The organism is Paracoccus sediminilitoris, assembly GCF_003259195.1.
Classification (GTDB): Bacteria; Pseudomonadota; Alphaproteobacteria; order Rhodobacterales; family Rhodobacteraceae; genus Paracoccus; species Paracoccus sediminilitoris.
This window is the reverse complement of sequence record NZ_QJPK01000010.1, coordinates 1-113,548: the sequence shown is the minus strand read 5'-3', so window position 1 is coordinate 113,548 and position 113,548 is coordinate 1. Positions and strand designations below refer to the sequence as shown.

The window sequence follows — 113,548 nt, the reverse complement described above, 5'->3', positions numbered from 1 at the left end:
ACCGCGATAGGGGCCAAGACCGACGTGATGGACGCGGCCCATCACGACCTGGTGCTGGCCGTGACCAGCCATGCCCCGCACCTGATCGCCTATACGATGGTGGGCGTCGCCGATCACCTGCGCCGCGTTTCCGGCGAGGAGGTCATCCAGTATTCCGCCGCCGGTTTCCGCGACTTCACCCGCATCGCCGCCAGCGACCCGACCATGTGGCGCGATGTCTTTCTGCACAACAAGGATGCCACGCTGGACATCCTGGGCCGCTTCACCGAGGAGCTGTTCGTCCTGCAGCGCGCCATCCGCATGGGCGACGGCCAGCAGTTGCACGATTACTTCACCCGCACGCGGGCGATCCGTCGCAGCATCATCGACGCGGGCCAAGACACGGGTGCGCCCGATTTCGGACGCACGCCGGGGGCCAAACCCTCGCAGTAAGGGTCAGATCGCGCCGAAGGGCGGGGCGGCGCCGATGGGAATGCCGCCCAACAGGATCTGGCCGCCGCTCAGCTGCACGGGCAGGCGGACCTGGCCTTGGGCGGGTTCGGGAAAATCGGGACCGGGCAGGTCGGCGTCGATCGCGGTCCTGGCCAACTGCTCCAACCCTGCGCTCAGCAGCATGCGGGCCGGGCCGGGGATCAGCCCCATCTGCGATGCCTGGTCGATCATCTGCCGGGCGTCGGCGGTATAGAGGGCGACCTGCCCCTCGGTCAGACCGTTCGGATCGCGCACGATCCGCCCCACCACGCGCAGCGACAGCGGACCTGCGCCGATGGTCAGCCCTTCGGTCTGCCAGCCGACCACCGAAGGCGTCGCCTGCCCCCGGACCGATGGCGTCCCGTCCAGCCACAGCAGCAGGTCGCCGCCAAGACTGACCGGGTCGGGAATGCCGTTCAGATCAATCCCCATCTGCGACAGCAGCCGCGTCTGGACCGCCCCCAGTCCCAGGCGTGCCTGATAGGCCGCGCGCGCCGCCAAGGGCGCGTCCGGCCCAAGGCGCGTCATCTGCATGTCCAGGTCCAGGCCTTCGATCACCGGCGCGCCATCCAGCGACACTTGTTCGGCCGTCACCGCGATGTGGTCGGGCGCCAAGCGCTTCAAAGGGGCCAGCCGGATGGTCGCATGCGGGTCGTCCAGCCCAAGCGCATAGGTTTGCCCGGCGATGGTCACCTGCCCTTCCCGGGGCAGGATCAACCGCGCGGTGGTCGGCGATTGCGGCGATATCTGCACCTCGGCCCATGGCAGGGTGATCCCGCCCGCCGGATCGGCGAAGGCCGGCTGTTCGATCCGCATGCCGAATTGCGGCGGCTGGCGCAGGGGCCGGACCGTGGTCGCCTGCAACGCCGGATCGCCCGCGATCAGTTCGGCCACGCGCCGGCTTGCCAGGGTCTCGCCCCCCGCCCACAGGCCGACCACCGCCGCGGCGACAAGCCCTATGCCGATGAAAGCCCTGAACATGCGACCCGCCTCTTTTTTCTGCCCGTCTGGTGGCTTACCTTTGCCGACAATGGAAAAAACGACAACGCATAAGATCGAATGGGTCTTCGGTTATGGTTCGCTGATCTGGAACCCCGGCTTTACCCCCCTCGAAATCGCCCCTGCGCGACTGGCAGGCTTTGCGCGCAGCTTCTGCCTGCGCTCGATCGAGCATCGCGGCACGCGTGAATTGCCTGGGCTGGTGCTGGGCCTTGACGAGGACCCGCAGGCCGCCTGCCGCGGCGTGGCCTTGCGCATCGCACCCCAGGACCATGACAGCGTCCTGGCCTATCTGCGCGCCCGTGAACTGGTGACCGAAGCCTATCGCGAGGAAATCCTGCCATTGCAGCTGGAGGACGGGCGCCACGTCCATGCGCTGGCCTATGTGATGCGGCGCGATCATTGGCAATATGCGGGCGGGCTGCCGCATGACGAACAGGCGCGCATTATCGCCGCCGCCCATGGCGGGCGTGGTCCAAACGCCGATTACCTGCACAACACCGCATCCCATCTGGCCGATATCGGCATGGCCGATGACGAACTGGACCGCCTGTCCCAGGCGGTGCGTGCCCTTCAGGCGTCCATGCCCCGGCCCTGAGCGCCCAGCCCTTCGGAATGCTTGGCAAGTGACGGGGGCTTCCCTACACTTGGCCGAAAAGCATCGAAGGGACGGGTATTTACGTGAGTGATCCGACATCTGGCGACCCCCGCGCCCCCGGGCGGCTGACCCTTGGCGAACGCCGCATCACCGCGACGCGCGACCAGGCCCTGATGGGCGCCGGTGCGCCGCGCTTTTCGCAGCCGGTGCGCCAGATCCTGCTGATGCTCAGCGTGCTGGCGCTGGTGATGATCGGGGGTTGGCTGACCTATGGGCGCATCCTGCCGATCTTCATGGCGAACACTTGGCTGAACGGGCTGATCCTGGCGGTCTTCGGGGTGGGCGTGCTGGCCTGTTTCTGGCAGCTGGCGCAGCTGGTCCGATCGGTCAGCTGGATCGAAGGCTTTGCCGCGCGCCGCCGTGGCGCGGAAACCGCCGCGCCCGATGCCCAGGCACCACGTCTGCTGGCACCGCTGGCCGCGCTGCTGGGTGCGCGGGGTCCCGCGGGCGGTGTGATCTCGACGGGATCGGCGCGATCGATCTTGGATTCGGTGGCGACGCGCATCGACGAATTGCGCGACATTACACGATACCTGGCCAACCTGCTGATCTTTCTTGGCCTGCTGGGCACGTTCTATGGTCTGGCGACCACAGTGCCCGCCGTCGTGGAAACGATCCGGGCGCTGGCGCCGCAGGATGGCGAAACCGGGCTTGATGTCTTTGACAAGCTGATGACCGGCCTCGAGGCGCAGCTGGGGGGCATGGCGACGGCGTTCTCGTCATCCTTGCTGGGTCTGGCGGGGTCGCTGGTTGTGGGGCTGCTGGAGCTGTTCGTGACCCATGGCCAGAACCGTTTCTATCGCGAGCTGGAGGAGTGGATGTCGGGCTTTACCCGCATCAGCTTGGCTGGCAGCGAAGGCGACGGCGTCGATCAGGCCGCCCTGGCGGGTTTCCTGGAACAGATGGCCGGGCAGATGGACCGCCTGCAAAACTATCACGCCGACCGCGACACCATGCGCGAGGAAGCCGCCCTGATGGCCGACGAACGCGTCGTCGTCATGGCGCAGGCGATCGAGGCGCTGGTCCAGCGCCCCGATGACGGCAACGCCACGCTGATCGACAGCCTGAACCGGCTGGCCGACGGGCAGGACAGGCTGCTGACGGCCCTGGCCGACCGCCCCCAGACCGCCCCCGACCTGTCGCGGCTGGAGGATGCGCTGGCCAGCATGACGGCCCAGCTGAACGAAGGCCGCGACGAAATGGTGGCCGAACTGCGTTCCGACATTCTGGTCCTGACACGCGCCGTGCGGGCCGCGCGCTTCGGCGACCCCTTCCGGGACGACCGGCTGCCGGACGATCCGCTGATCCCGCATCGGGGGGCATAGGCGATGCGTCTGGCCCGGGGTTCTTCGGCACAGCGTTTCTCGGCCACGATCTGGCCGGGTTTCGTGGATGCGATGACGGCGCTGTTGATGGTTCTGATGTTCGTGCTGACCATCTTCATGGTGGTGCAATCGGTGCTGCGCGAACAGATCACCACCCAGGACGGCACGATCAGCGACCAGGGGCGGGTCATCTCGGAACAGCAGCAGCAACTGGAGGGGCTGGGCCAGCAGGTGGCATCGCTGAACCGCGCGCTTGGTGCCGCCAATGACGAACGCGACACGCTGGCCAGCGATCTGCAGGCCCAGACCGAACGTGCCGCCGATGCCGAAGCCGCCGCCCGCGAACGCGCCGCCCGCATCACGCGCCTGCGCAGCCAGCTGGACCAAGGCCGACAGGAACTGGAAACCGCGCAATCACGGCTGACCGATTTCGAGGCCGAGGTCGCCACCCTGCTGGCCGCCCGTGCGTCCGATGCGGCGCGTGTCGAGCAGCTGCAATCGGAGGTGAGCGCGGCTGAAGAACGCGCCTCGGCGGCGGAGATGGCCGTGGCAGCCGCGCGTCAGGAAACCGATGAGGCGGCGGAAACCGCCCGACTGGCCGCAGCCCGGCGTGATGCGCTGCAGGCGCTGGTCGCCGAACTGCGGGCCCGCAATGCCGAGACCGATCAGACACTGGCCAGCGTGCAGGGGAACCTGAGCCAGGCCGAGCAGGCCCGCCTGGCCGAGGCCGAGGCCGCGCGTCTGCTGCGGGACCGGCTGGAAAGCGCCGACAGCGAGTTGACCGCGATGACCCTGGCCTTGGAGGAGCAGCGCCGGCAGGCCGAAGACACGCTGACCCTGCTGGCCGCCGCAAATGCTGCCAAGGACGAGGCCGACCTTGAGGCCGCGCGCCGAATGGACGAGGCCGAACGCCAGGCCGCATTGCTGGCCACCGCGCGCCAGGAACTGGCCCAGCAGGATGACCTGACCGAGGACAGCCAGCGCCGCGTTGCCCTGCTGAACGAACAGGTCGCCCAGTTGACGGCCCAAATGGGATCGCTGCAAGCCCTGCTGCAGACCGCCGGAGAGGAACAGGACCAGGCCGAGTTGCAGGTGGCCGAACTGGGCCAGCAGCTGAATGCCGCCCTGCTGCGGGCCGCCGACGAATCGCGCAGGCGGCTGGCGCTGGAGGAGGAGGCCCGCCAGGCCGCCGAGGCGGAGGCGCAGGACCTTTCCCGTTATCGGTCGGAATTCTTTGGCCGGCTGTCGCAGATCCTGTCGGGGCGCGACGGCGTCAAGGTCGTGGGCGATCGCTTCGTTTTTCAGTCGGAAGTGCTGTTCGATCCGGGTGAGGCGACACTCTCGCCCGCAGGTCGCGACCAGATTGCAAGCTTGGCCGTCCTGCTGACCGAGATCTCGGATGAGATCCCCCCCGAGATCGACTGGATCATTCGCGTCGACGGCCATACCGACAATCTGCCCCTGTCGGGCACCGGGCGGTATCGTGACAACTGGGAACTGAGCCAAGGTCGCGCCTTGGCTGTGGTGCGCTATCTGACGGACGAACTGGGCTTTCCCGCGAACCGTCTGGCCCCCACGGGATTTGCCGACACGCGCCCCATAGCGCCGCAGGACACCCCCGAGGACCGCGCCCTGAACCGCCGGATCGAATTGAAGCTGACCGAACGTTAATGCCCGACGGTGTTGGAAAAGACGTTGATCACCACTACCCCGGCCACGATCAGCGTCAGCCCCAGCACGGCGGGCATATCCAGCCTTTGGCCGAAGACGACAAGACCGATGACGGCCACCAAGGCGACTCCGCAAGCGCTCCAGATGGCATAGGCGACGCCCAAGGGCAGAACCTTCAGACTGACCGACAGCAGATAGAAGCTGGCCAGATAGCAAAGAGCCATCGCCAATGTCGGCCACAGCCGGGTGAACTGTGCCGATCGTTGCAGCATCGAGGTACCCAGCACCTCGAGCACGATGGCGGTGATCAGCGGGATATAGGGTGAAGCCATCAAGATGCGTTCTGACCAGATGGTGCCAAGGGTTTCAGACCGGCCATCTTGCGCAGATGGCGATCCAGCTCGGAATTGATCTCGGCGCCGACCAGCACGATGGTTGCGTTCAGCCACAGCCATGTCATCAGCGCGACGACCGCCCCCAAGGAACCGTAGGTTTCGTTGTAATCGGCAAAATTGGCCGCATACCATGAAAACAGCATCGAGGTCGCCACCAGCACCACCGCCGCGAACACTGCGCCCGGCGAAATCCAGCGCCAGCGCGCATCGGGCATGGCGGGCCCCCAACGATAGACTGCCGCCAAGGCCAGAACCAGCACGCTGAACATGATGGGCCAGCGGATCATAGCGACGAAGGTTTCGCTGCCCAGACCAAGGGGCAGATACCCAAGGATGATGGGAACCACCGCGATCACGACCAGCATCATGGCAATCAGCAACAGTCCCCCGATGGTAAAGGCCATCGCGACGATGTTCAGGCGCAGGAAGCTGCGCGTTTCACGCTGAAAGAAGGCGACGTTCAGCGCCGACAGCAGCGCCTTCATGCCGCCATTGGCTGACCAGAAGGCCACCAGCAGTGCGGCGATCCCCGCCAGTGACAAGGCACCCGAAGATGCAGAAGTGATTGACGAGACCTGTTCGCGGATGATGTCAAGCGAACTGGAGGGCAGAAAGCTCTGCAGCATTTCCAAATGCGATTGGATGGTCGAGGGGTCCGCCAGAAGCCCATAGAGCGACACGAAAGCGGTGATGGCGGGGAACAGCGACAACAAACCGAAAAAGGTCACGCCTCCAGCAACCGACGTGACGCGATCCTCTCCGATCTGGGTGAAGATGGATTTGCACAAGGCTACGATGTCGCGAAACCCAAGGTCCCGCAGGCGCGGCATGCGGCCCTTGGGCAGGGAATCGGGCTGCAAGGCGGGTTTTTCCGCCTTGCTCTCGGCCAGGCCGAACCGGCTGCGGGTCTGATCGTCCAAGGGGTCGAAGATCGCGCTGAGTACGCCCGGCCTGTCCTGCATCATCTGTTCCTTCATGCTTTGCGCCAGCCTTACAACCGGTTGATGCGGTGTTCATCCACAGACTGCGCACGATCCGAAGGTGCCTGCGGGGCGGCGGCCTCGCGTTCTGCGGGCGCGCTGCGCGGAGCAGGTGCCGGGCCCGGTGCGCCATTCACCATGGATTTCAGCTGATCGGCGGCAGCCACGAAATCGGCCACGATCGTGGTGGCCTGACGGGACACGCCGCGGAAGCTGTCAAAGGCCGTGACCAGCGATTGGGCGACGCCATTCAGGCCATCGGTCAGTTCGGTCGCGGTGCGCGTCAGGTCCTTGGCGAAATTGCCCCGGTCGCGGCCCTGCCCTGCCTTGGACCGCAGACGCGCCTTGTGGGCTGCATCGTCGCGGGCCTGGGCACGGACGCGACGGCGCATGGCCTCGCGGTCGTCTTCCTCCAGCTGGGCAAAGCGGGGGGCGACGGGGGCGGAACCTGTCAGACGCGGCGGTTCGGGGCGTTCGCTGGCGACCAGCTTACGCGCCGCGATCGAGGTTGCTGCCGTGATCCCGGCCACACCTAAGGCCATGCCGCCCCAGACGATGATCTTGGCGGTCAGCGAGGGTTCGGGCCACGCCTGGCGCCCGTCGGGCGACACACGTCCCGAAGGCGGCACCTTGGTGGACCGCATCGGGCGGTGGGGATAGGGGCTGCCCGTCTTGTGGCCTTCGGGAACGGGGCGGGGGCCAAAGCGTGTCTGGCTGGTTTGATCGGCTTCGGTCAACTCGGGATGGGGGTCGTGGGGGCGGCGCATGGCGTACCTCGTCTTGAATGTCGGTTCTTGTGGACCGAACCCGCCATCGGGGCGGAATGTTCCGCGCGAATGCACGCGGGCGTGATGAAAACTTGCCCCTGCGGCACGTCGGGGCTATGCCCACGACAACCGAAAGGAGCCCCCATGATCCCCCGTTATTCCCGCCCCGAAATGGTCGCCATCTGGTCCCCCGAAACCAAGTTCCGCATCTGGTACGAGATCGAAGCCCATGCCTGCGATGCTCAGGCCGATCTGGGCGTGATCCCGCGCGAAAACGCGGATGCGGTCTGGAAGGCCAAGGATGTCGAATTCGACGTCGCTCGCATCGATGAGATTGAAGCCGTCACCAAGCATGACGTCATTGCCTTCCTGACCCATCTGGCCGAACATGTGGGCAGCGATCAGGCGCGTTTCGTGCACCAGGGCATGACCAGCAGCGACGTGCTGGACACGACGCTGAACGTCCAGCTGGTGCGCGCCGCCGATATCCTGCTGGCCGACATGGACAAGCTGCTGGAGGCGCTGAAGCGCCGCGCCTATGAACATAAGGACACGGTCCGCATCGGCCGCAGCCATGGCATCCACGCCGAACCGACCACGATGGGCCTGACCTTCGCGCGGTTCTATGCCGAAATGGCCCGCGGTCGCGCCCGCCTGCTGGCCGCGCGCGACGAAATCGCCACCGGCGCGATCAGCGGCGCCGTCGGCACCTTCGCCAATATCGACCCCGCGGTCGAGGAGCATGTCTGCGCGAAACTGGGCCTGCGCCCCGAACCCATCAGCACCCAGGTCATTCCGCGCGACCGCCACGCGATGTTCTTTGCCGTGCTGGGCGTCATCGCCAGCAGCATCGAGAACGTCGCCATCGAGATCCGCCACATGCAGCGGACCGAGGTTCTGGAAGCCGAGGAGTTCTTCAGCGCCGGCCAGAAGGGATCGTCCGCGATGCCCCACAAGCGCAACCCGGTCCTGACGGAAAACCTGACCGGTCTGGCGCGCCTGGTCCGCATGGCCGTCATCCCTGCGATGGAGAACGTGGCGCTATGGCATGAACGCGACATTAGCCATTCCTCGGTCGAGCGCGGCATCGCCCCCGATGCGACCATCACGCTGGATTTCGCGCTGAACCGCCTGGCGGGCGTCGTCGACAAGCTGGTCATCTATCCCGAAAACATGCTGCGCAACATGAACCAGTTCAAGGGGCTGGTCATGTCGCAGCGGGTGCTGCTGGCCCTGACGCAGGCCGGTGTCAGCCGCGAGGACAGCTATCGCCTGGTTCAGCGCAACGCCATGAAAGTCTGGGAAAAAGGCGCCGACTTCAAGACCGAGCTGCTGGGTGATGCCGACGTTACCGCCGCCCTGTCGCCCGCCCAGATCGAGGAGAAGTTCGACCTTGGCTATCACACCAAGCATGTCGACACGATCTTCAAGCGGGTTTTCGAACAGGCGCCCCTGTAAAAGCGCCCGCCTGATAACCTTGCGTTAGGGTTGTTCTGCCAATGTGGCGGTCAGGATGATGACCACCGTGGGGGCAGTGATGACAACGCAGATCGGGCTTAGCCAAAGGCAGAAGGCGGCGGTCATCGTGCGCCTTCTGCTGGACGACGATCAGGTCGCGGGACTGGACCGGCTGAACAGCGACGCGCAGACGCTTCTGGCGCAGGAAATGGCCGGGATGCAGCTGATCGACCGGCAGACGCGCGATGCCGTGATCACCGAATTCTGCGACCGGCTTGAATCGGTGGGCGTCACCTTTCCGGGCGACATGGACGGCACGCTGGCGATGCTGGGGGCGCGCATTTCGGATGCCAGCAGCGACCGGGTGCGGCAGGCGGATGCCATTTCGGGGCGGGGTGACCCGTGGGGGCGCATCTGCGCGCTGCCCAATGACGTGCTGATCAAGCTGGCCCAGGCGGAATCGGTCGAACTGGTTGCCCTGATGATGTCCAAGCTGCCGGTCGAGGCGGCCTCGGCCACCTTTCTGGCACTGTCGCGGGACCGGGCGCGGTCGGTGGCCCAAGCGATGTCGATGACGGCCGCGGTCACGCCTGATGCGTTGAAACGCGTGGGGCTAGTGCTGCTGCAAGCCGCCGATGCCCTGCCCAAACCCGCCATTGCCACGCCTGCCGCCGACCGCATGGGCGCCATCCTGAACTTTGCCACCGCCGATCTGCGCGATGACGTGCTGCAGGTGCTGGAGGAACGCGACACGGGCTTTGCCGAAGGGGTGCGCAAGGCGATCTTCATCTTTGGCCATATCCCCACCCGCGTCGAGCCGCGCGAGGTGCCGCGCATCGTGCGCGATGTCGATCAGGCGGCCCTGATCCGGGCACTGGCGGCGACCGAGCCCGCCGATCAGGCGGCGGCGGAATTCATCCTGTCTAACCTGTCGCAACGCATGGCCGACGGCCTGCGCGAGGAACGCGAGGCGCTTGGCAGGCCCCGTGCCAAGGATGTCGAAGACGCCAAGACCGAGGTCGTCGCCACGATCCGCCGCCTGCAGGAGGAGGGCCAGATCACGCTGCGCATGCCGCAGGACGATGAATAGGACCGCGTGAAAGCGTCTTGCCCCCGAAGGCGCGCCGCGTGATAAACCACCGATCGGAGGCGCAGATGACCAACCAAATCGCAATCGCCCTGCTGCTGCTGATCGCCGCCGCCTTTCTTGTCGATCAAGTCTGGCTGGGGGGGGATCTGCCGCTGTTCGTCGGCAAGACGATGGATCGGTTCATCGAATATTGCGCCTTCTGGCGCTAGGTCGTCATCTGCGCCATTGTCGCGTTTGCATCAGGGTTGCCGTCACGTTAGAGGATGTGCAACCGTCACCTGCTCAAGAGGGGTACCCATGGCAGTCAAGGTCGCCATCAATGGCTTCGGCCGTATCGGTCGCAACGTCCTGCGCGCAATCATCGAATCGGGACGCACCGATATCGAGGTTGTCGCCATCAACGATCTGGGCCCGGTCGAAACGAACGCCCACCTGCTGCGCTATGACAGCGTGCATGGCCGCTTTCCGGCAACGGTCACCGTGGATGGTTCCTCGATCGACGTGGGCCGCGGCCCGATCAAGGTGACCGCCATCCGCAACCCAGCCGAACTGCCTTGGGGCGATGTCGATGTCATCATGGAATGCACCGGCATCTTCACCTCGAAGGAAAAGGTTCAGCCGCACTTGCAGACCGGTGCCAAGCGCGTCCTGATCTCGGCACCCGGCGAAAATGCCGACAAGACCATCGTATTCGGCGTCAACGACGACACGCTGACCGCCGACGACATCGTCGTCTCGAACGCCAGCTGCACCACCAACTGCCTGTCCCCGGTGGTCAAGGTCCTGAACGACACGATCGGCATCGATCGCGGTTTCATGACCACCATCCACAGCTATACCGGCGACCAGCCGACGCTGGACACGATGCACAAGGACCTGTACCGCGCCCGCGCCGCGGCGCTGTCGATGATCCCCACCTCGACCGGTGCGGCCAAGGCCGTGGGCCTGGTGCTGCCGGAACTGAAGGGCAAGCTGGACGGCGTCGCCATCCGCGTGCCGACGCCGAACGTTTCCGTCGTCGACCTGACCTTCGAAGCCAGCCGCGACACCACGGTCGAAGAAATCAACGCCGCCATCAAGGCCGCGGCCGACGGTCCGCTGAAGGGCGTTCTGGGCTATACCGAAGAGCCGCTGGTGTCCTCCGACTTCAACCATGACCCCCATTCGTCGATCTTCCACATGGATCAGACCAAGGTCATGGAAGGCCGGATGGTCCGCATCCTGACCTGGTACGACAATGAATGGGGCTTCTCGAACCGCATGTCCGACACCGCGGTCGCGATGGGCAAGCTGATCTGAACGATCTCAATCTGACGGCGAAAGGGCGGCGGGTTCATCCCGCCGCCCTTTTCATTCGGCATAGATCATCTTGACGCTCATGCCGCCATCGACCACGAAATCCTGCCCCGTGATGAAGCCCGCTTCGTCCGAGGCAAGCCAGGCAACCAACGCCGCCACGTCCGCAGGTCTGCCCACCCGCCCTGCAGGATGCTGCGCCATGTCGGCATGTGAATGTTCGGGGCATTTGCGGTTCGCGCGCTTTTGCCAAGGCGCAGTTTCAATCCAGCCGGGCAAGATGCAATTGGCGCGAATATCGGGACCCAGGCTGACCGACAGCGCCCGGGTAAAGGCCGTCAGCGCCCCCTTGGCGGCGGAATAGGCCTCGGTCTGCGGTTCGGATTGCTGGGCGCGGGTCGATGACATCATCACGATGCTGCCGCCCGCCTTGCGCAGCATCGGAACGGCGGCGCGCGTGCACAGGAATGCCCCCGTTACATGGCTGTCCTGCCAACGCCGCCAGTCACTCAGCGAAAGATCCTCGATCGGTCCGCAAACAGGGTCGGCGATGCCGGCGTTGCAGACCAGCAGGTCCAGACCCTGCCCGTCCAGCCATTCCTGCATCTGATCAAACGCCGACGCGACCTGAGCCTCGTCGCCGACATCGGCTGTCAGAGTCAGGATGTGGCTGTCTTCCTCGGCCAGCTCGGACAGAGCCTCTTCGTCCAGATCCATCGCCGCGACGCGCCAGCCGTCCTGTCGCAGCCTTGCGACGATGCCCTTGCCGATTCCCTGCGCGCCGCCCGTGATCAATGCCGTCTTCATCCCGCCCCCTTTGCTTCGTTGTCATCGAGACAACCATGCGGGGCGAAGACCGTTCCCCTTCAGCCCTTCTTGGCGGTCAGGCGGCGGCTGTTGGCGCGGGTGCGCTTGCCATAGGGGCGAAGCGCAGCCGACATCATGCGTTCGGGGCTGGCGCCGATCATGCCCGCCTTGGCGACGGCGAACATCGCCTCGGACGCGGCGGCCTGCTTTTCGGCGATCATGCGGAAATTCTCGCCCGGAGCTTGGGGCATCAGGCCCATCATGCCGGCCATCCGCATGCCGATGATCAGCTGCGATTCGATCGCCATGCGGGAAAACTGGGTGACAAGGCGCATTTGCGCGGCTGGCAGCACCATGGGCATCATCATGTTCATATACGGATCTTTCCGTGTTGCGACGGCACCGGCGGGATCGGATGATCCAGGGTGCCTGCTCAGATCGTCAGGGGCAACCGCGACCAAGGGCGGAAGGTTCCAAGAAACATGCAGCTGACGCTTGGCAAGACGCCATGACAATGTAAAAGGCACATCCATGACACAGACGCTGACGCTTCGCCGCCCCGACGACTGGCACTTGCATCTGCGCGATGGCGCGATGCTGAAGGCCGTGGCCCCCCATTCCGCAGGCTTTGGCCGCGCGATCATCATGCCGAACCTGGTGCCCCCGGTGGTGACGGGCGCACAGGCATCGGCCTATCGCGACCGGATCATGGCGGCCCTGCCCGCAGGCGCGGCGCTGCAGCCGCAGATGACGCTGTATCTGACCGACGCGACCGATCCTGCCGATGTGGTCGCGGCCTTCAAGGCCGGCATCATCCGCGCGGTCAAACTTTATCCGGCCGGTGCCACGACAAATTCCGACAGCGGCGTGACCGACATGGACCGCGTCCGCCCGGTGCTGGAGGCGATGGCGGAAGCCGGCATCACCCTCTGCGTCCACGGAGAGGTCACCGACCCCGCCATCGACATATTCGACCGCGAGGCGGTGTTCATCGACCGCGTGCTGGACCCGATCCGCCGCAAGGTGCCGGGGCTGCGGGTGGTGATGGAACATATTACCACCTCGGACGGGGTGGATTACGCGCGTTCGGGCGGGAATAATCTGGCCGCGACGATCACGACGCACCATCTGGTCATCAACCGCAACGCCATTCTGGCAGGCGGCATCCGGCCGCATTACTATTGCCTGCCAGTTGCCAAGCGCGAAAGCCACCGTCTGGCGCTGCGCCAGGCCGCCACCAGCGGCGAGGGTCGTTTTTTCCTGGGCACCGACAGCGCGCCGCATCCCGACAGCGCCAAGCTGCAACCCTGCGGATGCGCGGGTTGCTTTACCGCACCGAACACCATGTCGATCCTGGCGCAGGTCTTTCAGGACGACGGCGCGCTGGACCGGCTGGAGGCCTTCACCAGCTTGAACGGGGCGGCCTTCTATCGCATGGCACCGTCTGATGATCGCATCACGCTGGTCCGCCGCGACACCCCCGCCCCCTATCCCGCCACCATTTCCGCCGGAGACGAAGAGGTCACCGTCTTCGACCCCGGCTTCCCCCTCTACTGGCACCCGGAGACCGCATGAGCCTGACCTTCCCCACCCGCGAAGAAATCGCCCGCCTGACCGCCCGGATGCTGTTGGAAATCAAGGCCGTCGATTTCAACGCCGAAACGCCCTTCACCTATGCGTCCGGCCTGAAGGGGCCGACCTATGTCGATTGCCGCCGCATCATCAGCTTTCCGCGCGTCCGCGCCACGCTGATGGATTTCATGGCCGCGACCGTCATGCGCGACGCGGGCTTCGAGGCCTTCGACAATGTCGCAGGCGGTGAGACCGCGGGCATTCCCTTCGGCGCGATGGTGGCCGAACGCCTGTCCCTGCCCATGACCTATGTGCGCAAGAAGCCCAAGGGCTATGGCCGCAACGCCCGCATCGAAGGCGTGATGACCGAAGGCCAGCGCGTGCTGCTGGTCGAGGATCTGACCACCGACGGCGGCTCGAAGCTGTCCTTCGTGGATGCGATCCGCGAAACCGGCGCGACTTGCGCGCATACGGCGGTGATCTTCTACTACGGCATCTTCCCGGAAACCACACAGCGGCTGGCCGATCACGGGGTGCAGCTGCATCACCTGTGCACCTGGTGGGACGTGCTGGCCGAAGCCCGCGAACAGCAGTCCTTCGACGAGGCCACCCTGACCGAGGTCCAAACCTTCCTGACCAATCCCCGTCAATGGCAGGAAGCCAACGCCTGAGGACCCGTTTGTCCACAGGCTATCCACAGAACCATCAACCGAAATCTTGGCGGGGGTCGTGTCATCGGCCCCCGTCTTGCGTTAGACTCGCAGCTTCGAACATCAGGAAGGCGGCATGGACATGACCGGACTACGCGTCATCACCCCGGGTCAGGACAGCGACGAGGGCGAAAAGACATCGATCCCCTATTCGCTCGAGGCGGAACAGCAGCTGCTGGGCGCACTGCTGACCAATAACGACGTGTTCGACCGGGTCAGCCAGATCATCAAGGGCGACCATTTCTATCACCCCGTCCATGCCCGCATCTTCGACATCTGCGGCGAACGCATCCGCAAGAACGCGTTGGCCAGCCCCGTCACCATCAAGGCCTTTCTGGAAAACGACGAGGGCCTGAAGGAGCTGGGCGGCCCCGCCTATCTGGCGCGCATGGCCAGCGCCGCGATCAGCGCCTATGCCGCGCGCGATTACGCCCAGATGATCCGCGAATTCGCCCTGCGGCGCGAACTAATGCAGCTGGGCCAGGACATCACCGCCCGCGCCTCCATGGTCGAGGTCGGTGACGAGGCCGAGGAACAGATCAAGGCCGCCGAACAGACGCTCTACAAGCTGGGCGAACAGGGCGTCGCGGAACGCGGCTTCCAAAGCTTCCTCAAGGCCGTCACCGGGGCCGTTCAGGTCGCAAACGCCGCCTATCAGCGCGACGGGAAACTGTCGGGGATCTCGACCGGGCTGGTCGATCTGGACGGCAAGATGGGCGGGCTGAACAATTCGGACCTGATCATCCTGGCCGGTCGCCCGTCGATGGGGAAGACCTCGCTGGCCACCAACATCGCCTTCAACATCGCCAAGGCCCACAAGATGGGCGAAAAGCCCGATGGCACCCATGGCACGGTCGAAGGCGGGGTCGTGGGCTTTTTCAGCTTGGAGATGTCGGCCGAACAGCTGGCCGCCCGCATCCTGTCCGAGGCCGCCGAGGTGCCCTCGGAACGCATCCGTTCAGGCAACATGGACGAGGCCGAGTTCCGCCGCTTCGTCGAGGCCGCCCATGCGTTGCAGAACTGCCCGCTGTTCATCGACGACACGCCCGCCCTGCCCATCAACCAGCTGGCTGCCCGCGCACGCAAGCTGAAGCGGACGCATGGTCTGGACGTGCTGATGGTCGATTATCTTCAGCTGCTGAAGGCCGCATCCGCCAAGGACAGCCGCGTGAACGAGGTGTCGGAGATCACGCAGGGGCTGAAAGCCGTCGCCAAGGAATTGAACATCCCCGTCATCGCCCTGTCGCAGCTGTCGCGTCAGGTCGAGAACCGCGAGGACAAACGCCCGCAACTGTCCGATCTGCGCGAATCTGGTTCGATCGAACAGGACGCCGACATCGTGATGTTCGTTTTCCGCGAGGAATATTACAAGGAACGCGAAAAGCCCTCGGATGCCGATCTGGACGCCATGGCCAAGTGGCAGCAGATCATGGAAAACGTCCATGGCAAGGCCGAGGTCATTCTGGGCAAGCAGCGCCACGGTCCCATCGGCACGGTCGAACTGTCCTTCGAAGGCCAGTTCACCCGCTTTGGCAACCTGGCCCGCGACCGTCAGACGCAGTGGGACTGACCGCCATCACGCGCGCTTGACTTGATCGGTTAGCCCCCTACCCGCACGATGGCGGGAACCACAGGAGGTCCCATGACCCATTCCTTTCGCCTTGCGCTGGCGGCGTCGGCAGCCCTTGGTTTCGCCGCCGGCCCCGCGCTCAGCCAGGCGCAGGACACCGCCATCGTGGCGGGGGGCTGCTTCTGGTGCGTCGAGGCCGATTTCGAAAAGATGGCCGGCGTCGCCGAGGTCTATTCCGGCTTTACCGGCGGCACCGTGGCCAATCCCAGCTATGAACAGGTGACCGACGGCGGCACCGGCCATTACGAAGCCGCCCGCATTATCTATGACCCCGCCAAGGTCAGCTATGACCAGCTGATGTATGCGTTCTTCCGATCGGTGAACCCCACCGATCCCGGCGGACAGTTCTGCGACCGGGGCGACAGCTATCGCACCGCCATCTTCGTGCGCAATGCCGCCGAACGCCGTTCGGCCGAACGCGCCAAGGCGCAGGCGGCCGCCGATCTGGGCCAGAAGATCGTGACCCCAATCCTGGACGCCGGGCCCTTTTATGACGCCGATGCCTATCACCAGGATTACTACAAGCAGGGCGACCTGATCCTGACGCGTTTCGGCCCCCGGTCCAAGGCCTCGGCCTACAAGCTCTATCGTGATTCCTGCGGGCGCGATCAGCGGGTCAGGGACCTGTGGGGGAATGCCGCACCTTTCGTCAATCACTAGTCTTGCACGATCTGCATAATCGGTGGAAGCTGTCGCGCCCGCACCGGAGCGACCAGGAAAGCCGATGTCACGAACGCGAACCGCCCCCCACCTGCTGACCCTTGTCGTCCTGTCGGGCGTCTCGGCATTGTCGATGAATGTCTTCCTGCCGTCCCTGCCCGGGATGGCACGGGATTTCGACGTGGATTACGGGGTCATGCAGCTGTCGGTGTCGGCCTATATCGGGGCCAGCGCGGTGCTGCAGCTGCTGGGCGGGCCGATCAGCGACCGCTTCGGGCGCAGGCCGGTGGTGCTGTGGTCGCTGGTGCTGTTCCTGCTGGCCACGATCGGTACCATGCTGGCGGGCGACATCACCACCTTCCTGATCTTCCGCCTGCTGCAATCGGTCATCACCGTCTGCATGCTGGTGCCCCGCGCGGTGGTGCGCGATCTCTATGACGGGGATCGGGCGGCCTCGATGCTGGGCTATGTCACCATGGGCATGGCGGTCGTGCCGATGATGGCCCCGGTCTTCGGTGGCGTCCTGGACGAACTGTTCGGCTGGCAGGCCAATTTCGCCGTCATGGGGCTGTTGGCGCTGATCGTCCTGGCCATCGCCTGGCGCGACATGGGCGAAACGGTCCGCGACGGCGGCATGTCGCTGCGCCGACAGATGGCGAATTATCCGATCCTGTTCCGATCGCACCGGTTCTGGGGATACTGCCTTGCGGCGACGCTGTCTTCGGGGGCATTCTTCGCCTATCTGGGCGGGGCGCCATTCGTGGGCGACCAGGTCTTCGGGCTGACGCCGGCACAGGTGGGATATTGGTTCGCCGCGCCCAGCATCGGCTATATCACCGGCAACTTCATCTCGGCCCGCAATTCGCCTCGGCTGGGGCTGAACCGGATGATCCTGATCGGGGCGATCACCTGCCTTGTGGCGCTGACCGTGGGCCTGCTGGCCGATCTGGCGGGCCATGTGCGTCCGCTGATCTTCTTTGGCGCCATCGCCACGATGGGCCTTGGCAACGGCATGGTCCTGCCCAATGCCAATGCCGGGATGATGAGCATCCGCCCCGAATTGGCCGGAACCGCGTCGGGTCTGGGCGGCGCTCTGGCCGTGGCGGGGGGCGCGGCGCTCTCGGCGCTGGCCGGGGCGCTGCTGCAACCGGGCAGCGGAGCGACGCCCTTGCTGACGATCATGTGCTGTTCGGCCTTCGGATCGCTTATGGCCATTGCCTGGGTCTTTCACCGCGAACGCCGCATCATGCAGCCCGCCTGACCCCCGCCACGGAGGACTTGCCGCGCCGCCTTTGCAAAGGCTAACACTGGCTTTGCAACGGTGGGGACAGCATGGCCACGCAAAAGATCTATGCCGGCAGTGCGCTGCGCGAAACGCGCGCCCGTGCCGGCCTGACCCAGAAGCGCTTTGCAGAGACGCTTGGCGTGTCCCTGCCCTATCTGTCCCAGATGGAGAACAATCACAGGCCCATCTCGGCCGGTGCGCTGCTGCGGCTGGCGCAGGAATTCGGCGTTGATCTGACCACGCTGGCGGCGGGCGACGCCGAACGCATGGTCATCGACATGCAGGAGGCGCTGGCCGACCCCCTGTTCGACGCCACGCCCCCCCTAGCCGATCTGCGGCTGGCGGCGACGAATGCGCCGGTGCTTGCGCGGGCCTTTCTGGACCTTTATCGCGCGCATCGGCAGGGACAGGAACGGCTGGCGGCGATGGATCAGGCGATCGGGGCCGACGGACGCAACAGCCTGTCCACGCCGTGGGAGGAGGTCCGCGACTTCTTCCATTACTGCGACAACTATATCGATGCCGTGGACCGCGCCGCCGAACATTTCGCCTGTCCCGATGGCGTGCGACAGGACCCGTGGCAGCTGGCGGTCACAGCCTTGGCCAAGCGTAACATCCGCGTCCAACTGGCCGAAATGCCTGCCAATTCCGTCTTTCGCAGGCAGGGCGACCAGATCCTGGTGAATGCCGCATCCGAACCTGCCACGCGCTTGTTCCAGCTGCTGCACCTGGTGGCCTTGGAACGCCAGAACGACCTTCTGGAGGCGACGCTGGACCTGGCCCGTTTCCGCAGCGATACGGCGCGCGAAATCGCGCGGGTCGGCATGGCGAATTATTTCGCCGGGGCCGCGCTGATGCCCTATCGCGCCTTCATGGCCGCCGCCAAGGCCGAGCGTCACGACCTGGAACGCCTGTCCCACCTGTTCGGCGCGTCGCTGGAGCAGGTGGCGCATCGGCTGTCAACGCTGCAGCGTCCCGGCGCCAAGGGGGTGCCCTTCTTCTTTGTCCGCGTCGATCAGGCAGGCACCATCACCAAGCGCCATTCGGCGACCCGGCTGCAATTTGCCCGTTTCGGCGGGGCCTGCCCCTTGTGGAACGTGCATCAGGCATTCGAACAGCCGGGCCGCTTTCTGCGGCAACTGGCCGAGACGCCGGACGGGGTCCGCTATCTGCTGTTGTCACGCGACGTGTCGAAACATGCCGGCGCCTTCAACGCGCCGGTGCGCCGTTTTGCTATCGGTCTGGGATGCGAGGTCACCCAGGCCGAGGGGATGGTCTATGCCGACGGGCTGGACCTGACCAAGCCGCGGGTTTTCGATCCGATCGGCATTTCGTGCCGCATCTGTCCCCGCCGCGATTGTCATCAGCGTTCGGTGCCACCGATGGACCGCGCCCTGCGAATCCCGGCCGATCGGGACGGACCGCTGCCGTATGAAATAGCCTGAGGAATCAACGGTCTCCGCAACCATTAGGCGAGTTCCTGCCGACGGCAGCAGAGATCCGCCAATTTTGGGAACCCATTGGCGGGACCCTGTTGCCAAGAAGGCACAGGTGCTATTTACCCGACGCTGAACGGAACCGACGCGTCAGATGCTTCATCAAAGGCGCGCATTCGAGGGACAGTGTCAGAATGGCAGTTATGGATCGACTGAACGCGTCGCTGGAAAAATGGCTGCCCGAGCAGCGTCTGTTCCTGCGGTCAGATGACACCACGCGTTTCGTCCGCCTGCGCCCCGTGACCCAGCTTGTCGGCATCAGCGGCATCACCGTGGTCTTCGGCTGGACGTTGGTCGCCAGTTCCTTCCTGGTGATCGATGCGGTCAGTTCGGGGAATTCGCGCGACCAGATGCTGCGCGCGCAATCGGCCTTCGAGGAACGTCTGGACCAGCTGTCCGCCGAACGCGACGCCCGCGCCGCCGAGGCGCTGGCCGCGCAGAACCGTTTCACGGTCGCACTGGACCAAGTCTCGAAGATGCAGAGCCAACTGCTGACATCCGAACAGCAGCGCCGCGAGGTCGAAACCGGGCTTGATGCCGTCCAGACCACGCTGCGCGACGCGATCAGCGAACGCGACGAGGCCAAGGCCATCGTCACCGCCGAAGCGAACGATCAGGCCGCACCCGATCGCAGCGGCGAATTCTCGGTAGCGTTGGACATCCTGTCGAACGAATTGCGCAGCGCCGCCGACCAGCGCGCCTCGGCCGAACTGGAAGCCGCCGAAGCCCAGCTGACCGCGCAGGAACTGGCCGTCGAGCGCGACCAGATCCTGGCCCGCAACGACGAGATCCTGACCCAGCTGGAGGACGCCGTTTCCGTGTCGGTCAAGCCGCTGGACGATGTCTTCCGGTCGGTGGGCATGAACCCCGACGACGTTCTGAGCACAATTCGCCGCGGTTATTCCGGTCAGGGCGGCCCGCTGACGCCGATGTCCTATTCGACCCGCGGCAACGCGGCGCTGAGCCAAGGGGAAACCAAGGCCCGGCAGATCATCGTCACGCTGGACCAGATGAACACCTATCGCATCGCGATTGAAAAGCTGCCCTTGGCCATGCCCGTGCGCGACAGTTTCCGCTATACTTCGGGCTTCGGGCGCCGGTGGGGCCGGATGCATGAAGGCATCGACATGGCGGGCCCCGTGGGCACCCCCATCTATGCCACCGGCGACGGCGTCGTGATCCAGGCCGGTCGTGCCAGCGGTTACGGCAACCTGATCAAGATCCAGCACGAGTTGGGCACCGAGACCCGCTATGGCCACCTGAGCCGTATCCGCGTCAAGGTGGGTGATAAGGTGTCGCAAGGCGACCTCATCGGTGATATGGGAAACACTGGACGTTCGACCGGCCCGCATCTTCATTACGAAGTGCGCATGAAAGGTCGTGCCGTGGACCCGATGAGCTTCATCAAGGCAGCAGACAATGTTTTCTAAGACCCGCGTAACCGAAAATACCCGCCCCCAGCAGTCCTCGGGCCCGCAGCCTGCCCCCGAGGCAGCCGCCCCCGCCACGCCCGAGCGCACCCCCGAGGCCACTGCCGCCCCGGCAAGCGCACCGCGCGCCCGCACGACGCCTTCAGTCCTGTCCTCGGACCTGACGGTGGTCGGCAACATCAAGACCCAGGGCGATATCCAGATCGAGGGCACGGTCGAAGGTGACATTCGCGCCCATCAGCTGACGGTCGGTGAATCGGCCACCATCAAGGGCGAGATTGTGGGCGACGACGTCATCGTGCATGGCCGCGTCATCGGGCGCGTCCGCGGCCTGAAGGTACGTCTGACCGCCTCGGCCCGCGTTGAGGGCGACATCATCCACAAGACCATCGCCATCGAATCGGGCGCCCATTTCGAAGGGTCGGTCCAGCGCCAGGAAGACCCGCTGGCCAATGGCGGCACAAAGAAGCTGGCCCCGCCGGCAGAGTGATTGCCCCGACATGACCATCAAGGCCCGCTTCGGCGGGTCTTTTTCATGGGCTATTCCACATTGCGCCCCGGGGTGCCACAGTCCCGTCACAAGCTGACCAATGGGGGGACGATCACATGAAGCTGCTGCGTTATGGGCCAAGCGGGGCCGAAAAGCCGGGAATGCTGGATGATGCGGGAAGGGTCCGCGACCTGTCGGGCCATGTCGACGACATTTCGGGGTCCGTCCTGACGGCGGCATCGCTGCAGCATCTGCGCGATCTGGACCCGGCCAGCCTGCCGCTGGTCGATGGGCAGGACCTGCGTTTGGGCGCCTGTGTGGCGGGTGTGGGCAAGTTCATCGCCATCGGGCTGAACTATGCCGATCACGCGGCCGAATCCGGGATGGACGTGCCCTCGGAGCCCATCGTCTTCACCAAGTGGAACAGCTGCATCGCCGGCCCCGATGACGACCTGCATCTGCCCAAAGGATCGCAGCACACCGATTGGGAGGTCGAGCTGGGCGTCGTCATCGGCGATGCGGGCCGCGACATCCGACCCGAAGACGCGCTGGACCATGTCGCGGGCTATTGCGTGGTCAACGACATCAGCGAGCGCGATTGGCAGATCAATCACGGCCCGACCTGGGACAAGGGCAAGGGCTATGACGGCTTTGGCCCCATCGGCCCCTGGATGGTCACCCGCGACGAGATTTCCGACCCGCAGGCCCTGCGCCTGTGGCTGGAGATCGACGGCGTCATGCAGCAGGACGGCAATACCCGCACCATGGTTTTCGGCGTGGCCGAACTGGTTGCCTATTGCTCGCGTCTGGCGACGCTGCATCCGGGCGACATCATCACGACGGGCACGCCGCCGGGCGTCGGCATGGGGCAAAAGCCGCCCGTCTATCTGCGCGACGGGCAGGTCATGCGTCTGGGGATCGACGGTCTGGGTGAACAGCGCCAGCGGGTTCGCGGCTAGCGCTGGTCAAAGCGCGCCATCAGCGCCTGACAGACCGGCGGCGTGACGAATTTCGACACGTCGCCGCCAAGCCGGGCGATCTCCTTGACCAGCTTCGAGGCGATCGCTTGGCGGCGCGCGTCGGCCATCAGGAAGACGGTCTCGATTTCGTGGTCCAAGGCGCGGTTCATGCCGACCATCTGGAATTCGTATTCGAAATCGGCCACCGCGCGCAGGCCGCGCACGATCATGGTCGCGCCGACATCGCGGGCGCAATCGATCAGCAGGTTCTCGAACGGATGCACGATGATTTCGCCACCCGTCTTGGCGGCGATGGCATCGCATTCCGCCTGCACCATCGCGACCCGTTCTTCCAGGTTGAACAGCGGTCCCTTGTCACGGTTGATGGCGACGCCGATCACAAGCCGGTCGACCATCACCATGGCACGTTGCATGATGTCGATGTGACCCAGTGTGATCGGATCGAAAGTGCCGGGGTAGAGGCCGATGCGCATGAGGCTGACGTCCTGTTTCAAGGTATCGGCCTTCAGGCAAACCGCATTTGCCCCCGGATTGCAAGTTCGTGATGCCGGGGGCGTTGCGTCAGCTGCCCATGATCATCCCAGTCAGCGCGTCCTTTTCGGCCGCCAGTTCCTTCAGGCGGCCGCTGACGGCATCCCCGATGGACACCACGCCCAGCATGTCGCCGTTGGGATCGACGACGGGCATGTGACGGAAGCGGCCCTCGCTCATCCTTTGCAGGACGGCCATGCCCTCGTCGCCCGGCTTGCAGGTCTGGACGGCCTTGGTCATCACGCCGCTGATGGGGGTGGACAGCACCGACGGGCCATGCTTGCCCAGTTGCCGCACGATGTCGCGTTCCGACAAGATGCCTTCGGGCGTGCGCCCGTTCGATGACACGACCACTGCCCCGATCCGCTGTTCGGCCAGCAGGGTGGCAGCCTCGGCCAGGGTGGCATCTGGCTTGATCGTCACGATCAATCCGGCTTCGATCCACGGCTTGTCCGTATCCGATTTCATCGACAGCAGTTGCTTGACCAGCATCAGACGCCCCCTTTTCGGCTTGGTTATCCTTATCAAAATCGCACAATCGCCCCGCGTCAAGTGGGACCATCGCCGCCGGCGGTCAACTGCCCTTCCAGCCGCGCGACCTCGGCGCGGATGCCTGCGGCCAACGCCTCGGCCAGAAGGGTCAGGCGACGCGACGCGCGGTCATCGGCATGCCGGATCAGCCAGAAGCTGCGGCGCAGGCTGATGTCTTCCGTCAGCACGCGCGTAACGCCCGGCGCGAAGGGGATGGCGAAATCATGCACGATCCCCAGCCCCGCCCCCGCCCGGACCGCCTGCATCTGCACCGCGACCGAGTTCGAGCTGATCTGCGCCGTTTCCAGCCCCGTCGCGGACAGGTAGTCCAGTTCGCGATCAAAGATCATGTCGGGGATATAGCTGATGATCCGATGCCCGCGCAGATCCTGCAGCGTTTGGACCGGCGGGTGGTAGTCCAGATAATCGCGATGCGCCGCCAGATGCAGATGATAGTCGGTCAGCCGCTGCACGACCAGGCGGCCGGTATCGGGGGGCGAAACGGCAATGGCCATGTCGGCCTCTCGCTTGGTCAGGTTCACCACGCGCGGCAGCGCGACGATCTGGATCTCCAGCCCCGGATGGGCGTCGCACAGATCGCGCGCCACCTGCGGCAGCAGGTAATTGGCGCAACCGTCGGGCGCCCCGATGCGCAGTTGTCCCGTCAGACCCGCGTCGCGGCGCACGCCCTCGACCGCGGCGGCGGCGGCCTGTTCGGCGGCCTCGGCGGGGGCGATCAGGCGCGCGCCTTCGGCGGTCAGGGCGTAACCCTGCGGCGTTTTCACGAACAGCGCCGCGCCCACCGCCGCCTCCAGCCGCGCGATGCGGCGCCCGACGGTCGATGCATCCATGGCCAGCCGCCGCCCTGCCGAGGACAGGCTTTCCGTCCGCGCCACGGCCAGAAATATCCGCAGGTCGTCCCAGTCCATGCCGATACCTTTGCAAAAACGCAAAACCCTTTTGCCACCATTCCCCTTTATCCGGCATTTCCGCAAGGCTATCGTCCCCGCAACATCAGACAGGAGGACAGCATGAAAGAGATTCATCACTGGATCGACGGCAAGGAAACCAAGGGCGGCTCGGGTCGCTTTTCCGACGTCTTCAACCCCGCCACCGGCGAGGTTCAGGCCCGCCTGTCGCTGGCCACCAAGGCCGAGCTGGACGACGCCGTCGCAAGCGCCGCCAAGGCGCAGGTCGCATGGGGTGCCACCAACCCGCAGCGCCGCGCCCGCGTGATGATGAAATTCGTAGACCTGATCAACCGCGACATGGACAAGCTGGCCGAGGCCCTGTCGGCCGAACACGGCAAGACCTTCCCCGACGCCAAGGGCGACGTCCAGCGCGGTCTGGAAGTCATCGAATTCTGCATTGGCGCGCCGCATTTGCTGAAGGGTGAATTTACCGACAGCGCCGGCCCCGGCATCGACATGTATTCCATGCGCCAGCCGCTTGGCGTCGTGGCGGGTATTACCCCCTTCAACTTCCCCGCCATGATCCCGCTGTGGAAGATGGGCCCGGCGCTGGTCTGCGGCAACGCGATGATCCTGAAGCCGTCCGAACGCGACCCGTCGGTGCCGCTGATGCTGGCCAAGCTGCTGCAGGAGGCGGGCCTGCCCGACGGCGTCCTGCAGGTCGTCAACGGCGACAAGGAAACCGTCGACGCGATTTTGGACAACGAGACCATCCAGGCCGTGGGCTTTGTCGGCTCGACCCCGATCGCGCAGTATATCTATGAACGCGCCTCGGCCAACGGCAAGCGCGCGCAGTGCTTTGGCGGTGCCAAGAACCACATGATCATCATGCCCGACGCCGATCTGGATCAGGCCGCCGACGCGCTGATCGGGGCCGGTTACGGCGCGGCCGGCGAACGCTGCATGGCGATCTCGGTTGCGGTGCCGGTGGGCGAGAAGACCGCCGATGCGCTGATCGAAAAGCTGGTCCCGCGGATCGAGAAGCTGAAGGTCGGTCCCTGGACCGCGGGCGATGATGTCGATTACGGCCCCGTCGTCACCAAGGCCGCCAAGGAAAACATCCTGCGGCTGGTCCAGTCCGGTGTCGACCAGGGTGCCGAACTGGTCGTCGATGGCCGCGACTTCAACCTGCAGGGATACGAGGACGGCTTCTTCGTCGGCCCGCACCTGTTCGACCGCGTCACCCCCGACATGGACATCTACACCCAGGAAATCTTCGGCCCCGTGCTGTCGACCGTCCGCGCTGGCAGCTATGAAGAGGCGATCAAGCTGGCCATGGACCATGAATACGGCAACGGCACGGCCATCTATACCCGCGACGGCGACACGGCACGCGATTTCGCCAGCCGCATCAACATCGGCATGGTCGGCATCAACGTCCCGATCCCGGTTCCGCTGGCCTATCACACCTTCGGCGGCTGGAAGAAATCGGGCTTTGGCGACCTGAACCAGCACGGCCCGGACGCGTTCCGCTTTTACACGCGCACCAAGACCGTGACCGCACGCTGGCCCTCGGGCATCAAGGAAGGCGGAGAGTTCAACTTCAAGGCCATGGACTAGTCCGCGGCCATGACCTGAACGATCCGGACGGACCGGGGGCGCCTGCCTCCGGTTCGTTGCGAACACGGGCTTTCCACGAATGGAACCGTCCATGACCACCCAACCCGACTTTACCCTGGGCATCGAGGAAGAATATCTTCTGGTCGATGCCGATACCGGCGACCTGGCCCCTGCCCCGCAGGCCCTGATGGATGCCTGTACCGCCGATCTGGGCGATCAGGTCAGCCCCGAATTCCTGCGCTGCCAGATCGAGATTGGGACCCCCGTCAGCGCCAACGTGACCGAGGCCCGCGACCACCTGCGCCGCCTTCGCGCCTGCGTGGCGCGCCATGCCGCCGATCACGGGCTGGCGCCGATTTCCGCATCCTGCCATCCGCTTGCCGATTGGCGCGATCAGGACCACACCGACAAGGACCGCTATAACCAGCTGTCGCGCAATCTGGGCAGCGTGGCGCAGCGCATGGTCATCTGCGGGATGCATGTCCATGTCGGCATTCCCGACAAGGCGCAGCGCATCGACCTGATGAACCAGCTGTCCTATTTCCTGCCGCATCTGCTGGCGCTGTCGGCCTCCAGCCCGTTCTGGCAGGGGCAGGATACGGGGCTGGCATCCTATCGCACGACGGTTTTCGGGGGGATGCCACGCACAGGCCTGCCGCCGCTGATGCGCAGCTGGGACGAATACGAACGGTCCATCAAGGCTCTGACCGATCTGGAGGTGATCGAGGACAGCAGCAAGATCTGGTGGGACCTGCGCCCCAGCAACAAGTTCCAGACGCTGGAAACCCGCATCTGCGACGCCTGCCCCCGGATCGAGGATGCCGTGACGCTGGCGGCCCTGATCCAGGCGACGCTGCGGATGCTGTGGCGGCTGTCGCGCAGCAACATCCGCTGGCGGGAATACGACAATTTCCTGCTTGGCGAAAACCGCTGGCGGGCCATGCGCTATGGCACGTCCGAAGGGCTGATCGATTTCGGCGCCCGTCAGATCGTCCCCTTCGACCAGATCGCCGAGGATTGGCTGGCCCTGATCGCGCAGGATGCCGATGCGCTGGACAGCCAGCCACAGGTCGCCCGCCTGCGTGACATGGTGGCACGGGGCACGGCCGCGCAGGCACAGCGCAACGTCGCCGCCCGCGCCCGCAACGCCGGCGCAACCCCGCCCGAGGTGATGCGCGCCATCACGAAACACCTGATGGATCAGTTCACATGCGACCTGTGACCGCCGGGCCTTGCAATATTCTGGCAACATCTGGCAATTAAACACCTGTTCAATTCAGCACATCTGGGGAGGGATGCCGCATGAATTTCGCTTTGACCGAGGAACAGCAGGCCATCTTCGACATGGCACGGGATTTCGGCCAATCCCGCATCGCCCCCTTTGCCCGCGAATGGGAGGCCCAGGGGACCATTCCCCGCGACCTGTGGGCCGATGTCGCCGAATTGGGCCTGGGGGGGCTCTATGTGTCGGACGATCATGGCGGGACGGGCCTGTCGCGCTTGGACGGGACGTTGGTCTTCGAGGCGCTGTCGATGGCCTGCCCTTCGGTCGCGTCCTTCCTGTCCATCCACAACATGTGCGGCGGCATGATCGACAAGTTCGGCAGCGATGAGGCCAAGAGCCGCTGGCTGCCCGACCTCTGTGCGATGAAGCGGATCTTCAGCTATTGCCTGACCGAACCGGGTAGCGGCTCGGATGCGGCGGCCCTGCGCACCACGGCCAAGACAACCGATGAAGGCTGGGTGCTGAACGGCACCAAGGCCTTCATTTCCGGCGGTGGCTATTCCGATGTCTACATCGCCATGGTCCGCACCGGCGATGACGGTCCCAAGGGTATCAGCACGGTCCTGGTCGAAGACGGCACCCCCGGCCTGTCCTTCGGCGCGCCCGAGGACAAGATGGGCTGGCGGTCCCAACCCACCGCGCAGGTCCAGTTCGACGATTGCGCTATCCCGGCCGACAACCTGCTGGGTCAGGAAGGGCGCGGCTTCAGCTATGCCATGGCGGGTCTGGACGGGGGGCGCCTGAACATCGCGGCGGCGGCCTTGGGCGGTGCGCAATCGGCGCTGAACGCGACGCTGGCTTATATGGGCGAGCGCCACGCCTTTGGAAAATCGCTGGACCAGTTCCAAGCCCTGCAGTTCCGTTTGGCGGACATGGAGACTGCCCTGCAATCCAGTCGTATATTCCTGCGCCAAGCCGCATGGAAGCTGGATCACGGCACACCGGACGCCAGCAAGTTCTGCGCCATGGCCAAGCTGCACGTGACCGACCGCGCATTCGAGGTGGCCAACCAATGCCTGCAACTGCATGGTGGCTATGGTTATCTGGCCGATTACGGGATCGAGAAGATCGTCCGCGACCTGCGCGTGCATCAGATCCTGGAGGGCACGAATGAGATCATGCGTCTGATCATCTCTCGGGCGCTGCTGGCCGAACGGGGGTAAGGCTTTGGAAGACCTGAACATTCGCATCGAAGGCCGCGCGGGGCGCATCACCCTGACGCGGGAAAAGGCGCTGAACGCGCTGAACCACGACATGGCGCTGGCGGTGCTTGCCGCGCTGAGCAACTGGTGCGACGATCCGTCGGTCGATCTGGTCATCATGGACGCTGCCGGAGACCGGGCCTTTTGCGCGGGGGGCGATATCGCCGCAGTCTATCACGCAGGGCGGGCGGGCGATCATCAGGTCGGGCGCGATTTCTTTCGCGACGAATACCGGATGAATGTCGCAATCGCGGATTTCCCCAAGCCGGTGGTGGCCTTCATGCAAGGCTTCGTCATGGGCGGCGGGGTGGGACTGGGCGGACATGCCAGCCACCGCATCGTCGGGGACACGACCCGCATCGCCATGCCCGAAAGCGGCATCGGACTGATCCCGGATGTCGGCGGCACCTGGCTCTTGGGTCGCGCGCCGGGGCGGATCGGCGAATATCTGGCACTGACGGGCGCGCGGATGGGTCCGGGCGATGCCATCCACGCGGGCTTTGCCGACACCTATCTGCCCGAAGCCGAATGGCCCGCCCTGATCGCAGCGCTGGAGGACACCGGCGACATCCATCGGATCAAGGGCGCGAAACCGCCCGCTGCGCCGCTGGCCGATCGCGATCTGTCCGCCTTTGGCGGGCGCCACGTCACCGCTATCTTGGATGCCGTCACGGCCGCGGGCGACGATGACAGCATGACGGCAATGCGGCGCAACTCGCCCCTGTCGATGGCAGCGGGGCTTGCCATGGTGCGGGCGGCGCGGGGCGATCGGCGCATCCAGGAATCGCTTGGCCGGGAATACCGCTTCACTGCCCGCGCGACCGAAAGCACCGATTTTCTGGAGGGTGTACGCGCCCAGATCATCGACAAGGACCGCAGCCCGAAATGGGCCGCAGACGCATCGCCAGTGGCCGTTCAGGCCCTGCTTGCCCCCTTGGGCAGCAACGACATGACATGGGAGACTGCTGAATGAAGATCGGTTTCATCGGATTGGGCAACATGGGCGCGCCCATGGCCGCAAACCTGGCCAAGGCCGGCCATCAGGTGACGGGCTTTGACACCGCAGCCCCCATGCCGTCAGGCGTTACGGCCGCAGACAGCGCCCAAGCCGCAGCCCAAGGCGCCGAAGTCGTCATCACCATGCTGCCCAACGGACAGATCCTGCGGACCGTGGCCGACAGCGTCATCCCCGTCATGCAGGCTGGCGCGGTGCTCTGCGATTGTTCGACCGTTGACGTGGACAGCGCCAGGGCGGTGGCCGGACAGGCGCGCGCAGCCGGTCTGGCCGCCTTGGATGCGCCGGTCTCGGGCGGCATCGGTGGCGCGCAGAATGGCACGCTGACCTTCATGGTGGGCGGTGAACAGACCGCCTTCGACACAGTCGAACCGCTGCTGGCGATCATGGGCCAGAAAACCGTCCATTGCGGCGACAGCGGCGCGGGGCAATCGGCCAAGATCTGCAACAACATGATTCTGGGCGTCACCATGATCGCCACCTGCGAGGCCTTTGCCCTTGCCGACAAGCTGGGCCTTGATCGCGGCAAGATGTTCGACGTCGTCTCGACCAGTTCGGGCAGCAGCTGGTCGATGAACAGCTATTGCCCCGCGCCGGGGATCGGGCCGAATTCGCCCGCCGACAATGATTACAAGCCCGGCTTTGCCGCCGAACTGATGCTGAAGGATCTGAACCTGTCCCAGCAGGCTGCCACATCCGCCGATGCGGACACGCCCATGGGCCAACTGGCCCAGCAGCTCTATCAGCGCTTTGTCGAGGATGAGGACGGCCGTGGCCGTGACTTTTCTGCCATGTTGCCAAGATTCACGTCCCGAGGGCGCTGAATCCGGCCTTTGCACGATGGACAGGGCGGAACTCTGCGTCAAAAGGCTGGTTGGGATATCAGACTTGGACGCAGGAACCGCAATCGATGAACGCGCAGACGATCATAGTGGCAACTTTGATGACGGGGCTTGGCCTCGGCTCTCTGACGCCTTATGCGCCCGATCCCCTGCGCGTCGCCAGTGTCGCCGCGAAAGAAGCCGCCGAACGCCCGATTATGGGAACTGTTCCCAGCAAGGGGCAGGTTCAGCGCATCAGGAACCCCGGCAATTACGGCTTGGGCAACGATATCGCCGGCAGTATTTATGCCATTGTTTCGGGACATCTGGTCCGGCTGGATGCGAAGACGGGGCGCATCATCTCGATCCTGCGCCCCGTTCCCAAATCGCGCAACTAGCCCGCCAGCAGCGCCTTGGCGGCATCGGTCGCCGCATCGGTAATCCGGTCCCCCGACAGCATGCGCGCGATTTCCGCAGTGCGTTCCTGTTGATCCAGGGCCACCACGTTCGATGTCGTCATTCCATCCGTCACCGATTTGGCCACCCGGAAATGCACCGCGCCCAAAGCCGCGACCTGCGGCGAATGCGTGATCACCAAAACTTGCGACCCCTGCGCCAGCGCCTGCAGCCTGCGGCCAACCGCATCGGCGGTCGCCCCGCCGACACCCCGGTCAATCTCGTCGAAGATCATCACCAGGGCGTCATTGCCCCGCGCCAGACAGACCTTCAGCGCCAGCAGGAACCGTGACAATTCCCCGCCCGACGCGATCTTGTCCAGCGGCCCCGAGGGCGCGCCGGGGTTGGTGGCCACCGTGAAGGCTACGATGTCGCGCCCTTCGGGTCCCGGTTCACCTTCGCTGATGCGCGTTTCGAAGACGGCACGATCCATCTTCAGAGGGACCAGTTCGGCAGTGACGGCGCGGTCCAGCTGCTGGGCATGGCGCGTGCGTTCGGCTGTCAAAGTCGCGGCGGCATTGTCATAGGCTTGCTGGGCAGCCACAGCTTCGGCGCGCAATGTGCCGATCTGTGCCTCTCCGGCGTCGATACGACCCAGCCTTTCACGCAATTCATGACCCAAAGCCGCCAGGTCATCGGCCATCACGCCATGCTTGCGCGCCAAGGCGCGCAGCGCGAACAGCCTTTCTTCCGTCGACTCAAGCGCATAGGGGTCAAAATCAAGAGCACTCAGCGTGTCCTCGACACCGCGGGTCGCTTCGCCCAATTCGATCAAGGCGCGCGACAAGGCAGCCAGGGGCGGATCAAGCCGACCTTCGGCCTGATCCGAAACGCCTTCAAGCCAGCGCCCGGCATCGACCATTGCCTTTTCCGCCCCGTCGCCCCCCAACAGCTGCAAAGCTCGGGCGACGTCGTCGCGGATGCGTTCAGCCCCCTGCATCTGCCGCCGGGCAATGTCCAGGCTCTGCTCCTCGCCGGGTTCGGGGGCCAGCTTGTCGATCTCATCGACGGCATGGCGCAGGAATTCTTCTTCCTGGCGGGCGGCTTCCAGCGCGGCTTCGGCCTGCGCCAGCAATTGCGCAGCCTCGCGGCGGGCATTCCAGGCGGTCCGGACGGTCCTGGTGTCGATGACGCCGAAAGCATCCAGCAAGGCGCGGTGACCGCGCGGGTTCAGCAGCCCCCGGTCATCATGCTGACCATGCAGTTCGACCAAGGTTTCCGACAGCTTGCGCAACACTTCGCCCGAAACGCGGCGGTCGTTGACCCAGCCCGTCTTGCGGCCATCAAGGCCGTTGACCCGGCGCAGGATCAGCTCGTCTTCCTCGACGCTGATGCCCGCGTCGGACAGGACCGCGCGGGCGGGGTGGTCGGGGGGAAGATCGAAGACGGCCTGGACCTCGCCCTGTTGCGCCCCCTGACGGACCAGGTCGGCACGGCTGCGCCAGCCCAGCACAAAGCCCAGACAATCCAACAGGATCGACTTGCCCGCGCCGGTTTCACCCGTCAGGACGTTCAATCCGGGACCGAACCCCAGATCCAGCCGCTCGATCAGCAGCATGTCGCGGATATCAAGCGATCGGAGCATGCGATGTCGGACCGAGACCTTGGCCTGTGGGGCGGAAGGCTACAGCCATCTTCCTTCAATGGTTTGGCGATAAACGTTGGTCAGCCAGCTGTCCCCCTTCGCCTCGGCCGACAGGCCGCGACCGCGCAGCTGGCGGAAGGCGTCTTCGTAGAAGGGCGAGGACTGGAAGTTGTGGCCCAGGATGGCGCCGGCGGTCTGCGCCTCGTCCAGCAGGCCAAGGGCGATATAGGCCTCGACCAGGCGCAGCAGCGCTTCGGGGGTCTGGGTCGTCGTCTGGAATTCCTCGACCACGACGCGGAAGCGGTTGACCGCAGCCGCGTAATGCCCGCGCTTCAGATAATAGCGCCCGATCTCCATTTCCTTGGCGGCAAGGTGATCGAAAGCCAGATCAAATTTCAGGATGGCGCTGCGGGCATATTCGCTGTCGGGATATTGCTCGATCACGGTACGCAGCCCCTGCAGCGCCTGGAAGGTCAGGCCTTGATCGCGGCCCACATCGTCGATCTGATCGTAATAGGACAGTGCCAGCAAATACTGTGCATAGGCTGCATCCTCATCACCCGGATAGGTGTCCAGGAAACGCTGTGCCGCGCCGCGCGCCTCTTCGTAATTCTTGGCCTTGTGGTTGCCATAGGCCTGCATGATCAGGGCGCGCTTGGCCCATTCGGAATAGGGGTAAAGACGTTCGATCTCGCTGAAATAGAAGACGGCCTCTTCGGGTTCGCCGCTATTCTCCAACTCGAACTCACCGCGCTTATAGATTTCTTCCGCGGTGAATCGGTCAAGATTTTCCTTGCGCGCCGTGTCGCGACTGTCGGCGCAACCCGCAAGAACCAAGCCCGACAGCAATACAGCCATCACCGAAGCCGAAATTTTCGAGCCCGCCATCTTCACCCTGCCCTACGATTCTGCCGTGCGGCCGCCCCTGAAAGGCTGCGCTGCCGGCACCTCCTAGCACAGAACATCAGGGGGCGCAAAATGGCAATCCGTTGAATTCCGCGTGGCTTTCGCGCGGCGTCGATGGCGACAGCCCCGGCACCCGCCACGGGGGCGCTTTCATTCAGCCGCAAAAGAAAAGGCGGCCATGTCTGCCTGAACTGCGGCATGTTCCGTGATCCGGGCACCCGGAAGACGGTCTTCCAGATCGGCCGAACAGGTTTCCCAGGTCCAGGCCGTCGGATCGGCGAACAGCGCGCGCAGCAGGTGGTTCGTCATCGCATGACCGGCACGATGACCGGTATAGCGGGCCAGCAACGGCGCACCGGCCAGTGCCAGATCGCCGGTCGCATCCAGCATCTTGTGGCGCACGGCCTCGTCCTGATGACGCAGACCGCCGGGCGACAGAACCTGCGCGCCATCGACGACGACGGCGTTCAGATAGGTGCCGCCAAGGGCCAAACCGTTTTGACGCATCGTCTCGACATCAGAGGCGCGGCAAAAGGTCCGGCTGTCGGCTAATTCACGCAGGAAGGCCCCATTGGCCATGTCCAACCGCTTTTCCTGATGCCCGATGGCGGCATCATCGAAATCGATCTGAAAATCGATCTCAAGGTGATCGGCCGGGCTCAGACGGGCAAAGGCGTCGCCGCGACGAACCTCGACGGTGCGCAGAACGCGGATCGCCCGCAAGGGGGCGTTCTGGCGTTCGATGCCGGTTTCCAGAATCGCATCGACGAACACGGCGGAGGATCCATCCAGAATCGGAACTTCGGGTCCGTCCACGGTGACCAAGGCATTGTGAATGCCGGTCCCGGAAAGGGCGGCCATCACGTGTTCGACGGTCGACAGGGTGACGCCCGCGCCATTATCCATCAGCGTGCACAACGGAGACGGGGTCACCTGGCTCCAGATGGCGGGAATATCCACGGCAGGCGTCAGGTCGATCCGGCGAAAGACAATGCCATGACCGACGGGTGCAGGATGGATCACCAGCTGCGCCGAGGCGCCCGAGTGAAGCCCGACGCCCGAAAATGCCACCTTGTCTTTCAATGTCGCCTGCATGACATGCCTGCCTTCGTTCTTTTGGTCACGGCCATCGCGGCCTGTGTCAGTTCAGCTAGGATCAGACGTCAAAGCATTCAATTAACGAATTGTAACGGAGTGAAACACTTGCGCCCCGCCCTGCGGCGACAGGGCGGGCTATCTTGTCAAATGCATGGATATGCAATGGAAAAGGGCCGCCAAAGGCAGCCCCGTCCATTCAACATATGTCAGTTTCGTGATCGGGCTCAGTTGGCCTGACGACGCAGGAAAGCCGGGATCTCGACATTGTCCTGACTGCTGTCGGGGCTGGCCAGATCGTCGAAATCGGTATCCTGCTGACGGGCACGGGTCGCCACGCGTTCATTCACACGCTCTGCGATGGACGACGAGGACGGCTTTTGCGCGGTCGACTGATCGCCATGACCAGCCATCCGCTCCAGCATCCGACCAAGACCGCTCATCCGGCTTTGGGCGGCGGTACCCTGTGCGGGCTGCTGCTTGGGGGCGCCGGAGGCACTGCCCGTCTGGTTGTGGTTGTCCACGGCGCGACGCAGGCGATCCATCACCTCGGGGGCGGGTTGACCGGCCCGCGCGGGCTGGGGCGCACGGGGTGCCACAAAGGCCGAGGCATCGTCGTCGATGCGGGCGGCCGGGGCCTGACGCGCATTGTCCTTAGGCTGATAGGCCGGCTGCGGCATATCTTCCTCGGTTCGGGCAGCAGGGGCCTGCGGGGCCGCCTGTTCGGGCTGCTGAGCGACAGAGGACGTCACGCGGCGCTGCGGCATCTGGGTTTCGGCTTCCGCCTGCGAACCAACCACGGGGTTCTGGGTCAGCGGAGCGGCCATGCTGCGACGAGGCGAAGGAACTTCGGCCACGGCAACGGCGGCATCGATACCGGTCGCTACGACCGACACGCGGATGTTGCCGTCCATGTCGGGGTCCAGGGTCGAACCGACGATGATGTTGGCATCGCTGTCGACCTTGTCGCGAATGACATTAGCGGCCTCGTCCAGCTCGAACAGAGTCATGTCATAGCCGCCGGTGATGTTGATCAGCACGCCGCGGGCGCCGTTCAGGCTGATCTCGTCCAGCAGCGGGTTGGCGATGGCGCGTTCGGCGGCTTCCTGCGCACGGTTTTCGCCCGTCGCTTCGCCGGTGCCCATCATGGCCTTGCCCATTTCGTCCATCACGGCGCGAACGTCGGCAAAGTCCAGGTTGATCAGACCGGGACGGACCATCAGGTCGGTCACACCCTTGACGCCCTGGTACAGCACGTCGTCGGCCATCGCGAAGGCCTCGGTAAAGGTGGTCTTTTCGTTGGCCAGGCGGAACAGGTTCTGGTTCGGAATAATGATCAGCGTGTCCACGACCTTCTGCAGGGCCTCAACGCCTTCCTCGGCCTGGCGCATCCGCTTCGTGCCTTCGAACTGGAAGGGCTTGGTCACAACGCCGACGGTCAGAATGCCCATCTCGCGCGCGGCTTGGGCGATGATCGGCGCCGCACCGGTGCCGGTGCCGCCGCCCATTCCGGCGGTGATGAAGCACATATGCGCGCCCATCAGATGATCGACGATATCCTCGATCGTCTCTTCGGCGGCTTTTGCGCCAATGGTGGGCTTGGCACCAGCACCCAGACCTTCGGTCACTTTCGGACCCATCTGCACGCGGCTGGTGGCCAGAGATTGCTGCAGCGCCTGCGCATCGGTATTCGCGACCACGAACTCGACACCATCAAGCTGCTTCTGGATCATGTTGTTGACCGCGTTGCCGCCTGCCCCGCCCACACCGAACACGGTGATGCGTGGCTTCAGCTCTTCTTCGTCATTCATCATCAGATTGAGGTTCATGCTGTCCGCCTGTAATCGCTGCTTCGTTATCGGGCGCGGGCTGCCCGCTCGAATCCCCGTATTTACTGACTATCGTAAACATTCCCTCGCCAAGCGTCACCCAAAAAACACAGTCGCCATTCAAAATATGGCCATGTTCAGGGATGGTTTCGGCGGTATCTTGCCACAATGCCCGAATATGGTGGCCACATCATGCGACCTCCATATTTTCTGTGTCTTGCAGGCCCTTACCAGTTGTTCTTGAACCACCGATAGGCGCGCCGGAAACTGCGTCCGGGGTAATTGTCGGCGGGCATTTCAAAGTCCCACCATTCATCCTGCGGATGGGCCGCGAAAAGCGCCAGACCGACCGCACTGGAAAAGCTGGGATCGGTCAGTTCATGCGCCAATCCGTCGATCCGCAGCGGCCTGCCGCAACGGACGTTCGGCCCCAGGATGCGTGTCGCCAGCCCGTCCAGACCAGGGATCTGGCTGCCGCCACCCGTCAGGACGATCTGCTGGCTGGGCATATAGTCGAAGCCCGCCGCATCCAGAACGCCGCGCACGTTTTCCAGAATTTCCTCGACACGCGGGCGCATGACGCCGATCACGTCGGCCCGGCTGACGGTGCGCCGGTCGGTTTCCCAATCCCCGGTATTGCCGCCGACATCGATCATTTCGCGATCATCCTGACCGGTCGCCTCGACCCCGCCGTCCAGGGTCTTCAGACGTTCGGCCACGGGCAGCGGCACGCGCAGGCCCTGCGCGATGTCCTGGGTGATCAGGTTGCCCCCGATCGGCACGTGATCGGAAAAAATCATGTGCTTCTTGATGAAGATCGAAACGCCCGTTCCGCCGCCCCCGAAATCGATGCAGGCGGCGCCTAGTTCCTGCTCATCCTCGACCAGGCTGGCCCGGGCCGAGGCATAGGGCGCCGATGCGATGCCCGCCAGTTCCAGGTCGCAGCGGCGAATACACTGCACCAGGTTGCCCATCACATCGCCGTCCAGTGTCAGCACATGCATGTCGCAGAACAGCTTGTTGCCGACATGATCGCGCGGATCGGCCAGGCTGGAGCGGTTGTCGACGGCGAAATTCACCGGTTGGGCGTGCAGAACCTCGCGGCCCCGACCGAAATCGGGCACCTCGCAGGCAGCCATGACCGAGGCGACGTCATGTTCGGCAACCTTGCCCGCCGCCAAGGTGATCTCTCCCGCCAATCCGTATGAAGCAGGCGAGCCGCCCGACAGGCAGGCGATCACATGGTCGATCCGCACGCCGGCCAGTTTCTGCGCGGCGGCGACGACAGTGCGGATGGCGCGCTCGGTTTCGGCCATGGTCTCGATCTGGCCGCGACGCATGCCGCGCGACCGGGTCGAAGCCGCACCGATGACGCGGAAATTCACCTGCCCCGCCATCGGCCCGACGCCGTCGGTTTCGCGAAAGGTGCCGGTGCCGTCGAAACGCAGCACCAGGCAGGCGATCTTCGATGTGCCGATATCCAGGATGCCGATCACGCCCCTTTGAAGGGCTGCCCGGCGCATGTTCCGCATCGCGCGCTGTGTCTGGTACAATTCCGCCATTCGCTTCGTCCCCCCTTCGTGCTGATTTTCAGCTTTTCTTTTCGTCTTCTTGCAGCGGCGCCCCGTCCGGCCCCAGCAGGGTCAGGCCGCGCGCGCCGCGGATCGTGTTGCGGGCATCAAGGCCAAGACGCAGGACCGGACGCTGCGGGTCGCGCAGATCCACGATCATGACATCGCGCGCCAGCAGATCCTCGGCCCGGTCAAGGGCGATGGCGGCCTCCAGCGCGACGACCGCGCCATGCGCGGGCAGCATGATCCGCTGACCGTGATCCAGCACCAGGTCCCACCGCCGTTCGCCCCGGCGCACCAATCCGCGCACCCGCGGCAGGATCGGACCGGCCGCGTCGAACAGGTTCAGCGCCTCGGCGGTCATCACATCCGCCCCCTCGCCCGAGATCAGCGGCAGCTCGGGGCGCACCTCGCGCGAGGTGACGCTGGCAACGCGGTGGCCGCCACGATCCAGAATCTCGATCCCGCGGGCACGACGCCAGAGGATGGCGGGTTCGCGTTCCTTGACCACCGCCGACAGGATGCCGCCCGGCTTGACGCGCAGGTCGATGCTTTCGACCGCGTCCAGCTGCATCACCTGGATGCGCAGCGCCGGCAGGTCGATATCGAAGCTCGAGGCCGGCAGGTCAACCGGCAGCATCGCCCGCAAGGCGCGTTCGACGACCGGGGACGCCCCCTCGATCGTCATGGTGCGGACCTGGAATTCCTCTCGGCTCTGGATCGTGTCGACGACCGAGGCGATGCCCCCTTTCAGCAGCGCGCGCCGATCCTCGTCGGCCAGCCACAGCCCCGCGATCATGGCGATCAGGAAGGCGGGTACGCCCACCCGGACCATGCGACGGTAAAGCGGCGTCAGCCACATCCGTTCGAGGCGATATTTCAGCCGCGATGGTGCGGGATCGCGCCGCTGGCGCGGAGGTTCGGGGGTGACCTGCTTTCCGGGGCGATGATCGATCACGAGCGGCACATCGCATCCTCCACCATCCACCGCATCAGGGCGGGAAAATCCATGCCGACATGGGCTGCCTGTTCCGGCGCCAGCGAGGTCGGCGTCATGCCGGGCTGGGTGTTGACTTCCAGGATGATCAGACCGTCGGCGCCGCGCGTGTCGTCCCACCGGAAATCGGTCCGCGTCAGGCCGGTGCAACCAAGGGCGTCATGGGCCCGGCGCGCCAGCGACAGGCAGGCATCGCGGATGTCGTCGGGGATCTGGGCGGGAATCACGTGGCGTGATCCGCCGACCGTGTATTTCGCGGCATAGTCGTACCAGCCGTCGGTGATGATCTCGGTCACCTCCAGCGCGCGATCGCCCATCACTGTGGTCGTCAGCTCGCGACCGGGCGCATAGGTTTCCACCATCACCCGCGCGGGCATGTCCTTTGACAGCTGCGGTGGCTGGTTGGCGCCGTCATGGACGATATAGACCCCCACCGAGGAGCCTTCGTCATTGGGCTTGACCACATAGGGGGCGGGAATGACATGGCGGCGCCGGACCTCATCGGCGTCGGCGATCACGCTTTCGACGATGGGCAGGTTCGCCGCACGAAAGGCGTCCTTGGCGCGCGTCTTATCCATCGCCAACGCCGAGGCCAACACGCCCGAATGGGTATAGGGCAGCCCCAGCCATTCCAGCAGGCCTTGCACGCAGCCATCTTCGCCCCATTTGCCGTGCAGGGCGTTGAAGACGACGTCGGGCCGGCATTCGGTCAGCGCCCGGACGACCTGGTCGCCCAAGGCATCGTCCAGCACGATTTCGGTTACCTGATATCCCGCCACCCGCAGCGCAGCCGCGCATTCGCGACCCGATGACAGCGACACCTCTCGCTCGGCCGAGGGGCCACCCATCAGGATCGCGACCGAGTGGGCTGTCCTGCTCGACCTGCCCGTCACGTTATCGCCTTTCGCGCCCGGTTGATCCGGGCTTAAGATTCATCACTTCGCACCCGTTCCGGGTGTCGCGTGCCCCCCAAGGTTACATGCAAAGCGGGTATCGCAAAAGACTGAATTTTCCGTTAACGCGCCTTTGGCGACGCTGCGCGCCTATTCGCCTTCGGGCAGCGGGTCGCCGATGCGGATGACCTCCCATTGCAGGTCATGTCCGCTGTCTTCCATGACGCGGCGACGCACCAGCTCACCCAAGGCTTCCAGCTCGGCCGCGGTGGCTGCACCGGTATTCAGCAGAAAATTGGGATGTTTTTCCGACATCTGCGCTCCACCCCAGCTGTGACCGCGCAAGCCCGCGCGATCGATAAGCGACCACGCCTTAAGGTCATGGGTGTCATCCGCTTGGCCCGTCGAACTGAACCCCGCCGGGTTGCGGAAGGTCGATCCGGCGCTGCGTTCGCCTGTTGGCTGGCTTTCGTCGCGACGGGCCAGCTGGTCGGCCATCTTGACATGCAGCGCGTCGGGATCGCCCGGCGTCGCCGCAAAGACCGCCTGCGTGATGATCCAGTCGGCGGGAATGTCGGAATGGCGGTAACCAAAACCCAGTTCGGCAGCAGGCATGGTGATCTGTTCACCCTGCCGCGTCACGACCTGGATTTCGACCAGGTGATCGGAAACATAGCTGCCGTAGCAGCCGGCGTTCATCCGCACAGCACCGCCGATGCTGCCGGGAATGGTGCGCAGGAAGGTCAGGTCCAGCCCCGCTTCTGCGGCGCGACGCGCGACCTGCGCATCCAGCGACGCGGCTCCTGCGGTGATCACGCCATCCTCGACCGAGACCGCGTTGAAGGCGCGGCCAAGACGCACGACCACACCACGGATGCCACCGTCGCGCACGATCAGGTTGCTGCCCACGCCCATCGGAAAGACCGGGATCGCGGGGTCCAGCGCCGCCAGGAATTCGGCCAGATCATCGGCGTCGGCGGGCTGGAACAGCCAATCGGCCGGTCCTCCGACGCGAAGCCATGTCAGGCTGTTCAGGGGACGGTCGGGGATCAGGGTGCCGCGCGGCGTGGGAAGGTCAAAGCTCATGCGTCAGGTGGTAGCCAGCGGCGCGCGGCGCGTCAACAGCGCCCGAAGGTCAGATCAGGAAAGTCGCCACCGCTGCACCAAGCGCCGTCAGGGATGCCCCCGCCGTGACCAGACCCGCCCAACGGCGCCATCTGACCTTGTGGTGCCGGACATGGGCGATGGCCAGACCCACCGCCATCCCCAGCAGGGCGGGCAGAACGGTAAAGGCCTGGGCCACGATGGCCGCCAGATCGCGGAACCCGTCGCGCCCCCGCGCAGCATGAAGCAGCTGAAAGGCGATGGCCATCAGCAGCAGGGCCAGCACCACCAGTGGCCAGCGCAGCTTCAGCCTTGCACTGCCCCAGGCGATGAAGCCGGATCCGGCCAGGCAAAGCGCGGCAATGATCCAGGGGTTCACGGATGCTGCCCGCCATCGATCGCGGGCGGTATCGCGGCGCGGCGGCGCCCCAGGGGCCGCACGATCAGCGCCAGCAGCCCAAGCGCCAGGCTGGCCACGCCGATCCCCGGCCCCCAAAGCAGCGTCAGCCAACCCAGGCTCGGAACGCCCAGCACGATCAGGATCACGATCGCAGCGGGCCGCAAACGGTTTGGCAAAAGGGGCACCAGACAGGCGGCCAGCAGCCATATCCCGGTCAACGCAAGGGCGATCACCGGGAATGGCGGCAGCGCGATGCCCGTCATGCAGCCTGTCCCTGCAGCCGTGCCGGCAAATTGTTGGCCCAGGCCGAGATCGTCCCCGCCCCAAGACAGACGACCATGTCGCCCGGCCGTGCCTGTTCCCGAACCAGCCGTTCCAGATCATCCTCGGACAGGATGGCGCGGGCATGGCGGTGACCATGGGCGATCAGGCCCGCAACAAGATCGTCGCGCCCAGCACCAGGGATCGGGTCCTCTCCGGCGGCATAGACATCGGCGATGGCCACGACATCGGCTTCGTTGAAACAGGTGCAGAAATCGTCGAACAACGTCGACAGGCGGGAATAGCGGTGCGGCTGATGAACGGCGATGACCCGGCCCGTGGTCGCCTGGCGCGCGGCCTTCAGGACGGCGGCGATTTCGACCGGGTGGTGCCCGTAATCGTCGATGATGGTCACGCCGCCGATCTCTCCCACGCGGGTGAAACGCCGACCGACGCCGCCGAACTTGGCCAGGGCCTCGCGGATTTCCGACTTCTTGATGCCAAGGTGACGGGCGACGGCCACGGCAGCCAAGCAGTTCGACACGTTGTGATCGCCCGGCATCGGCAAGGTGCAGCCTTCGATCATGACGGGGGTCAACGCGTTGTCGGGCGTTTCGCCCTGCAAGGCAATATCGAAATGGGCGATGCCCTTGTCATAGCGCAGGTTCACGGCCCGGACATCCGCCTGTGCGTTGAAGCCGAAGGTGACGACACGGCGATCGGTCAGCTTGCCGACCAAGGACTGAACCTCGGGGTGGTCGGTGCAGCAGACGGCCAGACCATAGAAGGGAATGCCGGACGCGAAGTTGTAGAAGCCTTGGCGCAGCGCATCGAAGCTGCCCCAATGCTCCATATGCTCGGGGTCGATATTGGTGATGATGGCAATATCGGCCGGCAGGCGGTTGAAGCTCCCGTCGCTTTCATCAGCCTCGACCACCATCCATTCGCCGGCACCGGCCCGCGCGTTCGACCCATAGGCATGGATCACGCCGCCATTGATGACGGTCGGATCGACGCCGCCCGCATCCAGCAGCGTGGCGACCATCGTGGTGGTCGTGGTCTTGCCATGGGTGCCGGCGATGGCGATGTTCGACTTCATCCGCATCAGCTCGGCCAGCATCTCGGCGCGGCGCACGATGGGCAGACCGCGGCGGCGGGCTTCCTCCAGCTCGGGGTTGCCCTTCTTGATCGCGGTCGAGACGACGATGACGCCCGCCCCTTCCACGTTCTCGGCCCGCTGGCCTTCGAATACCTGCGCGCCCAAGCTGACCAGCCGGTCGGTGATCTTCGATGTCTTCAAATCACTGCCCTGCACGCGATAGCCAAGGGTCAGCAGCACTTCGGCAATGCCGGACATGCCGATGCCGCCGATCCCCACAAAATGGATGGGCCCAAGTTCGCCGGGCAGTTTCGTCGCCGCATTCATCGCACAATCTCCGTGACGAGGTCGTAAAGGCGCCGCGCCGCATCGGGACGGGCAAGGGACAGCGCAGCCTGGGCCATGGCCGTGGCCTGCGCGGGATCATTCAGGATCGCGCGGATGTCGCGCGTGAGGCTTTCGACGTCAAGCAGCGATTCCGGATGGACCAGCGCGGCACCGCTTTCGGCCAAAGCCTGCGCATTGGCGGTCTGGTGATCGCCCGTCGCCGCCGCGAAGGGGATCAGGATCGAAGGCCGGCCGATGACTGTGATGTCGGCCAGCGACGATGCGCCCGACCGGCTGATGACCAGCTGCGCCTGCGCCAGACGTTCCGGAACGTCCGAGAAAAAGGCATGAACCTCGGCCCGGATGCCTGCATCGGCATAGGTGGCGATCACGCGGTCGGCATCTTCGGCGCGGGCCTGGTGGCTGACGATCAGGCGGGCGCGCATGTCGTCGGGCAGCGCAGCCAGCGCCGCGGGCACCAGGTCCGACAGCACGCGTGCGCCTTGGCTGCCGCCGATCACCAGCAGGTGCAGATCCCCCTGCCCCGGCGCGACATAGGGCGCGGCGGCATGATCCAGCACCGCGGCGCGGACGGGATTGCCCACATGCAAGCCGCTGACGCCCGGTGGCAGATCGGTCGGCCAGATGCCGCAGGCGACCCGGTGGACGCGGCCAGCAAACAGCCGGTTCACCCGCCCCATGACGCCGTTCTGTTCATGGATCATCCGCGGCAGGCCCAATGACCAGGCAGCCGACAACGCCGGGATGGTCGGATAGCCGCCAAATCCCACCACCACGTCGGGCCGGTCACGGCGGAACGCGCGACGTGCGGCCCAGATGCCGGACCCGATCTTGAAGGGCGCCGCCAGCTTGCCCGCGACACCGCCGCGCGCGGTGGTGGCGGACCTGACGATCTGGCGTTCGACCGCGTCGGGAAAGCCACCCGCATAGCGCGCGCCGCGTTCGTCGGTGGACAGGCGGACCCGCCAGCCATTGGCCAGCAGCATCTCGGCCAGGGATTGGGCGGGGAACATGTGGCCACCGGTTCCACCGGCAGCGATCAGGGCAAGGGGTTCGGACATCAGCGGCCTCGGCGCAGGATTTCGGCGATCTCGCCCTGGGGGCGGGTGCGGGTCAGCGCCAGCAGCATCCCCGCCGCGATCCCCGAGGCGATCACCGAGGAGCCGCCATAGCTGACGAAGGGCAAGGTCATGCCCTTGGCGGGCAGCAGTCGGACGGCAACACCCATGTTGATCAGCGCCTGAACGCCAAAGGCGCAGGCCAGCCCCGTGCCGGCGATGCGGGCGAAGGGATCACGCTCCTTCAGCAGGCGCAGCAGCGACCGCACGACGATGGTCATGTAGAGCGTGATCACGGTCAGGACCATGATCAGGCCGTATTCCTCGGCGGCGACGGCGATGATGAAGTCGGTATGGGCATCGGGCAGCGACCATTTCACCGTCCCCTCGCCCACGCCGACACCGAAGAAGCCGCCCTCTTGGATGGCATTGGTGGCATAGCCGATCTGGGTGCGCGGATCGATGTCGGGCGACAGAAAGCCGTTGATGCGCCGGGCAAAGTGTTCGGATGCGCCATAGGCGAAGACCCCGCCCATCAGCGCCATGCCCGCCACGCCCAGCAGCAGGATCATGGGCGCACCGGCGACGAAATACATCACCAGCCAGGAAAACAGCACCAGCGAGGCCTGTCCGAAATCGGGCTGCAGCGCCAGCAGGATCACCACCGTCGCCGCCGCGATGAAAGAGTAGAGCTTGCCCGGCGGGCCGCCGATCTCCATCGAGGCGGCCATGAACCAGGCGCAGAGCGCCACGAATCCCGGCTTGAGGAATTCCGACGGCTGGATCGACACGAAACCAAGGCTGAGCCAGCGCGTCGCCCCCTTGCCGAAATCCGTGCCGATGAAGGGCAGCAACAGAATGGCCGTGAAGGCCACCGCGAAGCCTAGCACCCCAATGCGACGGATCTGGCGCGGCGACATCATCGAGATCACCAGCATCACCCCCAGGGCCAGGCCGCCGAAGACAGCCTGCCGCTGGACATAATAGAACCGTGGCAGGTTGTTCTTCTCCGCCAGCGGAACCGAGGCCGCAAGCCCCAGCAAAAGCCCGATCGCGAACAGGGACAGCACGCAGAACAGCGCCCACCTGTCCACTGTCCGCCACCAACGCGGAAGAATGGGATCACCCGCCCGTGCGGGCGCCGTGCCAAAAACCATATCGGTCATGGAAATACCGCCGTCACTGCCTCTGTCCTGTCCGGTTTTCCCGGATCTGCGCAGAAGGATAGCGCGATTGCGGGGGCCGCGCCACTATAGATTGTGGAGGCGCGGGATCGTGAACTTAGCGCCGACCGTGGCTGCGATCATAACCGCCCGATTGCGATGGCGCCCAGCCTTCGGGGGGCCGCACGGGTGCAAAGACCTGCACGACCAGCGGATGGCATTGCGCGGTGTCGGACGAATGCTCTCCGCCGCAATCACCACCCGGACAGGCCGACAGCGCGCCCAGCAGATCGGTCTCGGCCATGAATTCCAGATAGTCGCCGGGACGGACCGGGCTGGCCTTCATGAAATACTGGCCGGTGTCGCGGGTAAAGCCCGTGCACATGAAGACGTTCAATACGTCATGGACATGTGTTTCTGCCTGATCCAGCGTCATGCCGCGCGCATCCGCCAAGGCCCGCGTCAGGTTGGAATGGCAGCAATGGTGATACTGCGCCCCGCCCGACAGCAGGTTGTGGGTATAAGGATCGCAACGCGTCCCGATTACGTCATGGACGCTGCCGCCAAAGTGGTCGAAGCCGTACCAGTCCAGTGTGTCATCTGTGATGGTGGCCAGAGGGCGCAGGTCGGGCAGGTTCGACCACAGCCGGTCGCCCGTGGACAGATGCGTCCCATGCAGCGCGCGCGTCTTGCCCGAATAGAAGCGCGCCGACAGGTCCGCAGCCCACAGGTTCAGATCGCCGACCTGAGGCCCCTCGACGCTGAGGATGCGGAAGAAATGCCCGGCGGGCACATCGAAACAGGCGGCATCGCGCGGCGGCACCACGATCTGGGCCGTCTGCTGCCAGCCGGTCCGGGCGGCGCGATAGGCGGTCAGATCAGGCCGCGGCAGGGCATCGACCGGATAGCAGATGACGGGTTCCACCGCGCGGCGGGCGTCGGCGTCGGCCGGCGCGGCATGTTCGGGATGGTCAGGCTTCACGGCGATCCCCTTTTCGTGTCAGCCAAGCGTTGCCAGCGCAGGGAATGCCTCCAGCAGCCAGAAACTGAAGGCCGAGAAGGCCCCGGTCAGCAACATCACCCCGACCACGACCAGCAGCGCGCCCATGATCCGCTCGATCGTCTTCAGATAGGGCTTGATCCGGTTCATCAGGCCGATGGCGCGGTTGATGAAGATCGCCGCCAGCAGGAAGGGAATGCCAAGACCCAAAGCATAGACCGCCAGCAGCGCCGTGCCGCGCGACAGTTCTCCCCCGGTGGCGGCCAGCGACAGGATCATGCCCAGCTGCGGACCGATGCAAGGCGTCCAGCCAAAGGCGAAGGCAAGGCCCAGGGCATAGGCCCCCAAGGCACCGCCATCCTGCTTGCCGGCGTTCACTCGCGCTTCCTGATCCAGCAGGGGGATGCGGAAGACATGCAGGAAATGCAGGCCCATGATGATCACCATGACACCTGCAATTCGTGCCAGAAGATCCTGATATTGCAGGAAAGCCCGGCCAAATGCCGAAGCCGCGAAACCCATGATCAGAAAGACCGTCGACAGCCCCATCACGAAGAACAGCGCCGGGACCACGGCACTGCGTTCGCGCGTCTTGAGCCCGTTCACCCCGACCCCGGTCATATAGGCCAGGTAAGGTGGCACGATGGGCAGCACGCAGGGCGACAGGAAGGACAGAATACCCGCCAGCAGCGCCACGAAGGCGGCAGGCAGGAAAGCGGCAGAGGCGAGTTCGATTCCCAACATGTCCGGCACCTTACCGGTCATTGCGCAGAAGGACAGAGGGCATTGCGTCACGGCTTCGTGGGAAGGCCCGTGACCGGCACGAAAAAGGGGCGCGGCATGGCTGCAGCGCCCCTGTCTTGTCAGCTGTTGGCGCGCTTAGCGGCCCGACCACCAACCACGACGCTTGCGCGGCGCATCGTCGGACGCGGGTTCGGGCTGGTTGGCCGCCACCGGGGCCTGGGCCGGTGCGGCGGCAGGTTCGGATGCGGTTTCGACCAGTGCTTCGGCCACGGCCTCTGCGGGGATCGCCTCGGGTGCGGGGGGCTGGGCCTGAACCGCTTCCGCAGGGGCTTCGGGGGCTTCGACCGCCGTCGGGAAGGCCGCGGCGCGACCGCCATCGGCCTCGCCCGACAGATCCACCACCTCGGGCAGGGCTTCGCTCTCGACGGGCTTGCGGGTGCGCGACCGCGAGCGCGACCGGCGGCGACCCGACGAGGCTGTCTCTGTCTCCGCTTCCGCTTCGGGCGCGTCCGCTTCTCCGGTTTTGGCCGTCATGGCAGGGGCCTCGACCTCGGGTTCGGCGTCATTCGCGCCTTCGGCGCTGTCGTCGTTCTCACTTTCGGGGCGATCGCCCGTCTTGCGACGACGACGACGGCGGCGGCGACGGGAGCGCCCGCCCTCGCCCTCATCCTCGGCAGATGCCTCCTCGGGCTTTTCAGCCTCGGCGGCTACGGGGACCTGCGCGATTTCCACGACCGGGACGATCTCGGGCTCGGGCTCGCGCTCGGGGGCCTCGATCTCCTCGTGGTCGATGCTGGCCATCAGGTCGGCATTCACGCCCAGTGGCACCTGCGAGGGTTCGGGAACCACGCGGGTGGCCGTCTTGAACTTCTCAATGGCGAAATCAGGCGAGGTGATCGCCGGATCGGCCTCGACCCGCACGGACATGCCGTAACGCGCCTCGATGCCCGCGATATGCTCGCGCTTCTGGTTCATCAGGAAGTTGGCGACCGCGATGGGCGCCTTGACCAGAACCTCGCGCGACCGCTTGCGGGTGCCCTCTTCCTCGATCGCGCGCAGAATGGTCAGCGCCAGGCTGTCATCGCTGCGGATCAGGCCGGTGCCGTGGCAATGGGCGCAAGGCTGGGTCGTGCTTTCCAGCATGCCCGGACGCAGGCGCTGGCGCGACATCTCCATCAGGCCAAAGCCCGAGATGCGGCCCACCTGGATGCGGGCGCGATCGGATTTCAGCTTGTCCTTCATCCGCTTCTCTACGGCGGCGTTGTTCTTGCGCTCGTCCATGTCGATGAAGTCGATGACGATCAGACCGGCCAGGTCGCGCAGGCGCAGCTGGCGGGCGACCTCGTCGGCGGCCTCCAGGTTGGTCTTGACGGCCGTGTCCTCGATCGAGCCTTCCTTGGTGGCCCGCCCCGAGTTGACGTCGATGGCGACCAGCGCCTCGGTCACACCGATGACGATGTAACCGCCCGATTTCAGCTGCACAACCGGGTTGAACATGCCCGCCAGATAGCTCTCGACCTGGTAACGGGCAAAAAGCGGCATCTGGTCGGTGTAATGCTTCACGCTGTCGGAATGGGACGGCATGATCATGTTCATGAAGTCCTTGGCCAGGCGGTAACCGCGCTCGCCCTCGACCAGCACCTCGTCGATATCCGCGCTATAGAGGTCGCGGATGTTGCGCTTGATGATGTCGCCTTCCTCATAGATCGCGGCCGGGGCCACCGATTTGAAGGTCAGGTCGCGGATCTGTTCCCACAGGCGCAGCAGGTATTCGTAATCGCGGTGGATCTCGGTCCGGGTGCGCTGGCTGCCGGCGGTGCGGATGATCAGGCCCGCGCCCTGCGGGACGTCCAGATCGGCCGCGATGTCCTTCAGCTTCTTGCGGTCGGCGGCATTGGTGATCTTGCGGCTGATGCCGCCACCACGCGCCGTGTTGGGCATCAGGACGCAGTATCGGCCCGGAAGCGACAGATAGGTCGTCAGCGCGGCACCTTTGTTGCCGCGTTCCTCCTTGACCACCTGCACCAGCATGATCTGGCGGACCTTGACGACTTCCTGGATCTTGTAGCGGCGGGCGCGGGGCTTGCGGGGGGCGCGGACTTCTTCGGTCACGTCCTCCTCGGCGACGGATTCGATGCCGTCGTCGCCATCCTCCTCGGTGGTCGCGTCATCATCCTGGGATGCCGACCGCGTCTTGCGGGGGGCTTCCTCGGGCTCGTCGTCGGCCGGGTCGTTTTCCTCGGCCAGCAGCGCATCGCGATCGGCCGCAGGGATCTGGTAATAATCGGGATGAATTTCCGCGAAGGCCAGGAAACCGTGGCGGTTTCCGCCGTAATCCACGAAGGCCGCCTGCAGCGAAGGCTCGACCCGCGTCACCTTTGCCAGGTAGATGTTACCTGACAGCTGACGCTTGTTGACGGTCTCGAAATCGAATTCCTCAACCTTGGTTCCATCCACCACGACCACCCGAGTTTCCTCGGCGTGGGTCGCGTCTATCAGCATCTTGTTTGCCATTGATATGTCTTTCGCGCAGGCGCGTGACGGGCGGTGCCAGTGGCATCCCCGGAATGCGGCTGCGGTGTGATGAGGACGCGGGGGCGTCTTCGGCGACGGCGTTCGGACCGGCGCGGCCAGCGGCCCGCCCATCCTGAAATCTGCCGTCCAAAGCGCGCGTCATCGCGTCTGTTCCTTCGAAAGACCCGGTGCTTGTCAGGCCGACCGGGCCACTGTGTTCATCACCCCCGTGCGCGGTTGGCGCGACCGGAGGGCGGGTTTTCCGCGGGGTACATGGCTGCTCCGTCGTCTTGATCGGATCCAGAGGTGCCCCGCTGCGAAACTGTCGGTGCTTGGCAACCCCTGGTTGAGGTCGCATTGCACATGGCCCCACCATAGAGGCTCAGGCAGGGAAAATTCAATGCAGAAAACGCGATACCCCGCCCTAAGGCGATTTCCGGCCCGCGGTGGCGGTGCTAGGCTGGCACGATGTGCAACCTTTTCTCGAACACGACGGCGGTCGAGGCGATGCGCCGGGTCTTTTCGGTCGCCCCCGAAAACGACCATCTGGGCAATGCGGCCCCGCAAGCGGCAATCTTTCCCAAGGGCGATGCGGCCATCGTCCGGCTGGACGCGCAGGGCGCGCGGCGGCTGGATTACAGCCATTGGGGCTTTGTTCTGCCGCAAACCTCGACCCGCACCGGCAGGCCGATCCAGCCCAAGGCCGTCAACAATGCCCGCGACGACAAGCTGCGCGTGTCGCCCTTCTGGCGCGGTGCATTCCGCCACAGGCGTTGCCTGATCCCCGCCAGCAGCTTCTGCGAGATGACCGGTCGCAACCCCGCCACCCATGTGTGGTTCGGCGTGACCGGTCCCCAGGACCGCACACCCTTTGCGCTGGCGGGCATCTGGCAGGATTACGACGGCCCCTATGGCGAAGAACGGCGGGCGTTGCTGACCAGTTCGATGATCACCACCCGGCCGAATGCGCTGGTCGCGCCGATCCACCCCGACCGCATGCCCGTGATCCTGCGGCCCGACGCCTATGACCAATGGCTGCTGGGGTCCGAGGACGAGGCCTTTCAGCTGCTGGAACCCTATCCCGCCGACGAGATGACCATCCACCAGCAGGGCGTCGGCCTGAACCATGACGGCGATCAGCCCTCCCATACGGACCCGCAGATGCCGCTGTTCTGACGCAACGGGCGTCACGCAGGTTTAACGCCTTGTTCACGCCTTTGTCGCACCCTTGGCCCAGAAACGGTCCCGCACAGGGCAGCATCGGAGGTCGGGATGGCGGTGATCCAGCTGAATGCCGAACAGGGAATGACGCCGGACCTGCAACGGGCGGCACGCGCCCTGCCCGATGGCGCACCGATCCTGGTCATGCTGCACGGCTATCGCTATTCCCCCGCCCATCCTGCCCACGATCCCCATCGCCATATCCTGTCCCCCGTGCCGCTGCGACACACGACGTCATGGCCCTGTGCCCTAGGACTGGATGGCGGCCCCGATCACGGGCTGGCCATCGGTTTCGGGTGGGAGGCGCGCGGCACTCTGCGCGCCGCCTATGACCGCGCCGGGGCGGCAGGCCAGGCCTTGGCCGACACCCTGTCGCAACTTGCGCAGTTGTCGGGGCGGCCGGTGGGGCTGATCGGCCATTCGCTTGGCGGGCGGGTGGCGCTGCAAACCCTTCAGGGGGCGAATGCAGGCAGCGTCGGCCGCGTCATCCTGCTGAACGCGGCCGAATTCCGCGACACGGCCGCAGCCGCCCTGTCACACCCTGCAGGACGTCAGGCCGAGATCATCAACGTCACCGCCCGCGAGAACGACCCCTTCGATTTCATCCTTGAACAATTGCTGGCGCGCGGCCGGCGACGCGCCCTGGGTTTCGGGCTGGAGCGGAGCAGGTCCAATTGGGTCGACCTGCAGATCGACGATGGCGCAACGCTGGACGCGCTGGCCGATCTGGGCTTTCCGACCGAGCGGGGCGCCCGCCGCCTGTCGCATTGGACGCCCTATCTGCGGGGCGGGCTGTTCGATTTCTATCGTGCGGCGCTGTGCCACCCTTGGGCGCTGCCACTTGGGCTGCTGCGCCATCACCTGCCGGTGCGCCCGCATCCGCGCTGGTCGCGCCTGCTGGCGGCACCGGCAGCCTTGGGCGCGATGCGGGCCTAGACGTCCTTTTCAGGCAGGGCGTGATCGCGATAGAGCCGCGCATTGCCCAGCAGGAAGACAAAGATCAGCACCGGCAGGCCGAAGGTCTTGAAATAGACCCAGGTGGTTTCGGACATGTTGCGCCAGATCAGCTCGTTGGCGACGGCCAGCGCCAGGAAGAACAGCGCCATGCGGAAGGTCAGCTTGCGCCATCCGGCCTCGTCCATGGGCAGGGCCTCGGACATGACGGCGCCCAGCCAGTTGCGCCGCAGCACCAGCCCCGTCCCAAGGATCGCCGCGAACAGCAGATAGATCAGCGTCGGCTTGAACTTGAAGAAAGCCGGATCGTTCAGCCAGACCGACATGCCCCCGAAGACGATGACCAGAACCAGCGTCGCCACCTGCATCGGTGCCAGCTTGCCGGTGATGCGCCACTGGATCAGCGTCGACAGGATCATGGCGGGAATGAAGGCCAGCGTGGCCACGATGAAACCGCTGTAGGTTTCGCCCCACAGCGTCACCTCGCGGCCCCGGTACAGCATGAAGACCCCGAAAAACAGGATCAGGGGACCAAATTCCAGCACGGGCTTGATCCAGGCTTTGTTGTTCGTCATCGGGCTATCCGCTTGTTTCCTTGGTCATCCTGCGCATGACCCATTCCATTTGGCGATCTTGTCGCCCGCGCCGCATTCCGCCGCAAGGGCCTTGCCGCCTTGATCCGCACGCACCCTAGTCCAGGCGGATCGCAGTCAGGATGGTTCCCGGCAGGCGATGCTTGCCGATCATCTGCTGGACCAGCACCACATGGCGGGTATCGGGGCCAAAGCGTTCGTCGCTGAACTGTTCGGGATGCACGTTCAGCCGCAGCGTCGTCGTGCCGTCCCAGGTCGTCAGCTTCTGCATCGCCAGCACGACATTGGTATAGGTGATGCTGCGGCCGCGGTTCTCTCCCTCGGTCAGGGCGACTTGGCGTTCAGGGGCATAGCGGACCAGCACGATGTCGATCTGGTCGCCCAGGTCGGACAGGGGGGACATCTCGATTGTCTCGCCGGTGTCGTTCGGTTCGCGCATGACGCTGACGGTGGTGGCGGCAAAGCGCCGACCGTCGATCAGGCCCATCAGCTGGGTGGGGCCCGGCGCCACGGCGGTTTCGCTGCCGCCCACAATTATCTGCGGCGTATAGACCGATCTTTCGCCCGCAGCCCTGGCATAGGCTTCCTGGCGTTCGGTGAATTCGGGCTGGGCAAAGCTGTCGGCCCAGCCAAGGTAATCCCAGTAATCGACATGATAGGACAACGGCAGGACGTCGCTCTGCCGCGCCAGCCGCGACAGCATCGCATCGGCCGGCGGACAGGATGAACAGCCCTGAGAGGTGAACAGCTCGACCACCACCGGCTGCGTCGCATCCGGCAGGTCCGCGGTCGGGGGCGCGACGTCCGACGCCGAGAAATTGCTGAACCCCCCGTTTTCCAGCGCCTCGGACAGCGACGGGACGATGCGGCCCGGATCGTCGGGCGCCAAAATGATCGGCTGCGCGACGGCGGGCCCGCCCCCCGACAGGACAGCAGCCACGAAGACACCCGCCAGCCAGTGGCGGTTTCGGTTTCGGGTCCGGCACCAGCCCGACACAGACAACATCTGCAGTTCCTTGATCTTCATCTTGGCAACACTGATAGCGACCCCGACCCGTAAAGGCCAAATCAAGGCTTCGTCAGCGGGGCGCCGCTTTCCGCGGCGTGCCCCTTGAGCAACAGAGCCAAGTATGGTATGCGATTGCATACAATCTTTCGACAGCGCCCTTGCGATACACCCCCCGATGGGGCAAAGCAGGGATACGCATGCCAGACCCATCCATACTTCCAGACAGGGAGGCCCTGATGCCGATCACCACCGGAACCGATACCGCCAAGACCCGCCGCACGCTTGCGGTCGGCGACAGCAAGGTCGACTATTACTCGATCGCCGCCGCCACCGAGGCAGGCCTTGGCGATTTCTCGAAACTGCCGGCCGCGCTGAAGGTCGTGCTGGAAAACATGCTCCGCTTCGAGGATGGCGGCCACACCGTGTCGGTCGACGACATCAAGGCCTTCGCCGAATGGGCGACCCTTGGCGGCAAGAACCCGCGCGAGATCGCCTATCGCCCTGCCCGCGTGCTGATGCAGGACTTTACCGGCGTTCCCGCCGTGGTCGACCTGGCCGCCATGCGCGACGGCATCAAGGCCCTGGGCGGCGACGCCCAGAAGATCAACCCGCTGAACCCGGTCGACCTGGTCATCGACCATTCGGTCATGATCGATGAATTCGGCACCCCCCGCGCCTTCCAGCGCAACGTCGAGCTGGAATACGAGCGCAACATGGAGCGGTACACGTTCCTGAAATGGGGCCAGAAAGCCTTCAACAACTTCCGCGTTGTTCCCCCCGGAACCGGCATCTGCCACCAGGTGAACCTGGAATATCTGGCCCAGACCGTCTGGACCGACAAGGACCAGAACGGCAACGAAGTCGCCTATCCAGACACGCTGGTCGGCACCGACAGCCATACCACCATGGTCAACGGCCTGGCCGTGCTGGGCTGGGGCGTGGGCGGCATCGAGGCCGAGGCCGCGATGCTGGGCCAGCCAATCTCGATGCTGATCCCCGAGGTCGTGGGCTTCGAGGTCACCGGCGCACTGGCCGAGGGCGTGACCGCCACCGACCTGGTGCTGCGCGTCGTGCAGATGCTGCGCAAGCATGGCGTCGTCGGCAAGTTCGTCGAATTCTATGGCGAAGGCCTAGACAACATGCCGCTGGCCGATCGCGCCACCATCGCCAACATGGCCCCCGAATACGGTGCCACCTGCGGCTTCTTCCCCATCGACGATGAGACCCTGCGCTATCTGCGTCAGACGGGCCGCGAGGAAGACCGCATCGCGCTGGTCGAAGCCTATGCCAAGGAAAACGGCTTCTGGCGCACCGCCGATTACGCGCCGGTCTATTCGTCGACGCTGAAGCTGGACCAGTCGACCGTCGTTCCGGCCATCTCGGGCCCCAAGCGTCCGCAGGATCACGTCGCGCTGACCGAATCCGCGACCGCGTTCAGCGATTACATCAAGGGCCTGCGCAAAGCACCTTCGGTTCCCGCCGAGGAAAAGGGTGACTGGGCGGAAGAAGGCGGCCAGCCCGCACCGAGCGACATTCCCGGCGACAGCCATGGCCACCTGAAATCCGGCACCGTCGAGGGCGAGGATTACACCCTGCGCGACGGCTCGATCGTGATCGCCTCGATCACGTCGTGCACGAACACCTCGAACCCCTATGTGATGATGGCCGCCGGTCTGGTCGCCCGCAAAGCGCGCGAATTGGGCCTGACCCGCAAGCCTTGGGTCAAGACCTCGCTGGCACCCGGTTCGCAGGTCGTGTCCGAATACTTGGAATCGGCCGGTCTGCAGGAAGACTTGGACGCCATCGGTTTCGACTTGGTCGGTTACGGTTGCACCACCTGCATCGGCAACTCGGGTCCCTTGCAGCCCGAGATCTCGAAATCGGTCAACGACAACGATCTGGTCGCCGTCTCGGTCCTGTCGGGCAACCGCAACTTCGAAGGCCGCATCAGCCCCGATGTCCGCGCCAACTATCTGGCCTCGCCCCCGCTGGTCGTGGCCTATGCGCTGGCCGGTGACATGAACATCGACTTGACGACCGAGCCCTTGGGCAAAGGCAAGGATGGGCAGGACGTTTATCTGAAGGATGTCTGGCCGACTTCGAAAGAAGTGTCGGACCTGGTCGACAGCGTCGTCACGCGTGAGATGTTCCAGGCGAAATACGCCGACGTCTTCAAGGGCGACGAGCGCTGGCAGGGCGTCGAGGTCACCGACAGCGAAACCTATGACTGGCCGGCGAACTCGACCTACATCCAGAACCCGCCCTATTTCCAAGGCATGTCCCAGGAACCGGGCACGATCAGCGACGTCAAGGGTGCCCGCATCCTGGCGCTGCTGGGCGACATGATCACGACCGACCACATCAGCCCGGCCGGTTCGTTCAAGCCGACGACGCCCGCCGGCCAGTACCTGACCGAGCGTCAGGTCCCGGTCCGCGACTTCAACAGCTATGGCTCGCGTCGCGGCAACCACGAGATCATGATGCGCGGCACCTTCGCCAACATCCGTATCAAGAACGAGATGCTGGACGGCGTCGAGGGTGGCTACTCGAAGGATGCCGACGGCAACGAAGCTGCGATCTATGACGCCGCCATGTCCTATGTCGAACAGGGCACGCCCCTGGTCGTGATCGGCGGCATCGAATACGGCGCGGGTTCGTCGCGTGACTGGGCGGCCAAGGGCACCAATCTGCTGGGCGTCAAGGCGGTCATCGCCGAGAGCTTCGAACGTATCCACCGTTCGAACCTGGTCGGCATGGGCGTCATCCCGTTCGAATTCACCGAAGGCGACACCCGCCATTCGCTGAAGCTGACCGGTGACGAGACCATCACGATCGACGGGTTGTCGGGCGAATTCAAGCCGCTGTCGTTGGTGCCCTGCACCATCACCTACAAGGACGGCACGCAGAAGACGATCCAGCTGAAGGCCCGCGTCGATACGGAGGTCGAGATCGACTATCTGAAGAACGGCGGCGTGCTGCATTATGTGCTGCGCGACCTTGCTGCGTCCTGATCGCGCCATCTAAAAAATGCGAAAGCCCCCGGCCATCGGTCGGGGGCTTTTTGCTGCGCGGTCGTCCAGTGGGTATTTGGACAAAGAAGAAGCCGGACAGCTTTGTGACGAGCCTGTCGGAGCGGGGGTTGCCCCCTGTTAGCCGCCGATCGCCACGCCTTCGCGCCGCGGATCGACGCCACCCTCCAGCCCGTCGGGCGACAGGACAATGCCCTGCAGGCCCGAAGTCAGGTCCGTTTCGGACAGTTCGAACCCCATCGCGGTCAGGCCTTCGGTCAGGGCGGCAGGCAGGCCGGGTTCCACGTCCATCGTGCCGAAGCGGTTCAGGATGTTGGGCGACGCCACGGCCTGTTGGATATCCATGCCCCAATCCAGATGCGCGATGATCGCCTTGGCAACATAGCCGATGATGCGGCTGCCGCCCGGCGATCCGATCACCATGACGGGTGCGTCATCCTTCATCACAATGGTCGGTGCCATGGACGAACGGGGCCTTTTGCCCGGTGCGATGGCATTGGCGATGGGATAGCCCGCATCGTCATGGGTTTCGAAGCTGAAATCGGTCAGTTCGTTGTTCAGAAGGAAACCGCCCGCCATCAGCCGGGACCCGAAGCCGTTCTCGATCGTGGTGGTCATCGACAGGGCGTTGCCATCCGCATCGACGATCGAGATATGCGTGGTCGAAGGCAGTTCCAGCGCGCTGTCCTGTCCCCACAGCATCGCATGCGACCAACCGGGGCTGCCCGGCGCAACCTCGGGCAGGCTGTCATCACCGGCCAGCAATTCGGCCCGCTTGGCCAGGTATTCCGGGTCGATCAGCCCTTCGGTAGGCATGGGAACGAAATCGCTGTCGGCCATGTAGCGGCCGCGATCCGCGAAGGCCAGCCGCGACGCATCGCCGATCATGCGCCAGTTGTCGGCATCCTCGGGTCCCGCCGACAGATCGTGATTGTCCAGCATGCCCAGAATCTGCCCCAGGGTCAGCCCCCCTGACGATGGCGGCCCCATGCCGCAGACGTCATGGTCGCGATATTCGGCGCAGACGGCGGGGCGTTCGATGACCTGGTAATGTTCCAGGTCGGACGCCGACAGATAGCCCGGGTTGTCGGTCGCCCCCCGCACGGCCGCGGTGATCTGTTCGGCGATCGGCCCCTGATAGAAGGCATCGGCGCCGTCCTTGGCGATGGCGCGCAGGGTGTCGGCATAGGCCGGGTTCTTCAGCGTGCTGCCTTGGGCGACGGGCTGGCCATCGGGAAAGAAATAATCCTTGGTCGCGGGATAGCGCGACAGGTCATCACCTTCCCCCGCGACCAGTTCGGCCAGACGGGGCGACACGGTGAAGCCCTGATCGGCTAGGGTGATCGCGTCCTGGAACAGGGTGGACCAGTTCGACTTGCCCCATTTGCGATGGGCGGTTTCCAGAAGGCGCGGCGTGCCGGGCGTGCCGACGGAACGTCCACCGATGACGGCATCCATGAACTCCAGCGGTTCGCCGTTCTCATCCTGGAACAGGGTCGGCGTCACATCCATGGGTGCGGTCTCGCGGCCGTCCAGCGTGGTCAGTTCACCGCTTTCGGCGTCATACCAGACCAGGAAGGCGCCGCCCCCAAGGCCCGAGCTTTGCGGTTCGACCAGCCCCAGGACGGATTGGACGGCGACCATGGCATCGGCGGCGCTGCCACCGGCCTCCAGCACGCGGGCGCCGGCCTGGACTGCCAGCGGGTGGGCGGCGGTGACCATCCAGTTCTGCGATGTGACCGGGCGTCCTTCGGATTTGGCCGTCAGACCGTCGCGGGCAGGCTGGTCCAGATCGCCGAACCCTTCGGTCGTGATGTCGGTGGCGGATGCGGCTTCGGGGGAAATCGCATCGGTGGCCTGTTGGGCCCCCGCCAAGGATGCACTGCCCAGCAGCAATGCAAGGGCCAGACCTGTTCGCGTCATCGCACTTCTCCCTGATATCGGCTTGATCGGGTCAGTGTGATCAAGTTGACGCAGGGGCGCAACCTAGTCTTGTGCGGCAAGGGCCTTTTCAAGCTGGGGCAGAAACCGGTTGGTGTAATCTTCGCGGATCAGGGGGCCAGCGTGGCGATAGAGGACGTTGCCATCGCCGTCGATGATGAAGGTCTCGGGCGGGGCGGTGACGCCCCAGTCGATGGCGGTGCGCCCGCGGGGATCGGTCGCGATGGCTGCAAAGGGATCGCCGTCGTCGGCCAGGAAGGACAAGGCTGCGCCTTCGGGGTCCTTCAGGTCGACGCCATAGACCGGCAGGCGGGCCGACAATTCGGTCAGGGTCGGGTGCTCGGCGCGGCAGGGCGGGCACCAGCTGGCCCAGAAATTGACCAGCTTGACGCCCGGTTCGCGCAGCATGGCATCGGTCAGCTGCTGCTTGCCCGGCAGGGTCGTCTGGGGAATGGCGGGGGCCTGCCGGCCGATCATGGTCGAAGGCAGGTTGCCCGGATCTTCGCGGTTCATCCCCCACAGAAAGGTCGCGGCCAAAGCCACGAAGATCGCCGGGGGCAGCAGCATCAGGGGGGAAATCCTAGGCATCGGTCTTGTGCTTTTCCAGGTTGCGGCGGGCGCGGGCATTGGCAGCGACGCTGTGCCAGACCAGACCGGCCAACAACAGCAGCGAGACGCCATAGGCGGCCAGAACCGTTCCGGCATAACGTCCAAGATCGATCATGCACGGGCCTCTTGGGCTTGCAATGCGGCCAGACGCCGCTTGCGGATTTCAGTACGGGTGCGGATCACGACCAGCGCCAGGAACAGAAGCCCGAAGCCGATCATCGACAGATAGAGAGGGTGGCGATAGACCGCGCTCATCCTTTCGCCGGACTGAACCGACAGGGACGCGCCCTGATGCAGGCCCTGGTTCCAGAACAGCACCGCATAGCGCGACAGAAGGGCAAAGACCGACCCCACCAGGCAAACGACGCCGGTCAGGTCGGCGGCGCTGTCGGGATCCTCGATCGCCGACCAAAGCGCGATATAGCCGACATAGAACAGGAACAGGATCAGGAAGGATGTCAGCCGCGGGTCCCATTCCCACCATGTCCCCCACATCGGCTGGCCCCAGATCGCGCCGGTGATCAGTGCGATCAGCGTCATCACCGCGCCGATGGGCGCCGCGGCCTTGGCAGCCAACGCGCTGACATGGTGGCGCCGGATGATCCAGATCAGCGAGGCGACCAGCATCATCACCCAGATGTTGATCGCCATCAGGGCTGCAGGCACATGCAGGAAGACGATCTTGACGGTCGATCCCTGGCGGTAATCGTCGGGCGTCAGAAAGCCCCAGACAAGGCCACCCGTCACGCAGATCGCGGCACCGACCACCAGCCAGGGCAGGACCCTGTCGGTGGTGCGCATGAACTTGGCCGGATTTGCATATTCCCAGATCGACATGGCTCTTCCTTATCTGTCCTGTGGCGGGCCGCTCAAGCCCTTTGGGACGGGTTCACCGCAGATTGACCCGCAAGGCCGCCGCCGCGGCAAAGGGGATCAGCGCCAGCACCATCAGCGTCACCGCACCCAGGAACACAAGGGGCGTGGTGACGGGCAGGTCTTCCGCGCCCCTGCGGGTGATCTCGGCCCCGAAGATCAGGGTGGGGATGTAAAGTGGCAGCACCAGAAGCGACAGCAGCAACCCACCGCGCCGCAGCCCGACGGTGACCGCCGCGCCGAACGCGCCCAGCATCGACAGCGCGGGCGTGCCGATCAGCAGCGACAGGATCAGCATCGGCATGGCCCGGACCGGCAATTGCAGCAGGATGGCAAAGACCGGGGCCGCCAAGATCAGCGGCAGGCCGGTGGTGATCCAATGGGCCAGCGCCTTGACAGCGACGGCGCCTTCCAGCGGAATCGGGGCGGTGGCCAACAGGTCCAAGCTGCCGTCTTCGTGGTCCAGCGCAAAGATGCGGTCCAGCGACAACAGGCAGGACAGAAGCGCCCCCACCCACAGGATGCCCGGCGCGACAGGTGCCAGCGCCGCCCGGTCGGGACCGATGCCGAAGGGCACCAGCGCCGAGAGGATCAGGAAAAAGGCGACGCCCAGGCCGAAACCGCCCCCTGCCCGCGTGGCAAGGCGCAGGTCGCGCAGCAGCAGCGCGATCATGCGAAAGCCTCGTTGAAGCCGGACGGGCGGGTGACGGGTCCGGGTCGGGCGCGGAAGGGCGTCAGGTCCAGCATCTGCGCGTCGGGCAGCCCAAGGTCGATATGGGTGGCTATCAGCGCCGCCCCGCCCGCCACCAGATGCGTGCCGACCACCTGTGCGAAACGCGCAACCGATGCCGCATCCAGTGACACCGTCGGTTCGTCCAGCACCCAAAGCGGCCGACCGCTGACGATCAGCCGCGCCAGCCCCAGACGCCGCTTCTGACCCGCCGACAGCGCGCCTGCGGGCCGGTCTGCCAAGGCGGCTAGATCCACCGCGGCCAGCGCGGCGTCGATCCCGCCGCCACCAAAGACACGCGCCCAGAAGCCAAGATTTTCACGGGCGGTCAGGGATGATTTCAACCCGTCGGAATGGGCGGCATAGGCGACGGCATCCTCGGCCATGGCGACCGTTCCCGTAACGGGGCGCTGCAGGCCCGCAACGGTCCGCAGCAGGGTGGTCTTGCCGATGCCGTTCGGGCCTTTCAGGATCAGCGCCTGTCCGGAGTTCAGGGAAAAGCTGACGCCCTCGACGGCCCGCAGCCCGCCGCGCGCGACGGTCAGGTCGTGGACCGTCAGCAGGCTCACAGGGGCAGAAGGGCGCAGGCGACGCGGCGACCTTCCGACAGGGTCACGTTATAGGTGCGCGCTGCAGTGGGCGAATTCATCGCCTCGACACGGATGCCGGCGGCCTCCATCGCGGCGACGATGTCGCGGGGGGCATAGGCGATCTGGTCGCCCATGCCCAGGAACAGGACGTCGATCCGCCCCGCCAGTTCCGTCAGCGCGGCCAGGTCCGACAGGCCGCCCCAGGATGCCACGCGGTCGCTTTCCACGACGATGGCCCCCTGATGCACCTTACCAGCCACCCGGAAGAAGCCGGGGCCATAGCTGTCCACGGCATTCGCGCCTTCGAAATCGGTGGGGTTCAGGATCATCAACCCTCCTCGGCGCCCTCGAAGGGCGACACGGGTTTGCGCGGTTTGGCGTTCGGGTCCTTGGGATCGGGCTTGCCCCAGTCCCGCCGGACGCCCAGCCACAGAACGAAGTTCTTCGCCACATAGATCGACGAATAGGTGCCCACGAAGATACCGAAGGTGATCGCGAAGACAAAGCCCCGGATCACGTCGCCACCCAGGACCAGCAGCGCGATCAGCGCCACCAGCGTCGTCCCCGAGGTCATGATGGTCCGCGACAGCGTCTCGTTCACCGAGAGGTTCATCAGGTCTCGCAGAGGCGTCTGCTTGAACTTCATCAGATTTTCACGAAGCCGGTCAAAGACCACGACCGTGTCGTTGATCGAATAGCCGACGATGGTCAGCAACGCCGCGATGGTGGTCAGGTCAAAGCGGATCTGGAAGGCCGCGAACAGCCCCATGGTCAGCAGCACGTCGTGGAACAGCGACACGATCGCCCCCACGGCGAACTGCCATTCGAACCGCAGCCAGATATAGACCGAGATCGCCGCCAAGGCCGCCAGAACCGAATAGATGGCGGTCTGGATCAATTCACCCGAGACCTTGGGCCCGACCGATTCCACCGACGGGAAGCTGATCGACGGATCGACCGTCTGCAGCGCCCCCTCGACGGCAGTGATCAGCTCGGGGGTGACGGCCTCGACGCCGTCCTGCGCGCTGATGCGCACCTGCGCGACATGCTGATCGTCGCGGAAGCTGGGGTCGAAGACCTGCGTGATGGCCACGTCCCCCAGATCCAGGGGCTGCAGCGCATCGCGATAGGCGCCGATATCGACCGGCTGCGAGGATTCCGTGCGGATGGTCGTCCCGCCCCGGAAATCGATGCCGAAGTTCAGACCATTCACCAGCAGAACCACGACCGACAGCACCATCAGCAGCGCCGACAGCCCGAAGGTCACCTTCTGCAGGCGGAAGAAGTCGATCCTGGTGTCGTCGGGGACAAGTTTCAAACGGAAGGCCATATCACACCTCGATCTGCTTGGGGCGCGCACGCTCGAACCACATGACGGTAATCAGGCGTGTCACGAACAGCGCGGTAAAGACCGAAGTCACGATCCCGATGGTCAGCGTCACCGCGAACCCCTTGACCGGGCCCGAGCCCAGCACGAACAGGATGGCGGCCACGATCAGGGTGGTGATGTTGGCGTCCACGATGGCCGACATCGCCTTTTCATAGCCCGTCTCGATGGCGCGGGCGGGGCCGCGGGCGGTCTTCAGTTCCTCGCGGATGCGTTCAAAGACCAGCACGTTGGCATCGACCGCCATGCCGATGGTCAGCACGATCCCGGCGATGCCCGGCAAGGTCAGCGTCGCGCCGATCACCGACAGCACTGCAAACAGCAACAGCATGTTGAAGGCCAGGGCCACAGTGGCAAAGACGCCGAAGCGGCCATAGGACAGGATCATCAGCGCGACGACGGCGGCAAAGCCCACGCCTGCCGCGATCTTGCCCGCATCGATGCTGTCCTGTCCCAGTTCGGGACCGACGGTGCGTTCCTCCAGGAAGGTCATTTCCGCGGGCAAGGCACCGGCGCGCAGCAGGACGGCCAGGCGGTTCGCCTCCTCGAAGCCCATCGAGCCCGAGATCTGGCCCGAACCCGTCGTGATGGCCGAACGGATGACCGGGGCCGAGATGACCTCATTGTCCAGAACGATCGCGAAGGGCTGACCGATATTGGCCGAGGTATAGGCCCCGAAGGCCCGCGCGCCCGATGGGTTGAAACGGAAGTTGACCGAGGGCAGGCCGTTTTCATCGCTGGCGGTCATGGCATCGACCAGATCCTCGCCGGTGACGACGGGGGTGTCTTCCAGGATGTAGAAGACGCCCTGCTGATCGACCGAGGGTGCGATGAACTGCCCGATGCCGGGATCGCTTTCGCCGTCGCCGGTGGTGCCGACGACCGGGTTGAAGGTCAGCTGTGCGGTCGTGCCGATCAGCTCCTTCAGTTCGGCGGCCGAGCCGATGCCGGGGACCTGGATCAGGATGCGATCCTCGCCCTGGCGCATGATGGTGGGTTCGCGGGTGCCGACCTCGTCCACGCGACGGCGCACGATCTCCAGCGATTGCTGGATGGTGCGGTCATCGGTGACGGCCTTTTCGGCATCCGACAGCTGGATGGTCAGCCGCGACCCTTGGGTGCTGATGGCCAGCGACTGCTGACCCGCGCCCGTCAGGGTCGTGACGGGGTCGGAAAATCCGCGGGCGATTTCCACGGCGCGGGCCATCTGGTCGGCATTGCCGATCTCGACGGCCAGCTGACCGTCGGGGGACTGCACGCGGCGGATGGCGCCGATGGTGTCGCGTTCGGCGGCCATGGCGCGGCGCAGTTCGGGCCAGATGGCGTCCATGCGGCTTTTATAGACCTGCTCGACCTGCACTTCGCCCAGCAGATGGGCGCCTCCGCGCAGGTCCAGGCCCAGATTGACCAGATTGCTTGGCAGCCAGGACGGCCAGGCGTCGCGGGCCGCGATCAGTTCGGGCGTCTCGACGCCGGTGGCCTCGATCTGGGACACGGCGTCGTTATGCGCCTCGACCCGCTTGTAGAAGGCATTGGGCAACGCGAAGAGCAGCCCGAGAAGGCAGATCCCGATGATCAGGACGCGCTTCCAGCGGTCAATCTGCAGCATTTTGGCTTACGCCTTTCAGTTGTTGGCGGCGACAGGTTCGGTCTTGTTGACGACCTGCGCGATGGTGCTGCGAACGACGCGGATGCGCACGCCCTGGGCAATCTCGACTTCCAGTTCGTCGTCGCGGACCGAGGCGACCTTGGCCAGGATGCCGCCCTGGGTGATGACGGTATCGCCCTTCTTGACGTTCGAGACCATCTCGCGGTGCTGCTTGGCACGCTTCTGCTGGGGGCGGATCATCAGGAAATACATGATCAGGAAGATCAGGATCAGCGGGATGAACTGTGCAAAGGCTGCACCACCACCTGCGCCACCGGCGGCCTGGGCATAAGCTGGGGTCACGAACATTCATGGTCCTTTCGAGAAACGGGGCCGCGGAAAAGCCCGCAAACCGTGGCTTGATTGGCGCGCAACCTAGCGGCGCGACCGACGCTTGGCAAGAAAGCGCCCGCCCCCGTGCGGGGCTGGGCGGCAAACGCCTGCGTGAACGCCCGTTAAGCCCTGCGGGGTTGGGCGCGTTCGACCAGCCGCGCAAGAAAGCTGGCGCCGATGGGGGCGATCTCATCGTTGAAATCGTAACCGGGATTGTGCAGCCCCGGCCCTTCGCCCTGCCCCAGGAACAGATAGCAGCCGGGGCGTTCGTTCAGCATATAGCTGAAATCCTCGGCCCCCATCTCGCGGCCCTTGTCATCGGCGACATTGGCGTCGCCCACGATCTCGCGCGCGGTCGCGGCGGCAAAGGCGGTCTGGTCGGGGTCGTTGACGGTCGCCGGGTACCCTTCCTGATAGTCCAGCATGACCTTGACCTCATAGCTGGCCCCCTGCCCCTCGCAGATCCGCGTCATCCGGTCGCGGACCATCTGACGCACATGGGGCGCAAAGGTCCGGACCGTGCCGCAGATATAGGCCGTGTCGGGCACGATGTTGTCGGCGCTGCCCGAATGGATCTGCGTGACGGAAATCGCCAGATCCTCGGCCGTATCATGGTTGCGGCTGCTGATCGTCTGGATGGCGCCGACGATGCCCACCGCCGCGACGATGGGATCGGTCGTCAGATGCGGCATGGCACCATGACCGCCGCGACCCTGCACGTGGATCTCGAACGTGTCGACAGCGGCCATGATGGGGCCGGGCGTGGTCCACAGGCTGCCGACCGGCTGGCCGGGATTGTTGTGCATGGCGAAGACCCGCGCGATGTTGAAACGGCCCATGATGTCTTCGCGCACCATGATATTTGCGCCACCGCCGTTTTCCTCGGCTGGTTGAAAGATCAGCGCGACGCGGCCGGCGAAATTGCGCGTCTCGGACAGGTATTTCGCCGCACCCAGCAGCATGGTGGTATGGCCGTCATGCCCGCAGGCATGCATGCGCCCCGGCACCGTCGAGGCCCATTCCGCCCCCGTCACTTCATCCAGCGGCAGCGCGTCCATGTCGGCGCGCAGCCCGATGGTGGGGCCGTCGCCCTGACCGTCGATGATGGCGACGATACCCGTGCGCCCGATACCTTCATGGATCTGGTCGATCCCAAAATCGCGCAGGCGTTCAGCCACGAAGGCCGCCGTCTGGTGGCAGTCGAAGCCCAGTTCGGGATGCTGATGCAGGTGGCGGCGCCATGCGGTCATCTGGTCGGTGAAATCGGCGATGCGGTTCAGGACGGGCATGTGGACTTGGGCCTTTGGCTGTGGCAGTCGAGGGGGCATCTTCCGTGTCCCGAGGGGAATTGCAATGGCCGACCAGAAACCGACCGACGATACCGCACCGCGCGATCCGGCGGCGGAAATCCAGCGCCTTCTGGGCATCATGGCGGCGCTGCGCGATCCCAGGACCGGCTGTCCTTGGGACATCGAACAGGATTTCGCCTCGATCGCCCCCTATACCATCGAGGAAGCCCACGAGGTCGAGGACGCCATCCAGCGTCAGGCCTGGGACGAATTGCCGGGCGAACTGGGCGATCTGCTGCTGCAGGTGGTGTTTCACGCGCAGATGGCCTCCGAGGCCCGCATGTTCGATTTCGCCGATTGCGCCGCCGCCATCAGCGACAAGCTGATCTTCCGCCACCCCCATGTCTTCGGCGATGAAAGCCGCGACAAATCCGCTGAACAGCAGGTCAAGGACTGGGAGGCGATCAAGGCCGTCGAACGCGCGGGCAAGGCGGAACGCGGAACGCTGGACGGCGTGGCGCTTGGGCTGCCCGCGCTGACACGCGCGGTCAAGTTGCAGAACCGCGCCGCCCGCGTGGGCTTTGACTGGCCCGGCGTGGAGGGCGTGCTGGACAAGATCACCGAGGAAACCGCCGAACTGGTCGAGGCCCGCGACACGCTTGGCCAAGACGCGCTGGAGGAAGAATTCGGCGACCTGATGTTCGTGATGGCCAATCTGGCGCGACATCTGAAGATCGACCCGGAACTGGCGCTGCGTCGTGCGAACACCAAATTCACCCGCCGCTTTGCCAGCATCGAGACCGATCTTGCCGCCGATGGCCGTCGCCCCGAAGACAGCGACCTGACCGAAATGGACCGTCTGTGGGACAAGGCCAAGGCCGCGGAAAAGGCAGAGGCGCAAGGCGTCTGACCCCCTTTCGGCGACGCTTTCCGGCTTGAACCCTTGGGTTCAGGCCGGTTCGGCCACCTGCATCAGGGCGGCGTCATAGACTTCGATCCCGCCTTTTGATGCGCCCTCGGACAGGGTCCGCTTCCAGGCGCGCGCGCCGGGCATGCTGTGAAACAGCCCCAGCATGTGGCGCGTGAACTGATGCAGCCTGCCGCCCTGCGTGATGTGATCGACAATGATCGGGCGCATTTCGGCGGCGACATCCAGCGGCGAGGCAAATGGCGGTTCCCCGCCCCACAGCCGATCCGCCTGCCCCAGGATCTTCCACGGTTCGTGATAAGCCGCGCGCCCCACCATCACCCCATCCATGACCGTCAGCTGTTCGCGGATAGCATCCGCATCCGCGATGCCCCCATTGATCGAAAGGTGCAGATCGGGAAATTGCGTTTTCATCATGTGGACCAGGGGATAGTCCAGCGGCGGGATCTCGCGGTTCTCGCGCGGGCTGAGACCCTGCAGCCAAGCCTTGCGCGCGTGGATCGTGATGCGGCGGACGCCCGCCTGCCGCATGCGGTCCAGGAAATCCGGCAGGATGTCGGCGGCGACCTGATCATCGACACCGATCCGGCATTTCACCGTCACCTCGGTCGCGGTTTCGGCCTGCATGGCCTGCACGCATTCGGCCACAAGGTCCGGCGATTTCATCAACACTGCGCCAAAGGCGCCCGACTGCACGCGGTCACTGGGGCAGCCGACATTCAGGTTGATCTCGTCATAGCCCCAATCCTGGGCAATGCGGGTGGCCTGACGCAGCTCCTGCGGGTCCGATCCGCCCAGCTGTAACGCCACGGGGTGTTCGGCGGCATCGTAATCCAGCAGCCGCGCGCGGTCGCCGTGGATGACGGCGGGGGCCGTTACCATTTCGGTGTAGAGCAGCGCATTGCGCGACATCATCCGGTGGAAACGGCGACAGTTGCGGTCCGTCCAATCCATCATCGGAGCGACCGAAAGGCGGGCGGCGCGGCGCGTCCGGGTCTGGCCTGCGTCGTTCGGGGTTTCCATCGGGACCTCTTGTTCTGCTGGCGCCGGTCATGCGTGGCAGGCGATGCGGACATCGCGGCGCAGGCGCCGCGTTCAGATCCGCAAGAAGGGAAATGGTGGGTGATAAGGGATTTGAACCCCTGACATCTTCGATGTGAACGAAGCGCTCTACCACTGAGCTAATCACCCGTCGCGCTGGCTTCTAGCGCCAGTCGTTCCCGCATGCAAGAGGTCTTGGCGCATTTCTGCGCCTGGCCCGATCAGTTCGGTTTGGCCGGACGCCGGCGCAGCCGCAGGGTGATGACATCGCCACCGCGCGCATCCTTTTCGCAGCTGATCCTGGCCCGCCCAAGGGGTGGCACGGCAAGGGTCTGCCCGGCGGCAAGCACGCGGCCCAGTTCGGCCAGGGTCGCCTCGATCACGGGCCGGGCATCGGCCTTGCGGGCACCGGTGGCGGCAATGACGCGGTCTATGAAGTCGCGCTTGTGCACCACGGCGGCATTGCGTGGATCCTGCAGGATGATGGCAGGGGGTTCACCCGCCTGCTCGACAGAGGTCTCTGGCATGTCTGGCCCCCCAACCGATGAAAGTCGAGGTTCAGCCTAACGCGCTGTGACGTTGCGTCAATCTTTTCGAGACATGAAAAGGCCGGGGACGCGAAACGTCCCCGGCCAAAGATCGACCACCGGCCCTTAGTGGGCGACGGCGCTGCCCTTGCCGTCATCGCCCCGGCGGGCGTCAAGACGGGCAGCCTCGGCCGCCTCTTCCGCGGCCTCGTCCCATTCGACGGGGACCGGCTGGCGCACCAGGGCGTGGCGCAGGACCTCGCGGACATTGCTGACCGGGATGATGGTCAGCCCCTCTTTGACGTTGTCCGGGATCTCGATCAGATCCTTTTCATTGTCCTGCGGGATCATCACCGTGGTGATGCCGCCGCGAAGAGCTGCCAACAGCTTCTCCTTCAGCCCGCCGATGGCCAGCACGTTGCCGCGCAAGGTCACCTCGCCGGTCATGGCGACATCCTTGCGGACGGGAATGCCCGTCATCACCGACACGACCGACGTCACCATCGCGATGCCCGCCGACGGCCCATCCTTGGGCGTCGCGCCTTCGGGAACGTGAACGTGGATGTCACGCTTGTCGAATTCCGGCGGCTTGACCCCGATCTCGGGCGAAACCGAGCGCACGAAGCTGGAGGCCGCGTCGATCGATTCCTTCATCACGTCGCCCAGCTTGCCCGTGGTCTTCATCCGACCCTTGCCGGGCAGACGAAGCGCCTCGATCTGCAACAGGTCGCCCCCGACCGAGGTCCAGGCAAGACCGGTGACGACACCGACCTGATCCTCCTTCTCAGCCAGACCATAGCGGTGGCGCCGGACGCCCAGATATTCCTCGACCTTCTCCGGCGTGACCTCGATCGACTTGACCTTGGTCTTCATGATCTCGGTCACGGCCTTGCGGGCCAGTTTGGCGATCTCGCGCTCCAGCGAACGGACACCGGCTTCGCGGGTGTAATACCGGATCATGTGGGTCAGCGCCGCGTCCGTGACGCTGAACTCACCCTTGCGCAGACCGTTGGCGGCGATCTGCTTGGACAGCAGATGGCCCTTGGCGATCTCGCGCTTTTCATCCTCGGTATAGCCCGACAGGCTGATGATCTCCATCCGGTCCAGAAGCGGGCCCGGCATGTTGTAGCTGTTGGCCGTGGTCACGAACATCACGTTCGACAGGTCGTATTCCACCTCAAGATAGTGGTCCACGAAGGTCGAGTTCTGCTCAGGGTCCAGCACCTCCAGCATGGCGGATGCAGGATCGCCCCGGAAATCCTGGCCCATCTTGTCGATTTCATCCAGCAGGATCAGCGGGTTCGTCGTCTTGGCCTTCTTCAAAGCCTGAATGATCTTGCCCGGCATCGACCCGATATAGGTCCGGCGGTGACCGCGGATCTCGCTCTCGTCGCGCACGCCACCAAGGCTGATGCGGATGAACTCACGCCCCGTCGCCTTGGCAATCGAGCGCCCAAGCGAGGTCTTGCCCACACCCGGAGGACCGACCAGCGTCAGGATCGGACCTTTCAGCTTCTGACTGCGCGCCTGCACGGCCAGATATTCGACGATGCGTTCCTTGACCTTGTCCAGACCGTAATGGTCCGCGTCCAGAACCGCCTCGGCCTTTCCCAAGTCCTTTTTGGTGCGCGACTTCACGCCCCATGGCAGTGCCAGCAGCCAGTCCAGATAGTTGCGGCTGACCGTCGCCTCTGCCGACATGGGCGACATGGATTTCAGCTTTTTCAGCTCGGAATCGGCCTTTTCGCGGGCCTCCTTGCTGAACTTGGTCTTTGCGATCTTTTCTTCCAGCTCGGCCAGTTCGTTCTGGCCATCCTCGCCGTCGCCAAGCTCCTTCTGAATGGCCTTCATCTGCTCATTCAGATAGTATTCGCGCTGCGTCTTCTCCATCTGGGTCTTGACGCGCGACTTGATCTTCTTTTCGACCTGCAGGACCGACATCTCGCCCTGCATGTGGCCATAGACCTTCTCGAGGCGCTCGGAAACTTCCAGCGTGTCCAGCAGGTCCTGCTTGCGGTCCAGTTCGATCCCCATGTGACCTGCGACCAGATCAGCCAGCTTGCCGGGCTCTTCGGCCTCGGACACGGCGGTCACGACCTCTTCGGGGATGTTCTTGCGCACCTTGACGTAACGCTCGAACTCCTCGGTCACGGTGCGGACCAGCGCTGTGACGGTGTCGGCATCTCCGGGCGTCTCCTCCAGCTGGCTGGCCGAGGCCTGGAAGTGATCGTCATTGGGGACGAAATTGGTGATGCGCACACGCTCGCGGCCTTCGACCAGGACCTTGACGGTCCCGTCCGGCAATTTCAGCAGCTGCAGGACATTGGCCAGCACGCCGGTGCGATAGATCCCGTCTTCGGTGGGTTCATCGACCGAGGCGTCGATCTGCGCGGCCAGCAGGATCGGGCTGTCCGATTCCATCACAGCTTCCAGTGCGCGCACCGATTTTTCTCGGCCGACGAACAGCGGCACGATCATGTGCGGGAATACGACGATATCCCGCAAGGGCAGCACCGGGTAGGTAGTTTTGGCGAATTCCGTCATGTCTTGTCCTTTCTGCCCGAAGCCGTGGCCCCGTCATGGCGACGCACGGCCCCTGCATCGCGTCAATCTAGGGCCAGCACCCCCGCCGTTCAATATGACCCGAAGAATACGACCTATTTTTGGCCCCATCCTGGCGGCAAACCGGCTCAGCGCGGGATCACGATTTCGGCACGCAATCCGCCCAGTCTGTCCCCACGTCCCAGGCGCAGCTGTCCGCCATGCGCGCGCACCACGTCGTTGACGATCGCCAGGCCCAACCCGGCCCCCTGCGCGCTGTTGCGCCTGCGGGCGGGATCAAGGCGGGTGAAGGGGCGCATCGCGGCCTCCAGGCTGTCTTCGGGGATGCCGGGACCGTCATCCTCGATGCCGATGCGCAGGCTGCGGGGCCCAAGCGCCGCGTCCATTTCCGCGCGCGAGCCATAGCGCACCGCATTGCCGATCAGGTTCTCCAACGCGCGGCGCAGCATGTCGGGGCGGAAGGTCGCCAGGCCTTCCGGATCGCCCCCGAACCCCGTCAGCTGGACCGCCTGACCGGCCCGCTGCGCATCCGCCACCACGGTTTCCAGAAACGAACCCGCGGCCAGCGTTTCGGGGGGGCGGTCCTGCGCCTCGTCGCGCGCATAGTCCAGAAAGCCGTCGACCATGCGGTTCATCTCGGCAATGTCGGCCTCCATCGCGGTGACATCCTCGGCATCGGGGGGCATGTCGGGTCCGATCATCGACAGTCCAAGGCGCAGGCGGGTCAGGGGCGTGCGCAGGTCGTGGCTGATGCCCGACATCATCAGCTTGCGCTGTTCGTTCTGGCGTTCCAGCCGGTTGCGCATGTCCAGGAATGCCGTGCCGGCGCTGCGCACCTCGACCGCGCCCGAGGGGCGATAGGGCACCATGCGACCCTTGCCGTATTCCTCGGCGGCAAAGGCCAGACGACGAATGGGCCGCAACTGGTTGCGTAAAAAGACCGTGGCGATCCCGCTCATCAACAGCGAGGTGAAGACCATCAGTACCAGCAGCTGATGCGGGTTCGAGGCACTGACCCGCCGCCGGTCAAAGCCCAGGCCATAGGGCCCGAACGGCCCCATCAACGCCACATCGACACGCTTTTCATCGGTCGCCAGATCGATCGACACGACACGCGGCACCGTGTCCCGCAGCACCTCGGCGACGACCCGCCCCGAGAAATCGTACCAGACCCGCCGATCCTGGGGCGCGGGCGTCACCGGCATGCGGAAATCCAGGTCCAGCGGTCCGGCAATGGCCTCGGCCTGGGCGCGGGCATCTTCGGCATCGCGGGCCAGCTCGATCCGGCGGGCGACGAAATCCAGCTCATGCGCCATGCTGGACGTCATTTGCCGCGTCACGCCCTCGAAATGGCGCTGAAGGAACATGACGCCCACGACCAGCGTCACCGCCACGACCGGCAGGAACAGGATCAGCGCCGCCCGCGCGTAAAGCCCGCGCGGCAGCAACGTTCTGGCGATGGGCCCCTGGATATGGTTTGACATGGACACCCCTTCCTCTTCCCTGCAAGGCTATCCCCATGCATGCCCCCGCGAAAGAGCCGCTGCGCATCCTGGCGCCCAATCCCTCGCCCCTGACGGGTCCGGGTACGACGACCTTCCTGATCGGGCAGGAACATGTCGCCGTCATCGACCCCGGCCCCGATGACGATGCCCATCTTGGCGCCATCATCGACGCGGGACGCGGCCGGATCAGCCATATTTTCGTCACTCACGCGCATCTTGACCACAGCCAAGGCGCGCCCCGCCTGTCGCGCCTGACGGGCGCCCCGATCCTGGCCTTCGGCACCGCGACTGAAGGCCGGTCCGCCATCAACACCCGTCTTGCGGCGTCGGGCATGATCCATGGCGGCGAGGGCCTGGACATGGATTTCGCCCCCGATATCAGCCTGCATGACAGCCAGCAGGTCCAAACCCCCGACTGGAGCCTTCGCGCCCTTCACACCCCCGGTCACGCGGCAGGGCATCTGTGCCTTGAATGGGGCGACACGATCTTTTGCGGCGATCTGGTGATGGACTGGTCCTCGACGCTGATCTCGCCCCCCGACGGGGATCTGGCAGATTACTTCCGGTCGCTGGACCGGCTGGTGCATCTGGCCCCCGCGCGCCTGCTGCCCGCGCATGGCGCCCCCATCGAAGACCCCCTGCCCCGTATCGCCGAACTGGCGCGTCACAGGCGCGACCGGACGGCGCAGATCATGGCCGCGCTGCGCCATTCGCCAGACAATGCGGCGGGCCTGGCACGTCGCCTTTATGACATTCCCGAACCGCTTATCCCCGCGGCCGAGCGCAACGTCCTGTCCCACCTGATCGCGCTCTCTCAGCTTGGCGCCATTGATTTTCAAGGAGATTTGACCGCCAACAGCTTTTTTTCGATTTCATAACGAAAAGTGGAAAAAGGCTCTGGACGCCCCCGGAACACGTTGCTATATCCGCCTCGTGTTCCGGCGTAGCTCAGCGGTAGAGCAGTTGACTGTTAATCAATTGGTCGTAGGTTCGATCCCTACCGCCGGAGCCATAAATCTCAAGTGAGATTGCAAAGCTACGACAATCCGCCTCTGGCGGATTTTGTCGTTTCTGGCATCCGTGTGACCGTCAAGGCAGCAAAGCCCGGTACAGAACGCCAGTCAATTTTCCCCTTTTCTTGCAGCAAAACTGTTCGCTTTTGGCATTCTGGCAAAAACTCCGCAGGGCTGGATACGCCTGCCAAGCTGCGCCGCTTGGTCCGCCCGATCCCAGTCGCGTTCGTGGCTTCCTTAAATACAAAATAGGGTCAGCCCGTCGAAGCAACGCTTCCCGAATGCTGGCGCCTGTCAGTCGGCAAGGCCGGATCGCAGCAGATCACGCGCGAAGCCTGCGAAATCGGCATCGGTCAGGTCGCGGTCGCTGACATTCAGCCGCATGGGGCGACGCGCGCGTCCGTCGGGCCGGACCACCATTGCGGTCACCGAAACAGGCGTCGTCGCCAGCACCCGCAGCTGCAGACCATCCGGCGCGTCGGTCCCCCGCAGGGCCTTGCACAGGGCCTCGGCATGGGCGGGGTCGACGCCTGCCGATTGCCGACAAAGAACCTGCGCCCCCGCCGCGCCGGCCGCAACAGTCACCCACAGGCAGGTGCCAATCAGCAGAAAGACATGACGCATAGGACGACGAACCCCTGATCGGCCCGGCCCTGTTCCGAGCGCGGTTGTTGATGTTCGCGACCATTCCGGGGAATGGCACTGAACCCTGAAAACCATATACAGGGGTTGCGGCCAAAGCCCAAAACTCTTTTCCTGATGGTGCGGCCATTCCGGTCCGGATCAACAAAAGGGGCGCGATGACAACCGCCAGTTCAGATTGCACGCAGCCTGACGACATCCGCCAACGGTCGTCATCCGAGCATTCCAATCGGCATCCTGACCTGGGCGGCAAGGGTGATGAGGCGCTGATGGGCCGGTTGCGGGCATGCCCTCCGCAGGTTCAGGCGACATGGCCGACAAAGCCCGCGCATGCCCTTAGCAATTCCAAGACAGATGAACGAAAGGCCGACCCCCGATGGACCTGAAAGCCGATGTGCAATCTCTGATGACCGATCTGGGTGTCGATGCCGCCCTGCTGGACGCGGGCAACCTGCCCTGCCGCAGTCCGCTTGACGGCCAGCAGATCGCGACCCTTGCCTCCGATGATGCCGCCACGACCGCCGCAGCCATCGACCGCGCCGAGGCTGCCTTCCGCGCCTGGCGCATGGTGCCCGCCCCCCGGCGCGGCGAACTGGTCCGCCTGCTGGGCGAGGAGCTGCGCAGCCACAAGGACGCGCTTGGCAGGCTGGTCTCGATCGAGGCAGGCAAGGTCACGTCCGAAGGCTTGGGCGAGGTGCAGGAGATGATCGACATCTGCGATTTCGCCGTCGGCCTGTCGCGCCAGCTTTACGGACTGACGATCGCCACCGAACGCCCCGGCCACCGCATGATGGAGACGTGGCACCCGCTTGGCGTCGTAGGCATCATCAGTGCCTTCAACTTTCCGGTCGCCGTCTGGTCGTGGAACACCGCGCTGGCGCTGGTCTGCGGTGACAGCGTCGTCTGGAAGCCGTCGGAAAAGACGCCGCTGACGGCCCTTGCCTGCCAGGCCATCCTGAACCGCGCCATCGCCCGCTTCGGAGACGCGCCCGCGAACCTGTCGCAAGTCCTGATCGGCGGTGCGGATGTAGGCGCGGCGCTGGTTGAAAACCCCAAGGTGGCGCTGGTTTCGGCCACAGGATCGACCCGGATGGGCCGCATGGTCGGCCCCAAGGTGGCGGAACGGTTCGGACGGTCCATCCTGGAACTGGGCGGCAACAATGCGGGCATCGTCTGCCCGTCGGCCGATCTGGACATGGCGCTGCGGGCGGTGGCCTTCGGCGCGATGGGCACGGCGGGCCAGCGCTGCACGACGATGCGGCGACTGTTCGTGCACAGGGACGTCCATGACGATCTGATGCCGCGCCTGATCAAGGCCTTTGAAACCGTCACCATCGGCAACCCGCTGACCACCGACGCGCTGGTTGGTCCGCTGATCGACAAGGCCGCCTATGACATGATGCAGCAGGCACTGACCGCGGCACGCGATGCGGGCGGGATCGTGCATGGCGGCGAACGCCAGGATACGGGCGACGCGGATGCCTTCTATGTCCGTCCCGCGCTGGTCCTGATGCCGTCCCAGACGGGGCCGGTCATGACCGAGACTTTCGCGCCCATCCTTTATGTCATGACCTATGACGATTTCGATGCCATGCTGGAGGACCACAATGCCGTCGGCGCGGGCCTGTCATCGGCCATCTTCACCACCGACCTGCGCGAGATGGAGATCTTTCTGTCATCGCGCGGTTCCGATTGCGGCATCGCCAACGTCAATATCGGCACTTCGGGCGCCGAGATCGGCGGGGCCTTCGGGGGCGAAAAGGAAACCGGCGGCGGTCGCGAAAGTGGGTCGGACGCGTGGAAGGCCTATATGCGCCGCGCCACCAACACCATCAACTATTCGCGCGACCTTCCCCTGGCGCAGGGGGTGGTTTTCGCCATCTGAACGCGCGGGCAAGGCACCCTGCCCACGCGTCGGCAACCCCTATTGGGCAAAGCGGCGGGCGGCGGGCAGCGTCTTCATCAGCAGGTAATAGCTGATCCCCGCCGGCAGCAGACTGGCATACCAGCTGACGCCCGAAAAGATCAGCGCAAAGACCACCCCGACGACCGTCGCGGCCAGCGCGGCAGGGTTCATGCCGCGATAAGGCCCCGCGGGATCGTAGAGATAGTCCATGTTCAGCCGCTGCTTGCGGATCACATAGTAATCCACCACCAGGATGGCGAAGATCGGGCCCAGGAAGGCGCTGTAGGTCTGGATGAACAGGTTCAGCCCCGCGGCGCTTTCATCCTTGACCAGCAGCCAGGGGAAGGTGGCGAAAGCCAGAAGACCGACCAGCACCGCCGCCGTCTTGAAGCGCAGCTTGAAGACATCCATCAGCGCATAGGCGGGCGGCACGACGTTGTTGAGGATGTTCGTCGTCACCTGCGCAAAGGCGATGAACAGCAGCGTCGTCACCAACAGCAGCTTGTTGTCCACGGCGCTGGCAAAGACCTTGATCGGATCGACCTCGCCGGTGGCGCCCGAGACCATCAGACCGATCAGCCCCATAAACAGCGTCGCGGGAAGGATCGAGTTGGCATAGATCGCCACCTGCCGCCCGCGCCCCACCTGTCCGTCCAGCTCTCGGCTGTAATCGGACACGTTCAGCATCATCGTCGAATAGATGCCCAGAAACAGCATCGTGGCGCCCCAGAACGGTGCCCCCCAGGTGCCTTCGACATTGACCAGGTTGGCGCTGATCTGGCTGCCGTATTTGTCGATGACGCTGAAGAACATATAGACCAGCGCCCCGATGATGAAGACCGATCCGATGTTTTCCAGCCACTTGATGCCGTGAAAGCCCAGCACCGACAGGCCGATCTGCAGGGCCTGGAAGCCGATGAAGAAGACCCAGATGTTGGAAAAGCCGAACATCGTTTCGGACACCAGGTTCAGCGCGCCGGCGCCGATCCAGCTTTGAAAGCCGAACCAGACCAGGGCGGGCACCGACCGCACCAGCGCCGGCAGCCGCGTTCCCGCAAACCCGAAGGCCGGGCGTGCCTGCACCATGAAGGGAATGCCGTATCTGTGCCCCGCCTGCCCGTTGATCATCAGCGCGATGCCGATGACGGTGCAGCCGATCGCGATGGCCACGACCGTCTGCAGCAGGTTCAGCGTGCCCACCAGCCCCGACCCGATGGTGAAGGTGCCGATGGACACGCAACCGCCCAGCCAGGCGAACAGATAGGACCAGGACCCCATGATGCGCGTCTGCTGCGGGGCCAGGCTTTCCTGGCCCACGCCCTTGTCGGTCGCGCGTGGGCCGTCATGTGCGTCGGGCGGTGCGACGCCCGCCATGTCGATCTGAGTCATGTGATGTTTCCCTGTCGGAGGTTGAGGTCGTCTTATTTCTTGTTGGGCACCGCATAGGCGCCGATCTTGCTGGTCTTCAGCCCGGCGCCCACAAGCGCCTCGGCCAGTTTCGTGGCGACGGACACGCCGTCGATGACCGGGATGCCGGTTTCCGTGGTCAGCCATGCGGTCAGGTCGGACATGCCCGCGCAGCCCAGCAGCACGGCCTCGCAACCGTCCTCGTCGATGGCGCGCATGATTTCGGCGCGAACGCGGTCGCGGGCATCCGATCCCGGTTCCTCCAGCGCCAGGACCGGGATCGCGGCGGAACGGACCCGGCGGCATTTGTGATCTTGGCCGTATTTGCGGACCAGCTCCTCGATCACCGGGACCGAGCGGGGCAGCGTCGTGACGATGGAAAACGTGGTCGCGACCATGCTGGCCGCCGTCATCCCCGCCTCGCAGATGGCGATGACGGGGCCGGTCGCGATCTCGCGGCAGGCGCCGATCGCGGGGTCGTCGAAACAGGCGATGACGATGGCATCCGCGCCCTCGGCCTCGGCCTGCGCGACCTCGCGCAGCAGATGGGGGGCGGCCATGACCTCGTCGTGATGGCCCTCGATGCTGGCGGGGGCACCATGGGCGGTGCGCCCGATCACATCGACCTGCGGCCCCGCCACCGCGCGGGCCGATGCGGTGATCTTGTCCGTCATCGAGCTGGTCGAGTTGGGGTTGATGACAACCAGTTTCATGGGTCTTCCTTCTTCCGAGTCGCACGATTGATAACACGGATTGTTAACAATCAGATAATATTTTATCTGCCTGCAATTCGGGCGCATGTTTCTTGCGCGTGACCGTTGGCTGTGCAATCTGTCGACGATGGAAAAGCCGCTTGAAACCATCATCGTGGACAGCATCCTTGATGCCATCGCCGACCAGCGCCTGCATGCGGGCACCAAGCTGGGCGAACAGGCGCTGTCGGACCTGTTCGGTTGCAATCGCGCCCATGTCCGGCGCGCGCTTGGGACGCTGACCGCCTATCATGTGGTCGATCACCTGCCAAACCGCGGCGCCTATGTTGCCACGCCGACACCCCAGGATGCCCGCGACGTCTTTCAGGCGCGTCGCGCCATCGAAACGGTGATCTGCCGCAATGCCGTGCGACAGGCCACGTCCGAAGATATCGCCGCCCTGCGCGTCCATCTGGCGCAGGAGGCCCTGGCACGCGGCGGCGGCGACCGGTCCGCCGCCGTGCGCCTGTCGCGGGGGTTTCACCTGCTGCTGGGACGGATCGGGCGCAATCCCGTCCTGCTGCGCTATCTGGAAGAACTGACCATGCGCAGTTCGCTGATCATCGGACTTTACGCGACCGGCCACGGCACGCTTTGTGCCGATGACGAACACACGCGCATCACCGACGCCATCGAGGCGCGGGACATGGACGCGGCCCAGGACTTGCTGGACCAGCACCTGCGCCATATCGAAGCGGGCATCCGCTTTGGCGATGACGCCCCCGTCACGGGCGCCCTGTCGATGGCCTTGCGGCGCGACGCCCGCTGAACACGGGCGCCGCTGCGTGACCCCGCCCGGTCAGCCGTCGGCGGGAACGTAAAGCTGCCCCTTTTCGCGGAACAGATCGGCCATCCGCTCCATCCCCTGCTGCTTTTCAGCCGTCGCGCGAATATCGTGCGAGATCTTCATCGAACAGAATTTCGGCCCGCACATCGAACAGAAATGCGCGACCTTATGGGCGTCGGCGGGCATGGTCTCGTCATGCATCTCGCGCGCGGTGTCGGGGTCCAGGCCCAGGTTGAACTGGTCCTGCCAACGGAAATCGAAGCGTGCGCGCGACAGGGCATCGTCGCGCATCTGCGCCCCCGGATGACCCTTGGCCAGGTCCGCCGCATGGGCCGCCAGCTTGTAGGTGATGACGCCGGTCTTGACGTCGTCCCGGTCGGGCAGGCCCAGATGTTCCTTGGGCGTGACATAGCACAGCATCGCCGTTCCGAACCAACCGATCATCGCCGCCCCTATGGCGCTGGTGATGTGGTCGTAACCCGGCGCGATATCGGTGGTCAGCGGCCCCAGGGTATAGAAGGGCGCCTCGTGGCAATGCTCCAACTGTTTGTCCATATTGGCCTTCAACTTGTGCATCGGCACATGACCCGGCCCTTCGATGAAGACTTGGCAGTCGCGCGCCCAGGCACGCTTGGTCAGTTCCCCAAGGGTCTCCAGTTCCGCAAACTGCGCCTGATCGTTGGCATCGGCGATGGAGCCGGGCCGCAAGCCGTCGCCCAGGCTGAAGGTCACGTCATAGGCGCGCATGATCTCGCAGATTTCGTCGAAACGGTCGTAGAGGAAGCTCTCGCGGTGATGGTGCAGGCACCATTTCGCCATGATCGATCCGCCCCGGCTGACGATGCCCGTCACCCGCCTTGCCGTCATCGGGATCATGTGCAGCCGCACGCCCGCATGGATGGTGAAGTAATCCACGCCCTGCTCGGCCTGCTCGATCAGCGTGTCGCGATAGATCTCCCATGTCAGGTCCTCGGCGATACCGCCGACCTTTTCCAGCGCCTGATACAGTGGAACCGTTCCGATGGGCACGGGCGCATTGCGGATGATCCAGTCGCGGATGTTGTGGATGTTGCGGCCCGTTGACAGATCCATGACGGTGTCGGCCCCCCAGCGGATCGCCCAGACCATCTTGTCGACCTCCTCCTCCATCGACGAGGTCACGGCGGAATTGCCGATATTGGCGTTGATCTTGACCAGGAAATTGCGGCCGATGATCATGGGTTCAAGTTCGGGGTGGTTGATGTTGGCGGGGATCACCGCCCGCCCCCGCGCAATTTCCGACCGCACGAATTCCGGGGTTACCAGATCGGGGATGGATGCCCCGAAATCCTCTCCGTCGCGGGTATAGGCAGCGGTGCGGCCTTCGTTTTCACGGATGGCGACATATTCCATTTCCGGCGTGATGATACCGGCGCGGGCATAGGCCAGCTGGGTCACGGCGCCTTTCGTGGCGCGCAGCGGATCGCGCTGATGCGGAAAGGCCGGGGTCAGACGCTTGCCATCGACAAAGCCATTATCGGCGGCGGTCAGCGGACGCCCAAGATAGGGTTCGGCATCGCCCCTGCCCGTCAGCCACGCCCCGCGCACCGCAGGCAACCCGCCCCTGATGTCGATCTGCGCGGCAGGGTCGGTATAGGGGCCGGAACTGTCATAGACCGTCAAAGGGCCTTCGCCCGTCAGGGCGATCCGGCGCATCGGCACGCGGATGTCGTGCAGACTCCCCGGCACATACAGCTTGCTGGATGCGGGCATGGGGCCGGTGGTGATCTGGGGGTTCGGTTTCATCAGTGTCTCCCGTTCGAAATGGGCGACCCGGATAAGACAAGCGATGAAGGGGCCACACGGGCCCGATGACGGACCTTGCGGCCCAAAGGACGGCCCCGTAGATGGGGGAAGCTGCCTTTGGTCTTCCTACGCCAGTGTCAACTGGGTCAGGTTCAAAGGGTCGCTTCACCGGGGTCGTCCCCACTCAGCCTCTCAGTCCCCTTAAGGCGGGACTCCCCTGACGTGGGAGCAGGTTCGCGATTTCGGGGGACGGTGTCAACAGCTGTGATGCAGGCGCCCCGGATGCCGGGGCGCCCGCAGAGTTTCAGGCCTTCAGCGCAGCCAAGACGTCGTCGGGGCGCATCGGCAGGTGGCGCAGACGCACGCCGACCGCCGCCTGGATGGCGTTGGCGATGGCCGGGGCCACGACCGTGGTGCCGGGTTCGCCCAAGCCCACCGGAACCTCGGTGCTGTCGATGAACTCGATCTCCATCGGCGGCGTGTCGATCATCCGCAGGGGGGTATAGCCGCCCAGGTTCAGGTCGCGGACATTGCCGTTCTCGAACTCGGTGCCTTCGTAAAGCGCCATGGACAGACCCCAAAGTGCGGCCCCTTCGCATTGCGCGCGGGCGCTGTCGGGATCGACGACGGTGCCGCAATCGAAGGCCAGCCACATCTTCTGAACCTCGACCGTGCCGGTTTCGCGGTCCACATGAACCTGAACGGCCCCTGCGGTCCAGGTGGGCATCTGGCGGCTTTGACCGAAGGTGGTGGCGATGCCGATGGCCGTATCGGCAGGCAGGTCGGCACTGCCATAGCCCGACATTTGCGCCACGCGTTCCAGAACCGCCGCCTGACGCGACGCGCCGCCGACCGAATCCGGCGCGGTGCCGGCGTTATAACCTTCGGCGATCAGGTGCTTCAGCCGGAATTCCAGCGGATCGACCCCGACTTTGGCCGCGGCTTCGTCCATGAAGCTTTCGACGGCGAAGTTGGTCCAGCCCGGACCGACGGACCGCAACCAGCCGGGGCGGAAGGTCTGGTTGGCCAGTTCGTTTTCGATCGCGCGGACCTTATGCGCGCCGACTGAATACCAGTGATCGGCTCCGTCGATGGCAAAGACATCATAGGGCTGGTCGTTTACGCCCTTGGGCATGAAGGACGGCGCCATGACACCCGTGGGCCAACCGGCGGCGGCATCGTGATTCATGCCGATGACCTGGTTGTCGGCGTCGAAGGCCATGCGCAAGCGCTGCACACTGGGCGACCGGACGCTGTCGAACTGGACGTCATGTTCGCGCATGAAGACCAGCTTGACCGGCTTGCCGTCCAGCTGTTTCGAGGCCAGCGCGGCGGGCACGATGTAATCGCCGTTCAGGCGACGCCCGAAACCACCGCCCAGCATATAGCTGCGCATGACGATCTTGTCGGGTTCGACCTCCAGTGCCGCCGACAGGGTCGGCAGGATCAGCGATTGCCACTGGTTGCCCGCATGGGTTTCCCAGATGCCGTCCGCATTGCGGAAGACGGTGGCGTTCAGCGGCTCCATCTGGAAATGCAGCACGGTCGCGGTGGTGTATTCCGCCTCCAGCGTGTCCGCCGCATCCTGGAAGGCCTGCGTGGTGTCGGGCGTTTCCGTGGGCAGGATCGCGCCACTGGCCGCATCCGCGATCAGTTCGCGCGACCGCGCCTGGATGTCGGCCTCGGAGACGACGGCGGTTTCGCCCGCGTTCCATTCGACGCTGATCAGGTCGGCGGCCGATTTCGCTGCAAACAGCGTCTCGCCCAGAACCACGACCCAGCCCGGCACCGTGCCGGAGGGATCGTCGAGCGTCAGTGTCTGCAGATAGCCCTTGATGTCCTTGGCGGCACTGTCATCGACCGATGCGACCGAGGACCCCAGCCGCGTCGGCGGCAGCATCGGGATGCCATAGACCATGCCGTCGATCTTGGCATCCAAGCCATAGATGGTCTTGCCGTTGATCTTGTTGCCGATATCCAGCGCGGTGACGTCCTTGCCGACCAGGCGCAGGTCGGAATGCGACTTCAGCGACAGGGCGGCCAATTCGTCCTCGGTAAAGCTGCGGTTGATGCCCGCCTTGACCAGTTCGGCATACGTAATCGACTTGCCACCGCCGGTGACGGTGCCGTCACGCGCGGTGCAGGTGGCGGGATCCACGCCCCATTGCGCGGCCGCAGCCTCGATCAGCGCGGTGCGGCCGGCGGCGCCCGCCTGGCGATAGACGGGCCAGCTTTGCCAGACCGACCAGCTGCCGCCGGTGACCATGGTGCCCCATTTCTCGGCCGAGTCGACATGGGTGATGCGCACATCGTCCCACGACACGTCCAGTTCATCGGCCAGGATGCGGGCGATGGCGGTGCCGACATGCTGGCCCATCTCGGCGCGGATGATGTTGACGTTGACGCGGCCCTCGGTGTCGATCCAGTACCACATGGTCGGTTCGAACCGGTCACCCACGGCCTCGATCGGCATGCCGTCTGCGGCCTGCGGGTCCATCGCGGCCATGGCATCGCGCGGAAAGCCGAAGGCCACCCCCGCCGCCGTCATCGAGATCAGGAATTCGCGACGGCTGAGCGCCGTTGCCGGGATGCCCACGCCAAGGCGGGATAGGATCTTGTTCTTAGCCATTCTGGGTTTGCCCCCTGTTTGCCGACGCGGCGTCACGGACCGCCTGGCGGATGCGCGGATAGGTCATGCAGCGGCACAGATTGCCGGTCATCACCGCGTCGATGTCGTCGTCGCTCGGGTCCGGGATGTCGGTCAGCAGGGCGGCTGCCTGCATGATCTGGCCGGACTGGCAATAGCCGCATTGCGGAACCCGCAGGTTGCGCCATGCCTCTTGGACGGGGTGGTTGTCATTGGCGTCCAGCCCCTCGATCGTGGTGACGTCGGCACCTTCGACATCGCCCAACAGGGTGATGCAGGACCGCGTGGCCTGTCCGCCGACATGGACGGTGCAGGCCCCGCACATGCCGATGCCGCAACCGAACTTGGTGCCGGTCAGGCCGATCTCGTCGCGGATGGCCCACAGAAGGGGCGTGTCGGGATCGGCGTCGACGCTGACCTCGCGCCCGTTGATCTTGAAATTTACCATCAGGTGTTTCCTTCGTGAATTCAGTGGGATCCGGGGCCGCGGGCGCGCAGCTGGGTGACCTCTTCGCGCAGGTTTTCCCACGCGGGCTTCTGGGCGCGATCGGCGCGCAGATAGGCGGCGATCTGGGCCACCTGATCGTCGCTCAGCGCCTGGCGAAAGCCGGGCATGACCACGCCCTTGGTGCCCTGATGGCTGGTGACGCCATAGAGGATCACCTGGATCAGGTTGCTGGGATCATCCTGGTTGACCGAAGAGTTGATCCCCAGATCGGGGCGACCCGCCCGGATCTGCTGGGCGTTGTAATGGCAGGCGGCGCAGGCGGTGGTGTAAAGCCGCTCGCCCTCGGCCTGGCGATAGCGGCGGTCGGGTGCGTTACGTTCAAGGCTGGCCCGGACGATATCGCTGTCAGCCGGGTCCAGGCCGTCGCCACCGACCTTGTCGGCCAGATAGACGCTGATGGCGGTCAGGTCGTTATCGGGCAGTTCGCGCACCCCGGCGTGGACCACCGGGCCCATCGGACCGGCTGCGATGCCGTGATAGGTGGACGAACCCTTGACCAGATACTCGCGGAATTCGGCAGCGTTCCACGGCACGGCAGAGGCATTGGCCGCCGTCAGCGCCGGGGCCTGCCAGCGATCGATCTCGGCGCCCGCATATTGCTCGCCGGACTTTTCGGCGCCCAGGATGTTGCGCGGGGTGTGGCAGGCGCCGCAATGGGTCACGCCCTCGGCCAGATAGGCACCGCGGTTCCATTCAGGCGACTTGTCGGTAACCGTTTCATACTGGCCAAAATCGACGAACAGCATCTTCCAGCCTGCCTGAAGAAAGCGCAGGTTCAACGGGAAGGGCAGCTCGTTTTCCTTCTGGACGCTGCGGACGGGCGCCACCTCGGACATGATGAAGGCATAGATCGCGTCCACGTCCTCATCGCTCATCTTGGTGAAGTGGTCATAGGGAAAGGCCGGGAACAGGTGACGCCCATCGCGCGCCACGCCTTCATGCATGGCCCGGCGGAAGGCCTCCTGCGAATAGGCGCCGATGCCGGTTTCCATGTCGGGGGTCAGGTTCGTGGCATAGATGGTGCCAAAGCCCGTCTCCATCGCGTAATTGCCGGCATAGGGTTCGCCACCCTTGGCCGTGTGGCAGGTGGCGCAATAGCCGGCACCGGCCAGTACCCTGCCCTTTTCCACCTGTTCAGGCGGGAAGGTCGCGTGATCTGCCGCCGTGATCGGCTGCATCGCGGGTTTGTACGCATAGACACCAAAGCCCACAGCGCCGATCGCTGCGATGGCCAGAATGCCTAGGCAGATCTTCTTGAACATCGATCCGTTTCCCTGGGTATCTCATGGCTTGATCGGCAAAGTTCCGCCGATAGTTTACAAATGTTAACCCGGCCGCTTCCGGCCGGGTTGCCAATCATTTCGTGTGGCCGTCCCCTCAGATCAGGGACAGCAATTTCCGGGCGGCCTCTTCCGAGGAGGCAGGGTTCTGGCCCGTCACCAGCTTGCCGTCGACCAGGACGAAGACGCCCCAATCCTCGCCCTTGTCATACTGGCCGCCATTGGCCTTCAGCATGTCCTCGACCAGGAAGGGGACGACCTTGGTCAGGCCAACGGCCTCTTCCTCGGTGTTGGTAAAGCCGGTGACGCGCTTGCCCTCGACCAGCGGCTTGCCGTCCGTGCCCTTGGTGTGGCGGAAGACGCCCGGCGCGTGGCAGACCGCACCGACCGGCAGATCCTTGGCGGTAAAGCCCTCGATCAGGCGGCGACTGTCGGCATCTTCGGCCAGATCCCACAAGGGGCCGTGGCCGCCGGGATAGAAGATGGCGTCGAAACCATCGACCTGAATGTCTGCCAGCACTTTGGTATCGGCCAAGGCGGCCTGTGCGGCGTCATCCTTCTTGAAGCGTTCGGTCGCCTCGGTCTGGGCATCGGGTGCGTCGCTGCTGGGGTCCAGCGGCGGCTGACCACCCTTGGGCGAGGCCAGGACGACATCGGCCCCCGCATCCTTGAAGACGTAATAGGGGGCGGCGAACTCCTCCAGCCAGAAGCCGGTCTTGTTGCCGGTATCGCCCAGCTTGTCGTGCGAAGTCAGAACCATGAGGATCTTCATGTCGATATCTCCTTGGGGATGATGTGGGATCAGGCAGACAGGTGGATGACGCGCTTGCCGAAGGCTTCGCCGCGCAGCAGTCCAATGAACGCGCGGGGGGCTTGTTCCAGTCCTTCGATCATTTCCTCGCGGTACTTGATCTTGCCGTCCCGGACCCAACCGCCGACCTGTTCGGCAAATTCGGGATAGAGATGGCCGAAGTCGTCGAAGACGATGAAGCCGCGCATGGTCATCCGCTTGCGCAGGATCTGACCCATCAGGTAGTTCATGCGGTCCGGGCCGTCGGGCAGCGCGGTCGCGTTATACTGGGAAATCAGCCCGCAGACCGGAATCCGGGCCGAAGGGTTCAGCAGCGGCAACACCGCGTCGAAGACCGCGCCGCCCACGTTTTCGAAATAGATGTCGATGCCGTCGGTCGCCTGTGCCTTCAGGTCATCGGCAAAGCTGTCGGCCTTGTAATCGACACAGGCGTCGAAGCCCAAGGTGTCGACCACATGGCTGCACTTGTCCGCACCGCCGGCGATGCCGATCACGCGCAGGCCCAGGATCTTGCCGATCTGGCCCACCGTCGCGCCCACCGGGCCGCTGGCACCGGCGACGACCAGCGTCTCGCCGGCCTTTGGCTGGCCGATCTGGGTCAGGCCCGCCCATGCGGTCAGGCCGGGCATGCCAAGAACGCCAAGCGCCCAGGACGGGTTTTCAGGGTTCTTGCCCATGTTGATGACGCCCGTGCCGTCCGACAGGGCGTAATCCTGCCAGCCGCCAAAGGCCACGACCCAATCCCCTTCGGCAAAGCCGTCGACATCCGACGACACGACCTGCGACACGGTCCCGCCGACCATCACCTGGCCGACCTCGACCGGCGCGGCATAGGAGGGCGCATCGCTCATCCGGCCGCGCATATAAGGGTCCAGCGACAGGTATTCGTTGCGCAGCAGCATCTGACCCTTGCCGGGGGTTGGCACGTCAGAGGTTTCCATGCGCAGCGTGTTTTCGGTCGGCTCGCCCTTGGGGCGTTCGGCCAGGATGTGGCGGCGGTTTTGGGTCTGTGATTGGGTCATGATGTCCCTTTCCCGATCGGCTGATCGAATATTGGCATGTATTTTCAGGATTGCGGCAGCAGGGCACGGGTCCGAGCCATGGCGTCGCCCAAAGGCGTCCCGTCATGGGATAGATGCGCCATCAGGCTGGCCCCCAGCCACAGCTGGTACAGCGACGTGGCCATGGCGTCCGGATCGTCCAGCGCCCGCATCGAACCGTCCCTGCCCGCGGCGTCCAGCGCCCGCGACAGCTTGCCGATGATGGCGGTGACACCGTCCTGCAGGATGGTGCGCATGCCGGGTGACAGGTCGCTGATCTCGGCGGCCAGCTTGACGATCAGGCATTTGCTTTCGGCATCGCTGCCGCCTTGCCGAGCCTGCCAATCCGCGAAATAGGCCAGCACCTTGTCGCGTCCGGTCAAGGCGTCGTTGTCCAACGTCGCCGCCAGATCGCATTCATAGGTCCGGACATAGCGGTCCAGCAGCGCACAGCCATATCCCTCCTTCGAGGCGAAGTAGTGATAGAACGATCCCTTGGGCACCTGCGCCTCGGCCAGCAGCTGGCCAAGACCGACGGCGGTATAGCCACGCTGCGCCACAAGGCGGCGTCCGGTGTCTAGGATATGGGTGCGTGCGTCTGTCATGGCAGGACAGGTAATGTCGCTAGACCGATTGTCTAGCCCCCTGTCGCAAATAATTATTCCCATCCGGCACCGCGCCCCGGACAGGTCGGTGCATCCGCCGGACCCTTGAGCGCATCACAGGGGTCGGCGCAGGCGCCCCGCGCACAGCCAGGATGCCAGCGCCATCAGCCCCGCCGTCGCCAGGCACAATGCCAGCCCTCCGACCTGATAGCTGAGCCCCGACAGCAACGTCCCCAAGAGCCTTCCCGCCGCATTCGCCATGTAATAGAAACCGACATCCATGGTCACACGCTCGGCCTTGGCAAAGGCTAGGATCAGATAGGAATGCACGGCCGAATTCAGCGCGAAGACCACTCCGAACAGCAGCAGCCCCGCGACAAGCGATGCCGTCAGCCAAGCCGCAGACCCATCCGACAACAGCACCAGCCCGGCCAGCAGAAAGGGGATCGGCACAAGACGCCCGGCCCAGGTGATGGCCTTGTCGGTAATCGCCTCCAGCGGCCTGCCCCGCGCGGCCAGCAGGCGCGGGGCTGCCGCCTGGACCGCGCCATAGCCGATGATCCAGACCGCCATGAAGGCGCCGATCACGAAGAATGCCGCGCGACGGCCGTCCGGCGTGCCATCCGACAGCACCGACTGGAAATAGACGGGGATGCCCACCACGAACCAGACATCGCGCGCGCCGAACAGGAACATCCGCGCCAGCGACAGCCGGTTGATCTGGGGATCGCGGGACCAGATGGCGGCCAGCTTGCTGTCCTTTCGCCCCTTGGGCAGACCCGCAGGCAAGAACAGGATGATGGCCAGCAGGATCGCCGCCAGCACCGCCGCCATCAGCCAGATGGCAGCCTGAAACCCCGCCAGCCCCAGCATTGCGGCCCCCAGGAAGAAGCCCAGCCCCTTGACCGCATTCTTCGATCCTGTCAGCGCGGCGACCCACCGGAACAGCGTCCCGTCGCCTTCGGGCGCCAGCACCTTCACCGCCGATTTCGACGACATCTTGGCCAGATCCTTGGCAACGCCGCTGGCCCCCTGGACCGCCATGATGAAGAGGACCGAAGATCCCACGCTCCAGGCCGGGTCCAGCTGGGCCAGTGGCACAAGTGCCGCAATCTGCAACCCCAGCCCCGCATAAAGCGTGCTGGCCAGCCCGTACCGGGCCGCGATCCAGCCCGCCGCCATGTTGGTCACGATGCCCGCGACCTCATAGAGGAGGAACAGATAGGCCAGCTGCACGGGCGAGAAGCCAAGCCCGTTGAAATGCAAGAGGACCAGCATCCGCAAGGCCCCGTCCGACAGCATAAAGGCCCAATACGCGGCCGTCACCGCCATATAGGCGCGCATCGCGTTCATGACGCCGCCACCATCCGCACAATATCGGCCAGGCGGCAGGCATAGCCCCATTCGTTGTCGTACCAGGCATAGATCTTGACCTGTGTCCCGTCGATCACCATCGTCGAGCTCGCGTCGATGATCGCCGAACGCGGATCGTTCAGGTAATCGGACGACACCAGCGGCCGCTCCTCATACCCCAAGATGCCCTTCAGCGGGCCGCGGGCAGCAGCGGCGAAGAGGGCGTTGACCTCCTCGGCGGTGGTGGGGCGCTCGACCTCGAAGACGCAATCGGTCAGAGAGGCGTTCAGCAGCGGCACCCGCACGGCGTGGCCGTTCAGGCGACCGGCCAGTTCGGGATAGATCAGCGTGATGGCCGTGGCCGAACCGGTCGTGGTGGGGATCAGGTTCGCCAGCGCCGACCGGGCGCGGCGGGCATCCTTGGCCGGGCGATCGACGATGGTCTGCGTGTTCGTCACGTCATGGATGGTGGTGATGGCCCCATGACGGATGCCCAAGGCTTCGTGGATGACCTTGACCACCGGGGCCAGGCAGTTCGTCGTGCAGCTGGCCGCCGTCACCAGGCGGTGCTGCGCGGGATCGTAATCGCCGTGATTGATGCCATAGACCAGGTTCAGCGCGCCGCCATCCTTGACCGGCGCGGACACGACCACCCGCTTGACCCCCGCATCGTAATAGGGCTGCAGCGCGGCGGCGGTCTTGAAGACCCCCGTGCAGTCGATGACCACGTCGATGCCCATCGCCTCCAGCGGCAGATCCTCGATCCGGGCGGCGCGGGTCAGGGCCATCTGCCGGCCATCGATGGTCAGGCTGTCGGCGGCATGGGTGATGTCCGCCCGCCAGCGGCCATGGATGCTGTCGAATTCCAGCCATGTCGCATGCTGTTCGGGCGTGCCTTGCGCATCGTTCAGCAGGACCAGGTCGCCCCCCGCCCCCGATGCCATGAGGTCGCGCAGCACCAGCTTGCCGATGCGGCCAAGTCCGTTCAGCGCGATGCGGGTCATGTCGGAACCTTTCCTGTCAAATCCATATTTCATGCATATTGGAATTGACAGGGCGGGGCAAGACATGGAAACGGGTGCGGGGGCCGATCCCCGCACCCGTCATCAAGGTGTCACAGATCAGTAGCGCGCGGCCATCGCCGCCAGCGGCAGCGGCTGCAGCTTGTCGGCATTGCCGGCGGTGCCGAAGGCTTCGAACCGGTCCTTGCAGACCTGCGCCATCATCGCCATCGCGGGCTTGAGGTATTTGCGCGGATCGAACTCGGCCGGGTCTTCGGCAAAGGTCTTGCGGATCGCGGCGGTCATGGCCAGGCGGTTGTCGGTGTCGATATTGACCTTGCGCACGCCGTGCTTGATGCCGCGCTGGATCTCCTCGACCGGCACACCCCAGGTCGGGCGGATGTCGCCGCCATAGCTGTTGATGATCTCCTGCAGATCCTCGGGGACCGAGGAGGAGCCGTGCATCACCAGGTGGGTGTTGGGCAGGCGGCGGTGGATCTCCTCGATCACGTTCATCGCCAGGATGTCGCCATCGGGCTTCCTCGTGAACTTGTAGGCGCCGTGGCTGGTGCCCATGGCGATGGCCAGCGCGTCGACGCCGGTATCCTGGACAAAGCGCACGGCCTCGTCGGGGTCGGTCAGAAGCTGGTCATGGGACAGCTTCTCGGTCGCGCCGTGGCCGTCCTCCTGATCACCCATGCCGGTTTCCAGGCTGCCCAGGACGCCCAGTTCGCCCTCGACGGACACGCCGCAGGCATGGGCCATCTGGGTCACGCGGCGGGTGATGTCGGCGTTATAGGCGTAGTCGGCGGGCGTCGTGCCGTCCGACTTCAGCGAGCCGTCCATCATGACGCTGGTGAAACCGTTCTGGATCGCGGTCGCGCAGGTTTCCAGCCCGTTGCCGTGGTCCAGATGCATGCAGATCGGAATGTCGGGGAAGGCGCGCGACAGGCCGCCGATCAGGCCGGCCAGCACAAGGTCGTTGGCATAGGCGCGCGCGCCGCGGCTGGCCTGCAGGATCACGGGCGACCTAGTCGCCTGCGCCGCCTGCATGACCGACAGGCCCTGTTCCATGTTGTTGATGTTGAAGGCCGGCACGGCATAGCCATTCTCGGCTGCGTGGTCCAAAAGCTGACGCAGGGTGATCATCGCCATGTTGGCTTAGTCCTTGTTGGCTGACAGATAGGAATGAATCAGGTCGATCTCGGAACCGGTCCCGAAGAAGATGGCGGACATCTGGTGCAATTCGTCTGGCACCAGGTCCAGGATGTCGGTTTCGCCATTGGTGGCGCGTCCGCCCGCCTGTTCGGCGAGATAGGCCATGGGCACGCATTCATAGATCAGCCGCAGACGGCCGTTTTCATATCCGGGGCGTGCATCGGCGGGATAGAGGAACACGCCGCCCTGCATCAGGATGCGGTGCATGTCGCCCACTGCCGCCGCCAGCCAGCGCATGTTGACGTCGCGCTCCTGCGGGCCGTCGCGGCCCAAACGCAGATCGGCGACCCATTTCTGCAGCGGCGCCGACCAGTGGCGTTCGTTCGACGCGTTCCAGGCGAAGGTCTTGGCCTTGGCGGGCAGGCGCAGGTTCTGGCGTGCGATGCGGAAGGCGTCCACTTCCGCATCGAAGGTGGCGACATGGACGCCCTGCCCCACCGACCAGCCGAAATCGACCGAATGCCCGAAGGAGGCATAGCCCGCCGCCACGATGTCGCGGCCGCGGCGCAAAAAGCCCTCGGGCGCCGCAGGCAGGACCGTGAACAGCAGGCCCAGGGGCGCGCCGATGCCGATGCTGCCCGACCCGTCGATGGGGTCGATGGCGACGTCAAAGGCGCCGTCGGGGTTCAGGGCGACGACCTGTTCGGCTTCCTCGGACAGGACCTGACGGACCCCTGCGGCGCGCAGGGCCGCGATCATGTGGTCATGGGCCGCGACGTCCAGCGCCTTCTGCTTGTCGCCGCTGTCATTCGTGCCGACGATCGCATCGGGGTCGCCATGCAGACGCCCCGCCGCCAGCCGCTGCGCCAGGGGCGGCAGCGCCTGTGCGATGGTCAGCACCACGCCTTCGGCCCCGGTGCCCGACAGCATGTCGGACAGCAGGGGGCCGGTCGGCGCGCTGTCATTGGGAAGATGCAGCATGATCAGCCCTTGTTGTACTTGGCATCGACCGCGTCGATGGCGTTCACATTGCCGGCCGAACGCCCTTCGGCGTCGAAATTCATGGTTTCGGCCAGCCAAGCATCGGCGATGGCCTTGGCCAGTTCGGGGCCGATGACGCGGGCGCCCATGGTGATGATCTGCGCATTGTTGGACAGCGCGGCGCGTTCGGCGGAATAGGTGTCATGGGTCAGGGCCGCGCGGATGCCCGGCACCTTGTTGGCCGAAATGCAGACCCCGATGCCGGTGCCGCAGACCAGGATGGCGCGGTCATAGGTGCCGTCCTTCACGCCCGACGCGACGCGGTCCGACAGGTCCGCATAAAAGGCGTCCGCGCCCGCATCGGTGCGGCTGACCTGGGACACCTCGTGCTTGTCCTTCAGATGTTCGGCCAGGATCAGGGCCAGTCCCTCGCCCGCGCTGTCGCCTGCAATTGCCAGTTTCATCCTGTTTCCCCTTTTCTCACACGGTTGCGGCGCAGCGCGCCAGAATATCCAAGTAACCCTCGACCGCCCAAGCCGACCGGCCGATGAACAGCCCGTCGATATGCGGGCAGGCGATCAGCTCCTGGCAGTTGTCGGGATTGACCGAGCCGCCATAAAGACAAGGCACCCGCCGCCCCAACACATGCTGCGCGGTGGCGATGATTTCGGCCTGGCGGGCATCGGCATAATCCGAAGTGGCGGGAATGCCGTTTTCCCCGATCGCCCAGACCGGCTCATAGGCCAGCAGGATCGTCGCGGCCTTCTGGTCGTCCGACAGCCGCCCCAGGGCGCCGCGCACCTGCGCCGACAGCACCTCGGTCGCGCGGCCCGCCTGGCGTTCCTCCAGCGTCTCGCCGATGCAGATCAGCGGGATCAGCCCGTGACGGACGGCGGCCTCGACCTTGAGGCCGACGGTGTCATCCGTTTCGCCGAAATGTTCGCGCCGTTCGCTGTGACCCAGCTCGACGATGTCCAGCCCGCAATCGGTCAGCAAGGGCGCGCTGATCTCTCCGGTCCAGGCGCCCTGGTCGGCCCAGTGCATGTTCTGGGCGCCGACCTTGACGCTGGTCTCCGACAGGATCTGCGCGACCTCGCGGCAGGCGGTGAAGGGCGGGATCACAAAGCGCTGGATGCGCGGGTCGCGGTCCGCATCCGCCGCGGCAAGGGCAGTGGCAAATTCGCGCGCCTCGGGCAGGGTCTTGTTCATCTTCCAGCTGGTGCCGATCCAGAAATCCGTCATGTCGTCAGTCCTTGGCAATGGTCAGGCCAATGCCCGCGCGGTCCAGATGCACCAAGGCATCGGATGCGGGCATGGCATCGGTGATGATCGTGTCGAAATCGGTCAGGCGGGCCAGCGACTGCAGCGCCGAACGCCCGAACCGCTGGTGGTTGACCAGCAGGACGCGGCGGTCCGCCACTGCCATCATCGCCCGCTTGGTCCGCACGGCATTGTCGTCCATGTGAAACGCCTGCAGTCCCAGCACCGCGGGGGCCGAGATGAAGGCGATATCGGCGCGCAGCCGCGACAGCGAATCCTCGGTCACCATGCCGAAGAAGCCGTTGAACTTCGCGCTGAAGACGCCGCCAAGCGCGATCAGCGTGATGCGCGGCGCGCCCTTCAGGCGGTCGATCACGGCGGCATTGTTGGTGATGACCGTCAGAGGTCCCTTTTCCACCAGGCTGCCGCCCAGCAGCGCCGCCATCGAACCGTCATTGACCATCACGGTCATGCCCGGCTCGACCAGCTCCAGCGCGGCGCGGGACATGCGGGCCTTGGCCTCGGCGTCCTGCGTCTCGCGGATGCGGAAATCGCTTTCGAACTGGGTGCCCGCGTCGATTGTCGCCCCGCCGCGCACCTTCCGCAGCAGCCCCGCCTGATCCAGATCGTCCAGGTCGCGGTGGATCGTCATCTTGGACACGGAAAAGCGTTCGGCCAATTCGTCCAGGTCCACGGCGCGCGTTTCCACCAGCAGATCCATGATCGCCTGTCTGCGTTCGTCGCGTTTCAAAACCGAATCCTTCGTAAGCCGTCTGATGCTTCATAACATCAAGATTGGGACTATCAATGCCCTGAAATGTTATTTTGTGATTTAAAAATGTTACAAACGCCGCATGGGCGGGCAACTGCCCGTTCATCGGCTGGAACCTTCGACCACGGCTGTCGTTACGCCGCCAACAATCCAATCGATATCGAAGGATGACACATGCCCGCTCACGCACCGCTTTTCGAACCGCTGTCCATCGGCGACATCAACGCCGCGAACCGCATTCTGATGGCTCCGCTGACCCGCTCGCGGTCGACGCCGGATGAACTGGCCCAGACCGACCTGCACGCCACCTATTACAGCCAGCGCGCCGGTGCCGGGCTGATCGTCAGCGAAGCCACGCAGATCAGCACCGAAGGCCAGGGCTATGCCTGGACCCCCGGCATCTATTCCGAGGCGCAGGTCGAAAGCTGGAAGAAGGTCACCGACGCGGTCCATGCAAAGGGCGGCAAGATCGTCTGCCAGCTGTGGCATGTGGGTGCCATCAGCCACAACGTCTTCCATGACGGCGCGGCGCCCGTCTCGGCCAGTGAATGGACCCCCAAGGGCGAGGCTTTCGTGGGTGATCTGCTGCCAGAAGGCCCGACCGTGCCCCACCCCCAGGCCCGCGCGCTGGAAACGGACGAGATCCCGCGCCTGCTGAACGATTACCGCCACGCCTCGGAATGCGCCCGCCGCGCAGGCTTTGACGGGGTCGAGGTCCATGGCGCGAACGGATACCTGATCGACCAGTTCCTGCGGTCGTCAGTGAACAAGCGCACCGACGCCTATGGCGGTTCGGTCGAAAACCGCGTCCGCCTGCTGGTCGAGGCCGTCGATGCCGCCGCCGAAGCCTGGGGTCCGGGCCGGGTCGGCGTCCGCCTGTCGCCCCAGGGCGGCCCGGGCGGCAGCCATGACGACGATCCCGAAACGCTGTACACCGCCGCCGCCAAGGCGCTGTCGGGCAAGGGTCTGGCCTATCTGCACGTCGTCCGTCCCAACGACCATACCGGCGATGGCAAGGGCAAGGATCAGGCAGCCGACCTGATGACCAGGATGAAGGCGGCCTTTGGCGGGGTGTTCATCGCCAATGGCGAATTCACCGCCGCCGAGGCCGAGGAATGGGTCAAGAACGGCAAGGCCGACGCCATCACCTTTGGCCGCGACTTCATCGCCAACCCGGACCTGCCCGCCCGCATCGCACAGGACGGTCCCTATAAAGAACCCGACCCCGATACCTTCTATGGTGGCGGTGCCAAGGGTTACACCGACTATCCGACGCTGGATCAGTCATGATCGGCGGCGCGTCCGGTTTCGACCGGGCGCGCCCTAAGCTACCAAATGGCGGGCCGTCGCCTCGTCCGTGATCAGCCCGGTCAGGCGACCGCTGTTAAGGACGGCGCGGATGGCCCGCACCTTTTCCGCCCCCCCTGCGATGACGACGATGCCGTCATTGCCGGTGCCCGACAGATCGACCGACAGGGTGCGCGCGCTTAGCGTCGTTTCCAGCACGCTGCCGCTTTCGTCGAAGAAATGTCCCATCATCTCGCCGATGGCGCCGCCCGCATGGATTTCGGCGATCTCATGCGGTTCGATCATGCCCGATGCGACAAGCTGCGCGCCTGCGGTGACCGTGCCCATCCCTACCAGCTTCAGCGTCGCGCGACTGGACAGGTCGAAGATCTCGCGCACGCCGGGCTGGGCCAGCAGGATCGCGCGATCGCTTTCGGAATTGGCAAAGAACGGCACCGGCAGCACATAGGCGCTGGAGCCGGTCTTTCCGGCCAGGCTGTGCATCACGTCATGCGGGTTGGCGGCATAGTTGCGGGTCAATCCGCCCAGCAATGACACGAAATCAACGCCCCTCGCCTCGAACCGGGGCAGTTGGGCGACGGCCGCCGACAGGGTCCGGCCATGGCCCAGCCCAATGACGGGATGGTCGCCGCGCTCGATCTCGCGCCGCAGGAACGCGGCCCCGGCAAGACCCAGGGCGCGAAAGGGGATCCCCTCCTCGCCCAGATCTGGGGCCACCTCGCAATGGGCCAGGCCAAAGCGGGTGCAGAGCTGATCCTCCAGCTGGACGCACTCGACGATCTCGCCGTCGATGCTGACCTTGACCACGCCGTCGGCCACCGCCCGCGCGATCAAACGATGCGCCTTGACCCCCGGCACGCCAAGCCGCTTGGCCACCGCCGCCTGCGTCAGCCCGCCCGCGTAATGCAGCCAGGCCGCGCGGATCGCCAGGCTTTGATCGGGGTCCGAAGGGTCGCGCCGCGCCATCAGCGCGCCGCCCGCATGATGCCGCTCAAGGCATCGGCGTCCAGCATCGCCGGGTTCGCCTTCATGGATGACGAACTGGCGGCCGACGTCGCGGCCTGCGCCATGGCATCGGCACCCACGCCCTGCGCCGTCAGGCCGGGCAGCCCGGCATTGCGCGCCCAATCCGCCAGCAGGTCTGCGGCGCGATCGACATCGGCATCCGCTTTGCCAAAGGCCGCACCGATCCACGCCCCCACATGATCCAGACGGGCGGCCAGGCCCGCATCCCGGACCGCACGGCGATTGGCCCGCAGCACATGCGGCAGCAGCGCCCCGCAGATCGCGCCATGCGCCGCGCCCGTCAGCCCGCCAAGCGGTCCCGCCAGCCCATGAACCGCGCCCAGGCCCGCATTGGCCAGCGCCAGCCCGCCAGACAGGCTGACCCATGCCATGTCATCGCGGGCGGCGGGGTCTTCGACCCGCATCAAACACATCAGGGCGGCCAGACCACGCGGGATGGCGTCGCGGCACAGCGCGTCGGTCAGCGGATTGGCGCGGGTGCAGACGAACGGCTCGATCACCTGCGTGATGGCGTCCAGCCCGGATGCCAGCGTCACCACGCGCGGGCATCCATCCGTCAGCGCCGGATCGACGATCGCCAGGCGTGGCAGCATCATGGGGTCGCGCAGGCTGACCTTGCGGGCGTGTTCGGGCACGCCGATGACGGCGTTGCGCGTCACCTCGGCCCCGGTCCCGGCGGTGGTGGGCATCGCGATGAAGGGCAAGGGCGGGTGATCCAGCGGCAGGCCATGGCCCACGACCTCCAGATGATCCAGCATGGGGCGGGTGGCGGGCACCAGCGCTGCGATGGCCTTGCCGGCGTCGATGACCGCGCCGCCGCCGATGGCGATCACCACCTGCGCGGTCCAGGCCGCATCGACCCCGGCCTGGACCAGCGCCATGTCGGGTTCGCGGCCCACGGCGAACCCCGTGACGCGGCATCCCTTCGCCGCAAGGGCATCGGCCAGCCAGGCACTGCGCGCCGCATCACGTCCGTGGACCAGCAGGACATCGCGGCCCAGTGCCGCCGCACGACCTGCTGCATGGGCCGCCTGCCCCCGGCCGAACAGGATTTCCGTGGCGGTGGCAAAGGCGAAGGGCTGGGGCATCGACGGGTCCTGTGGTGAAAACGCTCTCAGATATTCAGCTTATCGGCGCCGGTGTCGATATGCGGCGCCCAGAATGCAACGCTTTCGGCGATCTGGGCGATGACCTGCCGGTCATTGGGGTCGCGTTCCTTGAAACTCAGCTCCAGGCAGATCTCGTTGTCGAGCGCGCCGCCCTGGTCAAAGGCGCGCAGCAGGACCGCAGGCTGGATACGGCCCCGGGCGTTGAATTCGGCGGTGAAGGGCCGGTGGCCGCCCTTGTCCATCAACGACTGCTTGATATGGATGATGGGGCTGACCCGCGGCACCGCCCGCGCCCAGGCATAGGGGTCGAAATCGTCGGGATTGTCGCTGGTGACATCGCCATGATCGATATCAGCCATCATCCACATCGGGATCGCCATGCCGCGGTCTGTGATGCGGTCCTGCAGGGCCATGGCGCTGGCGATGGTGTCGCCGAATTCGCGGCCCACGCTCATGGGTTCCCAGAACAGATAGTCCAGGCCTGCCGCCTTGGCATGTTCGGCGACCTCGGCCCAGCAATCCAGCGCGATGCGGATCAGATCCTCGCGCCGCGCCGCATCGTCGAAATCGCGATAGGTCATGATGGCGAATTGCGTGCCGATGCTGGTGCCGCCCAGATCGGCGGTGATGTCGGCAAAGGTCTTGAACCAGTCGACATAATATCGCCGCACATCGGCATCGGGATGGCCGAAATGGTTCAGGCGTCCATAGGGGCCGGTCATGCCACTGGTCACCCGCACCCCGGTCCGGTCCAGCGCGGCGCGCATCTGCCGGGTCAGACGGCGGATCAGCGGCGCAGGCCAGCCGGGATTGATGAATTCATGCGTCAGTTGCAGGTCGCGGATGCGCAGGTCGCGCGCCACGGTGTCGATCAGGTCATCGGCTTCGGCAAAGCGGTTGACCAGCGGATTGGTGTTCAGCGACAGCGTCAGCGCCATGGCGTCAGTCCCCCTTCCGGGCCAGATCGGATGCCGCGAACCAGTCCTTGAACGCCGCCTGCTGGTCGGGCGTCAGGTGCAGGTAATGCTTGGTGCGGCGGGTCAGGATGTCTTCGGGTGTCTGCGCCCATTCATGGGCGACCAGGTATCGCGCCTCGGCCTCGTACAGATTTCCGCCGAAATGGGTGCCCAGATCGGCCAGGCTGGCCGCCCCCGCCACCACATCGCGGGTGCGCGTGCCGTAAAGGCGGCCATAATGGTGGACCAGGCCGCGCGGCATCCAGGGGTTCAGTTCGCGCAGCAGGTTGGCATAGCTTTCGTAATCGGCGTTGGCCATGTCCCCGCCGGGCAGGGGCGCGGTTTCGGTCCAGTCGCCGCCCATGTCGGGAAAGATGTCGCGCAGCTTGTGCATGCCGCGTTCGGCCAGTTCGCGGAAGGTGGTGATCTTGCCGCCGAACACGTTCAAGATCGGCGCGCCGCCCGTCTGGTCCAGGTCGAAGACGTAATCGCGGGTGACGGCGGACGGGTTGCCCTGCCCGTCGTCGAACAGCGGCCGAACGCCCGAAAAGCTGTGCAACACGTCATCGGGGCGCAGTTTTTCCTTGAAGTATCGGTTCACGGCGGCCAGCAGATAGTCGATCTCGGACGCATCGGCGGTCACATCCTCGGCGCGACCGTCATAGGCGATGTCGGTCGTGCCGATCAGCGCCTTGTCACCTTCGTATGGGTTGATGAAGATCACCCGCTTGTCGTGGTTCTGGACCAGGTAGGCTTGGCTGCCCGCCCACCATTTCGGCACGATGATATGGCTGCCCTTGACCAACCGCACGTTGCGGGCCGAATTCGACCCCGCGACACGGGTGATGAAATCGCTGACCCAAGGGCCGGCGCAATTGACCAGGCAGCGAGCGCGGAAGCTGCGGGTTTCCCCGCTGGCGGCATCGGTGGTGGTAACGGTCCACGCGCCATCCTCGCGGCGGACCTGGGTGACGGCGGTGCGGGTCAGCACGGTCGCGCCCTTTTCGGCGGCACCAACCGCGTTCAGAACCACCAGACGCGCGTCATCGACCCAGCAGTCGCTGTATTCGAACCCCTTGTGATAGCTGTCCAGCAGGGCTGCGCCTTCGGGTGCGCGGCGCAAATCCAGCGTGCGGGTGCCGGGCAATTTCCTGCGCCCGCCCAGGTTGTCGTACAGGAACAGCCCCAGCCGGACCAGCCAGGCAGGCCGGTCATCGGGGCTGTGGGGCAGCACGAAGCGCATCGGCCAGATGATGTGCGGGGCGGCGGCCAGCAGGACCTCGCGCTCGATCAGGGCCTCGCGGACCAGGCGAAATTCGTAATATTCCAGATAGCGCAGCCCGCCATGGACCAGCTTGCCCGACCGTGACGACGTTCCCTGCGCCAGGTCGTCCTTTTCGCACAGGACCACCGACAGGCCACGGCCCGCCGCATCGCGCGCGACGCCGGCCCCGTTGATGCCGCCGCCGATCACGAAAAGATCAATCATGTCACTGGTGCTGGTCATCGGAAACTCCTGTCTGGGCCGCGCGGTTGGCGGCAAGGGCGGTCCATGTCGGCGGCAGCGCCGCGCGGGCGGCGGCAAAGGCCGGGAACAGCCGGTCATAGGTTTGCGCCAGGGCCGGATCGGGGGGCTCGGGCGCATCGAGCAGCGGCGTGACCCATTCGGCGATGCAGGCATCCATGTCGGGATAGGCGCCGATGGCGACAGCGGCCATCATCGCGGCCCCGGCGGCGCCCGCCTCGTCGCGTTGCGACACGCGCACCGGGGCGTTCAGCGAGGCCGAGAGGATCGCGCGCAGGCTGGCCGAACGCGAGGCCCCGCCCGTCAGGCGCAGTTCGGAGGGCAGCGGCCCCATCGCGGCGTAACAGTCGCGCATGGCCATCCCCAACCCCTCGGCCACGGCCCGCACCAGGTCCGGATACCGATGCCCCGCCGACAGCCCGACGAACCCCGCCCGTGCATCGGCGCTGACGAAGGGCCCGCGTTCCCCGGCATCGGAAATATAGGGGTGGTACAGGATCTGTCCGGGTTGCGACCGCGCCAGCCAGCCCTCCAGATGGACGACCAAATCGCGGTGGCTGATCGAATGCCCCAGGTCCGACATGATCCCCGCCGCGACCGACAGCACCCAGTCCAGGTTCAGCGTCGCGGCCATGTTGGTCTGGACCTGCGTGACGACGCCCGGGATCGGCAGGCAGATGACATAGCCGGTGCCGTGATCGTTCAGGACCACCTGCCCCGCATCGACCGCGCGCAGATGTACCCCGGTCGAGCCGACCGTCGAACAGGCCACGTCGCCCGCCCCGCCCCGCACGCCGGCGCCCAGCGCCGTCATCACCATGTCCACATAGCCCAGCGACACCGGCGTCCCCGCCAGCAGACCGGTGCGGCGCGCGGCATCCGCCGTCAGCGGATGGGTGACCTGCGTGCCGTCGATGATCGGCGGCAGCAAATGGCGGCGGCGTTCCAGCCCCAGCGCCGCGATGACGTCGTTGTCATAGGCGCGGGTGCGGAAATTGCCGAAGGTGAAGCTGGCCTCGGACGGGTCGGTGGCGCGGATGCCCGTCAGGTTCAGGTAAAGCCAGTCCTTGCAATGCAGCGCGACCTGGGCGCGGTCCAGCAGATCGGGCGCGTGGGCATCCATATGCGCCATCTGCGCGCCCTGCTGGCAGGTGTTCAGGCCGGTGCCCGTCGCCTCGAACCGTCGGCGGTTCATCGGGCCGGCGGCAAGGCGGTCGACGGTAGGCGCGGCGCGGGCGTCCAGCCACAGCCATGCATCCCCCACCGGGCCGTCCTGCCCGACCAGCCAGGTTCCATCCCCCTGCGCCGTTACCGACAGCGCGGCGGTGCGGCGCGCCAGATCGGGGATGCGGTCGCCCAAGCCGCGCAGGGCGGTCGCGCAATCATCCCATGTGCGCCCCATCGCCTGCGTCGCGGACCCGCCCTGCCCCGTCAGATAGGTGTTGGGAACCGACGACGCGCCAAGCTGGCGCCCCGCCAGGTCGAAGGCCACGGCCTTGATGACCGAGGTTCCCGCGTCGATTCCGACAAGGATGTCAGGCCCGGACATGGGACCCGGCGATGCTGCTGATGCTGGTCATAATCACTCTCCCTCCGCGGGGACGGGTTCGGACCTGTCGGCGCGGCTTGCCCCAGTCTTATAGGAATGCCATCTTTCACGAAACGTATTTTTTTACGGACAGCGTAATTTTTTTCATATAGGGTCACAGTCATCCTGTGCCAAAAGCCACGGTGACAGGATGGAATCGCCGGGTCACCCTGACCCCGCAACAGCAAACCACCGGAGGGGAGGCCGGTCGCATGCATTCATCGCCACAGATCCGTCCATGCCCCCGCCAGGGCCGCGCAGCGTTCCGCGGCCGTTTTCTTGATCAGACCGGGGCCATGACATGACCAGCACATCCACCGCACCCAAGGCGCCCGCCGCCCCGCGCCGCGGCCTTTACCTGTCGCTGGCGCTTGGCGTCGCCGTTCTGGCGGCCATCGCGCTGGACACGACCGTCGTGCAGGTCGGGTCCGAGGCCGACGCCCGCCAGCAGGCGTTTTCCGCCGATACCTATGGCACCACCGAATTCCCGCGCATCCAGTCCGTCATCCAGGAACGCGCGGTCGATGCGGTGACGCTGGCCCAGGCCATCGCCGCCGACAAGGATGCGGCCATCGCCGAATACGGCACCCCCGCATCCACCGGCGCGATCATGATGGTCACCGTCACCGGCGTGGCGGGCGAACCGCGCGCGGGCGTCTATCCCCTGAGCGTCGAAGGCCTGTCCGAAGACCAGAAGGTCCGCGTCCAGACCGGCCCCGCCATTAACGGCACCGACCTGCGCGACGCACCGGGCGACATCGCCTTTGGTGGCTTCAAGAACCAGATCGAATACCAGGACGCGGGCGCGGGCATCAACCGCGCCATGGCAGCCCAGGTGCTGGAACCCGTCGACACCGCCAACCTGACCGGCAAGACCGTCACCGTCACCGGTGCCTTCCGCCTGATCAACCCTGCCAACTGGCTGATCACCCCCGTCTCGCTGGAGGTCCAATGACCGAGGAAACGGTTCTGGCCGCCCGCAACGTCGCCAAGTCCTATGGCCAGGTCCATGCCCTGAAGGGCGTGAACTTCGACATCAGCCGGGGTCAGGTGACGACGCTGTTCGGGGAAAACGGCGCCGGGAAATCGACGCTGATGAAGATCCTCTCGGGCGTCATCCAGCCCACATCCGGGGAGATCGTGCTGGACGGCCAGCCGGTCAGCTTTGCCAATGCCAATGACGCGCGCGACCGCGGCATTTCCATCATCCACCAGGAACTGTCGCTGGCCCCCAACCTGTCGGTGCGCGACAACATCTTCATGGGCCGCGAGATCAAGGGCCCGACCGGCGTCAATTTCGCCGAGGAGGACCGCCAGGTCCGCGCCCTGATGGCCGAGCTGGAGGAAGAGATCGACCCCGCCACGCCGGTCGAGGAACTGCGCCTTGGCCAGCAGCAGATCGTCGAAATCGCCCGTGCCCTGTCGGTGGACAGCCGCATCCTGATCATGGACGAACCGACCAGCGCGCTGTCGGCCACCGAGGTCGAGGTGCTGTTCAAGGTCATCCGCGACCTGACCGCCAAGGGCGTCAGCATCGTCTATATCTCGCACCACCTGGAAGAGGCGCTGACCATCACCGATCATGCGGTCGTGCTGCGCGACGGCACCATGACCGCCTATGCCCCCCGCGCCGAAATCGACCTGGAATGGATCGTGCGCAACATGGTCGGAGAGAATTACGACCTGGGCAGCCCGCCGGACAGCGACAAGGGCGAGGTCGCCCTGTCGATCCGCGACCTGTCGGTCCCCGACCCCGCGGGCTTTGACCTGGTGGACCAGCTGTCGCTGGATGTCCGCGCCGGAGAGATCGTCTGCATCTATGGCCTGATGGGCGCGGGCCGGACCGAGCTGTTGGAAACGGTGGCAGGTCGCCTGAAGGCGTCCGGTGGCCATGTGGTGCTGGAAGGCCAGGAAATCTCTCATCTGTCCATCGCGGAACGCATCGCCCGCGGCCTGGCCCTGGTCCCCGAGGACCGCCAGCGCGATGGCTTGGTCCAGACCATGACCGTGGGGCAGAACCTGTCCCTGGCATCCATCGCGCGGTTCACGCGCGGGCTGTTCACCAGCAGCCGCGACGAACGCAAGCTGGTCGATGACAGCATCCGTCAGGTGACGGTCAAGACATCGGGCGGCAATGCCGGCATCGGGTCGCTGTCGGGCGGCAATCAGCAGAAGGTCGTCATCGGCAAGATGCTGGCCACCCGGCCCCGCGTCATCATGCTGGACGAACCCTCGCGCGGCATCGACATCGGCGCCAAGGCCGAGGTCTTTCGCCTGCTGGCCGAGGGTGCGAAAAGCGGCCTGGCCGTGATCTATTCGACATCCGAAGTCAGCGAATGCCTGTCCATCGCGCATCGGATCATCGTCATGCACAAGGGCCGCATCACGGCCGAATTCGACAGCAGCGTCTCGAAGGAAAAGATCATGGCCGCCTCGGGCGAGTCCGTGGCTGCCTGAGCGCGAGGGAGGAAACCATGTCCGCAACAACCACCGCCACCCCCGCGAAAGGCCGCCAGATGAATATCGGCCGCCTGCTGCTGGAGGGCCGCGCCTTCTTCGCGCTGATCGCCATTATCGTGGTCTTTTCGCTGATGTCGCCCAACTATTTCTCGGTCGGCAACTTCCTGATCATGTCCAGCCAGGTGGCCATCTATGGCATCCTGTCCATCGGCATGCTGCTGGTGATCCTGAACGGAGGCATCGACCTGTCGGTGGGGTCGATCCTGGCGCTGTCGGGGGTCGTGGCGGGCGCCATGATGCAAGGCGTCGAACTGAACAGCCTGGGGGTCATCCTCTATCCGCCGGTCTGGGCGGTGGTGGTGCTGACCTTGTGCGTCGGCGCCGCCGTGGGCGCGGTCAACGGCGTGCTGATCGCCGTCTTCAAGGTGCCGCCCTTCGTGGCCACGCTTGGCGTCATGTATGTCGCCCGCGGCGTCGCGCTCTTGATGACGAACGGCCTGACCTACAACAACCTTCGCGGGTCCGAAGCCTTGGGCAACACGGGCTTCAACTGGCTGGGCTTCAACCGGCTGGCGGGCATTCCCATCTCGGTCATCGTGCTGGGCACCATCGCCATCCTGGCGGGGCTGATGCTGGGCCGCTCGGCCTTCGGGCGCTGGCTTTACGCATCGGGCGGCAATGAACGCGCCGCCGAACTGTCGGGCGTTCCCGTCAAACGGGTCAAGATCACCGTCTATATGGTGTCGGGCATGCTGGCGGCCGTCGCGGGGCTGGTCCTGGCATCGCAGCTGACCTCGGCCGGTCCCACGGCAGGCACGACCTATGAACTGACCGCCATCGCCGCGGTCGTCATCGGCGGCGCGGCCCTGACCGGCGGGCGCGGCAATGTGCGCGGCACGATGCTGGGCGCCTTCGTCATCGGCTTCCTGTCGGCAGGGCTGGTGATCATCGGCGTCAGTTCCTATTGGCAGACGGTCTTTACCGGTGCGGTGATCGTGCTGGCCGTCCTGATGAACTCGCTTCAATACGGCAGCGGCGCCCGCAAGGGCTGACCCCCGTCCCCCCTTCCCCGCCCGCAGAGAAGACATGCGGGCGGAAAGATCGCCACTCACGGCATACAGTGTTTTTTTACAGGGAGAGTAGAGATGATGAAGATGACACGCCGCATGCTGATGGCCGCCGTGGCCACCGTGCCGCTGATGGCCGGATCGGCCTGGGCCGAAGGACTGATCACCGTGATCGTGAACGATCCGGCCAACCCCTATTGGTTCACCGAGGGCGAGGTCGCCAAGGCCACCGCCGAGGAACTGGGCTATACCGCCAATGTGGCCGCCCATCGCGGCGACACCAACACCGAAAGCACGCTGATCGACACGGCCATCACCAACAAATCGGTGGCAATCGTGCTGGACCCGGCCAATGCCGACGGTTCGGTCGGTGCGGTCCAGAAGGCCGTCGACGCGGGCATCCCCGTCTTCCTGGTCAATGCCGAGATCAACCAGGAAGGTCTGGCCAAGGCGCAGTTGGTGTCGAACAACGCCCAAGGCGCGGCCCTTGGCGCGCAGGCCTGGGTCGAGGCGATGGGCGAGGATGGCGGCACCTATGTCGAACTGTTCGGCGCGCCTTCCGACAACAACGCCCAGACCCGGTCCAACGGCTTCGAGACCGTGCTGAGCCAGTATCCCGAATTCGAGAAGGTCGGCCAGGAAGTCGCCAACTGGGACCGCACCCAAGGCTATCAGCGCATGCAGTCACTGCTGCAGGCGAACCCGGACATGAACGGCGTGATCTCGGGGAATGACGAAATGGCCCTGGGCGCCATCGCCGCCCTGAAAGAGGCTGGCAAGCTGGACGGCGTCGTCGTCGGCGGTTTCGACGGATCGCCCGATGCGGTCGACGCCGTGAAGGCGGGTGAAATGGCCTATACCGTCCTGCAGCCCGTCGCCATCTTCGCCGAAGAGGCCGTGCGCCAGGCCGACAATTTCATCAAGACCGGCGAAACCGGCGTCGATGTCGAAAAGCAGCTGTTCGATTGTCTGCTGATCACCGCCGACAATGTCGACAGCTACAGCGCGCCCTTCGTTTTGGACCAGTGACACCGCATCGGGGCGCGCCTGACCGCGCGCCCCTTTCCTCTCCGAAAGTCCCCCTCCATGGCGCTGATCCTTGGCATCGATAACGGTTTGACCGTCACCAAGGCGGTGATCTTTGACGAAGGGGGCCACGTCCTGTCCACGGCGCGCCGGCGGGTGGCGCAATCGATGCCCCGGCCCCGCCATGTCGAACGCGACATGGACGACCTGTGGGCGCAGACCGCAGCCGCCATTGCCGAAGCCGTTGCCGGATGCGGCCGGCCCGCGGGCGACATCGCCGCCGTCGCCGCCACGGCCCATGGCGACGGTCTCTATCTGCTGGACGGCGATGCGCGTCCACTGGGGCCGGGCATCCTGTCGCTGGACAGCCGCGCGGGCGACATCGCCCAGGGCTGGCAGGATGACGGTACTGCGCAGCGGGCGCTGGATCGCACGGGGCAGATGCCGCATGCATCCGCGCCATCGGCCATCCTGGCCTGGATCCGCAACCATGAACCCGAACGCTTTGCCCGCATCGGCCATGTTCTGGCCTGCAAGGACTGGCTGACATTCCGCCTGTCGGGCCGCATCGGCACCGACCTGACCGAGGCCAGCACCTCGTTCACCGACGTCCGGACCCAAGGCTTTGCGCCCGACATCCCCGCCATTTTCGGCGTGACCATCCCCCTGCCCGAGATTGCCCTGCCCGATCAGGTGGTGGGGCATGTGACCGATGCAGCCGCCCGCCTGACGGGGCTGTCCGAGGGCACGCCGGTCGTGGCCGGGCTGCATGATGTGACGGCCTCGGCGCTTGGGTCGGGCGGCTATGGTGCGGGGACCGTGGCGATCGTGGCGGGCACCTATTCCATCAATGAAACGGTGACGGCCCAGCCGCTGTCCGATCCGCGCTGGTTCTGCCGCAATGGCATCAGCATGGGGGAATGGAACGCCATGTCGATTTCGCCCGCATCGGCGGCGAATTACGACTGGTTCCTCGACACGCTCTGCGCGGTCGAAGGACGGCAGGCGCAGGACCGGGGCGGCGCGCTGCACGCCGAGATCATCCCCGAGATCGAGGCCGCCCTGGCCCAGCCGTCATCCGCCATCTTCCACCCCTACCTGTTCGGATCGCCGCATGGTCCGACCGCCAGCGGCGCGTTCTTCGGCCTGCGCGGCTGGCAGGATCGCGGCCACATGCTGCGCGCCGTGATCGAGGGCATCGCCTTCAACCACCGCCACCATGTCGATGCCTTGCGCCACGGGTTCCAGCCGCAGGTGGCGCGGCTGACAGGGGGCATTTCGCGCAGCCCGGTCTTTGCCCAGCTGTTTGCCGATGTGCTGGCCATGCCCGTCACCGTCACCGCCACCGACGAGGCTGCCGCATGGGGTGCCGCCCTCTGTGCCGGGTCGGGCGTGGGACTGTTTGCATCCCCCCGCCATGATCCGCGTGATCTGGACGCCGTCACGACCCGCTTTTCGCCCGACCCCGACCGCAGCGCGCAGATGGCTGAACGCTATGCGGTCTTCACCGAATTGAACGACGCCCTGCGGCCGATCTGGCCGCGCCTCGAGGCGCTGCAAGGCCCAAGATGACCCGACCGCAAGACATCGACGTGCTGATCCTGGGTGCCGGGATCAACGGGGCGGGCCTGTTCCGCGACCTGTGCGAACAAGGACTGACCTGCGTCATCGCCGACAAGGGCGATTTCGGGGGCGGCACATCGGCCGCGCCATCGCGGCTGATCCATGGCGGCATCAAGTATCTGGAAACGGCCGAGCTGGGTCTGGTCGCGCAATCGACGCTGGAACGCAACCTGCTGCTGAAGAACGCGCCGCATCTGGTCAAGCCGCTGGCGACCGTCATCCCGATCTTTTCGTGGTTCAAGGGCGTGGGCGCGGCCCTGCGCACGCTGATGGGATCGACCACCGCGCCGCGCAATCGCGGTGCTGCCCTGATGAAGGTCGGGCTGGCGATGTATGATTTCTATGGCCGCCGACACCGTGTGATGCCGCGCCACCAGATGTGGTCAAAGGCGCGCGCGCTGCGGGAAATCCCGCCGCTGACGCCGCGCATCGTGGCCGCCGGTCATTACTATGACGCCACGGTCAGCATGCCCGAACGGCTGGTCTGGGAATTGCTGGCCGACGGGATGCGGGCGCAGCCATCGTCCCGCGCGCTGAACCATGCCGCCCTGACGGGCAGCGACGGCGATGGGGTCACGCTGACCACTGCGGAAGGGCCGCTGACGCTGCGCCCGCGCATCGTCGTCAACGCCGCGGGGCCTTGGATCGACAGGGTCAACGAACAGCTGGGAATGACGACCGCGATGATCGGCGGCACCAAGGGATCGCATATCCTGCTGGATCATCCCGCGCTGCTGCAGGCGCTGAACGGGCGCATGATCTATTTCGAGGCCGATGACGGGCGCATCTGTCTGGTCTTCGACTATCTGGGGCGGGCGCTGGTCGGGTCGACCGACATCCGCGCCGACAACCCCGACACCGTCACCTGCGAAGACCCCGAGATCGACTATTTCCTGTCGGCCCTGCGCGGCCTGCTGCCGGGGCTGGAATTTGACCGCAACCAGATCGTCTATGCCTATTCCGGCATCAGGCCGCTGCCCGCGTCGGATGCCGACAATCCGGGGCTGATCAGCCGCGATCATTCCGCACCGGTGCTGGAGCCCGCGGGCGACCGCCGCTGGCCGGTGATCTGTCTGGTGGGCGGCAAATGGACGACCTTCCGCGGTTTTGCCGCCGAAGTCGCCGACACGGTCCTGTCGCGTCTGGACCGGACACGCCTGCGCGACACCCAAAACGCGCCGATCGGTGGCGGTCGGGATTATCCCACCGATGCGGCAGCATGGGCGCGCGATGCGGCGAGGGCCAGTGGCGCGTCCCCTGCGCGGGCCGCGACCCTGCTGGCGCGATACGGCACGACCGCGACCGGGATCTTGCAGGTCGAAGGAACAGGTCCGCAGATGCTGCGCGATGCCGATTACAGCCATGCCGAACTGACCTGGCTGATCACCCATGAACAGGTGGTCCACCTGCCCGACCTGGTGATGCGGCGGACCGCGCTGGCCGTCACGGGTCAGCTGTCGGCGCGCGATCTGGATTGCATCGCGGGGATTTGCGGCACGGCTTTGGGATGGTTACCCGACCGCACCGCATCGGAACTGGAACAGACCCGGGCGATGCTGGTGTCCCGGCATCGCCTGAGACTGGATCAGGCGGCCGAGGCCTGATCCAAGGCGGCCAGCTGAACGTCCAGAGCCAGGATCTGGCGGACGGCTTCGGCTGCCTCGGCGCCCTTTTTGACGAAATGGTCGGTGAAGAAGGCCGTGTGCAGGTCGGTTTCCTGATAGTTATGCGGCGTCAGCGAGACCGAGAAACAGGGCACGCCCGTTTCCATGCCGGCCTGCATCAGGCCCGACACCACGGCCTGGGCCACGAAATCATGACGATAGATGCCGCCATCGACGACCAGCGCCGCGGCGACGACGGCGTCGTATTTGCCGGTCTGGGCCAGCTTCTTGGCCAAAAGCGGCATCTCGAACGCGCCGGGGACGTCATACGCGTCGATGCGGGCATTGGGGATCAGGCCTTCGGCGGCATCGACGAAACCGTCATGGGCGCGGTCCACGACATCGGCGTGCCAGCGGGCCTTGATGAAGGCGATACGGGGGGATTGGTTGGTCATCTTATCAGGAACCTTACGTTGCTTGCGTCAGGTCCCAGAGCACGAGCCATGACGGACCCCGGGGACAGGATCTGACACGGTTCTCTTCCATCCGGACTATACCGTCGGCCCCGGAATTTCACCGGATCTGCTGACCCCCTTCCTAAGAAGGGGCGCTCGCGGGCTGTCACCGCCGGTGGGGAATTGCACCCCGCCCTGAGAACAATTCGAACATAACGTCCCGTTTGCGCCGCGCAAGGGTGACGCGGCGCAAAAACGCATCAAAGCGGTTCGATATCACCCTGCGCGCGATCGGCGTGGAACCGCGCCACGAAGGCATCCAGCGTCCCGGCCGCGATGGCGTCCCGCAGACCGCCCATAAGCCGTTGGTAATAATGCAGGTTGTGCCAAGTCAGCAGCATGCCGCTGATCATTTCGCCCGACCGGAAGACATGGTGCAGATAGGCGCGGCTGTAGCCGGTGCAGGCCGGACAGGTGCAGGTTTCGTCCAGCGGGCGCGGATCGTCCTGGTGGCGCGCGTTCTTGATGTTGACCTGACCGCGATGCGTCCAGGCCTGCCCCGTGCGCCCCGACCGCGAGGGCAGCACGCAATCCATCATGTCGATGCCGCGCTGCACCGCGCCCACAATGTCGTCGGGTTTGCCCACCCCCATCAGATAGCGCGGCTTGTCTGCGGGCAGGAAACCGGGGGCGTAATCCAGCACGCCGAACATCGCCTCCTGTCCCTCTCCCACGGCAAGACCGCCGACGGCATATCCGTCAAAGCCGATATCGGTCAGGGCCTTCGCCGATTCCTCGCGCAGGTCGCGGGTCACGCCGCCCTGCATGATACCGAACAGCGCATGTCCGGGGCGGTCGCCAAAGGCATCGCGCGACCGCTGCGCCCACCGCATCGACAGGCGCATGGATTTCGCGACCTCGTCCTCGGTCGCGGGCAGCGCGGGGCATTCGTCGAAGGCCATGACGATGTCGGACCCCAACAGGCGCTGGATCTCCATGCTGCGTTCGGGGGTCAGGTGATGCTTGGACCCGTCGACATGGCTGGAGAATGTCACGCCCTCTTCGGTCAGCTTGCGCAGGCCGGCCAGCGACATGACCTGAAAGCCGCCCGAATCCGTCAGGATGGGCCGCTCCCAGTTCATGAACTGATGCAACCCGCCAAGGCGCGCGACGCGTTCGGCACCGGGGCGCAGCATCAGGTGATAGGTGTTGCCCAATAGGATGTCGGCCCCCGTTTCACGCACCGATCCGGGCAGCATCGCCTTGACGGTCGCGGCCGTTCCCACAGGCATGAAGGCCGGGGTACGGATTTCGCCGCGCGGCGTGTCGATGACGCCCGTGCGGGCCGCGCCATCCGTCGCGTGAAGGGTGAAAGAGATGCGTTTCGTCATCATGCTGCCTGTCGCTGGAACCGGACGTATCTAACCGCAGCGTCCTTTGGGCGCAATGCCGGGCCACCACTGGACCGCGGCCTTGGCGTGTCCTATATAATTGGTCGGAATTGAAGGATGATGTGATGACCGAACCCCTGATGGAAGGCGCGCCGCTGATCGCGCCCTCGACCACGGACCATCCGCTCTACGAGGCGATCGTCGAGGCGTGCAAGACGGTGTATGACCCGGAAATTCCGGTCAACATCTATGATCTGGGCCTGATCTACACGATCGAGGCGAACGAACAGAACGAGGTGCGCGTGACCATGACCCTGACGGCCCCCGGCTGTCCCGTCGCCGGCGAGATGCCCGGCTGGGTCGCGGATGCGATCGAACCCCTGCCCGGCGTCAAGCAGGTCGATGTCGAAATGACCTTCCAGCCGCAATGGGGCATGGACATGATGTCCGACGAGGCCCGGCTGGAACTGGGCTTCATGTAAGCTTTCACGGCCTGCGGGGTTGAAGCGTCGCGGGCCGGATCACTATCTTGAGGGTCAGCATAAGGATCCCGCCATGTTCGCCATACCCGGCACCGCCCCCGTCACCATCACCGCCCAGGCCGCCGCGCAGATCGCGCGCCTGATGGCCGGCAAGGACGCCTTTGGCCTGCGGATCGGCCTGAAGAAAGGCGGCTGCGCGGGCATGGAATACACCATGGAACTGGCCCAGACCCCCGATGCCAACGAGGAGGTCGTCGAAAAGGACGGCGCCCGCGTCATCATCGCGCCGATGGCGCAGATGTTCCTGTTCGGGACCGAGATCGACTATGAGACCGGCCTGCTGGAATCCGGTTTCCGGTTCCGCAACCCGAACGTGACCGATGCCTGCGGTTGTGGCGAATCCGTCCGGTTCGAGCCGCTGGAAGGCAGCCGCGCCCAAAGCTGACGCCCCTTTGCATATTGCGCCGGTGCCGCCCCGTGACTAGCTTTCCCGGCAGGAGAAGGAGACATCTATGGCACCGCGCAAAATCGCTGCAGGCAATTGGAAGATGAATGGCGATCTGGCAGCCTTGGCGCAGCTGGACGCCTTGGCTGGTGCGGTCGACGGCAGGTGCCAAGTCGTCATCTGCCCCCCCGCCCTGCTGATCCACCCGATGTCGTCGAAATCCGTGCCCGGCATCGAGGTCGGCGGGCAGGATTGCCATGCCAAGGCCAGCGGCGCCAATACCGGCGATCTGGCGGCCGCACAGCTGCGCGACGCGGGCGCGACCCATGTGATCTTGGGCCATTCCGAACGCCGCGCCGATCACGGCGAAACCGATGCGGATGTCAGCGCCAAGGCCGTCGCCGCCCATCAGGCAGGTCTGGTCACCATCATCTGCGTGGGTGAAACCGAAGGCCAGCGCGATGGCGGAGATACCTTGCAGGTCATCTCGCAACAGCTGGCCGGATCGGTGCCCGATTGTGCGACGGCGGAGAACACCGTGATCGCCTATGAACCTGTCTGGGCCATCGGCACCGGTCGTACCCCCACCGATGACCAGATCGCCGAAGTCCACGCCCGTATCCGCGCCGACCTGTCCAAACGCTTTGCCGATGGGGCAGACATGGCGCTGCTTTATGGCGGCAGCGTCAAGGCGGCCAATGCAGCGCAGATCTTTGCCATTGCCGACGTGAACGGCGCGCTGGTGGGAGGCGCCAGCCTGAAGGCCGAGGATTTCGCCCCCATCATCGCAGCGCTGGCTGCCGCCTGAGGCATTTTCACCATTGCGTCGCCTGACCGGGATCGGTAATCAGGCGGCAAGGCACCCGTAGCTCAGCTGGATAGAGCGCTGCCCTCCGAAGGCAGAGGTCACAGGTTCGAATCCTGTCGGGTGCACCAAATTAACGCAATTTTTCTTTTTAAAACAGTCTTCTTAAGACATTTACCCCACATTTCTTCCCACATAGTCAGATGGAACAGAGTGGTAGGTGAGGGAAGTAACGGACGCTAGGTGCAAAGCACATTAGGCTTCAGACCCGTTGATTTTAGGCAGTTAGGATGATTCAGGCTCCCGCAAGGAGATCCGATGATGAGCAATCTTTACTCGCTAAGCGACGCCCAGATGGAGCGTCTGAAGCCATTCTTTCCCAAGAGCCACGGCAAGCCCCGCGTCGATGACCGTCGTGTCCTCAGCGGCATAATCCTTATCAATTGCAATGGCTTGCGGTGGTGCGACGCGCCGAAGGAATACGGCCCCGCCAAGACGCTTTACAACCGTTGGAAGCGCTGAAGGTGAGTGGCAAACGCCACTGGTCCGAGTGTAGCCACGAACACGGTGTCTTCGCCCGGATTATGGTCGGCCTGGCTGCCGAAAGCGCCGAGCACAAGACAATCATGATCGATGTGAGCAGGCGAACGCCATGCGTTCGAGTGAGCCTGCGCAGGTACCTCAAGGCACACCGCACGACATCAAGCCTCGGGATAAAAAAGGGGGGGGGCGCGGGCGCCAGATCGGGCGCACCAAAGGGGGCATGAACACCAAGCTGCACGCCGCCGCCGATGCCAGCGGACGCCCGATCGGGTTCTTCATGTCCGCAGGCCAGGTCAGCGATTATACCGGTGCGGCCGCTCTGCTGGACAGCCTGCCGAACGCGGGGTGGTTGCTGGCCGACAGAGGCTATAATGCCGATTGGTTCAGAGAAGCTTTGAAGGACAAGGGGATAACAGTCTGCATTCCGGGCCGGAAGTCTCGCAAGGAGGCGGTGAAATACGACAAGCGGCGCTACAAACGGCGTAACCGCATCGAGATCATGTTCGGCCGCCTCAAGGACTGGCGGCGCGTCGCGACGCGATACGACCA

At 65.2% G+C, this 113,548-nt stretch carries 106 protein-coding genes, 3 tRNA genes, 1 pseudogene and 1 riboswitch (1 of these 111 cut by a window edge); of the genes and pseudogenes, 43 read left to right on the top strand and 67 right to left on the bottom strand.

The window, feature by feature from the left end:
- Window positions 1-432: the final stretch of a prephenate/arogenate dehydrogenase family protein gene (locus tag DKT70_RS10560; protein WP_111559122.1), read on the top strand. Its footprint begins 498 nt before the window's first position; only the last 432 of its 930 coding nucleotides appear in the window; its start codon lies beyond the left edge, outside the window; it ends in the stop codon at window positions 430-432.
- A gap of 3 nt (window positions 433-435) precedes the next feature.
- Here DKT70_RS10560 and DKT70_RS10555 read toward each other — a convergent pair whose 3' ends face one another.
- On the bottom strand, window positions 436-1,452 hold the full coding sequence (locus tag DKT70_RS10555; protein ID WP_111559099.1) for a DUF2125 domain-containing protein: 1,017 nt from the start codon (window positions 1,450-1,452) through the stop codon (window positions 436-438).
- Between the two features lie 49 nt (window positions 1,453-1,501).
- Here DKT70_RS10555 and DKT70_RS10550 point away from each other — a divergent pair, with 49 nt between their 5' ends.
- The 3 genes from DKT70_RS10550 (at window position 1,502) to DKT70_RS10540 (ending at window position 5,124) form a co-directional block, all read left to right on the top strand.
- A complete protein-coding gene (locus tag DKT70_RS10550) occupies window positions 1,502-2,068 on the top strand; it encodes a gamma-glutamylcyclotransferase (RefSeq protein WP_111559098.1) in 567 nt (188 codons plus the stop codon).
- A 173-nt stretch (window positions 2,069-2,241) separates the two neighbouring features.
- A complete protein-coding gene (locus tag DKT70_RS10545) occupies window positions 2,242-3,453 on the top strand; it encodes a biopolymer transporter ExbB (protein WP_111559121.1) in 1,212 nt (403 codons plus the stop codon).
- A gap of 3 nt (window positions 3,454-3,456) precedes the next feature.
- Complete coding sequence (locus DKT70_RS10540) at window positions 3,457-5,124, top strand: peptidoglycan -binding protein (protein WP_111559097.1); 1,668 nt, start codon at window positions 3,457-3,459, stop codon at window positions 5,122-5,124.
- Here DKT70_RS10540 and DKT70_RS10535 read toward each other — a convergent pair.
- Genes DKT70_RS10535 through DKT70_RS10525 form a run of 3 tightly spaced genes read right to left on the bottom strand, consistent with a single transcriptional unit; the run spans window position 5,121 to window position 7,266 of the window.
- Complete coding sequence (locus DKT70_RS10535; protein WP_146612616.1) at window positions 5,121-5,456, bottom strand: SMR family transporter; 336 nt, start codon at window positions 5,454-5,456, stop codon at window positions 5,121-5,123. The two genes, DKT70_RS10540 and DKT70_RS10535, sit on opposite strands and share 4 nt — an antisense overlap.
- On the bottom strand, window positions 5,456-6,496 hold the full coding sequence (locus tag DKT70_RS10530; protein WP_111559096.1) for a YihY/virulence factor BrkB family protein: 1,041 nt from the start codon (window positions 6,494-6,496) through the stop codon (window positions 5,456-5,458). The genes DKT70_RS10535 and DKT70_RS10530 overlap by 1 nt, the downstream gene beginning before the upstream one ends.
- Before the next feature lie 14 nt (window positions 6,497-6,510).
- Window positions 6,511-7,266, bottom strand: a complete 756-nt coding sequence (locus DKT70_RS10525; protein WP_111559095.1) for a hypothetical protein — start codon at window positions 7,264-7,266, stop codon at window positions 6,511-6,513.
- A 144-nt stretch (window positions 7,267-7,410) separates the two neighbouring features.
- Here DKT70_RS10525 and purB point away from each other — a divergent pair, with 144 nt between their 5' ends.
- From purB to gap, 4 genes are all read left to right on the top strand, one after another.
- Window positions 7,411-8,724, top strand: coding sequence for an adenylosuccinate lyase (purB, locus tag DKT70_RS10520; RefSeq protein WP_111559094.1), 1,314 nt, complete (start codon window positions 7,411-7,413; stop codon window positions 8,722-8,724).
- 79 nt (window positions 8,725-8,803) lie between these two features.
- Complete coding sequence (locus DKT70_RS10515; protein WP_158529995.1) at window positions 8,804-9,814, top strand: FliG C-terminal domain-containing protein; 1,011 nt, start codon at window positions 8,804-8,806, stop codon at window positions 9,812-9,814.
- 65 nt (window positions 9,815-9,879) lie between these two features.
- On the top strand, window positions 9,880-10,023 hold the full coding sequence (locus DKT70_RS18180) for a hypothetical protein (protein ID WP_170864123.1): 144 nt from the start codon (window positions 9,880-9,882) through the stop codon (window positions 10,021-10,023).
- Window positions 10,024-10,111: 88 nt separating this feature from the next.
- A complete protein-coding gene (gap, locus tag DKT70_RS10505; RefSeq protein WP_111559092.1) occupies window positions 10,112-11,113 on the top strand; it encodes a type I glyceraldehyde-3-phosphate dehydrogenase in 1,002 nt (333 codons plus the stop codon).
- Between the two features lie 51 nt (window positions 11,114-11,164).
- On the opposite strand, the gene DKT70_RS10500 is transcribed toward gap, so the two are convergent.
- Window positions 11,165-11,917, bottom strand: coding sequence for an SDR family oxidoreductase (locus tag DKT70_RS10500; RefSeq protein WP_111559091.1), 753 nt, complete (start codon window positions 11,915-11,917; stop codon window positions 11,165-11,167).
- Between the two features lie 59 nt (window positions 11,918-11,976).
- On the bottom strand, window positions 11,977-12,291 hold the full coding sequence (locus tag DKT70_RS10495) for an antibiotic ABC transporter (protein WP_233490521.1): 315 nt from the start codon (window positions 12,289-12,291) through the stop codon (window positions 11,977-11,979).
- 157 nt (window positions 12,292-12,448) lie between these two features.
- Between DKT70_RS10495 and pyrC the strand changes: the two genes are divergently transcribed.
- The 9 genes from pyrC (at window position 12,449) to DKT70_RS10450 (ending at window position 22,149) form a co-directional block, all read left to right on the top strand.
- Window positions 12,449-13,492 carry a dihydroorotase gene (gene pyrC / locus DKT70_RS10490; protein ID WP_111559090.1) on the top strand — a complete coding sequence of 348 codons (1,044 nt, stop codon included), beginning with the start codon at window positions 12,449-12,451 and terminating at the stop codon, window positions 13,490-13,492.
- The gene (locus tag DKT70_RS10485; protein WP_111559089.1) at window positions 13,489-14,160 is read left to right on the top strand and encodes an orotate phosphoribosyltransferase; all 672 of its coding nucleotides are present in this window, start codon (window positions 13,489-13,491) and stop codon (window positions 14,158-14,160) included. Before pyrC ends, DKT70_RS10485 begins: the two co-directional genes overlap by 4 nt.
- 121 nt (window positions 14,161-14,281) lie before the next feature.
- Window positions 14,282-15,769: a replicative DNA helicase gene (locus DKT70_RS10480; RefSeq protein WP_072297087.1), complete on the top strand. Its 1,488-nt coding sequence runs from the start codon at window positions 14,282-14,284 to the stop codon at window positions 15,767-15,769.
- A 72-nt stretch (window positions 15,770-15,841) separates the two neighbouring features.
- Window positions 15,842-16,489: a peptide-methionine (S)-S-oxide reductase MsrA gene (msrA, locus tag DKT70_RS10475; RefSeq protein ID WP_111559088.1), complete on the top strand. Its 648-nt coding sequence runs from the start codon at window positions 15,842-15,844 to the stop codon at window positions 16,487-16,489.
- Window positions 16,490-16,553: 64 nt separating this feature from the next.
- Entirely contained in the window at window positions 16,554-17,750 is a 1,197-nt protein-coding gene (locus DKT70_RS10470) for a multidrug effflux MFS transporter (protein ID WP_111559087.1), read from the top strand.
- 71 nt (window positions 17,751-17,821) lie between these two features.
- Window positions 17,822-19,219 (top strand): helix-turn-helix domain-containing protein, encoded by a 1,398-nt coding sequence (locus DKT70_RS10465; RefSeq protein ID WP_111559086.1) that lies wholly within the window; start codon window positions 17,822-17,824, stop codon window positions 19,217-19,219.
- Between the two features lie 185 nt (window positions 19,220-19,404).
- Window positions 19,405-20,700, top strand: coding sequence for a DUF5930 domain-containing protein (locus DKT70_RS10460; RefSeq protein ID WP_111559085.1), 1,296 nt, complete (start codon window positions 19,405-19,407; stop codon window positions 20,698-20,700).
- Complete coding sequence (locus DKT70_RS10455) at window positions 20,690-21,190, top strand: bactofilin family protein (protein ID WP_111559084.1); 501 nt, start codon at window positions 20,690-20,692, stop codon at window positions 21,188-21,190. Before DKT70_RS10460 ends, DKT70_RS10455 begins: the two co-directional genes overlap by 11 nt.
- A 116-nt stretch (window positions 21,191-21,306) precedes the next feature.
- Window positions 21,307-22,149, top strand: a complete 843-nt coding sequence (locus tag DKT70_RS10450; RefSeq protein ID WP_111559083.1) for a fumarylacetoacetate hydrolase family protein — start codon at window positions 21,307-21,309, stop codon at window positions 22,147-22,149.
- On the opposite strand, the gene coaD is transcribed toward DKT70_RS10450, so the two are convergent.
- From coaD to DKT70_RS10435, 3 genes are all read right to left on the bottom strand, one after another.
- A complete protein-coding gene (coaD, locus tag DKT70_RS10445) occupies window positions 22,146-22,643 on the bottom strand; it encodes a pantetheine-phosphate adenylyltransferase (RefSeq protein ID WP_111559082.1) in 498 nt (165 codons plus the stop codon). The two genes, DKT70_RS10450 and coaD, sit on opposite strands and share 4 nt — an antisense overlap.
- 88 nt (window positions 22,644-22,731) lie before the next feature.
- Window positions 22,732-23,193 (bottom strand): CBS domain-containing protein, encoded by a 462-nt coding sequence (locus DKT70_RS10440; protein ID WP_111559081.1) that lies wholly within the window; start codon window positions 23,191-23,193, stop codon window positions 22,732-22,734.
- A 56-nt stretch (window positions 23,194-23,249) separates the two neighbouring features.
- Entirely contained in the window at window positions 23,250-24,161 is a 912-nt protein-coding gene (locus DKT70_RS10435) for a LysR family transcriptional regulator (protein ID WP_111559080.1), read from the bottom strand.
- A 102-nt stretch (window positions 24,162-24,263) separates the two neighbouring features.
- On the opposite strand from DKT70_RS10435, the gene DKT70_RS10430 reads away from it, so the two are divergent.
- From DKT70_RS10430 to DKT70_RS10405, 6 genes are all read left to right on the top strand, one after another.
- Entirely contained in the window at window positions 24,264-25,763 is a 1,500-nt protein-coding gene (locus tag DKT70_RS10430; RefSeq protein WP_111559079.1) for a CoA-acylating methylmalonate-semialdehyde dehydrogenase, read from the top strand.
- A 91-nt stretch (window positions 25,764-25,854) separates the two neighbouring features.
- A complete protein-coding gene (locus DKT70_RS10425) occupies window positions 25,855-26,985 on the top strand; it encodes a carboxylate-amine ligase (RefSeq protein ID WP_111559078.1) in 1,131 nt (376 codons plus the stop codon).
- An 80-nt stretch (window positions 26,986-27,065) separates the two neighbouring features.
- Window positions 27,066-28,211 (top strand): acyl-CoA dehydrogenase family protein, encoded by a 1,146-nt coding sequence (locus DKT70_RS10420; protein WP_111559077.1) that lies wholly within the window; start codon window positions 27,066-27,068, stop codon window positions 28,209-28,211.
- A gap of 4 nt (window positions 28,212-28,215) precedes the next feature.
- Entirely contained in the window at window positions 28,216-29,223 is a 1,008-nt protein-coding gene (locus tag DKT70_RS10415; protein WP_111559076.1) for an enoyl-CoA hydratase/isomerase family protein, read from the top strand.
- Window positions 29,220-30,089, top strand: coding sequence for a 3-hydroxyisobutyrate dehydrogenase (mmsB, locus tag DKT70_RS10410; RefSeq protein WP_111559075.1), 870 nt, complete (start codon window positions 29,220-29,222; stop codon window positions 30,087-30,089). Before DKT70_RS10415 ends, mmsB begins: the two co-directional genes overlap by 4 nt.
- 86 nt (window positions 30,090-30,175) lie before the next feature.
- On the top strand, window positions 30,176-30,484 hold the full coding sequence (locus tag DKT70_RS10405; RefSeq protein ID WP_111559074.1) for a hypothetical protein: 309 nt from the start codon (window positions 30,176-30,178) through the stop codon (window positions 30,482-30,484).
- Here the strand turns inward: DKT70_RS10405 and recN are convergent.
- From recN to DKT70_RS10325, 16 genes are all read right to left on the bottom strand, one after another.
- Window positions 30,481-32,127 (bottom strand): DNA repair protein RecN, encoded by a 1,647-nt coding sequence (gene recN / locus DKT70_RS10400; RefSeq protein WP_111559073.1) that lies wholly within the window; start codon window positions 32,125-32,127, stop codon window positions 30,481-30,483. The two genes, DKT70_RS10405 and recN, sit on opposite strands and share 4 nt — an antisense overlap.
- A 39-nt stretch (window positions 32,128-32,166) precedes the next feature.
- A complete protein-coding gene (locus DKT70_RS10395) occupies window positions 32,167-33,015 on the bottom strand; it encodes an outer membrane protein assembly factor BamD (RefSeq protein WP_072297002.1) in 849 nt (282 codons plus the stop codon).
- A 168-nt stretch (window positions 33,016-33,183) separates the two neighbouring features.
- Window positions 33,184-34,128, bottom strand: a complete 945-nt coding sequence (lpxC, locus tag DKT70_RS10390; RefSeq protein WP_111559072.1) for a UDP-3-O-acyl-N-acetylglucosamine deacetylase — start codon at window positions 34,126-34,128, stop codon at window positions 33,184-33,186.
- Window positions 34,129-34,355: 227 nt separating this feature from the next.
- On the bottom strand, window positions 34,356-35,957 hold the full coding sequence (gene ftsZ / locus DKT70_RS10385; RefSeq protein ID WP_111559071.1) for a cell division protein FtsZ: 1,602 nt from the start codon (window positions 35,955-35,957) through the stop codon (window positions 34,356-34,358).
- Window positions 35,958-36,184: 227 nt separating this feature from the next.
- Window positions 36,185-37,519: a cell division protein FtsA gene (gene ftsA / locus DKT70_RS10380; protein WP_111559070.1), complete on the bottom strand. Its 1,335-nt coding sequence runs from the start codon at window positions 37,517-37,519 to the stop codon at window positions 36,185-36,187.
- A gap of 28 nt (window positions 37,520-37,547) precedes the next feature.
- The gene (locus tag DKT70_RS10375) at window positions 37,548-38,486 is read right to left on the bottom strand and encodes a cell division protein FtsQ/DivIB (protein WP_233490520.1); all 939 of its coding nucleotides are present in this window, start codon (window positions 38,484-38,486) and stop codon (window positions 37,548-37,550) included.
- Window positions 38,483-39,373, bottom strand: a complete 891-nt coding sequence (locus DKT70_RS10370; protein WP_233490528.1) for a D-alanine--D-alanine ligase — start codon at window positions 39,371-39,373, stop codon at window positions 38,483-38,485. The genes DKT70_RS10375 and DKT70_RS10370 overlap by 4 nt, the downstream gene beginning before the upstream one ends.
- Before the next feature lie 195 nt (window positions 39,374-39,568).
- Window positions 39,569-40,504: a UDP-N-acetylmuramate dehydrogenase gene (gene murB, locus DKT70_RS10365; protein WP_111559068.1), complete on the bottom strand. Its 936-nt coding sequence runs from the start codon at window positions 40,502-40,504 to the stop codon at window positions 39,569-39,571.
- A gap of 49 nt (window positions 40,505-40,553) precedes the next feature.
- Window positions 40,554-40,901, bottom strand: a complete 348-nt coding sequence (locus tag DKT70_RS10360) for a hypothetical protein (protein WP_111559067.1) — start codon at window positions 40,899-40,901, stop codon at window positions 40,554-40,556.
- Complete coding sequence (locus DKT70_RS10355; protein WP_111559066.1) at window positions 40,898-41,185, bottom strand: DUF2484 family protein; 288 nt, start codon at window positions 41,183-41,185, stop codon at window positions 40,898-40,900. The genes DKT70_RS10360 and DKT70_RS10355 overlap by 4 nt, the downstream gene beginning before the upstream one ends.
- Complete coding sequence (murC, locus tag DKT70_RS10350) at window positions 41,182-42,609, bottom strand: UDP-N-acetylmuramate--L-alanine ligase (RefSeq protein ID WP_111559065.1); 1,428 nt, start codon at window positions 42,607-42,609, stop codon at window positions 41,182-41,184. Before murC ends, DKT70_RS10355 begins: the two co-directional genes overlap by 4 nt.
- Window positions 42,606-43,691 (bottom strand): UDP-N-acetylglucosamine--N-acetylmuramyl-(pentapeptide) pyrophosphoryl-undecaprenol N-acetylglucosamine transferase, encoded by a 1,086-nt coding sequence (locus tag DKT70_RS10345; protein WP_111559064.1) that lies wholly within the window; start codon window positions 43,689-43,691, stop codon window positions 42,606-42,608. Before DKT70_RS10345 ends, murC begins: the two co-directional genes overlap by 4 nt.
- Entirely contained in the window at window positions 43,691-44,854 is a 1,164-nt protein-coding gene (gene ftsW, locus DKT70_RS10340) for a putative lipid II flippase FtsW (protein WP_111559063.1), read from the bottom strand. Before ftsW ends, DKT70_RS10345 begins: the two co-directional genes overlap by 1 nt.
- Before the next feature lie 115 nt (window positions 44,855-44,969).
- A complete protein-coding gene (locus tag DKT70_RS10335) occupies window positions 44,970-45,833 on the bottom strand; it encodes an urea carboxylase-associated family protein (protein ID WP_111559062.1) in 864 nt (287 codons plus the stop codon).
- Window positions 45,834-45,851: 18 nt separating this feature from the next.
- Window positions 45,852-46,595, bottom strand: coding sequence for a cytochrome c biogenesis CcdA family protein (locus DKT70_RS10330; RefSeq protein WP_111559061.1), 744 nt, complete (start codon window positions 46,593-46,595; stop codon window positions 45,852-45,854).
- Window positions 46,596-46,730: 135 nt separating this feature from the next.
- On the bottom strand, window positions 46,731-49,109 hold the full coding sequence (locus tag DKT70_RS10325) for an Rne/Rng family ribonuclease (protein WP_111559060.1): 2,379 nt from the start codon (window positions 49,107-49,109) through the stop codon (window positions 46,731-46,733).
- Window positions 49,110-49,577: 468 nt separating this feature from the next.
- Between DKT70_RS10325 and DKT70_RS10320 the strand changes: the two genes are divergently transcribed.
- The gene (locus tag DKT70_RS10320) at window positions 49,578-50,285 is read left to right on the top strand and encodes an SOS response-associated peptidase (RefSeq protein ID WP_111559059.1); all 708 of its coding nucleotides are present in this window, start codon (window positions 49,578-49,580) and stop codon (window positions 50,283-50,285) included.
- Between the two features lie 96 nt (window positions 50,286-50,381).
- Complete coding sequence (locus tag DKT70_RS10315; RefSeq protein WP_111559058.1) at window positions 50,382-51,266, top strand: DUF726 domain-containing protein; 885 nt, start codon at window positions 50,382-50,384, stop codon at window positions 51,264-51,266.
- Here the strand turns inward: DKT70_RS10315 and DKT70_RS10310 are convergent.
- Both DKT70_RS10310 and DKT70_RS10305 read right to left on the bottom strand, forming a co-directional pair.
- On the bottom strand, window positions 51,263-51,859 hold the full coding sequence (locus DKT70_RS10310) for an inner membrane-spanning protein YciB (RefSeq protein ID WP_111559057.1): 597 nt from the start codon (window positions 51,857-51,859) through the stop codon (window positions 51,263-51,265). The two genes, DKT70_RS10315 and DKT70_RS10310, sit on opposite strands and share 4 nt — an antisense overlap.
- A gap of 115 nt (window positions 51,860-51,974) precedes the next feature.
- Window positions 51,975-52,904 carry a DUF1223 domain-containing protein gene (locus DKT70_RS10305; RefSeq protein WP_158529993.1) on the bottom strand — a complete coding sequence of 310 codons (930 nt, stop codon included), beginning with the start codon at window positions 52,902-52,904 and terminating at the stop codon, window positions 51,975-51,977.
- A 218-nt stretch (window positions 52,905-53,122) separates the two neighbouring features.
- Between DKT70_RS10305 and acnA the strand changes: the two genes are divergently transcribed.
- A complete protein-coding gene (gene acnA / locus DKT70_RS10300) occupies window positions 53,123-55,897 on the top strand; it encodes an aconitate hydratase AcnA (RefSeq protein ID WP_111559055.1) in 2,775 nt (924 codons plus the stop codon).
- Between the two features lie 138 nt (window positions 55,898-56,035).
- Here acnA and ggt read toward each other — a convergent pair whose 3' ends face one another.
- The 11 genes from ggt to DKT70_RS10245 form a co-directional block, all read right to left on the bottom strand.
- Window positions 56,036-57,838 (bottom strand): gamma-glutamyltransferase, encoded by a 1,803-nt coding sequence (gene ggt, locus DKT70_RS10295; protein ID WP_111559054.1) that lies wholly within the window; start codon window positions 57,836-57,838, stop codon window positions 56,036-56,038.
- Between the two features lie 63 nt (window positions 57,839-57,901).
- Entirely contained in the window at window positions 57,902-58,423 is a 522-nt protein-coding gene (locus tag DKT70_RS10290) for a DsbE family thiol:disulfide interchange protein (protein WP_111559053.1), read from the bottom strand.
- Window positions 58,424-58,436: 13 nt separating this feature from the next.
- The gene (ccmD, locus tag DKT70_RS10285) at window positions 58,437-58,580 is read right to left on the bottom strand and encodes a heme exporter protein CcmD (RefSeq protein WP_072297023.1); all 144 of its coding nucleotides are present in this window, start codon (window positions 58,578-58,580) and stop codon (window positions 58,437-58,439) included.
- Window positions 58,577-59,302, bottom strand: a complete 726-nt coding sequence (locus DKT70_RS10280; protein WP_111559052.1) for a heme ABC transporter permease — start codon at window positions 59,300-59,302, stop codon at window positions 58,577-58,579. Before DKT70_RS10280 ends, ccmD begins: the two co-directional genes overlap by 4 nt.
- A gap of 52 nt (window positions 59,303-59,354) precedes the next feature.
- A complete protein-coding gene (ccmB, locus tag DKT70_RS10275; RefSeq protein ID WP_111559051.1) occupies window positions 59,355-60,011 on the bottom strand; it encodes a heme exporter protein CcmB in 657 nt (218 codons plus the stop codon).
- Window positions 60,008-60,637: a heme ABC exporter ATP-binding protein CcmA gene (gene ccmA, locus DKT70_RS10270; protein WP_111559050.1), complete on the bottom strand. Its 630-nt coding sequence runs from the start codon at window positions 60,635-60,637 to the stop codon at window positions 60,008-60,010. Before ccmA ends, ccmB begins: the two co-directional genes overlap by 4 nt.
- Window positions 60,634-60,987 (bottom strand): Mth938-like domain-containing protein, encoded by a 354-nt coding sequence (locus tag DKT70_RS10265; RefSeq protein WP_072297027.1) that lies wholly within the window; start codon window positions 60,985-60,987, stop codon window positions 60,634-60,636. The genes ccmA and DKT70_RS10265 overlap by 4 nt, the downstream gene beginning before the upstream one ends.
- On the bottom strand, window positions 60,987-61,988 hold the full coding sequence (secF, locus tag DKT70_RS10260) for a protein translocase subunit SecF (protein WP_111559049.1): 1,002 nt from the start codon (window positions 61,986-61,988) through the stop codon (window positions 60,987-60,989). Before secF ends, DKT70_RS10265 begins: the two co-directional genes overlap by 1 nt.
- Window position 61,989: 1 nt before the next feature.
- On the bottom strand, window positions 61,990-63,654 hold the full coding sequence (secD, locus tag DKT70_RS10255; protein WP_111559048.1) for a protein translocase subunit SecD: 1,665 nt from the start codon (window positions 63,652-63,654) through the stop codon (window positions 61,990-61,992).
- Between the two features lie 15 nt (window positions 63,655-63,669).
- Window positions 63,670-64,002 carry a preprotein translocase subunit YajC gene (gene yajC, locus DKT70_RS10250; RefSeq protein ID WP_072297030.1) on the bottom strand — a complete coding sequence of 111 codons (333 nt, stop codon included), beginning with the start codon at window positions 64,000-64,002 and terminating at the stop codon, window positions 63,670-63,672.
- 146 nt (window positions 64,003-64,148) lie between these two features.
- Window positions 64,149-65,315 (bottom strand): M20 aminoacylase family protein, encoded by a 1,167-nt coding sequence (locus DKT70_RS10245; protein ID WP_111559047.1) that lies wholly within the window; start codon window positions 65,313-65,315, stop codon window positions 64,149-64,151.
- Window positions 65,316-65,379: 64 nt separating this feature from the next.
- On the opposite strand from DKT70_RS10245, the gene mazG reads away from it, so the two are divergent.
- On the top strand, window positions 65,380-66,225 hold the full coding sequence (gene mazG, locus DKT70_RS10240; RefSeq protein WP_111559046.1) for a nucleoside triphosphate pyrophosphohydrolase: 846 nt from the start codon (window positions 65,380-65,382) through the stop codon (window positions 66,223-66,225).
- A gap of 39 nt (window positions 66,226-66,264) precedes the next feature.
- On the opposite strand, the gene dusA is transcribed toward mazG, so the two are convergent.
- The 5 genes from dusA to DKT70_RS10215 form a co-directional block, all read right to left on the bottom strand.
- Window positions 66,265-67,266, bottom strand: coding sequence for a tRNA dihydrouridine(20/20a) synthase DusA (dusA, locus tag DKT70_RS10235; protein ID WP_111559045.1), 1,002 nt, complete (start codon window positions 67,264-67,266; stop codon window positions 66,265-66,267).
- A gap of 93 nt (window positions 67,267-67,359) precedes the next feature.
- A tRNA-Val gene (locus DKT70_RS10230) sits at window positions 67,360-67,434 on the bottom strand.
- 71 nt (window positions 67,435-67,505) lie between these two features.
- Window positions 67,506-67,811 (bottom strand): HU family DNA-binding protein, encoded by a 306-nt coding sequence (locus DKT70_RS10225; protein WP_111559044.1) that lies wholly within the window; start codon window positions 67,809-67,811, stop codon window positions 67,506-67,508.
- A gap of 126 nt (window positions 67,812-67,937) precedes the next feature.
- Window positions 67,938-70,355, bottom strand: coding sequence for an endopeptidase La (gene lon / locus DKT70_RS10220; RefSeq protein ID WP_111559043.1), 2,418 nt, complete (start codon window positions 70,353-70,355; stop codon window positions 67,938-67,940).
- 146 nt (window positions 70,356-70,501) lie between these two features.
- Window positions 70,502-71,857 carry an ATP-binding protein gene (locus DKT70_RS10215; protein WP_111559042.1) on the bottom strand — a complete coding sequence of 452 codons (1,356 nt, stop codon included), beginning with the start codon at window positions 71,855-71,857 and terminating at the stop codon, window positions 70,502-70,504.
- Between the two features lie 35 nt (window positions 71,858-71,892).
- Here DKT70_RS10215 and DKT70_RS10210 point away from each other — a divergent pair, with 35 nt between their 5' ends.
- Window positions 71,893-72,756, top strand: a complete 864-nt coding sequence (locus DKT70_RS10210) for an MBL fold metallo-hydrolase (RefSeq protein ID WP_111559041.1) — start codon at window positions 71,893-71,895, stop codon at window positions 72,754-72,756.
- Between the two features lie 59 nt (window positions 72,757-72,815).
- Window positions 72,816-72,890 (top strand) — tRNA-Asn (locus DKT70_RS10205).
- A 295-nt stretch (window positions 72,891-73,185) separates the two neighbouring features.
- On the opposite strand, the gene DKT70_RS10200 is transcribed toward DKT70_RS10205, so the two are convergent.
- Entirely contained in the window at window positions 73,186-73,515 is a 330-nt protein-coding gene (locus tag DKT70_RS10200; RefSeq protein ID WP_072297038.1) for a hypothetical protein, read from the bottom strand.
- A gap of 394 nt (window positions 73,516-73,909) precedes the next feature.
- Between DKT70_RS10200 and amaB the strand changes: the two genes are divergently transcribed.
- A complete protein-coding gene (gene amaB / locus DKT70_RS10195) occupies window positions 73,910-75,418 on the top strand; it encodes an L-piperidine-6-carboxylate dehydrogenase (protein ID WP_111559040.1) in 1,509 nt (502 codons plus the stop codon).
- A gap of 39 nt (window positions 75,419-75,457) precedes the next feature.
- On the opposite strand, the gene DKT70_RS10190 is transcribed toward amaB, so the two are convergent.
- Entirely contained in the window at window positions 75,458-76,828 is a 1,371-nt protein-coding gene (locus tag DKT70_RS10190) for an NCS1 family transporter (RefSeq protein WP_233490519.1), read from the bottom strand.
- A 32-nt stretch (window positions 76,829-76,860) separates the two neighbouring features.
- Entirely contained in the window at window positions 76,861-77,559 is a 699-nt protein-coding gene (locus tag DKT70_RS10185) for an aspartate/glutamate racemase family protein (RefSeq protein WP_111559039.1), read from the bottom strand.
- A 127-nt stretch (window positions 77,560-77,686) separates the two neighbouring features.
- Here DKT70_RS10185 and DKT70_RS10180 point away from each other — a divergent pair, with 127 nt between their 5' ends.
- Window positions 77,687-78,367, top strand: a complete 681-nt coding sequence (locus DKT70_RS10180) for a GntR family transcriptional regulator (protein ID WP_111559116.1) — start codon at window positions 77,687-77,689, stop codon at window positions 78,365-78,367.
- Window positions 78,368-78,397: 30 nt separating this feature from the next.
- Here the strand turns inward: DKT70_RS10180 and thiC are convergent, their stop codons facing one another.
- The 14 genes from thiC to DKT70_RS10110 form a co-directional block, all read right to left on the bottom strand.
- Window positions 78,398-80,170: a phosphomethylpyrimidine synthase ThiC gene (gene thiC, locus DKT70_RS10175; RefSeq protein ID WP_111559038.1), complete on the bottom strand. Its 1,773-nt coding sequence runs from the start codon at window positions 80,168-80,170 to the stop codon at window positions 78,398-78,400.
- A 304-nt stretch (window positions 80,171-80,474) separates the two neighbouring features.
- Complete coding sequence (locus DKT70_RS10170; RefSeq protein WP_111559037.1) at window positions 80,475-82,799, bottom strand: xanthine dehydrogenase family protein molybdopterin-binding subunit; 2,325 nt, start codon at window positions 82,797-82,799, stop codon at window positions 80,475-80,477.
- A complete protein-coding gene (locus DKT70_RS10165) occupies window positions 82,792-83,265 on the bottom strand; it encodes a (2Fe-2S)-binding protein (protein ID WP_111559036.1) in 474 nt (157 codons plus the stop codon). The genes DKT70_RS10170 and DKT70_RS10165 overlap by 8 nt, the downstream gene beginning before the upstream one ends.
- A 20-nt stretch (window positions 83,266-83,285) precedes the next feature.
- Window positions 83,286-84,587, bottom strand: a complete 1,302-nt coding sequence (locus DKT70_RS10160) for a cytochrome c (protein ID WP_111559035.1) — start codon at window positions 84,585-84,587, stop codon at window positions 83,286-83,288.
- Between the two features lie 115 nt (window positions 84,588-84,702).
- Window positions 84,703-85,377, bottom strand: a complete 675-nt coding sequence (locus DKT70_RS10155; RefSeq protein ID WP_111559034.1) for a type 1 glutamine amidotransferase domain-containing protein — start codon at window positions 85,375-85,377, stop codon at window positions 84,703-84,705.
- A gap of 29 nt (window positions 85,378-85,406) precedes the next feature.
- Window positions 85,407-86,438 carry an NADP-dependent oxidoreductase gene (locus tag DKT70_RS10150; RefSeq protein WP_111559033.1) on the bottom strand — a complete coding sequence of 344 codons (1,032 nt, stop codon included), beginning with the start codon at window positions 86,436-86,438 and terminating at the stop codon, window positions 85,407-85,409.
- 44 nt (window positions 86,439-86,482) lie between these two features.
- Window positions 86,483-87,061, bottom strand: a complete 579-nt coding sequence (locus tag DKT70_RS10145) for a TetR/AcrR family transcriptional regulator (RefSeq protein ID WP_111559032.1) — start codon at window positions 87,059-87,061, stop codon at window positions 86,483-86,485.
- Window positions 87,062-87,175: 114 nt separating this feature from the next.
- A complete protein-coding gene (arsJ, locus tag DKT70_RS10140) occupies window positions 87,176-88,414 on the bottom strand; it encodes an organoarsenical effux MFS transporter ArsJ (RefSeq protein WP_111559031.1) in 1,239 nt (412 codons plus the stop codon).
- A complete protein-coding gene (locus DKT70_RS10135) occupies window positions 88,411-89,418 on the bottom strand; it encodes an ArsJ-associated glyceraldehyde-3-phosphate dehydrogenase (protein ID WP_111559030.1) in 1,008 nt (335 codons plus the stop codon). The genes arsJ and DKT70_RS10135 overlap by 4 nt, the downstream gene beginning before the upstream one ends.
- Before the next feature lie 117 nt (window positions 89,419-89,535).
- Window positions 89,536-90,570 carry a class II fructose-bisphosphate aldolase gene (fba, locus tag DKT70_RS10130; RefSeq protein ID WP_111559029.1) on the bottom strand — a complete coding sequence of 345 codons (1,035 nt, stop codon included), beginning with the start codon at window positions 90,568-90,570 and terminating at the stop codon, window positions 89,536-89,538.
- A gap of 6 nt (window positions 90,571-90,576) precedes the next feature.
- On the bottom strand, window positions 90,577-91,554 hold the full coding sequence (locus DKT70_RS10125) for a class 1 fructose-bisphosphatase (RefSeq protein WP_111559028.1): 978 nt from the start codon (window positions 91,552-91,554) through the stop codon (window positions 90,577-90,579).
- Between the two features lie 2 nt (window positions 91,555-91,556).
- Entirely contained in the window at window positions 91,557-92,018 is a 462-nt protein-coding gene (gene derI, locus DKT70_RS10120) for a D-erythrulose-4-phosphate isomerase (RefSeq protein WP_111559027.1), read from the bottom strand.
- Between the two features lie 16 nt (window positions 92,019-92,034).
- The gene (locus DKT70_RS10115) at window positions 92,035-92,796 is read right to left on the bottom strand and encodes a triose-phosphate isomerase (RefSeq protein WP_111559026.1); all 762 of its coding nucleotides are present in this window, start codon (window positions 92,794-92,796) and stop codon (window positions 92,035-92,037) included.
- Between the two features lie 4 nt (window positions 92,797-92,800).
- Window positions 92,801-93,565 (bottom strand): DeoR/GlpR family DNA-binding transcription regulator, encoded by a 765-nt coding sequence (locus DKT70_RS10110; protein ID WP_111559025.1) that lies wholly within the window; start codon window positions 93,563-93,565, stop codon window positions 92,801-92,803.
- Window positions 93,566-93,760: 195 nt separating this feature from the next.
- Here DKT70_RS10110 and DKT70_RS10105 point away from each other — a divergent pair, with 195 nt between their 5' ends.
- Complete coding sequence (locus DKT70_RS10105) at window positions 93,761-94,876, top strand: alkene reductase (protein WP_111559024.1); 1,116 nt, start codon at window positions 93,761-93,763, stop codon at window positions 94,874-94,876.
- Window positions 94,877-94,909: 33 nt separating this feature from the next.
- Here DKT70_RS10105 and DKT70_RS10100 read toward each other — a convergent pair whose 3' ends face one another.
- Genes DKT70_RS10100 through DKT70_RS10080 form a run of 5 tightly spaced genes read right to left on the bottom strand, consistent with a single transcriptional unit; the run spans window position 94,910 to window position 101,059 of the window.
- Window positions 94,910-95,860 (bottom strand): sugar-binding transcriptional regulator, encoded by a 951-nt coding sequence (locus DKT70_RS10100; RefSeq protein WP_111559023.1) that lies wholly within the window; start codon window positions 95,858-95,860, stop codon window positions 94,910-94,912.
- On the bottom strand, window positions 95,860-97,008 hold the full coding sequence (locus tag DKT70_RS10095; RefSeq protein ID WP_111559022.1) for an iron-containing alcohol dehydrogenase: 1,149 nt from the start codon (window positions 97,006-97,008) through the stop codon (window positions 95,860-95,862). The genes DKT70_RS10100 and DKT70_RS10095 overlap by 1 nt, the downstream gene beginning before the upstream one ends.
- A gap of 26 nt (window positions 97,009-97,034) precedes the next feature.
- Entirely contained in the window at window positions 97,035-97,967 is a 933-nt protein-coding gene (locus DKT70_RS10090; protein WP_111559021.1) for a TIM barrel protein, read from the bottom strand.
- 4 nt (window positions 97,968-97,971) lie between these two features.
- Window positions 97,972-99,492, bottom strand: a complete 1,521-nt coding sequence (locus DKT70_RS10085; RefSeq protein ID WP_111559020.1) for a glycerol-3-phosphate dehydrogenase — start codon at window positions 99,490-99,492, stop codon at window positions 97,972-97,974.
- The gene (locus DKT70_RS10080) at window positions 99,476-101,059 is read right to left on the bottom strand and encodes an FGGY-family carbohydrate kinase (protein WP_111559019.1); all 1,584 of its coding nucleotides are present in this window, start codon (window positions 101,057-101,059) and stop codon (window positions 99,476-99,478) included. Before DKT70_RS10080 ends, DKT70_RS10085 begins: the two co-directional genes overlap by 17 nt.
- A gap of 340 nt (window positions 101,060-101,399) precedes the next feature.
- Between DKT70_RS10080 and DKT70_RS10075 the strand changes: the two genes are divergently transcribed.
- The 6 genes from DKT70_RS10075 to DKT70_RS10050 all read left to right on the top strand — a co-directional run bounded on the left by DKT70_RS10075 (window position 101,400) and on the right by DKT70_RS10050 (window position 108,878).
- A complete protein-coding gene (locus tag DKT70_RS10075; protein ID WP_111559018.1) occupies window positions 101,400-102,053 on the top strand; it encodes a DUF2291 domain-containing protein in 654 nt (217 codons plus the stop codon).
- Window positions 102,050-103,555, top strand: a complete 1,506-nt coding sequence (locus DKT70_RS10070; RefSeq protein ID WP_111559017.1) for a sugar ABC transporter ATP-binding protein — start codon at window positions 102,050-102,052, stop codon at window positions 103,553-103,555. The genes DKT70_RS10075 and DKT70_RS10070 overlap by 4 nt, the downstream gene beginning before the upstream one ends.
- Before the next feature lie 17 nt (window positions 103,556-103,572).
- Complete coding sequence (locus tag DKT70_RS10065) at window positions 103,573-104,610, top strand: ABC transporter permease (RefSeq protein ID WP_111559016.1); 1,038 nt, start codon at window positions 103,573-103,575, stop codon at window positions 104,608-104,610.
- A 93-nt stretch (window positions 104,611-104,703) separates the two neighbouring features.
- Window positions 104,704-105,654: a D-ribose ABC transporter substrate-binding protein gene (locus DKT70_RS10060; RefSeq protein WP_325048035.1), complete on the top strand. Its 951-nt coding sequence runs from the start codon at window positions 104,704-104,706 to the stop codon at window positions 105,652-105,654.
- A 57-nt stretch (window positions 105,655-105,711) separates the two neighbouring features.
- Complete coding sequence (locus DKT70_RS10055; protein ID WP_111559015.1) at window positions 105,712-107,223, top strand: FGGY-family carbohydrate kinase; 1,512 nt, start codon at window positions 105,712-105,714, stop codon at window positions 107,221-107,223.
- Window positions 107,220-108,878 (top strand): glycerol-3-phosphate dehydrogenase/oxidase, encoded by a 1,659-nt coding sequence (locus DKT70_RS10050; RefSeq protein ID WP_111559014.1) that lies wholly within the window; start codon window positions 107,220-107,222, stop codon window positions 108,876-108,878. Before DKT70_RS10055 ends, DKT70_RS10050 begins: the two co-directional genes overlap by 4 nt.
- Here DKT70_RS10050 and DKT70_RS10045 read toward each other — a convergent pair.
- Window positions 108,860-109,333 (bottom strand): 6,7-dimethyl-8-ribityllumazine synthase, encoded by a 474-nt coding sequence (locus DKT70_RS10045; RefSeq protein ID WP_111559013.1) that lies wholly within the window; start codon window positions 109,331-109,333, stop codon window positions 108,860-108,862. The genes DKT70_RS10050 and DKT70_RS10045 overlap by 19 nt on opposite strands.
- Window positions 109,334-109,408: 75 nt before the next feature.
- Window positions 109,409-109,540, bottom strand: a riboswitch (FMN riboswitch).
- A 53-nt stretch (window positions 109,541-109,593) separates the two neighbouring features.
- Complete coding sequence (gene tgt, locus DKT70_RS10040) at window positions 109,594-110,724, bottom strand: tRNA guanosine(34) transglycosylase Tgt (RefSeq protein ID WP_111559012.1); 1,131 nt, start codon at window positions 110,722-110,724, stop codon at window positions 109,594-109,596.
- Between the two features lie 125 nt (window positions 110,725-110,849).
- Between tgt and DKT70_RS10035 the strand changes: the two genes are divergently transcribed.
- From DKT70_RS10035 to DKT70_RS10015, 5 genes and pseudogenes are all read left to right on the top strand, one after another.
- The gene (locus DKT70_RS10035; protein ID WP_072297068.1) at window positions 110,850-111,206 is read left to right on the top strand and encodes an SUF system Fe-S cluster assembly protein; all 357 of its coding nucleotides are present in this window, start codon (window positions 110,850-110,852) and stop codon (window positions 111,204-111,206) included.
- Window positions 111,207-111,279: 73 nt separating this feature from the next.
- Complete coding sequence (locus DKT70_RS10030) at window positions 111,280-111,651, top strand: HesB/IscA family protein (RefSeq protein ID WP_111559011.1); 372 nt, start codon at window positions 111,280-111,282, stop codon at window positions 111,649-111,651.
- A gap of 67 nt (window positions 111,652-111,718) precedes the next feature.
- On the top strand, window positions 111,719-112,459 hold the full coding sequence (gene tpiA, locus DKT70_RS10025) for a triose-phosphate isomerase (protein WP_111559010.1): 741 nt from the start codon (window positions 111,719-111,721) through the stop codon (window positions 112,457-112,459).
- A gap of 51 nt (window positions 112,460-112,510) precedes the next feature.
- Window positions 112,511-112,587: transfer RNA gene (locus DKT70_RS10020), tRNA-Arg, on the top strand.
- Window positions 112,588-112,777: 190 nt separating this feature from the next.
- A pseudogene (locus tag DKT70_RS10015) lies at window positions 112,778-113,548 on the top strand (IS5 family transposase); the annotation flags it as partial.

Coding starts and splice junctions, on each gene's coding strand:
- DKT70_RS10555 (WP_111559099.1), bottom strand. CDS start 1,452: ATGTTCAGGGCTTTCATCGGCATAGGGCTTGTCGCCGCGGCGGTGGTC.
- DKT70_RS10550 (WP_111559098.1), top strand. CDS start 1,502: ATGGAAAAAACGACAACGCATAAGATCGAATGGGTCTTCGGTTATGGT.
- DKT70_RS10545 (WP_111559121.1), top strand. CDS start 2,242: ATGGGCGCCGGTGCGCCGCGCTTTTCGCAGCCGGTGCGCCAGATCCTG.
- DKT70_RS10540 (WP_111559097.1), top strand. CDS start 3,457: ATGCGTCTGGCCCGGGGTTCTTCGGCACAGCGTTTCTCGGCCACGATC.
- DKT70_RS10535 (WP_146612616.1), bottom strand. CDS start 5,456: ATGGCTTCACCCTATATCCCGCTGATCACCGCCATCGTGCTCGAGGTG.
- DKT70_RS10530 (WP_111559096.1), bottom strand. CDS start 6,496: ATGAAGGAACAGATGATGCAGGACAGGCCGGGCGTACTCAGCGCGATC.
- DKT70_RS10525 (WP_111559095.1), bottom strand. CDS start 7,266: ATGCGCCGCCCCCACGACCCCCATCCCGAGTTGACCGAAGCCGATCAA.
- purB (WP_111559094.1), top strand. CDS start 7,411: ATGATCCCCCGTTATTCCCGCCCCGAAATGGTCGCCATCTGGTCCCCC.
- DKT70_RS10515 (WP_158529995.1), top strand. CDS start 8,804: ATGACAACGCAGATCGGGCTTAGCCAAAGGCAGAAGGCGGCGGTCATC.
- DKT70_RS18180 (WP_170864123.1), top strand. CDS start 9,880: ATGACCAACCAAATCGCAATCGCCCTGCTGCTGCTGATCGCCGCCGCC.
- gap (WP_111559092.1), top strand. CDS start 10,112: ATGGCAGTCAAGGTCGCCATCAATGGCTTCGGCCGTATCGGTCGCAAC.
- DKT70_RS10500 (WP_111559091.1), bottom strand. CDS start 11,917: ATGAAGACGGCATTGATCACGGGCGGCGCGCAGGGAATCGGCAAGGGC.
- DKT70_RS10495 (WP_233490521.1), bottom strand. CDS start 12,291: ATGAACATGATGATGCCCATGGTGCTGCCAGCCGCGCAAATGCGCCTT.
- pyrC (WP_111559090.1), top strand. CDS start 12,449: ATGACACAGACGCTGACGCTTCGCCGCCCCGACGACTGGCACTTGCAT.
- DKT70_RS10485 (WP_111559089.1), top strand. CDS start 13,489: ATGAGCCTGACCTTCCCCACCCGCGAAGAAATCGCCCGCCTGACCGCC.
- DKT70_RS10480 (WP_072297087.1), top strand. CDS start 14,282: ATGACCGGACTACGCGTCATCACCCCGGGTCAGGACAGCGACGAGGGC.
- msrA (WP_111559088.1), top strand. CDS start 15,842: ATGACCCATTCCTTTCGCCTTGCGCTGGCGGCGTCGGCAGCCCTTGGT.
- DKT70_RS10470 (WP_111559087.1), top strand. CDS start 16,554: ATGTCACGAACGCGAACCGCCCCCCACCTGCTGACCCTTGTCGTCCTG.
- DKT70_RS10465 (WP_111559086.1), top strand. CDS start 17,822: ATGGCCACGCAAAAGATCTATGCCGGCAGTGCGCTGCGCGAAACGCGC.
- DKT70_RS10460 (WP_111559085.1), top strand. CDS start 19,405: ATGGCAGTTATGGATCGACTGAACGCGTCGCTGGAAAAATGGCTGCCC.
- DKT70_RS10455 (WP_111559084.1), top strand. CDS start 20,690: ATGTTTTCTAAGACCCGCGTAACCGAAAATACCCGCCCCCAGCAGTCC.
- DKT70_RS10450 (WP_111559083.1), top strand. CDS start 21,307: ATGAAGCTGCTGCGTTATGGGCCAAGCGGGGCCGAAAAGCCGGGAATG.
- coaD (WP_111559082.1), bottom strand. CDS start 22,643: ATGCGCATCGGCCTCTACCCCGGCACTTTCGATCCGATCACACTGGGT.
- DKT70_RS10440 (WP_111559081.1), bottom strand. CDS start 23,193: ATGCTGGTCAAGCAACTGCTGTCGATGAAATCGGATACGGACAAGCCG.
- DKT70_RS10435 (WP_111559080.1), bottom strand. CDS start 24,161: ATGGACTGGGACGACCTGCGGATATTTCTGGCCGTGGCGCGGACGGAA.
- DKT70_RS10430 (WP_111559079.1), top strand. CDS start 24,264: ATGAAAGAGATTCATCACTGGATCGACGGCAAGGAAACCAAGGGCGGC.
- DKT70_RS10425 (WP_111559078.1), top strand. CDS start 25,855: ATGACCACCCAACCCGACTTTACCCTGGGCATCGAGGAAGAATATCTT.
- DKT70_RS10420 (WP_111559077.1), top strand. CDS start 27,066: ATGAATTTCGCTTTGACCGAGGAACAGCAGGCCATCTTCGACATGGCA.
- mmsB (WP_111559075.1), top strand. CDS start 29,220: ATGAAGATCGGTTTCATCGGATTGGGCAACATGGGCGCGCCCATGGCC.
- DKT70_RS10405 (WP_111559074.1), top strand. CDS start 30,176: ATGAACGCGCAGACGATCATAGTGGCAACTTTGATGACGGGGCTTGGC.
- recN (WP_111559073.1), bottom strand. CDS start 32,127: ATGCTCCGATCGCTTGATATCCGCGACATGCTGCTGATCGAGCGGCTG.
- DKT70_RS10395 (WP_072297002.1), bottom strand. CDS start 33,015: ATGGCGGGCTCGAAAATTTCGGCTTCGGTGATGGCTGTATTGCTGTCG.
- lpxC (WP_111559072.1), bottom strand. CDS start 34,128: ATGCAGGCGACATTGAAAGACAAGGTGGCATTTTCGGGCGTCGGGCTT.
- ftsZ (WP_111559071.1), bottom strand. CDS start 35,957: ATGAACCTCAATCTGATGATGAATGACGAAGAAGAGCTGAAGCCACGC.
- ftsA (WP_111559070.1), bottom strand. CDS start 37,519: ATGGCGGAATTGTACCAGACACAGCGCGCGATGCGGAACATGCGCCGG.
- DKT70_RS10370 (WP_233490528.1), bottom strand. CDS start 39,373: ATGGGTGGCCCCTCGGCCGAGCGAGAGGTGTCGCTGTCATCGGGTCGC.
- murB (WP_111559068.1), bottom strand. CDS start 40,504: ATGAGCTTTGACCTTCCCACGCCGCGCGGCACCCTGATCCCCGACCGT.
- DKT70_RS10355 (WP_111559066.1), bottom strand. CDS start 41,185: ATGACGGGCATCGCGCTGCCGCCATTCCCGGTGATCGCCCTTGCGTTG.
- murC (WP_111559065.1), bottom strand. CDS start 42,609: ATGAATGCGGCGACGAAACTGCCCGGCGAACTTGGGCCCATCCATTTT.
- DKT70_RS10345 (WP_111559064.1), bottom strand. CDS start 43,691: ATGTCCGAACCCCTTGCCCTGATCGCTGCCGGTGGAACCGGTGGCCAC.
- ftsW (WP_111559063.1), bottom strand. CDS start 44,854: ATGACCGATATGGTTTTTGGCACGGCGCCCGCACGGGCGGGTGATCCC.
- DKT70_RS10330 (WP_111559061.1), bottom strand. CDS start 46,595: ATGTTGGGAATCGAACTCGCCTCTGCCGCTTTCCTGCCTGCCGCCTTC.
- DKT70_RS10325 (WP_111559060.1), bottom strand. CDS start 49,109: ATGGCAAACAAGATGCTGATAGACGCGACCCACGCCGAGGAAACTCGG.
- DKT70_RS10320 (WP_111559059.1), top strand. CDS start 49,578: ATGTGCAACCTTTTCTCGAACACGACGGCGGTCGAGGCGATGCGCCGG.
- DKT70_RS10315 (WP_111559058.1), top strand. CDS start 50,382: ATGGCGGTGATCCAGCTGAATGCCGAACAGGGAATGACGCCGGACCTG.
- DKT70_RS10310 (WP_111559057.1), bottom strand. CDS start 51,859: ATGACGAACAACAAAGCCTGGATCAAGCCCGTGCTGGAATTTGGTCCC.
- DKT70_RS10305 (WP_158529993.1), bottom strand. CDS start 52,904: ATGAAGATCAAGGAACTGCAGATGTTGTCTGTGTCGGGCTGGTGCCGG.
- acnA (WP_111559055.1), top strand. CDS start 53,123: ATGCCGATCACCACCGGAACCGATACCGCCAAGACCCGCCGCACGCTT.
- ggt (WP_111559054.1), bottom strand. CDS start 57,838: ATGACGCGAACAGGTCTGGCCCTTGCATTGCTGCTGGGCAGTGCATCC.
- DKT70_RS10290 (WP_111559053.1), bottom strand. CDS start 58,423: ATGCTGCTGCCCCCGGCGATCTTCGTGGCTTTGGCCGCGACCTTTCTG.
- ccmD (WP_072297023.1), bottom strand. CDS start 58,580: ATGATCGATCTTGGACGTTATGCCGGAACGGTTCTGGCCGCCTATGGC.
- DKT70_RS10280 (WP_111559052.1), bottom strand. CDS start 59,302: ATGTCGATCTGGGAATATGCAAATCCGGCCAAGTTCATGCGCACCACC.
- ccmB (WP_111559051.1), bottom strand. CDS start 60,011: ATGATCGCGCTGCTGCTGCGCGACCTGCGCCTTGCCACGCGGGCAGGG.
- DKT70_RS10265 (WP_072297027.1), bottom strand. CDS start 60,987: ATGATCCTGAACCCCACCGATTTCGAAGGCGCGAATGCCGTGGACAGC.
- secF (WP_111559049.1), bottom strand. CDS start 61,988: ATGGCCTTCCGTTTGAAACTTGTCCCCGACGACACCAGGATCGACTTC.
- secD (WP_111559048.1), bottom strand. CDS start 63,654: ATGCTGCAGATTGACCGCTGGAAGCGCGTCCTGATCATCGGGATCTGC.
- yajC (WP_072297030.1), bottom strand. CDS start 64,002: ATGTTCGTGACCCCAGCTTATGCCCAGGCCGCCGGTGGCGCAGGTGGT.
- DKT70_RS10245 (WP_111559047.1), bottom strand. CDS start 65,315: ATGCCCGTCCTGAACCGCATCGCCGATTTCACCGACCAGATGACCGCA.
- mazG (WP_111559046.1), top strand. CDS start 65,380: ATGGCCGACCAGAAACCGACCGACGATACCGCACCGCGCGATCCGGCG.
- dusA (WP_111559045.1), bottom strand. CDS start 67,266: ATGGAAACCCCGAACGACGCAGGCCAGACCCGGACGCGCCGCGCCGCC.
- DKT70_RS10225 (WP_111559044.1), bottom strand. CDS start 67,811: ATGCCAGAGACCTCTGTCGAGCAGGCGGGTGAACCCCCTGCCATCATC.
- lon (WP_111559043.1), bottom strand. CDS start 70,355: ATGACGGAATTCGCCAAAACTACCTACCCGGTGCTGCCCTTGCGGGAT.
- DKT70_RS10215 (WP_111559042.1), bottom strand. CDS start 71,857: ATGTCAAACCATATCCAGGGGCCCATCGCCAGAACGTTGCTGCCGCGC.
- DKT70_RS10210 (WP_111559041.1), top strand. CDS start 71,893: ATGCATGCCCCCGCGAAAGAGCCGCTGCGCATCCTGGCGCCCAATCCC.
- DKT70_RS10200 (WP_072297038.1), bottom strand. CDS start 73,515: ATGCGTCATGTCTTTCTGCTGATTGGCACCTGCCTGTGGGTGACTGTT.
- amaB (WP_111559040.1), top strand. CDS start 73,910: ATGGACCTGAAAGCCGATGTGCAATCTCTGATGACCGATCTGGGTGTC.
- DKT70_RS10190 (WP_233490519.1), bottom strand. CDS start 76,828: ATGACTCAGATCGACATGGCGGGCGTCGCACCGCCCGACGCACATGAC.
- DKT70_RS10185 (WP_111559039.1), bottom strand. CDS start 77,559: ATGAAACTGGTTGTCATCAACCCCAACTCGACCAGCTCGATGACGGAC.
- DKT70_RS10180 (WP_111559116.1), top strand. CDS start 77,687: ATGGAAAAGCCGCTTGAAACCATCATCGTGGACAGCATCCTTGATGCC.
- thiC (WP_111559038.1), bottom strand. CDS start 80,170: ATGAAACCGAACCCCCAGATCACCACCGGCCCCATGCCCGCATCCAGC.
- DKT70_RS10170 (WP_111559037.1), bottom strand. CDS start 82,799: ATGGCTAAGAACAAGATCCTATCCCGCCTTGGCGTGGGCATCCCGGCA.
- DKT70_RS10165 (WP_111559036.1), bottom strand. CDS start 83,265: ATGGTAAATTTCAAGATCAACGGGCGCGAGGTCAGCGTCGACGCCGAT.
- DKT70_RS10160 (WP_111559035.1), bottom strand. CDS start 84,587: ATGTTCAAGAAGATCTGCCTAGGCATTCTGGCCATCGCAGCGATCGGC.
- DKT70_RS10155 (WP_111559034.1), bottom strand. CDS start 85,377: ATGAAGATCCTCATGGTTCTGACTTCGCACGACAAGCTGGGCGATACC.
- DKT70_RS10150 (WP_111559033.1), bottom strand. CDS start 86,438: ATGACCCAATCACAGACCCAAAACCGCCGCCACATCCTGGCCGAACGC.
- DKT70_RS10145 (WP_111559032.1), bottom strand. CDS start 87,061: ATGACAGACGCACGCACCCATATCCTAGACACCGGACGCCGCCTTGTG.
- arsJ (WP_111559031.1), bottom strand. CDS start 88,414: ATGAACGCGATGCGCGCCTATATGGCGGTGACGGCCGCGTATTGGGCC.
- DKT70_RS10135 (WP_111559030.1), bottom strand. CDS start 89,418: ATGACCCGCATCGCGCTGAACGGACTTGGCCGCATCGGCAAGCTGGTG.
- fba (WP_111559029.1), bottom strand. CDS start 90,570: ATGGCGATGATCACCCTGCGTCAGCTTTTGGACCACGCAGCCGAGAAT.
- DKT70_RS10125 (WP_111559028.1), bottom strand. CDS start 91,554: ATGCTGCATCTTCCCAATGACAGCGCGCCGACCGGCCCCCTGCTGTCC.
- derI (WP_111559027.1), bottom strand. CDS start 92,018: ATGAAACTGGCAATTGCAGGCGACAGCGCGGGCGAGGGACTGGCCCTG.
- DKT70_RS10115 (WP_111559026.1), bottom strand. CDS start 92,796: ATGACGGATTTCTGGATCGGCACCAGCTGGAAGATGAACAAGACCCTG.
- DKT70_RS10105 (WP_111559024.1), top strand. CDS start 93,761: ATGCCCGCTCACGCACCGCTTTTCGAACCGCTGTCCATCGGCGACATC.
- DKT70_RS10100 (WP_111559023.1), bottom strand. CDS start 95,860: ATGGCGCGGCGCGACCCTTCGGACCCCGATCAAAGCCTGGCGATCCGC.
- DKT70_RS10095 (WP_111559022.1), bottom strand. CDS start 97,008: ATGCCCCAGCCCTTCGCCTTTGCCACCGCCACGGAAATCCTGTTCGGC.
- DKT70_RS10090 (WP_111559021.1), bottom strand. CDS start 97,967: ATGGCGCTGACGCTGTCGCTGAACACCAATCCGCTGGTCAACCGCTTT.
- DKT70_RS10085 (WP_111559020.1), bottom strand. CDS start 99,492: ATGACCAGCACCAGTGACATGATTGATCTTTTCGTGATCGGCGGCGGC.
- DKT70_RS10080 (WP_111559019.1), bottom strand. CDS start 101,059: ATGTCCGGGCCTGACATCCTTGTCGGAATCGACGCGGGAACCTCGGTC.
- DKT70_RS10075 (WP_111559018.1), top strand. CDS start 101,400: ATGACCAGCACATCCACCGCACCCAAGGCGCCCGCCGCCCCGCGCCGC.
- DKT70_RS10070 (WP_111559017.1), top strand. CDS start 102,050: ATGACCGAGGAAACGGTTCTGGCCGCCCGCAACGTCGCCAAGTCCTAT.
- DKT70_RS10065 (WP_111559016.1), top strand. CDS start 103,573: ATGTCCGCAACAACCACCGCCACCCCCGCGAAAGGCCGCCAGATGAAT.
- DKT70_RS10060 (WP_325048035.1), top strand. CDS start 104,704: ATGATGAAGATGACACGCCGCATGCTGATGGCCGCCGTGGCCACCGTG.
- DKT70_RS10055 (WP_111559015.1), top strand. CDS start 105,712: ATGGCGCTGATCCTTGGCATCGATAACGGTTTGACCGTCACCAAGGCG.
- DKT70_RS10050 (WP_111559014.1), top strand. CDS start 107,220: ATGACCCGACCGCAAGACATCGACGTGCTGATCCTGGGTGCCGGGATC.
- DKT70_RS10045 (WP_111559013.1), bottom strand. CDS start 109,333: ATGACCAACCAATCCCCCCGTATCGCCTTCATCAAGGCCCGCTGGCAC.
- tgt (WP_111559012.1), bottom strand. CDS start 110,724: ATGACGAAACGCATCTCTTTCACCCTTCACGCGACGGATGGCGCGGCC.
- DKT70_RS10035 (WP_072297068.1), top strand. CDS start 110,850: ATGACCGAACCCCTGATGGAAGGCGCGCCGCTGATCGCGCCCTCGACC.
- DKT70_RS10030 (WP_111559011.1), top strand. CDS start 111,280: ATGTTCGCCATACCCGGCACCGCCCCCGTCACCATCACCGCCCAGGCC.
- tpiA (WP_111559010.1), top strand. CDS start 111,719: ATGGCACCGCGCAAAATCGCTGCAGGCAATTGGAAGATGAATGGCGAT.